Below are 112,064 nucleotides of genomic sequence, written 5' to 3'. Positions count from 1 at the left end.
CGGGCGTGCTCGTGGCCGCGCCGGCCTCGGCGGTGCTCATGCGCAGACCTCCTCGACGGCCCCGGTGACGGCCGCGCAGATCGTGGCGACGTCGTCGTCGGTGCTCACGTAGGGCGGCATCACGTACACCAGCCGCCGGAAGGGGCGCACCCACGCACCGCGGGCGACGGCGGCCCGAGTGACGGGCTCGACGTCCACGGTCCGGTCCAGCTCCACGACGCCGACCGCACCCAGGACCCGTACGTCGGTGACCGCGGGCAGGTCGGCGGCCGCCGCCAGCCCGGCGCGCAGCCCGGCCTCGACGCGGGACACCTGGGCGGCCCAGCCGTCGCGCGGGTCGGTGAGCAGGTCGAGGGACGCGGAGGCGACCGCGCACATCAGCGGGTTGCCCATGAACGTGGGCCCGTGCAGGAGAGCCCCGGGCATGCCCCGTTCCCGCCGGGAGACCGTCTCGGCGACCTCGGCGGTGCACAGCATGGCCGCGCCCGTCATGGTGCCGCCGGTGAGCGCCTTGCCGAGGCACAGCACGTCCGGGGCGACGCCGGCCCCTTCGCACGCGAGCCAGCGGCCGGTGCGGCCGAAGCCAGTGGCGATCTCGTCGGCGATGAGCAGGAGCCCGTGCTCGTCGCACAGCTCGCGCAGCACGGTGAGGCAGCGCGGGTCGTAGACGCGCATGCCCCCCGCCCCCTGGAGCACGGGTTCAAGGATCACGCCGGCGATCTCGTCCGCATGCGCGGCGGTGAAGGCGCGGGCCTCGTCCTCCCACGCGGCGAGGGCGGCGTCGTCGGCCTCCCAGTGGCCGGCCGGAGCGGCGTCGGGTGCCGTGGGTGCCGCGGCGAAGCCCTCGGGCACCCAGCGTGCCGCCGGCGGGCGGGGCAGGAACAGATGCCGAGCCACGAGCGAGGTGAAGGCCGCGTGCATGCCGTCCACGGGATCGCACACGCCCATGGGCGCGGCGGTGTCCCCGTGGTAGCCGCCGCGGACCGTGAGGAATCGGCGGCGGCTGGGCCGGCCGCGCGTCGCCTGGTACTGGAGGGCGAGCTTGAGCGCGACCTCCACCGAGACCGAGCCGGAGTCGGCGAGGAACACGTGCTCGAGCGCGGCGGGGGTGTGCGCGACGAGCCGTTCCGCCAGGTCGACGGCGGGCGCGTGCGTGAGCCCGCCGAACATGACGTGCGGGAAGGCCGCGGCCTGCCGGGTCAGGGCCTCGACGAGCGCGGGGTGCCCGTGCCCGTGCACCACGGACCACCAGGACGCCATCGCGTCGATGGCGCGGTGACGCTCCCCGCCCGGCCCCTCGAGGTCGAGGTGGACGCCCCGGGCACCGCGCACGGCGTAGAGCTGGCGGGCGCCGGCGGCCCCGTAGGGGTGCCAGAGGTGGGCGGCGTCGCGGTCGAGGAGGCCGGCTTCAGCGGGGGCGGTCACGGTGCGCTCAGGCGTTGGCGGGCTCGGCCGTGCCCGCGCCCCGGCGGCGCAGCTCGGGCTTCACGGTGCCCTCGGCGCCCGTGTCGGGGCGGACGTCCTCTGCGGCCCCGGCCTCCGCAGTGACGGCCGCACCGGAGCCGCACGGGCCGGCGTCGTCCGTGCCGCCGCAGCAGCCGCCGGCCGAGGCGCCGTCGTCGGCCGCGGCCTGCTGCGCACGCTCCTCGGCGCCGAGCACGGTGAAGCCGGCGTCGGCGATCATCTGCAGGTCCGCCTCGGCGTCCTGGCCCTCGGAGGTGAGGTAGTCGCCGAGGAAGATCGAGTTGGCCACCTGCAGGCCGACCGGCTGCAGGGAACGCAGGTGCATCTCGCGGCCGCCGGCGATGCGCAGCTCCTTGTCCGGGCAGGCCAGGCGGACCATGGCGAGGATCCGGAGGCACTCGAGCGGGGTGAGCTGCTGGTGGCCCTGCAGCGGGGTGCCGTCGAAGGGCATGAGGAAGTTGACGGGGATGGAGTCGGAGTCCAGGTCGCGGAGCGCGAGGACGGCCTCGACGAGCTGCTCGTGCGTCTCCCCCATGCCCGCGATCAGGCCGCTGCAGGAGGACAGGCCGGCGGCGCCGGCGCGCTGCACGGTGTCCACGCGCTGCTCGTAGGTGTGGGAGGTGCAGATGGACTCGTAGTGGGACTCGGCCGTGTTGAGGTTGTGGTTGTAGGCGTCGACGCCGGCGTCCTTGAGCTTCTCGGCCTGGCCGTCCTTGAGGAAGCCGAGGCACGCGCACACCTCGACGTCCGGGTGCTGGGCCTTGAGGTCGCCGACCATGCCGGCCACGCGGTCGACGTCGCGATCCGTGGGGCCGGTGCCGGAGGCGACCATGCACACGCGCGAGGCGCCGCCGGCGATGCCCAGGCCCGCCTGGCGGACGGCCTCCTCCGGCTTGAGCCACGTGTACCGCAGGATCTCGGCCTCGGTGCCGAGACGCTGGGAGCAGTAGGTGCAGTTCTCCGGGCAGAGGCCGGTCTTGAGGCTGACCAGGTAGTTGACCTTGACGGTGCGGCCGAAGTGCTTCTCGCGCAGGCGCGAGGCCGCCGCGACGATGCGGAACGTGTCCGCGTCCGGGGCGTCCAGCACAGCGACGGCCTCCTCAGCGGTAAGCACGTGGCCCGCCTCGATGCGGTCCACGAGGGCCTCGGGGTCGAGGGCGGCGGCGGGGCGGGGGTCGACGGCGGGGGCGTCCTGGGTGGCGGTCATGCGGGCCTCTCCGGTGGGCGGGGCTCGGCCCCGGGTGGGTCTGACCCGAGGGACTCTAACAGTGTTAATTGAACAGTGTTCAGGAGCGGGGGGCCATGACCCCGACGTCAGCGCCTGCGCCGGTCCAGAGGGACCGGCTCGGGCCGGGGCTGCTCCTCGAGCGTCGTCGCCGCGAGGATGCCGTGGGCGGCGGCAGCGAGCACCGCGCCGAGCGGACCGGCCCCGACCGCCCGGACGCCGGCGTCGTCGATCACGTTCAGCACCAGCCCCGGAACGACCGCGGCCCCCATCAGCAGCATCACCCACGCGGTGGAGCCGGCTCCGGCGTCGAACACGTTGCGGCGAGCCCGCTCCGCCTCGACCCGGTGATGCACCCCTCGCAAGGCGAGCATCGCTCCGAGGGCCGTGAAGGCCACCAGCGTCAGACCCCAGCCCAGTCCCAGGTCCTGCCGCAGTCCCGCGAACACACCGGCCGAGCCCACCAGGGCAGACGCTACACCGGTGCGCCACCGCCACTCACGCTCATTCCCCACCCGGCTCACAGCCCCATGCTGGCACACGGCCCTCGGCGGTGGAGCGGTAGATCATGCGGTCGTGGCCGGCGGGATCACTCCCGCGTGAGGGACAGATGGAACTCTGAGGCGAGCATCGCGTAGGTGGCGCCATCCACCCAGCCGCGCGTGAGATGCAGAGACTCCTCCTTGAACGTGCCCTCGTGACGCATCCCCACCTTCTCCATGATGCGCAGACTCGGAGCGTTGTCCGCGAAGGCATGAGCCTCCACGCGCCGCACACCCAGATCGTCGAACACGAAGCCCAGCAGGGCTCGCGCAAGCTCGGTGCCATAGCCCTGCCCGGCCTGGCGCGGATCGATCGTCCAGCCGAGCTCGGCCTGGGCGTCCCGGGCTTCCTCCCGCGGGCCGCCCTGACTCCACGCGTCCTGCACCGCGACCTTCCCGACACCGACGATGACGTCTCCGGCCCGCACGGTGAGACGGTCCCCCGCCCCGAGGTAGGACTCGCGCAGCGCGTTCTCACTCTCCGGGCGGCCGGAGGTCCACGACCACACCTGCTCACGACGGCAGAAGCTCCACACGGCGGGTGCATCGAGACCCCGGAACGGGGTGAGGGTCAGCCGGCGGGCTCGCAGCGGGAAGCAGACGCCTCGACTCGCGGCGAGCTCCAGGAGAGGGGTGGCCATGACAGACAGGGTACGAACAAAAGTTCTCGAGTCAGCCCCCGGACAGACCAGTGCCCGCACCCTGCGTCGATGTCAGATCCACGCGGCCTCTCAGGGCCCGTTGACCTCGGGCAGATCCCGCCACGGAGTCCCGCACCTGCACTGGCAGATGATCGCTTCGACCATCGTGCGGGCATCCGAGAAGGGTCGGCCCTGCTGGCCCGTGCGGTCTGGAGCAGCGGGGCGATCAGCTCCGATTTGGCGTCGGAGACGACCTGGAACCGGGACATGGCTCCCCGGATCTCAGCGGGTCCCTGGAGCCATTCTCAGACACGCCCTAGGCCATCTCCAGCGCCGAGGCCCGCCTCACATCCGAGGAGGTCCTCCACGCTCAGGTGACGCGGCTCAGACACGATGCAACAGTCGATCGAGGGCCTCTCGCCCGGCGGCCCGCTCACGGACGTCGTCGGAGTCCATGAGGTCCAGCGCCACGACTGTTTCAGTGCGAAGCAGGGCGGAGGGATCCACGGGTGCAGGTATGTGGCGGATCACCACTTCCCCCGCCGCCGAGGCGTCGAGGCGGAGCCGCGACTGGAGAGCCTCCAGGTCGCCGAGCAGATAGCCCTCCTCCCGCTGGTTCCCTTCGACAGCGGCGAGCCCGAAGCGGCGGGCGAGATCCGACTGATCCAGGGCGGACACCCCCGAGGGCACGAGAACGTCGGCGAGCTTGGCTCGGGCTCGAGGCGAGGCGTGGAACCGGTGGGGCCGGGCCCTGTTCTCAGCCAGTCGGTGCATCTCGGCAGCGGTGAGCGTTCGCAGCCGGGAGCGCAGACGGGAGATCCGCGGCTGGTCGAGGAAGGCCCGTCCGTTTCCTCCGGCAAGGAGGTCGACGGCGGCCCAGGCGGTCCGCGGAGCCCAGGTGCGGCCGATACCCGGCGCCCTGCGGGCACGACGGGCCAGGGCGCGCTCATCGATGAACCAGGATTCTCCGAGGCGGCGGGCCGGCACATCACCGCGCTCGACGAGACGCCGCACATAGCGGTCGGAGACCTTGAGGCGCTCGGCGGCCTCCCCCACCGTCAGAAGAGTCATGCAAGAAGAGTACCGGAGTCGGGCCTGTTCATGCATGCCCGGGGAGCCCTGGCTTTGAGACCCTGTCATGCCATGCGCCGAGAGCGCGTGGCCCTCTCTCTAGAGCCGTACTCCACCAGAGCGGAGACGCGAGGGCCATCGACAGCAGCGCTTGGAAGGAAACAACACGCCCCAGGGCGATCCCTTCGGCCTGGCGCTCCTTGATCCTTCGACGCGCGAACTCAGCGAATGCGGCCTGGATGCCGAGCATGAGTCCGGCTACGGGGGAAGTGCCGGGCCTGGGCACCGTGATCTCACTCGGTCGAGACCCGCACGGTGCATCCCTTGTCGGTGAGCTCGTCCACGATCGCGTACAGATTCCGGGTGACCCGGCCGAGCCGGGCCACGACGTCGTCGACCGCTGGGGGATCGACCGCGCCGGCACTCTCGTCAGCGAGCTCCCGGCCAGGGACGCGGCCCACGTCCCGCCCACGACGATCGAGCGCCTAGAGTGATCCACATCACTCTCGCCGTGGCCTCTCACCCTGAACAGGAGCCTCATGTCCGCCACGTCCACACGTCCGCCCACACCCGGACCCTCGGGCCGTACCGCCCGCGAGGGCACGTTCTTCAGCCGCGCCATGCGCCCGCTGAACACGACGATGGAGCGGTTCATCCCGTCCTCGCTCGTGTTCACCATCGTGCTCACGTTCGCGGTGGCAGCCCTGTGCCTGCTGCTCACTCCGGCCGGGCCGGCCGACGTCGTCGTGGGCTGGGGTGACGGTCTGTCCGGACTGCTGGCGTTCATCACGCAGATGGCGCTCGTGCTCATGCTCGGACACATCCTGGCGAACACCGGCCCGGTGCGCCGTCTGCTCGCCAGGCTCGCCAGCATTCCCCGCACGCCCCTGGCCGCCTACATCTTCGTGTTCGTGGTGGCGGCGGCGGCCTCCCTCATCACGTGGGGCCTGGGCCTGGTGGTCGGTGCGCTGCTGGCCAAGGAGGTCGCGGCGCAGGCCCGTGAGCGCGGGCTGGTCCTGCACTTCCCGATGCTGGTGGCCGCCGGGTTCTCCGGGTTCGTGGTGTGGCACATGGGGTACTCGGGCTCCGGCCCGCTGACGGCCGCCACCCCCGGTTCGTTCCTCACGGAGAGCCTGGGCGGCCGGACGGTCCCGGTCTCGGAGACCACCTTCTCCTGGTGGAACATCACCGCCGCCGTGGTGACCATGCTCGTCGTGGCCCTGGCCCTGTTCCTCGTCGCCCCGCGCGCCGGGGACCGGATCGTGGAGCTGGAGATCGACGCGCGGGACCGGGACGCCGCGCCCCCATCGGAGATCGAGACGCCGGCGGACCGCCTCGACGCCTCCCGTGCCCCCACGCTCCTCGTCGGCGCCATGCTCGTGGCCTATCTGGTGATGCACTTCGTCGGCGGCGGCACCCTCACCCTGGACATCGTCAACTGGTCCTTCCTCGCGCTGATCCTGCTGCTGGTGCGCAGTCCGCACGAGCTGATCGGCCTCACCCAGTCGGCCGCGTCCAACGTGGGCGAGATCCTGCTGCAGTTCCCCCTCTACGCGGGCATCCTCGGCATGATGACGTCCACCGGCCTGGTGGCGGTGCTCTCGGACGCCTTCGTGGCGATCTCGAACCCGGTGACGTTCGGCCTGCTGGCGTTCCTGGCCGCGGGCCTCGTGAACTTCTTCGTCCCCTCCGGCGGCGGACAGTTCGCCGTGCAGGGCCCGATCATGCTCCAGGCCGGCGACGCGCTCGGCGTGGACCCGGCCATCACCATCATGGCCGTCTCCTACGGCGACCAGTGGACCAACATGATCCAGCCGTTCTGGGCGATCCCCCTTCTGGCGATCGCCGGCCTGAAGATGCGCGACATCCTGGGGTACACCACGGTCGTGCTGCTCGCGTCGGGGCTCGTCTTCGGCGGCACGCTCCTGCTCGTCTCGCTCTGACCCGGCCGGCCGATGCGGGCCGGGTCAGGACAGACGAAGGGCCCCGGGATCACCGGGGCCCTTCGCCTGTCATCACTCGCACCTTCATCACTCGCACCTCGATGAAGTGGTTCCACCGTACGAACCGAGCATGGGCGCAGCCGTCATGCAGCCTGGCAGTTGCCTGGCAATGGCCGCCTCAGCCCAGGGCACCGCCGGACTCCGCCAGGTAGCACGTGCCGCACAGGGACTCGTAGGTCACCTGGACGCCGTCGATCGCCACCTGGTCCCCCTCGAACACGAAGTGCTCGGCGCCCGTGGCCGGGTCCACGACCTTGCGCGTGTTGAACACCGCCTTCCGGCCGCACCGGCAGATGGTCTTCAGCTCCTCGAGGGAGTGCGCCAGCTCCAGCAGCCGCGCGGAGCCCGGGAAGGAGCGGGTGCGGAAGTCGGTGCGCAGCCCGTAGGCGATCACGGGGACGCCGTCGAGCACGGCGATACGCAGCAGGTCGTCCACCTGCGCCGGCTCGAGGAACTGCGCCTCGTCCACGAGCAGGCACGCCACGGGCGGGGCCTCCACGTGCCCCACGAGGGCGTCCGGGTCGTCACCGGTGGCGTGCCGGCGGAACAGCTCCCGCACGTCCGCTCCCGCCGGGACGAGGAAGTCCACGGCGCGGGTCACGCCGAGGCGGGAGACGACGTCGCCCTCCCCCTTCACGTCCACCTCCGGCTTGGCCAGCAGCACCCGCTGGCCGCGCTCCTCGTAGTTGAAGGCGGCCTGCAGCAGGCCCGTGGACTTGCCGGAGTTCATGGCCCCGTAGCGGAAGTAGAGCTTGGCCACGGCTCCGCTCAGTCCCCGGCGCGGCCCTGGTCGGCCTCGATCTGGTCCGCCGCCGTGGGGTCCGAGTCCCGCAGGAAGGTGCGGATGCGCTCGACCTCGTCGGACTCCCCGATCCCGGCGGCCGCGCGGCCCAGCGCGTACAGGGCGCGCAGGAAGCCGCGGTTGGGCTCGTGGGCGTACGGCACCGGGCCGGCGCCGCGCCACCCCGCCCGGCGCAGCGCGTCCAGGCCCCGGTGGTAGCCGACGCGGGCGTACGCATAGGAGTCCACGGTCCGGCCCTCGGCCCACGCGTCCTCCGCCATGAGCGCCCACACCAGGGAGGACTCGGGCGCCACCGGCACGATGTCCTCGGGCAGGTCACCTGCCTCGAGCCGGGCCAGCACCTCCGGCTCCTCCGGCAGGCGCGTGGCCGGCGGCTCCATCAGGTTCTTGCCGATCAGGGACTCGGACATGGGATGCCTCTTCTCCTCGCGGACGATGCGGTCGCGGCCGAGTCTATCGACGGCGCCGGACGCCGGACGGATCGCCGTCCCCGCGTCCAGGACGGTCCGGTACCGTAGGCGCAGCGTCCGTCCGCAGCCCCACGCTCCCGGGGCCGGGCCGCCGATGCCGTCGAAGGAGCCTCCATGACCCACCCCGCGCCCGCCCGCCGCCGTGCCCCGCTGGCCGTCGGCGTCGCCGCCCTCGCCCTCGCCCTGGCCGGCTGCGGCTCGGCCGGCCAGTCCGGTGATCCCGCCTCGTCGACCGCCGCGGCGCCCAGCGGATCGGCGGCCTCGGCCGCGGCCGGCTCGGCCACGGAGAGCCCCACCGACCCCGCGTCCGCCGCGGCGTCCCGCGTCCGTGAGGCCCTCGCGTCGGAGTCCGCCGAGGGCACCCCGCGCGCCGAGCCGCGTCAGGCGTTCGAGACCGTCGGCCCGGGCATCAAGGACGGCGCCGCCACCGAGGCCTGGAAGAACACGGCCGCGGTCCGCAACGACACCGTCTCCGTGATGGACTGCACGCGCGACGTCCTGGACCAGCGCACCCTGGACGCCGTCGCCACGCACATCCCGGACAGCTCGAACATCGAGATCGTGCAGCTGTTCGCCTCGCAGGACGAGACCCACGAGTTCCTCACCTGCGTCTACAACGGCTACTTCGAGTACAGCCCCGGCATGCCCCTGGCGCAGGTCCACTACCAGCACAACCTCGACGGCTCCCGCCTGGAGTGGTGCCAGGAGGAGCCCGCCGCCGTGGCGGACGAGTACACGTTCGACCCGAAGACCGGCAAGGGGCTGCTCGCCCTGCTGCGCCCCGGCATGGTCGGCGGCCAGGACGGCGCCCCCCTGCTGCCCCAGCGCACCGCGTGGGCCTGCTCCGAGGACGGCAGCGAGATGGTCTCCGTGACCATGGGCTCCATGGAGGGCTTCGGCGACGCCAACGGCGGCCTCACCCAGGTGAAGAACTCGCCGGTCGCGCAGAGCACCACCCTCGTCACCGAGACCCGCGACCACCTCGCGGACACCGTGCTGAAGGACGCCGGGGACTTCCAGGAGGTCATCAAGCTCAGCTCGCCGTTCTTCCTGAACGCGCAGATGGACGAGGAGACCCTGGCCCAGGCCCGGGAGATCCCCACCGGCCGCGTGCCCGACGAGCTGCTGAACAACCAGTCCACGATCGACCGCCCCGAGGGCGCCCCCGGCCCCGTGGCCCCCGGCCAGCCGCCGCGGCCGTTCCAGGGCGCCGCGCGGGAGGCCGCCGAATCCCAGCGGGCCGCGGAGGCGTCCGCCTCGGCGTCGGCCAGCCCGTCACCGACGAAGTCGACTTCGGCCTCCCCGTCCCCCTCCACGTCCGGGGACTGACACCCGGCACGACGACGGCCGGTCACCTCGTGAGGTGACCGGCCGTCGTCGTGGGGCCCGGCGGATCAGGCCTTCGCCGCGGCGTCGTCCTGACCGGCGAAGTGCCGGCGGTACGCGCCCAGGGTGAGGAACGCCGGGTACTCCGGCGGCAGGGCCGACTCGCAGAACACGCGCACCGCGTCCTCGAACCGGTGGCCCTCGGGCAGCGGGCCGGCGAGGATCCGAGCGTGCTCCTCGCGGATCAGCTGCTCCATCCAGCCGCGGTTGGCGGTCCGCACGCCGCCCTCGGTCAGCTGCACACCGGTGCCGTTGTGTGCCCACTGCCAGATCTGGGACCGGGAGATCTCCGCCGTGGCGGCGTCCTCCATGAGTCCGTGGATCGCGGCGGCGCCGTTCCCCCGCAGCCAGGACTCGATGTAGCGGATCCCGACCTCGATGTTCATCCGCACGCCGGCCTCGGTCACCGAGCCCGTGGTCGCGGCGACGTCGAGCAGGGCGGCCTCGTCCGGCACCACGTCCTCGCGGCGGCGGGTGCGGATCTGGTTCGGGGCCTCGCCGAGCACGGCGTCGAACTCCTCCCGGGCGACCGGCACGAGGTCCGGGTGCGCCACCCACGAGCCGTCGAAGCCGTCGCCGGCCTCGCGGGCCTTGTCCGCGCGCACCTTCTCCAGCGCGGCGGCGTTGGCCTCCTCGTTCCGGCGGTCCGGGATCACGGCAGACATGCCGCCGATCGCCGAGGCGCCGCGCCGGTGGCAGGCCCGGACCAGCTGCTCCGTGTAGGCCCGCATCATCGGCTGGGTCATGGTCACCTCCGAGCGGTCCGGGAGGACGAACTCGGCCCCGCGGTCCCGGAAGTTCTTGATGATGGAGAAGATGTAGTCCCAGCGGCCGGCGTTGAGGCCCGCGGCGTGGTTGCGCAGCTGGTACAGGATCTCCTCCATCTGGAACGCCGCGGTGATCGTCTCGATCAGCACGGTGGCCCGGATGGTGCCCTGGGGGATGCCCAGCTCGTCCTGCGCCGCCACGAACACGCAGTTCCACAGCCGCGCCTCGAGATGGGACTCGAGCTTGGGCAGGTAGAAGTACGGGCCGTGGCCGCGGCGGATCAGCTCGTCGGCGTTGTGGAAGAAGTACAGGCCGAAGTCCACGAGGGCGCCGGCCATCGGCTCGCCGTCCACGCGGATGTGGTCCTCGAGGAGGTGCCAGCCGCGCGGGCGGACGATGATGGTCGGCCGGTCCGTGAGCTCGCGCTCGCGCAGCCGGTACTCCTTGCCCTCGGGGGAGGTGAAGTCGATCTGGTCGCGGATCGCGTCGAACAGGTTGACCTGCCCGTCCAGCATCCGGTCCCAGGACGGCGTCGAGGAGTCCTCGAAGTCGGCGAGCCAGCCCGAGGCGCCCGAGTTGAGGGCGTTGATCGTCATCTTCCGATCCACGGGGCCGGTGATCTCCACGCGGCGGTCCTGCAGGCCGGGGGCCAGCGGCGCCACACGCCAGGAGTCGTCCTCGCGGACCCGGCGGGTGGACCGCAGGTAGTGCGGGTTCCAGCCGTCGGTGATGCGGCGCCGGGTGTACTCCCGCTCCTCGAGCAGCCGCCGGCGGCGGTCCTCGGCCAGCCGGTGCAGGCGGCCGAGGAACGCCAGCGCCTCGTCCGTGAGGATCTCGGCCTGCCGCCCGTCGACCGGCCCGTGGACGGTCACCACGGGGGCGGCGCCCTCGGGGATGACGACGGGGATGGCCTGGGTGCTCACGTCATGCGGCAGGGGCGTGTGCTCCCGAACGTCGTCGGCATGGATCTCGTGCAGGGTGGGGGTCGTGGTCTGCGGGCTCATGGGACTGCCTCCTCGCGGTCTCGGCTGAGCGGATCAGTGGAACTGGCCGGACTCCGTGGAGCCCGCCAGGGCCACCGTGGAGCTGTCCGGGTTGATGGCGGTGGACACGGCGTCGAAGTAGCCGGTGCCGACCTCGCGCTGGTGCTTGGTCGCGGTGTAGCCGCGGGCCTCGTCGGCGAACTCGCGCTCCTGCAGCTCGACGTACGCGGACATCTGGCGCTCGTTGTATCCCTTGGCCAGGTCGAACATCGAGTGGTTCAGGGCGTGGAAGCCGGCCAGCGTGATGAACTGGAAGGTGTAGCCCATGGCGCCCAGCTCGCGCTGGAACTTGGCGATGGTGTCGTCGTCGAGGTTCTTCTTCCAGTTGAAGGACGGCGAGCAGTTGTAGGCCAGCATCTGGTCCGGGAACTCGGCCTTGACGGCCTCGGCGAACTTCCGGGCCAGCTCGAGGTCCGGCGTGCCGGTCTCCATCCAGATCAGGTCCGCGTGGGGGGCGTAGGCCTTGGCGCGGGCGATGCAGGGCTCGACGCCGTTGCGGACCTTGTAGAAGCCCTCCGCGGTGCGCTCACCGGTGATGAACTCGGCGTCGCGCTCGTCCACGTCCGAGGTGATCAGGGTGGCCGCCTCGGCATCGGTGCGGGCGATGATCACGCTGGGCACGTCGGCGACGTCGGCGGCCAGGCGGGCGGCGTTGAGCGTGCGGATGTGCTGGCCGGTGGGGATGAGCACCTTGCCGCCGAGGTGGCCGCACTTCTTCTCGGAGGCCAGCTGGTCCTCCCAGTGCACACCGGAGGCGCCGGCGGTGATCATCGACTTCATGAGCTCGTAGGCGTTGAGCGGGCCGCCGAAGCCGGCCTCGGCGTCGGCCACGATCGGCACGAGCCAGTCCTCGACGCTGCTGACGCCCTCGGCGTGCTCGATCTGGTCCGCGCGCAGCAGGGCGTTGTTGATGCGGCGCACCACCTGCGGCACGGAGTTGGCCGGGTACAGGGACTGGTCCGGGTACGTGTGGCCAGAGAGGTTGGCGTCCGCGGCGACCTGCCAGCCGGAGAGGTAGATGGCGCGCAGCCCGGCCTTGACCTGCTGGACGGCCTGGTTGCCGGTGAGGGCGCCGAGGGCGTTGGTGAACTCACCGCGGGCGTTCTCGTCCTTCAGCTGGGTCCACAGCTTCTCGGCGCCGCGGCGGGCCAGCGTGTGCTCCTCCTGGATGCGGCCGCGGAGACGGACGACGTCCTCGGCGGTGAAGCTGCGCTCGACGCCGGCCCAGCGGGGGTTGTTGTCCCAGTCGTGCTGGAGCTGTTCGGCGGAGGCGGGAGTGGAGTGGTGGGGCTGGGTGGTCATGACGTCCTCCTGAGGATCGGTCCGGTTCGTGAAGGGTTCGGTGCGACGTGTCCGTCGCTGCCGTTGACATCCACCTTGGCCCCGGGCAAGGCCCTCTGGAGCACAAAATCGGTGGAAACTCCGGCCGTTCCTGCCACTGGGTCAGAACGTGACAGTCCTTGCGCCCCCATGTGGCATGGATCACGGCAACGGCCCCCCGCTTGTCAAGAATGTGACTTTCTTTCCGTCACACGTGATCTCCTCCCCGGTTCCGTCTACAGTTCCGCGCATGATGACCCGCCCGCTTCCCGAGGACAGCGCGACCGTGGACACCGTCGCGCTGGGCCGCCGCGTCCGGCACCTGCGCAAGCAGGCCGGCCTCACCCTGGACCAGCTCGCGGAGCGCACGGGAGTGAGCGGCTCCCACCTGTCCCTCGTGGAGAACGCCCGCCGCGAGCCGCGGCTCTCGCTGGTCCAGCGGATCGCGGAGGTCCTGGGCGTGCCGGTCGAGGACCTGCTCACCGGCCGGGCCCCCACCCGGCGGGCCGAACTGGAGATCGAGGTCGAACGGTTCGCGCGCTCGGAGCACTACGCCTCCCTCGGCCTGCCGCCGCTGCGCATCGGGCCCCGCACCCCCACCGAGGTCCTCGAGGTGATCGCGGGGCTGGAGGCCGAGCTGCGCCGTCGCCTGGAGGAGCAGGCCGCCACCCCCGAGGAGGCGCGCCGCGCCAACGCCCAGCTGCGCGCCCGGATGCGCGCGGTGGACAATCACTACCCCGACCTCGAGGCCGAGGCGCATCGGCTGCTCGACGCGATCGGCCACACGGGCGGGCCGCTGGGCCTGCACGCGGTCTCGGAGCTGGCCGAGCACCTCGGCTTCACCCTGCGCTTCGTCCCGGACCTGCCGCACTCCACGCGCTCCGTCACGGACCTCAAGCACGGGCGCATCCACATCAGCGGCTCCCGCTCCTCGGACCACGACCGCCGCACCGTGGTGCTCCAGGCCCTCGCCGCCGCCGTCCTGGGCCACGGCGAGCCGCGGGACTACGAGGACTTCCTCGCCCAGCGTGTGGCGGTGAACTACCTGGCGGGCGCGCTGCTCATGCCGCAGCGGGCGGCGTCGTCGCTGCTGCGGGCCGCCCAGAAGCGCCGGGACCTGTCCGTGGACGACCTGAAGGACGCGTTCGGCGTCTCCTACGAGGCCGCCGCGCACCGGTTCACCAACCTGGCCACCGTGGACCTGGGCATCCGCTGCCACTTCCAGAAGGTCCACGAGACCGGGGTGATCCACAAGGCCTACGAGAACGACGGGATCGTGTTCCCCGCCGACCACACCGGTGCGATCGAGGGCCAGCAGGCGTGCCGGAAGTGGGGCGCACGGCAGGCCTTCTCCCGCAACGACCGGTTCCGCGCCCACACGCAGTACACGGACTCGCCCAACGGGACGTTCTGGTGCACCTCGATGATCGAGAACGGCCCCGACGGGCTGTTCGCCCTCTCCGTGGGCACCCCGTTCGAGCATGCCCGGTACTTCCGCGGCGCGGACACCCGCCACCGGGTCACCTCCACGTGCCCCGATCCGCGCTGCTGCCGCCGCCCCGACCCCGAGCTCGAGGCCGCGTGGGGCGGGCACGTGTGGCCCGCGGCCCGCATGCACGCGCATCTGCTGGCGGCCATGCCCACGCAGACCTTCCCCGGTGTGGACGAGCGTGAGGTCTTCGAGTTCCTCCAGGCCCAGGAGGAGCGGGAGGGCTGAGGACGACGCCGGCCCGCACCCTCACGCGAGGGTGCGGGCCGGCGCGGCGGACGGCGGGGTCAGCCGATGCTCTTGCCGGCCGAGTTCAGCTCGGTGCAGGCCTGGACCACGCGGGCGGCCATGGCCTCCTCGGCCTTGGCGCCCCACACGCGGGGGTCGTACTGCTTCTTGTCGCCGACCTCGCCGTCGACCTTCAGGACGCCGTCGTAGTTCTCGAACATGTGCCCGGCCACCGGGCGGGTGAACGCGTACTGGGTGTCCGTGTCCACGTTCATCTTCACGACGCCGTACTCCACCGAGTCGGCGATCTCCTGGGCGGCGGAGCCGGAGCCGCCGTGGAACACGAGGTCGAACGGGCGCTCCTTGCCGAACTTCTCGCCCACGGCCTGCTGGATCTCCTGCAGGATCTCCGGGCGCAGCTTCACGTTGCCCGGCTTGTAGACGCCGTGCACGTTGCCGAAGGTCAGCGCGGTGAGGTAGCGACCGTGCTCGCCGAGGCCGAGGGCCTCCACCGTGGCGATGCCGTCCGCCACGGTGGTGTAGAGCTTCTCGTTGATCTCGTGGGCCACGCCGTCCTCCTCGCCGCCCACGACGCCGATCTCCACCTCGAGGATCTGCTTGTTGGCGTGGGTGCGGGCGAGCAGCTCGCGGCCGATCCGCAGGTTCTCCTCGAGGGTCTCGGCGGAGCCGTCCCACATGTGGGAGTTGAAGATCGGGTCGCGCCCGGCCTTCACCTCGGCCTCGGAGGCGTCCAGCAGGGGCAGGACGAAGCCCTCGAGCTTGTCCTGGGGGCAGTGGTCCGTGTGCAGGGCGATGTTCACGGAGTACTTCTTGGCGACCTCGCGCGCGAACGCCGCGAAGGCCAGCGAGCCGGCGACCATGTCCTTCACGGAGGAGCCGGAGAAGTAGGCGGCGCCGCCGGTGGAGACCTGGATGATGCCGTCCGAGCCGGCCTCGGCGAAGCCGCGGATGGCGGCGTTCAGGGTCTGGGAGCTGGTGACGTTGATCGCCGGGTAGGCGAAGGCGCCGTTCTTGGCGGCGTCGATCATCTCGGCGTACTTCTCCGGGGATGCGATGGGCATGCTGCAGCTCCTAGGCGTCGTCGACTCGGGCAGGCGGGGGAGCGCGGCGGGCGCGCCGCCCTCGGGCTCATCCTATCCGCGCGGCCGGACCCGCCCCAGGGCCCCGGGCCCGACGGCGACGCCGGCCTGGACACGGGCCCGTCGCTGGCCTAGGGTGAGCTGCGTCACATTCACATCCGAGAGACCGGAGACCGCCATGGCCCCCGCACGCCGCCCCTCCCGCCCCCTCGCCCTGGCCGCCGCCGTGGCCGTCGTCGCCGGGTTCGGCGCGCCGCACGCTGCCCTGGCCCAGGAGTCCGCCCCGGCCCCGGACGCGCCGGAGGTGAGCTCCGCCGTCGCGGACCTCTCGCAGCCGGCCACGACGGCCGAGGACGCCCGCTGGAACGCGGCCCGGGACGCCCTGGCGGCCGCCTCGGTCGACGACCCCTTCTACCTGCCGCCCGCCGTCGTGCCCGCGACCCCCGGCGCCCTGATCCGCAGCGAGCCCGCCGCCTTCTATCTGGATCCCGTGCGGCTGGTGCAGGTGCCCGCGCACGCCACGCGCATCATGTACGCCTCGCAGGACGCCCAGGGCCGACCCGTCGCCGTGACCGGCACCGTGCTGACCCCCACCGCCCCCTGGACGGGCGGCGGCGAGCGCCCCGTGATCGGCTACGCGGTGGGCACCCAGGGCGCGGCGGACCGCTGCGCCCCCTCGCGCACCCTCTCGACCGGCGCGCAGTACGAAGGCGTCGGGATCACGTCCCTGCTGAGCCGCGGCCACGCCGTGGTGGTCACCGACTACGAGGGCCTGGGCACCCCGGGCACGCACACCTACATGGTCCGGGAGGCCCAGGCGCACGCCGTCCTCGACGCGGTGCGCGCGGCCGCCCAGGTCTCGGGGTCGGGCGTCACCTCGACCGCGCCGGTCGCGCTCGCGGGCTACTCGCAGGGCGGCGGGGCGGCCGCGGCCGCCGCCGAGCTCGCGTCCGACTACGCCCCGGAGCTGGACCTCAAGGGCGCCTACGTGGGCGCCCCGCCGGCCGACCTCGTGCAGGTCGCGGACCGGATCGACGGCGGCCTGTACGCGGCCTTCCTGCTCTACGCGATGGCCGGGCAGCTCGCCGCGTACGACGTGGACCCGGCCACGCACCTCAACGAGACCGGCCTGACGGCCCTCGCCGGCGCGGCCGAGACCTGCGTGGCAGGCAGCCTCGCCTACGCGCACCTCGACTCCGCCACGCTGACCCACACGGGGCAGGACTTCCCTGAGCTCGTCCGCTCCGACGCCGAGCTGGCCGGGATCCTCGCCGAGCAGCGGATCGGCGCACCGGGCCGCCGTCCGGACGTGCCGGTGATGATCGCGCACTCCGTCACGGACGACGTCATCCCGTACCGCACCGGCCGCGACCTGGGCCGCCGCTGGTGCGCGGAAGGGGCACGGGTGCGTTTTGACCCGCTCCTCACCCCGACCCACGTGGGCGGCCACGTGGCCTCGCTGCCGCGGATGGGGGCGTTCCTGGACGCGACCCTCGCCGACCGCTGGACCGCCGACTCGTGCGGGTGGTTCTGAGCCTCGGCTAGCGTCGGGGCCAGGACCGTCCCGCCCACCGAAGGAGCAGTCATGCGCGCCGAGCAGGTCACCGATCCCATCACCTACCACGGCGAGGGCCCCGTCTGGGCCGCCTCGTGGGGCAGCGCCGCCGAGGGCGTGACCGCCGGCGGCGGCCTGCGCTGGGTGGACATGCTCGCCGGGGACGTCCTGTCCCTGCGCGCCGACGGCACGGTGGACCGCACGCACGTCGGGGACGTGGCCGCCGCGCTGCGCCCGCGTGCGGGGGGTGGCGCCGTCGTCGCGGTGGAGCGGGGCTTCGCCCTGATCTCGCCCGAGGGCGAGCTGACGACGCTGCCCGAGCTGTGGGGCGCGGACGCCGGGATCCGGATGAACGAGGGCGGCTGCGACCCGGACGGCCGGTTCCACTGCGGCACCATGGCGTACGCCAAGACCCCCGGCGCCGCGAACCTCTACCGGCTCGCCCCCGGACCCGACGGCGGCGCCGGCGAGGTGGACGTCGTGCTGACCGGCGCGACGACGTCCAACGGCCTGGAGTGGAGCCCGGACGGCACGCGGGCCTACTACAACGACACCCCCACGCGGCAGGTGGCCGTGTTCGACTACTCCCGCGAGGAGGGCCTGACGAACCGGCGCGTGCTCGTGGACGTGCTCGACGGCGAGGGCAAGCCGGACGGACTCACCGTGGACGCCGAGGGCGGCATCTGGGTGGCCGTGATCAGCCACGGGCAGATCCACCGGTACACGCCCGAGGGGACGCTCGACGAGGTGGTCGAGGTGCCCGTGCAGAAGACGACGGCGTGCACGTTCGGCGGCGACGACCTCGGCACCCTCTACATCACCACCTCCTGGGAGAACCTGGAGCGCGGCGAGGACCCGCTGGCCGGGGCCCTGTTCGCCGTCCGCCCGGGGGTGACGGGCCTGCCGGCCCGCCCCTTCGCGGGCTGACGCCGTCACGCCGCACGTCGTCGACGCCACCCTGCGCCGTTCTGCGCCGTCCTGCGCCGTCCTGCGCCACGAGCCAGACGAATCTGCGGTCCAGAGGCTCCTTTCAGCGCGGAATCGTCTGGCTCGCGCCGGACTCAGGGGACGGCCGCGTGCTGCCGGATCCACGCGTGCATCGCGATGCCGGCGGCCACGCCCGCGTTGATCGAGCGGGTGGAGCCGTACTGCGCGATGGACAGCACCGCGCTCGACGCCGCGCGCACCTCCGCCGACAGCCCCGGCCCCTCCTGCCCGAAGACGAGCACGCAGGCACGCGGGAAGTCGAAGGTCTCCACCGGCACCGACTCGGGGAACAGGTCCACGCCGAGCACGGGCAGCCCCTCCCCCGCCGCCCACTCCGTGAACGCCGCCACCGTCTCGTGGTGGCGCACGTGCAGGTAGCGGTCGGTGACCATGGCGCCGCGCCGGTTCCAGCGGCGCCGCCCGATGATGTGCACCCCGGCGGCGTTGAACGCGTTGGCGGTGCGCACGACGGTGCCGATGTTCAGGTCGTGCTGCCAGTTCTCGATGGCCACGTGGAACGGGTGGCGCCGCGCGTCGAGGTCCGCGACGATCGCCTCGAGGCTCCAGTAGCGGTAGTGGTCGAGCACGTTGCGGCGGTCGCCGTGCGCGAGCAGCTCCGGGTCGTAGCGCGGGTCCTCCGGCCACGGGCCGAGCCACGGCCCGACGCCGACCTCGCGGGGCGCGGCGCCGTCCTCGGCCGGCGCGGGCTCGTTCAGCGGCCGGCCTCGGACCGGTCGACGGCGGCCCAGGCGGCCCCGGCGGACACCGCGGCCACGGAGAGCACCGCCGGCCACGCACCGATCTTCTTGGCCAGCGGGTGGGAGGCGCCGAAGCCGCCGAGGTACAGGGCGGCCAGGCCCCCGGTGACGGCCGGCCCCCGCGTGGCCAACCACGTCCGGCCGGCATACAGGCCGGCGGCGGCCAGCACGACACCGCCGAGCGGCCGGATGCCGGTCTCACGGGCGGTCAGGTAGCCGCCGATCAGACCGAATGCGGTGACCGGGGCCGTGGAGACGGCGTGGGCGGGGAGCAGGGTCTTGCCGTCGCGGACGACGGGCGGGGCATGACGCGGAGTCTTCATGGCGCCACCGTAGCGCGCGCATCCTGGAATCCGCCGGGGGCCGCCGTCGGGGAGAATGTCCGGGTGAGCATGATCGACAACGCCGTGTACGTGGACGGGCGGCGCGTCCACGCCCCCTCCACCCTCGAGGACACCTGGGAGGAGTGTGAGCGCACCGGCGGCATGGCCTGGCTGGGCCTGTACCGCCCGGACGTGGCCGAGCTCCAAGCGGTCGCGGAGGAGCTGCGCCTGCACCCGCTCGCCGTCGAGGACGCCCTCGCCGGAGGCGAGCGCGCCAAGCTGGACCGCTACGGCGAGGACTCGTTCATGGTCCTGCACCCGGCCCGCTACGTCGACCGCACCGAGACCGTGGAGTTCGGCGAGCTGAGCGTCTTCACCGGTGAGCACTACGTGGTGACGGTGCGTCACGCGGAGGAGCCGGACCTGGCCGCCGTGCGACGGTCCCTGGAGACGGAGGGCCGCGAGCGCCTCGCGATGGGGCCGTGGCAGGTCACCCTGGAGATCCTGGACCGGGTCGTGGACGACTACTTCCCGGTGGCCGACGGCCTCGAACAGGACATCGCGGAGATCGAGGACCAGGTCTTCGCCGGCGACGGGCACGTCTCCCGGCGCATCTACGAGCTCTCCCGCGAGGTGCTGAACTTCCAGCACGCCATCCGCGCGCTGCCGTCCATCGTGGAGCAGCTCCAGGAGGAGGTGCGCACCCGCCTGCATGAGGACACCCGCCGCCTCGACGCCGACGGCCTGCCCCGGCGCGACGACGCCCACGCCTGGGAGGACGAGGAGCTCAGCGATCAGGCGCGCCTCGAGGTGGAGAACCTGCGCCGCCTGCGCGACGTCCACGACCACGCCGTCCAGATCAACGAGCGCGTGATGACCATGCGCCAGATGCTCAACAACGCCCTCGAGCTGGACTCGACGCTGGCGTCGAAGCGGCTGGCCGAGCAGTCGATCGCCCAGAACGAGCAGGTCAAGCAGATCTCGTCCTGGGCGGCGATCATCTTCGCGCCGCAGCTGGTGGGCTCGGTCTACGGCATGAACTTCGACGGCATGCCCGAGCTGCACTGGGCGTTCGGCTATCCGTTCGCCCTGGGACTCATGCTGGCGGTGGCCCTCACCCTCTTCGTGCTGTTCAAGCGCGCGGACTGGCTCTAGGCGGGCGGCGCGGGGCCGGCCGAGGCTCAGTCGAGGCCGAGCTCGTCCTTGCCGAACGCGTACAGGTACGGCACCCCCGCCTCCTCGGCCACGCGCTCGGCGGCGCCGGTCGCACGGTCCACGATCACGGCCACGGCCTGGACGTCGCCGCCCGCGTTGCGCACGCCCTCGACGGCGGTGAGCGCGGAGCCGCCCGTCGTCGAGGTGTCCTCCAGCACGACGACGCGGCGCCCGTCCACGCCCGGGCCCTCCACCTGCCGGCCCATGCCGTACGACTTCTGCGCCTTGCGCACCACGAACGCGTCGAGCGCGCGGCCCACGGTGCCGGCCTGATGCATCATCGCGGTGGCCACGGGGTCGGCGCCCATGGTCAGGCCGCCCACCGCGTCGAACTCGATCCCGTTCTCCTCGAGCAGGCGCAGCATCACGCGGCCGATCAGTGGGGCGGCCTCGTGGTGCAGGGTGACACGACGCAGGTCCACGTAGTAGTCCGCCTCCTTGCCGGAGGACAGGGTCACCCGGCCGTGCACCACGGCCAGCTCCTGGATGAGCTGCTTGAGCCGCTCGCGGTCCTGCTCGGGCGTGGGGACGGTGGGGGTCTGCGCGTCGGTCATGCCGCCCATGCTAGTGCGAGCCCGGCCACCCCTGCCGATTCCGTCCCGGCCTGGCTAGGCTCGGGTTATGAGCGAGATCCCGCACGACGACGCCCCCGTCCAGCATCCCTCCGGCCTGCCCCTGGCGCACTGGCTCACCCTCACCGAGGGCCTGATCGCGGCGCGCGTGGCCGAGAGCCTCGAGGAGCACGGCCTGACCCGCGTCCAGTGGCAGCTGCTGAACACCCTCACGGTGGCCCCGCAGTCCCGCGCCGAGCTCGAGGCCGGCTTCGAGGAGGAGCAGCGCGGCGCGGTGTCCGGTCAGATCGAGGAGCTGGTCGAGTCCCACTGGGTGACGGTCGAGGGCGACCTCTACACCCTCACCGCCACGGGCCGCACCGCGGGCGCCCGCGTGGGTGAGGCGGTCGAGGCCCTGCGTGCCGAGGCGACGGCGGACGTCCCGCGGGACCAGATCGACGACGCCGTCCGCGTCCTGCGCCGCATCGCCCGCAACCTGGGGCACCCGGACGCGTGAGCCGTCGTCGCCGACCGCCCCTGTCCCCGTGCGCGGGGCCGGTCCTACGCTGACCGGCATGCGTGAACTCCAGCAGCGGATCATCGCCCAGCAGGGCGTCCTCCCCGAGATCGACCCGGCGGCCGAAGTCGAACGGCGCGTGGCCTTCCTCGCCGACTACCTCGCGGCCACGGGCGCGTCCGGCTTCGTCCTGGGCATCTCCGGCGGCGTGGACTCCACGGTGGGCGGCCGGCTGGCCCAGCTCGCCGTCGAGCGTCGCCGCGCCCAGCTCGGCGTCCCGGACGCCGTCGCCCTGGGCGGCCCCGGCACCACCCCGCCGGGTGAGGCGGGGGTGGGCGCCGACGTCGTGCCCTCCCGCGAGAACCCCCGGTTCACCGCCGTGCGCCTGCCCTACAAGGTGCAGCACGACGAGGCGGATGCCCGGGCCGCCATGGACTTCGTGGGCGCGGACCAGGACGTCACCCTGAACATCGCGGAGGCCGTGCAGGGTCTGGCCGCCGCCTTCGCCGAGGCCGTGGGGGAGCCGATCTCGGACTACAACCAGGGCAACGTGAAGGCCCGCATCCGCATGACGGCCCAGTACGCGGTGGCCGGCGCCCACGGGCAGCTGGTGATCGGCACGGACCAGGCGGCGGAGGCCATCACGGGCTTCTACACGAAGTTCGGCGACGGCGGCGCGGACGTCCTGCCGCTGGCTGGCCTGAACAAGCGGCAGGTGCGGGCGCTGGGCCGCGAACTCGGCGCCCCCGAGCCCCTGTGGAACAAGGTGCCCACCGCGGACCTGCTGGACGGCACGCCGGGCCAGACGGACGAGGCCGAACTCGGGATGACGTACGAGGACATCGACGACTACCTCGAGGGCAAGGACGTCCCTACCGAGGTCGCGGAGAAGCTCGAGGGCATCTGGCTCCGCAGCCGCCACAAGCGCACCACGCCGGTGACGATCCACGACGACTGGTGGCGCTGAGGCGCCGATCCCACGGTGTCCGCGCCCTTCGATAGCCTGGCCGGGTGAAGATCGCCACCTGGAACGTCAACTCCCTCCGTGCCCGCGCCGACCGCGTCGAGGCCTTCCTCGAGCGCCATGACATCGACGTCCTGGCCATCCAGGAGACCAAGTGCCGGGACGAGAACTTCCCGTGGGAGCTCTTCGAGCGCGCCGGCTACGAGGTGGTGCACAACGGCACCTCGCAGTGGAACGGCGTGGCCATCGCCTCCCGCGTCGGCCTGAGCGACGTGCAGCGCGGCTTCCCCGGCCAGCCGCACTTCGGCAAGGGCGGCGTGGACCCGCAGGAGGAGTCCCGCGCCATCGGGGCGACCGTGGGCGCGGAGGCGGCCGACGGCGTCGCCCCGGTGCGCCTGTGGAGCCTGTACGTGCCCAACGGGCGCGGCCTGGAGAACGAGCACATGGGCTACAAGCTCGAGTGGCTGCGCGTGCTCCAGGAGCACGCGGCCGCTCGCCTCGCCGAGGACCCGGACACCCGGCTCGCCCTGACCGGCGACTGGAACATCGCTCCGCAGGACGAGGACGTGTGGGACATCGAGCTGTTCCAGCGCGAGGGCTACACGCACGTCTCCCCGGCCGAGCGCGCGGCGTTCCACGCGTTCGAGGACGCCGGGCTGGTGGACGTGGTGCGCCCGCGCCACCCCGGCCCCGGCGTGTACACGTACTGGGACTACACGGGCCTGGCCTTCCCCAAGAAGAAGGGCATGCGCATCGACTTCCAGCTGTGCTCCCCCGCCCTCGCACGGACGGTCACGGACGCCTGGATCGACCGCGAGGAGCGCAAGGGCAAGGGCGCCTCGGACCACGCGCCCGTGGTCGTCGAGCTGGGCTGAGCCACGGATGAGCCCGCGATGACCCACGACGACGGCGGCCCGCCCCCGGGTGTCGCGCGCGGCACCGCGCACCTGCGCGTCTTCCAGCCGCTGGCCACGTTCCCGGACGCGGTCCAGGCGCGGCTGATCGCCGGCGGCCACCGCACCCGTGCCGAGGTCGAGGCCGAGGCGGCCGAACGGGCCCGGCGTCGCCTGGCCCGGCCCGTGGCCGACCCGTTCCCGGAACCCGGTGAGGACGACCTGGTGCGGGTCCTCCAGGACGAGCACCGCTCCGCCTTCTACTGCCCGGACGAGCGGGGCCTGCGCGCCGAGATGGCCGCGGCCATGCTCGAGGAGACGATGCTGCCGCGGCTGCACGAGGCCGCCATCCCGCCGGCGGCGCGCGCCATGAACCGCGGCCGCGCGCTCGTGGCGCTCGAGGACGAGTGGGGCCTCTCCCCCGACCCGGACGCGGCGGGCCAGGACCCGCAGGACGAGGGCGGCGCGCCGGAGCACCACCGCGTGCAGACGCGCACGGCCACGTGGGGTGTGCCGCACGGCTGGCTCACGGTGTTCGACCCCGAGGAGCCGGTGAAGCGCCTCGTGGACGGCGAGCGCACGGCGTACCGGCGCGCCCCGATCGTGGCCGCCCGGGAGCGGGCCGGGCACGCGGCGGCGGTGCTCGCGCGGCACGCCCCGGATGCGGAGCTGATCGGCGAGCTCACGGTGATGGTGGAGTGGCTCGGCGCGTTCCACCCCGACTCGTGGATCGAGCTGGACTACGGCGGCCTCACGCGGCACGTGTGGCCGGACGACTCCGTCTTCGACCTGTGGACGCTCATCGACGCGCTCGAGGAGGGCGACGAGGCGACCGCCGGCGTCGCACAGGAACGACTGAACCGGCGCTGGGCCGCCGTCGGGATGCTGGCCAGGCTGACCTGAGCCGGCCGCCGGCGCACCGGGGTGGGGCCGACCCGGGTGCTCGAGACGCACACCACGCCGCCGACGCCGCCCACGCGGGGCGCGCGCCCCGGCGTCGGGCCTAGGGTGGATCCCATGACCACGCAGCGCCTGAGCACCCCGCCCTCGGAAGCCCGGAACCGGCCCGTCACGCCGTGGTGGGTGGACGCCGTGATCTACCAGGTGTACCCGCGCTCCTTCGCGGACGCGGACGGGGACGGCATGGGCGACCTGCGCGGCGTCACCTCGCGCCTCGACTACCTGGCCCAGCTCGGCGTGGACGCGATCTGGCTCTCGCCCTTCTACCTCTCCCCGCAGCACGACGCCGGCTACGACGTCGCGGACTACCGCGCCGTGGACCCGCGGTTCGGCACGCTCGCGGACGCGGACGAGATGATCGCCGCCGCGCACGAGGCCGGCATCCGCGTGGTCGTGGACCTCGTGCCGAACCACACCTCGTCCGAGCACGCGTGGTTCCAGGCCGCCCTGGCCGCCGGCCCCGGCTCCCCCGAGCGCGCCCGCTACCACTTCGCCGAGGGCCGCGGCGAGCACGGCGAGCTGCCCCCCAACAACTGGGAGTCCACGTTCGGCGGCGGGGCCTGGACCCGCGTGACCGAGGCGGACGGCACCCCGGGCCAGTGGTACCTGCACCTGTTCGACACCACGCAGCCGGACCTGAACTGGGAGAACGAGGAGGTGCGTGAGGAGTTCCGCTCCATCCTGCGGTTCTGGCTGGACCGCGGCGTGGACGGCTTCCGGGTGGACGTGGCCCACGGGCTCATCAAGCAGCCCGGCTACCCGGACGCCGAGCACTCCCGCATGGGCATGGTCACGGACGCGGGCGAGGACGCCGACCCCACGTTCGACCCGGACACCTTCGAGCCGCTCACCCCGTTCATGGACCAGGACCGCGTCCACGAGGTCTACCGGGACTGGCGGCGGGTCCTGGACTCCTACGACCACGAGCCGATGATGGTGGCCGAGGCGTGGGTGGCCCCGCTCTCGCGGATGTTCCGGTACGTCCGCCCCGGCGAGATGCACCAGACCTTCAACTTCACCTACCTCATGGCCGGCTGGGACGCCGCCTCGCTGACCCACGCGATCGACCGGTCCTTCGAGCAGGCCGGCCGGGTCGGCGCCCCGAACACCTGGGTGCTCTCGAACCACGACACGGTGCGCCACGCCTCCCGCTACGGCCTCGCCGACCCGAGCTCCTACCCCGCCGGCATCACGGCCGAGGACGAGCAGCCAGACGAGGCGGTCGGTCGCCGTCGGGCCCGCGCCGCCGCGATGGTGGAGCTGGGCCTGCCCGGCTCCGCGTACATCTACCAGGGCGACGAGCTGGGCCTGCCCGAGCACACCACCCTCGCCGCCGAGCACCGCCAGGACCCGTACTTCTTCCGCACGGACGGCAAGGAGCCCGGCCGCGACGGCTGCCGCATCCCTCTGCCGTGGGCCGCCGACGAGCCGTCCTACGGCTTCTCGACCCCCGCGGACGACGACGGCCCCGCGTCCGCCGCCGAGGGCGTCGCCGCGCCGTGGCTGCCCCAGCCCGCGTCCTTCCGAGCGCTGGCGGCGGACCGGCAGGTCGGCGTCGAGGGCTCCGTGTTCGAGCTGTACCGGCGTCTGCTGCAGATCCGCGGCGAGCTCGACCTGGGCACGGGCACGTTCGCGTGGTCCGAGCACCACGACCCCACACGCGGCGTGCTGGCGTTCACGGTCACCTCGGGCGGTGGCCGGCACCTGGGCTCGGGCGAGCCGATCCCGGCGCGCACCGTGCTCGTGATGGCGAACCTGTCGACCGAGCCCGTCGACCTGCCCGCGAACCATTCCCGGGCCCTGTTCTCCCTCGAGGAGGCGGAGGCCGTGCAGGACGGGCGGCTCGCGCACGACGCCGCCGCGTGGCTGCTCATGGACTGAGCCCGGCGCGCCCCGGGACCCGCCGGGGCGCCACGGACCTTCCGCGGGGAATCCGCGGTGGGCGAGGTCACATCATCCGGCCTGGCCGGACGAACGCGACGTAACGTCCACGATGACTTGCATCACACCGGACAAAGTGGCATGAACGCTGTATCACGAGTCACCATGGCGTGTCCTGATCCACCCCCCCCCCCCTTCGAGCGGAGACTTCACGTGAGCACCTCCCCCTCCGGCTCCCGCGTCGCCGAGACCGGCGCGGCCACCGCGGACCGCGGGCAGCTGCACCGCGGCCTGAGCCAGCGGCACATCATGTTCATCGCCCTGGGCACGGCGGTGGGCACCGGCCTCTTCTACGGCTCGGCCGGCGGCATCCAGGCCGCCGGGCCGGGCGTGATCCTGTCCTTCCTCGTCGCGGGCGCCGCCGTGTTCCTCGTGATGCGCGCCCTCGGCGAGATGACGCTCCGGGAGCCCGTCTCCGGGTCCTTCGCCGCCTACGCCTCCCGTTATCTCGGCCCCTTCGCCGGCTACGTGACCGGCTGGACCTTCGTCTTCGAGCTGGCCGTCGTGATCGTCGCGGACACCGCCGCCATCACCACGTACATGGCGTTCTGGTTCCCGGGGGTCCCGGCCTGGGCCTGGGTCGCGGCCACGATCCTCGTGGTCGGCCTGATCAACTTCACGCACGTCGGCAACTTCGGTGAGGCCGAGTTCTGGCTGACGCTCGTGAAGGTCGGGGCCATCGTGGCGATGATCTTCGGCGGTGTGATCCTGCTCTTCACCGGCGCCTCCACCGCGGACGGCACCCAGGCCAGCCTGGCGAACCTCGTGGACCACGGCGGATTCCTGCCGCACGGCATCCTGGGCGTGCTGACCGCGCTCACCATCGTGACGTTCTCCTTCGGCGGCATCGAGACCCTCGGCGTGGCCGCGGGCGAGGCCAAGAACCCGGAGAAGGTGCTGCCCAAGGCCATCAACACGGTGCCGATCCGCATCCTGTTGTTCTACGTGCTGACGATGGCGGTCATCATGGCCCTCGTCCCCTGGAACCAGGTGGACGGCAAGGCCAGCCCGTTCGTGCAGATCTTCGAGGGCCTCGGCGTCCCCTTCGCCCCGCACCTGCTGAACTTCGTGGTGCTCACCGCCGCCGTCTCCGCGATCAACGCCTGCATCTACGCGTCCGGTCGCCTGCTCTACGCGATGGCCCACGACGGCCAGGCACCCCGGGCCTTCACCCACACCAACCGCGGCGGCGTGCCGTGGCTGTCCGTGGCCGTGATGCTGGGCGTGATGGTGCTCGGCGCGGTGCTGATCACCGTGGACCCGAACGCCTTCAGCCTGGTGGCCGGCGTCGCCTCGTTCGCCGTGGTGCTGACCTGGGCCATGATCTTCCTGTCCCACCGCGCCATGCGCAGGCGCGTCGCGGAGCAGGGCGCGGAGCCGTCCCCCTTCCCCATGCCGCTGGGCGGCGTCGGCACCTACCTGGGCCTGGCGTTCGTGGCCACCGTGGTGATCACCATGGCCACCATCCCGGATTCGCGCCAGGCGCTCATCATCGGTCTCGTGTGGGTCGCGGTCCTGACCCTCGCCTGGTTCGTCACGGGCACCCGCACGTCGGCCGCGGCCCACGACCGCACCGGCACCCTGCCGGTGGTCCGCACCCGCCAGTCCCACGAGGACTGACCCCCACGACGACGACGGCCCCTGTCCCGCGCGGGACAGGGGCCGTTCTCGTCGGGGCCGGGAGGTCGCCCGGGAGGCCGGACGTCAGTGCTCGTGGCGGCGCAGCCGGGGGCGGCGGGGCCCCTCTGAGGCCGGGACGCCGGCGGCCGCATCGGCGATCCGCTGCTGGTGGTCCCGGCTGAGCGAGGCCCACCACTGCGAGGCCGCCACGGGGCCGGCGTCGACCACCTCGTCGTCGTCGGACTCGAGGCCCAGGCGGTCCTTGATGGAGGCCAGCATGGCCTGGCGGCGCACCGCCTCCACCCGCGCCACGGAGTAGCCGAGCGAGCGGAACGTGGCCAGGCAGATCAGCAGCATCAGCACGGAGAACGGCAGGCCGATGGTGATGGCCAGGACCTGGATCGCGGACAGGCCGCCCGCGGCCAGCAGTGCCGCGGCCATGAGCGAGGTGGCGATGGCGAAGAAGATCTTCACCGTGGCCTTCGGGTTCACGTCGCCGCCGGTGGCGAGCATGCCCATCACGAGCGAGCCCGAGTCGGCGGAGGTGATGAAGAAGATGCCCGAGAGGATGATGGCGCCGACCACGAGCATCATGCCCGCGGGCAGCTGCTCGAGCACCTGGAACAGCGCGGTGTTCGAGTCGATGGCGCCGTCCGCGCCCACCACGGAGGTGTACCCGGCCGGGCGGGTGGTCTCGAGGAAGATCGCGGTGCCGCCCAGGATGCCGAACCAGACCACGCAGACCAGGGTGGGCACCAGCAGCACGCCGGCGATGAACTCGCGCACGGTGCGACCGCGCGAGATGCGGGCGATGAAGATGCCGACGAACGGCGTCCAGGACATCCACCAGCCCCAGTAGTACGCGCTCCAGCCGGCCTGCCACGCGTCGCCCTCGGCGCCATAGAACGCGGAGACGTTGAGCGAGTTCGCGAAGAAGTACTGCATGTAGGAGCCGAGGGACTGCACCATCTCCTTGAACAGGAACGCGGTGGGCCCCACGATCGCGATGAACAGCAGCAGGCCGGCGGCCAGGATCAGGTTGGTGTTGGACAGCCACTTCATGCCGCGCTCCACGCCGGAGACCACGGTGTAGAGCACCACGCAGGTGACCGCGCCGATCATGGCGTACTCGAGCCAGGGGCTGTCCTCGGGCACGATGCCCAGCGCACGCAGGCCCGCGGACATCTGGGTGACGCCGAGGCCCAGCGAGGTGGCCACGCCGAAGACGGTGCCGATGAGGGCGATGTTGTCGATCAGGTGGCCCCAGCCGCCGCGCACGCGGCGCTCGCCGATCAGCGGCTCGAAGGCCCAGCGCAGCGCGAGGGGACGGCCACGCCGGTGGATGGCCAGCGCGACCGCCACGCCCACCACCGCGTAGATCGCCCAGGGCTGCAGGCCCCAGTGCAGGAACGTGGTGGCCAGCGCCGACTGGGCGGCCTCCGCCTGGGTGGGGTTGGCGGCCGCCAGGTCGGGCCGCGGCGAGGTGAAGTGCATGAGCGGCTCGGTCATGCCGAAGAACACGAGGCCGATGCCCATGCCCGCCGCGAAGAGCAGGGAGAACCAGGACAGCGTGGAGAACTCGGGCTTCTCATCGGGCTTGCCCAGGGTGATGTCGCCCTTGCGGGAGAACGCGAGGTAGCCGCAGAACAGCACGAAGAACAGGGCGACGAGGGCGTACCACCACGAGAAGTTCGTGATGATGGCCTGCTGGACCAGGCTGATGCCCACGGTCATCTGCTCGGGGGCGAGCAGCGTGGCCACCACGAAGGAGAGCACGATGACCGCGGAGGGCCAGAACACCCACGGCAGCAGGACGCGATCGCGGTCGGCCGCGGCGGAGGTGGCAGGGGCGACGCCGGCGTCGGGGGCGGTCGCCGAGGACGGATGGTTCCCGGGTTGCTCGGGGATCATGGGCTCGGTCGAGGGCGGTGTCGGATCGCTCATCCTCCCGACCCTACGTGGTCCCGCACGCCGGCTCCCCGCCTGAGGCGCGGCCGAGTGGACGGTCTCACCCGGCGGGGTGACCGCGCCCACGGCCCCGGCGCGGGCGCCCCCTGGTGAGGCGTGGGCGGCCTCACTAGGGTGTGGGGCACCACGACGACGGCGGCGCCGGACGGGCCCGCCCGCGAGAGGAAGGACCGCACCATGACCGACGTCCCCTTCGAGGACCGCGAGGACGAACGAGAGCTCGAGACGGACCTGCTCGCCGATCCCAACGCCGCCGGCGACCCCGAGCCGGAGGACGGCCGCGACGGCCAGCCCGTGCGCGGCGGCTCGGACGACCCGCAGCACCGGGCCGGGGAGGGACGTGCCCCGGACTCCCTGCGCAATGCGGAGTCCGCCGCCATGCACATCGAGGAGGACGCCCAGGACCGCACGCGTGCGGACGAGGGCGACGTCGAGATCCTGTGACCGCCCCTCAGCCCCGGTCGGGGACGAGGCCGGTGCGCAGGAGGGTGAGCGCCTCGTCCTGCCCGAGGAGCGGCTGACGCATCTCGGCGCGGAGGAAGTCGAGCATCTCGGCGGCCAGCGCCGGCTCTTCGGAGGCGATCGCGTCCGTCGCGATCGCGGCGTGGAAGTCGAGGGCGAACGCGGCCGTGGCGGTCTCGGCGATGCAGCTGTGGGTGGAGACGCCGCACAGCAGGAGCCGATCCACCCCGCGGCCCCGCAGCTCGGCCGCCAGTCCGGTGCCGTGGAAGGCGGAGTCCCGGGTCTTCACGAGCTCGACGGCGTCCGGGGCGGCCGCCGCGACCCCGTCGAGCAGAGCGGCCTGCCGGCTGCCCGGGAAGGCGAAGCCCTCGCCGTCGGCCAGCATGTTCAACGTCCACGTGGAGCGGTCCCGCGCGTGCTCGGTCCGCACCAGGAAGACGGGACGGCCGGCCTCGTGCGCGGTCCGGAGCAGTTCCACGACCGCCGCCGTCAGCTCGGCCTGATGGGCGGCCAGCGCGGGATGCTCGAAGTAGCTGTGCTGGACGTCGATCACCACGAGCGCGGTCTCGCCGCCGGTCGCGCGGGGGGAGGGGGAATCGGGCATCGACCCAGTGTGCCCACCGCGTCGCCGCCTGTCAGTGGCTCGTCGCCCCGGACGACGAAGGCCCCCCGCGTCTGCGGGGGGCCTTCTCGAAGTGGTGGCTCCGACCGGCGTCGATCCGGTGACCTTACGATTTTCAGTCGTACGCTCTACCAACTGAGCTACAGAGCCCGGCGACCTTCGTCACCAGGACCATGCGTCACCGGACTCCGTTTCCGAATGCCGGTGATCGGACGATCCGAGCGACCCTGACGGGACTTGAACCCGCGACCTCCGCCGTGACAGGGCGGCGCGCTAACCAACTGCGCTACAGGGCCATGTTCTGTTGTTCTCGCCGCTTTCGCAACGAGTGGAAACTCTAGCAGAGCCTCCGAGCGTCGTGCAAGTCCACGCTCCACGTGCCGTTCCGGCCGCCGAGGGCGGCCGTTCTGCGTACCCCCAACGGGATTCGAACCCGTGTCGCCGCCGTGAAAGGGCGGTGTCCTAGGCCTCTAGACGATAGGGGCAGGTCCGGTGTCGAGATTCCCGAGGTGGACCCTGGGAGTCTATGGTGGCCGCACACCCTCCGGCAAGTCCGGCCGCCGGCCGGCCGCCCTCCGCACCGCGGAGCCCCGCACCCCCAGGAGCCGCCGTGGACCACCGCCCGTCGCCCGAGCAGCCCGCCGCCACGTGGATGAGCGAGCAGGAGTTCGACGACGCCGTCTCCGCGGCCCTCACCCGCATCCCGGACGAGCTGGCGCGGCTGCTGACGAACGTCGTCGTGGTGGTGGAGGACGAGTACGAGCCGCAGCGCTGGGAGGACCCGGCCACCGAGCTGTTCGGCCTCTACGAGGGCGTGCCGCTGACCGAGCGCGCCGAGTTCGCGTGGCAGATGCCGGACCGGATCGTGGTGTTCCGCGGCCCGCTCACCCGCCACTGCACCTCCCGCGCCGAGCTCGAGGACGAGATCACCGTCACCGTCATGCACGAGGTGGGGCATTTCTTCGGCATCTCCGAGGAGCGCCTCCACGAGCTCGGCTGGGGCTGAGCGCCGGTCAGGACCCCGACTGGTCCTGGACCGGGCCGAACGAGGCGCGGCGGCCGAGGCGGACGTCCTCGCGGAACGGGACGACGAGCACCGGACCCTTCGCGTGGTCCGCGACGCCGCGGCTCGTGGAGCCGACGATCGCACCGGCGAAGCCGCCCAGACCGCGCGTGCCCACCACGGTGAGGCGGGCGGTGGCGGTCTGGTCCACCAACACGTCCACGGGGGTGCCGTCCACGAGCTCGGTGAGGACCTCGAGACCGGGGAACTCGGAGCTGATCCACGCGGCGCCGGCCTCGAGACGCTCCCGCAGCTCCCGCTCGCGGGCCTCCTCGTCCAGGCTGACCGCCAGCCACGCGGCATTCGCGCCCAGGGGCGGGACGGCGCACACGAGCTTCAGCGGGGCCTGACGGAGGCGGGCCTCCTCGGCGGCCTCGAGAGCGGCGGCACGGCCCTGCTCGGAACCGTCGACGCCCACCACGACGGCGGTCCTGTCCCCCGCGCGGCTGGCCTCGACCCCGGCGGGGATGATGGCGACCGGGCAGTGCGCGTGGCCGGGCAGCGCGGCGGCCACCGAGCCGAGCAGGCGGCCCATGAAGCCGCCGCGGCCGCGCGCGCCCGAGACGAGCAGGGAGGCCTCGGCGGAGAGCTCCACGAGGACGCCGGCCGCGTCCCCGATCTCCACACGCAGCTCCGGACGCACCCCGTCGGCGTCGAGCTTGCCGGCGACCTCCTCCAGGAGGGCCTGCACGCCCTCGCGGAGACGGGAGTCGTCCAGGACGGCGCCGCCGGCGTCCGCGCCGTAACCCCAGTACGCGGGGATCGAGTAGGCGGTGACGAGGGTCAGCGGCTCGCCGCGCAGGCCGGCCTCGCGCTGGGCCCAGCGGGCGGCGGAGACGGACTGGTCGGAGCCGTCCACACCCACCAGGACGCCGAGCGGTGCATCCTCACGGCGGGGGGCGGCGGGCTGGGTCTGGGCGGACATGGCGACCTCCTCGAGTCAGACTCGACGGGCCCCGGGCGGACCCGGCCGAGTGCCTCCAGTCTACGCCTCGGGGCCCGGGACGAGTCCCGTGATCCCGGGCGCGACGCCCGCGGGGAAGCCGCGTGGATCCTCCGCGAGCCGGGCTGGGAAGGCGTCCATGCGCAGGGCACGGGCCAGGCGGTCGCGGGGGTCGGAGCCGGGCGGGGCGTCCGCGGCGGGACGGGCCACGGGGGCGTCCGAGGCCGCCACGATGACGTTGCCGCGGCGCCGCCCCTTGAGCATGGGCGGATCCGCGATCACCTCAACGTGCTCGAACGCGGCGACGACGGCAGCCACGTCCGCCCGCACCGACGTCAGGTCCGGCCCGCCGCCCACGTTGAGCACGTACAGCCCGCCCGGGGCGAGGACCCGCGCGGCGGCGCGGGCCGCGTCCAGGCCGGTGAGGCCCGGCGGGGTGATGTGGCGGGCACCGGTCAGGTCCGTGGGGTCCGGGGCGAAGACGTCGCGGATGATCAGGTCGCGGCTGGCCGGGTGGGCCGTGGCCAGGACCTCGGCGGCGTCTGCCACGCGGATGCGCAGGGCCGGGGCGCGGGGCAGGCCGAAGCGCTCGCGGGCGAGGGCGGCCAGGCCGGCGTCGATCTCCACCGCGGTCTGGTGGGAGCCCGGGTACGCGTGGTCCACCCAGCGGGCGAGCGCGCAGCCCGCGCCGCCCAGGTGCAGGGCCCGCAGCGGCGTGGGCTCCGGCCAGTGCGCCCGGACGGCCGCGGCGGCCCAGCGCATGTACTCGAAGGCCATGCGTTCGGGGCGCTCGGGGTCCAGCGGCGAGGACTCGACGCCGTTGACGTAGAGGATGAACGCGTCCGGCTCGAAGGCGTCCTCGCGGATCTCGGCGGTGCCGTGGGTGATCGCGTGGACGCCCGGCTCGATCCCGGCGGGGCCGGCGGATCCGCCCGCGGCCCGGCCCCGGCGCGCCGATGACCGGCGACTCACGCCGCACCGCCGTCGTGCGGGCGACGGCGCACCATCAGCTGCTCGTGCAGGCCGGCCCACGGGCCGGTCATCGGCTCCGGCGCCCCCACGGCCGCGAACCCGTGCTTGGCGTAGAACGCCACGGCCCGCGGATTCTCGGCGAGGACGCGCAGCATCGCGGGGCGGTCCCCGACGACGGCGTCCAGCAGGCGCGCTCCCAGGCCGGTCCCGTACGCCTCGGCCAGGACGTAGAGCACCATGAGCTCCACATCGGGCAGGTCGGCGGGCGATGCGGCCGCGTCGTCCGCGCCCGTCCGGCCCGTCTCCGCCGCCGAGCGACGCGGGCCCGCGAGCGCCACGCCGAGCAGCCGGCCGCCGTCGTCGGCGACCCAGAGGTCCCGGTCCGATCCGATCAGCGCGGTCCACGCGGGCACGTCCTCCGGGATCCGGTCCTCGATCGCGTCCAGGTAGGCGGACGGCAGGAGCGCGCCGTAGGCCTCCCGCCACGACCGCGCCTTGACGCGCAGCAGCGCCTCGACGTCCCCGGGGGCGGCGAGGCGCACGGTCACGGACTCAGGCACGGGCTGCTCCTCTGGGCCGCCGGCGCGGCGGCCATTTCTCGAACGAAAGCGCCTCGACACGCCGCCGTTTCTCGAACGAAAGCGTCCGGGGGCAGCGGGGAGGGGGGTCACCCGGCGTCGCCGTCGCGCGGGGCCGGGGCGGCGCGCCGCCCCTCGTCCTCGGCGAGGGCCGACTCGAGGCGCTCGAGCTTGCCGTCCAGCTCGCCGGTGCGGCCGGGGCGGATGTCCGCCTTCAGCACGAGCGAGACGCGGGAGCCGTACGGGGACACGGCGTCCACGGCGGCGCGCACGACCTCCATCACCTCGTCCCACTCCCCCTCGATCTCGGTGAACATCGAGGAGGTGCGGTGCGGCAGGCCGGAGGCGCGCACCACGGCGACGGCGGCCGCCACCGCCCGGTGCACGGACGCGGTGTCCGCGTCGCCGGGCAGGTGCTCGGCGTCGGCGGGTTGGCCGGAGGGGGCGACGGAGAAGGCGACGATCATGGCACCAGTGTGCCCCGCTCCCGCCGCCGGCTCACCCCCCGAGCACCGGCTGCAGGGCCTTGATCAGCTCGTTCACGCCGATCGCCACGAACACGGCCGCGGTCAGGCCCAGCAGCGTGTTGCGGATCCAGCCGTTGCGGAACTGGGCCGGCACCTCCTTCTTGTTGTTCAGGAACAGCAGCGTCACGGCCAGGAACGGCATGAACAAGGCGCCGAGCGTGCCGTAGAGCAGGATCAGGAAGATCGGGCGATCCAGGAACAGCAGGGTCATCGGCGGGAAGGTCAGCCACAGCAGGAAGAAGCGGCCCGGCTTCGAGGCCAGCGAGGGGGCGTCGTCCTGGTCGAGCTCGTCCGCGGGGCGGCGGAAGTTCGTCCAGAAGTCCGCGAACATCAGGGAGACGCCGTGCCACACGCCCAGAAGCGAGGAGAAGGACGCGGCGAAGAAGCCCACCAGGAACACCACGGAGTACGCCTGGCCGTAGCGCTCGGCCAGCACGTTGCCGACGTCGAGCAGGCCCTTGTCGCCCGAGGAGATCGCCAGCCCCGCCGAGTGCAGCAGCTCCACGCCCATGACCATGGTGGCGATCACGAAGATGCCCGTGAGGATGTACGAGGTCGCATTGTCGAACCGCATGACCTTCAGGTACTTCGGGACGTTCCAGCCCTTCTCGCGCAGCCAGTAGCCGTAGGCCGCGAGCGTGATGGTGCCGCCGACGCCGCCGGCCAGGCCGAGCACGTAGAACATGGCCTGGGGATCGCCGGAGGGCAGGCGCGGCACGAGACCGGCGAGGATCTCGCCCAGGTTCGGGGCCGTCAGCGCCGCGGAGAGCAGCACCGTCACGAACATGACGCCGATCAGCACCGTCATGAGCCACTCGATGAGCCGGTACTTGTCCAGCCAGACCAGTCCCAGGCCGATCAGGCCCGCGGCGATCGCGAACACCTTGCTGTCCACACCGGGGAACAGCGCCGCGAGCGGCAGGGCGGTGGAGGACATCGCCGTCGCCCCGTACACGATGCCCCAGATGAGGATGTACGGGCCGAAGTACCAGGACGTCCAGGCCCCGAGGGTGCGCCAGCCCTGGAAGATCGTCTTGCCGGTGGACAGGTACCAGCGGCCCACGCCCTCCACGAGCACGATCTTGAAGATCACGCCCAGGATCACGGCCCACAGGAGCATGTAGCCGTAGCGGGAGCCGGCGGTGAGGGTGGCCACGAGGTCCGCGGCGCCCACGCCCGTGGCGGCCGCCACGATGCCGGGTCCCAGCGAGTTCCACTTCGGCCGGATGGGGGTCTCGTTGAGCTCGGCGTCCGTGAACCCGATGATGTCGGGGTTGTGCACGGGGCGGCCGCGGTCGGCTCTCGTTGCCATGGGAGGGTCCTTAATGCTTGACGGGGCGAGTGCAGTCATGTGTGTCACGCGCGTGAGAGACACGCCTCACTCACGTCGATCCGCGTCGGCCGGGACGGGCCCCGACGCCGCGGCCTCGGTACCGTGAACGACGAGCCCCGTCCTCCACCGGAAGGTCCGCCATGCCCCAGGGAATCTTCGTCTCCACCACGTCCACCGGCGCCGGCAAGTCCCTCGTCAGCCTGGGCCTGGCCGACTCGCTGTACCGGCGCTCCGGCACGGTGGGCTACTTCCGCCCCGTGGTGCCCGGCGACGACGTGGAGACCGACCCCATGGTGCTGCTGATGCGCGAGCAGTACGGCCTCTCCCCGGAGCAGGCCCGCGGCGGCCTCACCGCGGCCGAGGCCCGCACCCTCATGGCCGAGGGCCGCGGCGACGAGGTCCAGCAGCGCTGCGTGGAGCAGTACGACGCCATGCGGGCGGCGGGCGGCGTCGTGGTGGTGGAGGGCACCGACCTGATCAGCCCGGACCCGGCCGCCGACCTCGACCTCAACGCCCAGCTCGCCCGCAACCTCGGCACCCCCGTGGTCGCCGTGGTCTCCGGCGCGGACCTGACACCCGAGCAGGCGGCCGACGTCGTGGACCTGGCCCGGCGCACCCTCGACGACGCCGGCGTCGAGCTGCTGGCCGTCATGGTCAACCGCGCGGACCCCCGTGACCTCGACGCCGTCGGCGCGGCCGTGCGCCCCGGCCGCCACGCCTGGCCCGTGTACGTGCTGCCCGAGCTGACCGAGCTCGCGCACCCCTCGGTGGCCGAGGTGGCGGACGCGCTCGGGCTCGAGCAGATGGCCGGGCAGGAGACGCTGGACCGCGACGTCGCCGAGGTCAAGGCCGTCTCCATGGAGGGCGGCAACTTCCTCGAGGTCCTGCGCGAGGGCGCGCTCGTGATCGTCTCCGGCGACCGCTCCGACGCGATCCTGGCCACCGTGGCCTCCTCGCTGACCCCGGACTTCCCCACCCCCTCCGGCATGATCCTCACCAACGGCATCCTCCCGAACCGCCAGCTCCAGCGGCTCTACCTGGGCGCGGCCTTCCCCGTGTTCGTCACCCACGACGACACGTTCACCACCGCCGCGAAGGTCTCCCGGGTGCGCTCCGAGCTCTCCAGCGCCCAGCCCCGCAAGACCGCCGCCGCCCTGGGCACCTGGCACCAGCGCGTGGACGGGGACGAGCTGCTGGCCCGCTTCGACCTGCCACGCACCGACGTCGTCACCCCTCTGCGCTTCCTGCACGAGCTGATCTCCCGCGCCCGCGCGGACCGCCGCCGGATCGTGCTGCCCGAGGGCGAGGATGCCCGCGTGCTGCGCGCCGCCGAGATCCTCCAGCGCCGCGACGTCTGCGACCTCGTGGTGCTCGGCCCGGCCGCCGCCGTGCGGGAGCTGGCCTCCCGCGAGGGCGTGGACCTGAGCGGGATCGAGCTCGTGGACCCCGCCGACTCCCCGGACCTGGAGCGCTACGCGCAGGAGTACGCCCGGCTGCGCGCCCACAAGGGCGTGGACGCCGAGCGCGCCCGCGAGGTCATGCAGGAGGGCGCCTACTTCGGCACGATGATGGTCCACCTGGGCGACGTGGACGGCATGGTCTCCGGCGCCGCCCACACCACCGCCAACACCATCCGCCCCGCGCTGGAGTTCGTGAAGACGAAGCCGGGCGTCTCGATCGTCTCCTCGGTGTTCTTCATGCTGCTGCCGGACCGCGCCCTCGTGTACGGCGACTGCGCCGTGAACCCGGACCCGGACGCGCAGCAGCTCGCGGACATCGCCGTGGCGTCCGCGGCCACCGCCGCCCAGTTCGGGGTGGACCCGCGCGTCGCCATGCTCTCCTACTCCACGGGCGCCTCCGGCTCCGGGCAGTCCGTGGACAAGGTCCGCGCCGCCACGGAGCTCGTGAGGGAGCGTGCCCCCGAGCTGAAGGTGGAGGGCCCGCTGCAGTACGACGCCGCCGTCAACGCCTCCGTCGCGGCCTCGAAGATGCCCGGCTCCGAGGTGGCCGGCCAGGCCACCGTGTTCGTGTTCCCGGACCTGAACACCGGCAACAACACCTACAAGGCCGTCCAGCAGTCCTCCGGGGCGGTCGCCGTCGGGCCCGTGCTGCAGGGCCTGAACAAGCCCGTCAACGACCTCTCCCGCGGCACCACCGTGGAGGACATCGTCAACACCGTCGCCATCACCGCCATCCAGGCCCAGGCCCAGGGCTGACGCCCCGGAAGGAGTCCCCCGTGCTCGTCCTTGTCATCAACTCCGGCTCGTCGTCCCTGAAGTACCAGCTCCGTGAGCTGGCCGACGACGGCACGGACGCCCCGGTGCCCGTCCTCGCCCAGGGCCTGGTGGAGCGCATCGGCGTCCCCGGCTCCGGCGTGCCGGACCACGCCGCCGCCCTCGAGCAGGTGGAGGCCGAGCTGGCCGAGGCGACCGGCGGGCGCACCATCGACGCCGCCGGCCACCGCGTGGTCCACGGCGGCGAGCGGTTCACCGCCCCGGCCCGGGTGACCAACGAGGTGATCCGCGCGATCGAGCGCCTCGCCCCGCTGGCCCCGCTGCACAACCCCGCCGCCGCCCAGGGGCTGCGCGCCATGGCCGAGCGCTGGCCGGACATGCCCCAGGTGGTCGTGTTCGACACCTCGTTCCACCAGACCATGCCCCGCGAGGCCTGGCAGTACGCCCTGCCGGACGAGGTCTACACGGAGCACGGCATCCGCCGCTACGGCTTCCACGGCACGAGCCACGACCTCGTCACCGGCCTCGCCGCGGAGCATCTGGGCATCCCGCGGGGGGAGTTCCGGGCCGTGGTGCTGCACCTGGGCAACGGCGCCTCCGCCACCGCCATCCGCGACGGCGTCTCCGTGGACACCTCCATGGGCTACACCCCGCTGGCCGGCCTGGTGATGGGCACCCGCTCCGGCGACCTGGACCCCTCCGTGGTCACCCACCTCATGCGGAACCACGGCTACGACGCCGAGGAGCTGGACACCCTCATGAACAGGCGCTCCGGCCTGCTGGGCCTGGCCGGGGAGGCGGACATGCGCCAGGTGCTGGAGAACGCCGCCTCCGGGGACGGCCGCGCCCGCAACGCCCTGGACGTGGCCTCCTACCGGCTGGCCAAGTACGTGGGCGGCTACCACGTGGCCGTGGGCGGGGCGCAGGCGATCGTGTTCACCGCCGGGATCGGCGAGAACTCGGCTCCGTTCCGGGCGCGCGTGCTCGACCGGCTCGAGGCGCTCGGGGTGGCCTACGAGGCCGAGGCCAACCGCGCCCGCGTGGCCGGGCCCCACACGATCTCCGCGCCGGAGTCGGCGATCCCGGTGCTCGTGGTCCCCACGGACGAGGAGCAGGCGATCGCCCGCTTGACGTGGGAGCTCGCCCGCTGAGCACCGCGCCCGACCGTCCGACCGACGCCCAGCGACATCACCGCCGGTCCGCCCGGCGGTGATGTCGCTGCGGCTCGGTCGACACGAACGGGGCGCTTCTGCACCCGACCGTCCGGCCCGGTCAGCGCTCAGACGTGGGTGCCGTCCGCCTCGACGGCGATGCCCAGCTCGTTGCCCGGGATCGAGGCGAGCAGGCGGCGGGTGTACGGGTGCCGGGGGTTGGTGAAGACCTCCTCCGAGCTGGCCGCCTCCACCACCTCGCCGTCCTTCATGACGCACACGTAGTCGGAGATGAGCCGCACCACCGCCAGGTCGTGCGAGATGAACAGGTAGCTCAGCCCCAGCTCGTCCTGCAGGCGGCGCAGCAGCGTGAGGATCTGGTCCTGCACGAGCACGTCCAGCGCGGAGACCGGCTCGTCGCACACGATCAGCTCGGGGTTCAGCGCGAGCGCACGGGCGATCGCCACGCGCTGGCGCTGCCCGCCCGAGAGCTCGGCCGGGTACCGGCGGTGGAAGTGCGAGGGCAGGGCCACCTGGTCCATGAGCTCGAGCACGCGCGCCCGCCGCTGCCTGGCGTTGCCCCGCCGGTACGTCTGCAGCGGCTCCTCGATGATCCGGCCCACCGTGAACGAGGGGTTGAGCGAGGAGAACGGGTCCTGGAACACGGCCTGCACGCGCTGCCGGAAGTCCTTGAGCCCCTCCCCCTTCAGCGCCAGCACATCCTTGCCCTCGAAGCGGATCTCGCCCGAGGTCGGCTCGATCAGCTTGAGCAGCATGCGCGCCGTCGTCGTCTTGCCGGAGCCGGACTCGCCGACGATCGAGACGGTCTTGCCGCGCGGGATCTTCAGGGAGACATCCTTCACGGCGGTGAAGTCCTCGTGCCCGCGCACGGGGTAGACCTTGGTGAGGTCGCGGATCTCCACCAGCGGGGTGAGGTCCTGCTTCGCCAGGGCCACCGTGGTGAGGGCCGCGGTGTCGTCCTCGGCCAGTGCGGCGGGCGCGGGATCGAAGGCCTCGGGCAGCAGGCGGGCCGCCGCCACCGACGGCGCGGCCGCCACGAGCGAGCGGGTGTAGGCGTGCTGCGGGTCCTCGAGGATGGCCCGCGCGTCGCCGGACTCCACCACGCGTCCGCGGTGCATCACCACGAGCTGCTGCGCCCGCTCGGCGGCGAGGCCGAGGTCATGGGTGATCAGCAGCACGGAGCTGCCGAGCTCGCGGGTCATCTCGTCGATCTGGTCCAGGATCACCTGCTGCACCGTCACGTCCAGGGCGGAGGTCGGCTCGTCCGCGATCAGCAGCTGCGGCCGGCACGCCAGGCCGATGCCGATCAGCACGCGCTGGCGCAGGCCGCCCGAGAGCTCGTGCGGGTACTGCTTGGCCCGTCGCGCGGGCTCGGGGATGCCGGCGCGCTCCATCACCTCGACGACGGCGGCCCCCACGTCCTTCTTCGTCGTCATGCCGTGGGTCAGCAGGGTCTCCCCGATCTGCTGCCCCACCCGGGTCACGGGGTTGAGGTTGGACATCGGGTCCTGCGGCACCAGCCCGATCCGGCGGCCGCGGATGCCGCGCATCCGCGACTCGGGCAGGCCCACGAGCTCCTCGCCCGCGAAGCGGACGGAGCCTGCCGTGACCCGGCCGTTGCCGGGCAGCAGGCCGATCGCGGCCATCGCGGTGGTGGACTTGCCCGAGCCGGACTCGCCCACGATCGCCAGCGTGCCTCCGGCCGGGAGCGTGAGGGACGCGCCCTCCACGGCCTGCACGGTGCCCTGCTGGGTGGTGAACTCCACATCCAGGTCGCGGATCTCCAGCAGCGGGGCGCCGGCCGCGGGGACCGCGGGTGTCGTGCCGGGGCCGGGCGCGCCGTCGTCGTGCTTGGGGTCCATGGTCAGCGCCTCCGGGAGGTCGGGTCGAGGGCCTCGCGCAGGGACTCGCCCAGCAGGGTGAAGCCGAGCGCGGTGATGGCGATGCACAGGCCGGGCAGGAACGCGAGCCACGGGTTGATGCCCAGCTCGGCCTGCGCGTAGGTGAGCATGCGGCCCCACTCGGCGGTCTCGGGGCGGCCGCCGCCGAGGCCCAGGAAGGACAGGGCGGCCGCGTCGATCACGGCCGTGGCCAGGGTGAGCGTGGCCTGCACGATCACGGGGCCCAGCGAGTTCGGCAGCACGTGGGACATCGTGATCCGCCCGCGCGAGAGGCCGAGGGTCTGCGCCGCGAGCACGTAGTCCGACCCTTTCTGCGTGAGCATCGAGGAACGCAGCAGCCGCGCGAACACGGGCACCTGCGCCACCCCGATCGCGATCATCACCGCGAACGGGGTCTGCCCGAGGATCGCCGCGATGGACACCGCCAGCAGCAGGTTGGGCACCGAGAGCAGGATGTCCACGACGCGCATCACCACGGAGTCCACCCAGCCGCCGAACGTGCCGGCCAGCAGGCCGAGCAGCATGCCGCCGGCCAGGCCGAACGCCGTCGAGATGACGCCGATGAGCAGCGAGGCCTGCGCGCCCCAGATCAGCTTGGAGAGCACGTCCCCGCCGAAGCGGTCCAGGCCCAGCGGGTAGCCGGCCACCTCGCCGGGGCCGGGCACGTGGGTGGGACGGATCTCGCGCATGCCGGGTGTGGCCGTGCCCGCGTACGGGGCCAGCACCGGGGCGAGGACGGCCACGAGCACGAAGAGCAGCACGATCACGGCGCCGGCGATCGCGGCCGGGTTGCGGCGCAGCCGCTGGAACGCGGCGCCCCACACGGAGGTGCCGCGCGCGTCCGCGGCGGCCTCGGTGGTCGCCTGGGTGGCCCCGGCCTCGACGGGCGCCAGCGCGTGCTCGACGGCGTGCTCGGTGGGTCCGCCGCCGGGGCTGGGGGGCAGGTTCACGCTCATGAGACACGCACCCTCGGGTCGATGAGGCCGTAGGAGACGTCCACGACCAGGTTGATCAGCGAGTAGAGCAGGGCGATGAAGATGATGAAGCCCTGCAGCACCGGGAAGTCGAGCTGGAAGATCGCCTGCGCGAGGAACCGGCCGATCCCGTTGAACGCGAACACCGTCTCGGTGAGCACCGCCCCGGAGATCAGCAGGCCCAGCTGCAGGCCGAGCGTGGTGCTCACCGGCAGCAGGGCGTTGCGCATGATGAACCGGTTTCGGATCAGGCGCGGGGCCAGGCCCTTGGCGCGGGCCGTGCGCACGAAGTCCGCGTCCTGCACGTCCAGCACGGAGGCACGGGTGATGCGCGCGATGATCGCCAGCGGGATGGTGCCCAGCGCGATGCCGGGCAGCACCAGGTGGGTCAGCGCGTTCAGGGCCGCGTCCCACTCCGCGGTGATGATGCCGTCCCACACGTAGAAGTTCGTGTAGTGGGTGGCGTCGATCCGCGGGTCCTGCCGGCCGTCCGTGGGCAGCCAGCCCAGCTTCACCGCGAACACCCACTTGAGGATGAACGCCAGGAAGAACACGGGCACCACCACGCCGACCAGGGACAGCACGACGGCGACGTCGTCCTGCCACCGGCCCACATGGCGGGCCGCCCAGTAGCCGAGCGGGATGCCGATGGCCACCGCGAACACGATCGCGAAGACCGAGAGCTCCAGCGTGGCCGGGAAGCGGTCCGCGAACTCCTCGACCACGGACCGGTTCGTCATGGTCGAGGTGCCGAAGTCGCCGCGCAGCAGCCGCCCCATGTAGGTGAGGTACTGCTCGAGCAGGGGCTTGTCGAAGCCGTACGCCGCGTTCACGCGGGCCACGGCCTCGGGGGTGGCGCGGTCGCCGAGCAGGGCGGTGGCGGGGCCGCCGGGCAGGCTGCGGACCCACACGAACAGCAGGACGGACAGTCCGAACAGGGTGGGGATCAGCAGCAGCAGGCGCTTGCCGATGAGTCTGAGCACGAGGGGCCTCCATGCCGGCGCGGGGGCCGGGCCGGTCGGTGCGAGGGACGGGCGGTGGCGGGCGGGCCGGCGACGACGGCGCCGGGGCGCGGCGCCGTCGTCGCCGGTGGGGCGGGTCGTCCCCGGCCCGCCGGGCTCACTCGGTCAGGTCGATCTCGTTGAAGACCTCGTCGTTGACCGGGCTCGCCGGGTAGGAGGCCACGCGCTTGTCGAAGGCCAGCGACGGGGCCGGGTGGGCGAGCGGGACCGCCGGGACGATCTCGGAGATCTGCTCGTTGATCTCCTGGTACTTCGGCGTCTGCTCCTCGAGCGTCGGGATCTGGCGGGCCTCCTCGAGGGCGGAGAACAGCTCCTCGTCGGTGAAGCCGAACTCGGGCTTCTCCTGGCCGAAGAACACGCCCACGAAGTTGTCCGTGTCGTTGTAGTCACCGGTCCAGCCGAGCAGGTGGATGCCGTGGTCCGAGGTGCCCTGCACCTGGTCGAGGTAGTCCGGGCTCCACTTGGCCGGCTTCGCGTTCACCGTGATGCCCACCTCGGCCAGCTGGCTCGAGAGGTTGGAGAACGCCTGCTCGGGGGTCGGCATGTACGGGCGCGAGACGCCGGTGGGGTAGTTGAAGTCGATCGTGAAGCCGTCCGGGTAGCCGGCCTCGGCGAGCAGCGCCTTGGCCTTGGCGGGGTCGTGCTCGTACGTGGTGACGTCCTCGCTGTACCCGTTCACGGACTTCGGGATGAACTGGGTGGCGGGCTCCGTGCCCTCGGGGAGGGTCTGCGCGATGAGGGCGTCCTTGTCGATCGCGTGGGCGATCGCCTGGCGCACCCTGACGTCCTGGAGCTCCTCCTTCTCCTGGTTCAGGCCCAGGTAGAGGATGGTGAACGGGTCGCGGGCCACCACGTTGAAGCCGGCCTCGGACAGGGCCGCGGTGTCCGCGGGGGCCACGAGGTCGTAGCCGTCGATGTCCCCGGCCTCGAGCGCCTGACGGCGGGCCACCGGGTCGTCGATCACGCGGAAGGTGATGTCCGTGACCTCGCCGCCCTCGCCCCAGTAGTCCTCGTTGGCGGTGAGCTTGACGTCCTCGCCCACGCTCCAGGACTCGAACTTGTAGGGGCCGGTGCCGGTGGGGTGTGCCCGGGCGTACTCGGACATCTGGGGCGACTCGGCGGTGCCGCCGACCTCGTCCGCCTTGTACTCCTCGAGCGCCTTCGGCGACTGCATGGCGAAGGCCGGCAGGGACAGGGAGGAGATGAAGCCCGCGAACGGCTGCGCCAGCGTGATCTTCACCTCGTGCTCGCCGGTGGCCTCGCACTCCTTGTAGACGGCGTCCTCGGGCTTGTCCGCGAAGCCGCGGAACAGCTTGCCGTAGTAGTACGAGAGGGTCTCCGACTGCTGGATGCCCGTGAAGTTGTACCAGCGGTCGAAGTTGGCGCACACGGCCTCCCCGTTGAACGGCTCGCCGTCGTGGAAGGTCACGCCCTCCTTCAGCTGGAACGTGTGGGTCAGGCCGTCCTCCGAGGACTCCCAGGACTCGGCCAGCAGCGGCGCGGGGTCCGCGGTGCCCGGCTTCGTGCCCACGAGGCCCTCGAAGATCTGACGGGAGACCCGGAAGGTCTCGCCGTCGGAGGCGAAGGCCGGGTCCAGGGTCTTCGGGTCGGAGGAGGCGGCGAAGAGGAACGAGCCGTCCACTTGGGCGGCGTCGCCCCCGCCCGAGCCGCCGGAGCCGCCGCCGTCGCGCTGGCTCTGGGCGCAGCCGGTGACGAGCAGGGCGCCGGCCGCGGTGAGCGCGGCGGCGGACAGGAGTCGGTGACGCAGACGGGTGGCCATGGGGGCTCCTCCGGGAGAGGTCTCAGCCGAGACGCGGGTGCGAGGGGACCGCGCCGTCGGGTGTGACCTCGGGCACGCTCCTGGACGTGACTATAGCCACAAGCGCGGGCAGGAACGCAACGCAGGCCGCGTCTGCGCGTGCGGCACGGCGCCCTCAGGCCCCGGTGGGCACCCGCTCCCGACGCGCGGCGGCCCGCTCGCGGACCCAGCGCAGCACGTCCTCCGGACGGTTGGTGGTGAGCTCCTGCACCCCCTGGGCGAGGAGGAAATCGGCGTCCTCGCGCTCGTCGACGGTCCACACCCGCAGCCGCCGCCCCGCCGCCAGCCACGCCTTCACGTCCGCCAGGTGCTCCCGCACGTAGGCCACGGAGGGCCCCGCCAGCCCGGCCCGGCCGCGCCAGACGAGCGCCTCGGACCCCGCCAGCGACTGACGCGCCGCCGCACGCACCGCCGCCCGGCTCAGCGGCCCCCGCGCGAGCCGGGTCGGCAGCTCCGTCGGCATGAGGTCCATCAGGGGGCAGAGGGGGTCCGTGCCGGCCAGCGGAGCCACGTGGCGCAGCGCGTCCGGGTGGAAGCTCATGAGGGACACCTGCACCTGACCCACCCGGCCGGTCTCCGGGTCCCAGCCGGCCCGCAGCAGCTCCCGCAGCACCCGCTCCTCGAGCTCATGCCCGAACGGGGAGGGGTGCTTGAGCTCCACGGCCAGTCGCAGCGGCCGGTCCGCGGCCGTCGCGACCTCCAGGAGGTCGGCCAGGGTGAGCACCTGCTCCCCCGCGCCGCCGTACACGGCGGGCGGCGCCGTCGTCGTGGCGGGCTCGGCCCCCGGGCGCCGGGCGTGCCACGAGAGGACGTCGAGGGCGCGCAGACGATCCAGCGTGTGGTCCGCGACGGCGCCGCGCCCGTCCGAGGTGCGGTCCACGGTGGGGTCGTGCCAGCAGACGACCTCACGGTCCCGCGTGAGCTGGACGTCGCATTCGAGACCGTCCGCGCCCACGGCGAGGGCGTGGAGCATGGCGGCGCGGGTGTGCTCGGGGAAGGCGGCGGAGGCACCGCGGTGGGCGATCACGAGGGCGGGCACGCCGCCAGGCTAGGGAGCGCGAGTGCCGGCCACGTCACCGCAGGGTGCCCGGCTGGTTAACTGGTGGGGACCATTCGGTGCACGCGATCAGGAGCCTCCCGTGTCCTTCTCCCCCGACCCCGCCCAGCAGCTGCTCAGCGCCGGCGCCCTCGAACGCGCGGCGGGCCTGCGGCGCATGAAGGCCGTCGCCCTGGGGCTGCTCATCCTGCTGGCCGTGGTGTTCGTGGTCGCGTTCCCGTTGCAGGACACCCACCCGGTGTGGGGCTACGTGCGCGCCGCCGCGGAGGGCGGCATGGTCGGCGCGCTGGCGGACTGGTTCGCGGTCACGGCGCTGTTCCGCCACCCGATGGGTGTGCCCGTGCCGCACACCGCCCTGATCCCGCGGAAGAAGGACCAGCTCGGCGCCGCGCTGACCGAGTTCGTGCAGGAGAACTTCCTGGACTCGGAGGTCGCCCACGAGAAGGTCGACGGACTGAAGGTGGCCGAGGCCGCCGGCGGCTGGCTGCGACGTGAGGAGAACGCGGCCCGCACCGCCCGGGAGATCGCCACGGCGGCCCGGGGCGCCATGGCCGCGGCCGACGACGACGCCGTCCAGGAGCTGCTGCGCCAGCTGATGGAACGCCACATGGTGGCCCCGGACTGGTCCCCCACGCTCGCGGGCGTGCTGGAGGACGTGGTGGCCGGACGGCACCACGAGCGCGTGGTGGACCTCGTGGTCGCCCACACCGGGGACTGGGTGGCCGCCCACCCCGAGCTGTTCGTCGAGACGGTGCGCCGTCGCTCCCCCGAGTGGAGCCCGGACCTCGTGGACCGCCTCCTCGCCGAGCGACTGCACGCCGAGACCCTCAAGTATCTCGCCGGCATCCGCCGCGACCGGGAGCACGAGGCCCGCCGCGCCGTCGACGACTGGCTCGACCGCCTCGCCGACGAGATGCGGAACGAGCCGGCCACCCGCGCCTCGGTGGAACGGTTCAAGCGGAACCTTTTCGCGGACGAACGGCTGCGCGCGTGGGCCGGGCGGGCCTGGGTCTCCCTGCGGGACTCGCTCCTGGACGCGCTCGAGGACCCGTCCTCCGACCTGCACCGCGCGCTCGTGGCCGCCCTGCGCGACCTCGGCGCCCGCCTGCAGGAGGACCCCGAGCTGCGCGACCGTGTGGACGGCCACGCCCGCCGCGCCGCGGCGTATGCGCTGAGCTCCTACGGCCCGGCGCTCACCGGGGTGATCGAGGAGACGGTCGCCCGCTGGGACGGCGAGCAGACCGCGCGCACCCTCGAGCTGTTCGTGGGCAAGGATCTGCAGTTCATCCGCATCAACGGCTCGGTCGTCGGCGCGCTCGCGGGCCTGGCGATCCACGGGGTGGCGACACTGTTCCTCTGAGACGCGGCCCCTGCCCCGCACTTTCGAACGTGACATGGGGCGAATGGGCGCTTTCGAACGTGAGATAGGGCCTCTCTCACGTTCGAAAGCGCGGGGGGCGGGGCCGTCAGGCGGCGGGCTTGTCCTTCTCGTCCTTGCCGCCGGGCAGGGCGCGACGGATCGCGCCGAAGACGCCGCCGTCGTCCTTGGCGCCCGCCGACTCCCCCTCGGCGCGCCCCTGCGCGGCGCCCTCGCGGATCTCGCCGGGGATCACCATCGGCAGGGGGCCGAAGAGCTCCGCGGCGTTCTCCATCACGGCCTTGCCCATGGCGCGGTTGCCCACGCCGCCGATCACGGCGCCCACGCCGAACGGCACGGCGCGGCCCACGAAGCCGGCGCCCTGCCGCAGGAGCATCTTGCGCATGAACGTCCTCTTGAGGCGATCCACCACGAACGCGCTGATGCCGGTGCCCGATGCGGTGCCCGCGAGCGCGTTGAGGCTGGACTGCGGGTCGTAGGGACGGCCGGCCTTGGCGGCGGCCTCGCGGAGCAGCTCCTTGGCGTCGTCGCCGAGCATGAGGCCCATGACGAGGGCCTGGGCGCGCTGCGGGTCCTGCGTGGTGATGCCGTGCAGCTCGGCGAGGGACTGCGCGTAGAGGGCGGTGGCCTCCATGAAGCCGGCGACCGCGGCACCGGACAGGCCGAGCGCGGCCACGGTGCCGATGCCCGGGACGATCGCGGTGCCGCCCACGGCGGCACCGGCCCCCGTGACGGTGGTCAGGTACTGCTGCCCGAGCCGCTCGGCGAGACGCTCCGGGCTCTCCCCCGGGTGCTTCGCCGCCATGCGCTGGATGTTCTTCAGGACCAGGGGGCGCTGGACCGCCAACACCGTGGAGAGGGCCTTCTCGAAGCCCTCCGTGGGCTCGCCGTTCTCATCGAGTGCCGACTTCAGCCCGAAGTCCTTCACCTTCCCGGACGCGTACCGGCCGATCGTCGAGTTCTTTGCCATGCGCGCCACAGTATCGGCGCGCGACCCCCGCGGTCAGGACCCGGGCGTCGCCGCGCGCAGGGAGTGCTCGAGGAAGATGCGCACGTCACGGACCTCGTCGGGGCCGGTCCCGTGCAGGATCCCGGGGTAGGTGCGCACGGTCAGGCGGGTGTGCTCCTCGGCCCACGCGCGGGTGTGGGCGACGGCGTCCGGATGGATCACGGGATCCTCGGCGTCCCGGCCCCAGAAGAACGGGCGCGGGCCCGGTCCCTCGGCCGGGGAGTCGAGCATGGCCAGCAGCTCGTTGTCGACGGCGAAGCCGCTCAGGCCCACACCGCAGGTGAACGCCTCGGGGCGCAGACGCAGGACCGTCGTCGCCATGGCCATGCCCTGGGAGAAGCCGAGCACCGAGACCGTGCGGAAGCCGGCCGCCACGACCTCCTCGGCGGAGAGCACGTCGAACACGCGGTGGGCGGCGGCGAGCACCTGGGCGAAGTCGGACTGCAGCAGCAGGTCGAGCAGGAACCAGCCGTGCGCGCCGGGGTCGCCCGGGCCTTCGGACGCCGTCTCGTCGATCTCGAAGCCGCCGCGCACCGCCAGGCCGGTGCACCGCTCCGGGAGCATCGGGAAGTGGCGGCGCGCCGCGCGGACCTCGTTGGAGCCGTAGCCGTGGAACACGAGCACCAGGTCCGTGCCCGCGCGCTCCGCCGGCGGGCGCGACCACACCACGCTGTGGCCGGAGCTGATCGTCTCGGTGACTGGTGCGGGCGTGGGGCTCATGGCTCCATCCTAGGGAGGACCCCCGACCGGGCGTCATGCCTGGTCAGGGGCCGCTCTCCGGTGGGCCCTGCGGGGATCGAACCCGCGACCGGCGGAGTCTGGGGTATCAATTCTGGCTTTTTCTGCCTGCTGCTCTCCATCTGAATACCTCCGCTGATTTTGGCCGACCCTACCCATGTTTCCGTCCGAGCCCGTCCCTCGCTTCTGAACGTCTCCGCTGCATAATCACTGGGCCGTTCGCAGGTCTGCGGCAACCTGGGGCTCTACGCGGGGTTGTCCGACCCGATGAACGTCCGGAGAGCCGAGATGTACCGCTCCCGGGCCGCGCGGACGTCGTTCCCGGTGGCCTCCCACGTCCATCCCGCCTCCCACTTGTCCATGAGATCGACGTACTCGCGGGCGGCCGTTGTGACCGGAGCCGGGGCGTAGAGCTCCAGGAGTGCGAGCGTCTTCCGCGCGGGGTCCTCCTCACCGTCCGGAGTGCCATCGTGTGGGAACTCTCCCACGACCTCCAGGTAGCCGTGAACGTACCTCTCCCGCGCGTCGACTATCTGGAGAAGCTCCCCGGCAACCTCCGTTACGCGCTTTTCCTGGTCCCGGCGGGCCTCCAACTTCCGATCTCTTGTGCCGTTGAGGTATGCCACGCCGCCGCCGACGACGGCGCCGAGGAGCGTTCCGACAACGCCGATCCATGCATCCATGCGGACAGTCTGTCTTAGGCATGCTGTCTACCTACTGGCAGTCGCGCCCGTGGTCGCCTGACTTGCGCGGCCACCCACAGCGCCGAACCACGCCACGCCCCCGCCATTGCCACCGCCTCCTCAGACGCCCCATCCCGTAGGATCACAGCGATCAATAAGGGAGGACTCGATGATGAGTGCTGAAGGCCCCAAGCGGCGTGAACTGTTCCGGTGGTGGGAGTGGGCACTTATCGCCCTTGCGGTCATCTCGATCCCGGCAGGGCCCGGGGCACTCATCTTCCTCATGCCAGTACTCCCGCGGATCATCTTGCTCATCAGGAAGCACCGATACTTCAATAGTGAAGAGTTCCAAGAGAAGAAAGCGGAGATTCGGGCCTTCGTGGCAGAACACAACGAACTCAAGGAGTACATCGACGAGATTCGCGCTAGAGGCTCTTTCAGCCTTGGCGAATCGTCGACCGGCCAGCACGCGCACCTTGCCTATAGCGAGAACACGAGCCGCCACAACTACATCCGGGATCGGAACGTGGCGACCCTCGGGGAGCCGAACGTCCACAATTGTTCGCTTCAGGTGGTACGGAAGGCTCAGATGGACCCCATCCGCTACCTGATGAAGTACTTCCACATCAACGCAGAGGAAGATCGACTAGCGGAAGTGGAAGAGATGGGGTCAAGCTTGGCTCAGCTCGAGGAAGCCCTCTCCAACCTCCAGAACAGAGAGGCCTCAATCACTGAAGCCATCGAGCCCCCTTCGTTCATTCAGAAGCACTTCTTGGACGAGTTTATGGAACAGGTCGGGGTGGAGATTTCCCCCATTACGATCCCGTATGAGACATACACCTTTGAGTACGTCAGCGCGGGTGGCAATAGCAGCGAACGAACCAATGTGGTCTTGAACTCCCAAGCCCTCGACGCCCTCATCGATACGATGTCGGCTCGTATCAAGTTTCGGAAATCGGCCGCGGGTCAGCGGGCCCTCATGACGTCCAAGCTCCGCCATCACATTAAGGATCGAGATAACTTCACTTGTCAGAACTGCGGGGTTAGTACTTATGCCGAGCCCCACCTTCTGCTTGAGGTGGACCACATCATCCCGGTCTCTCGAGGTGGCCTGACGACAGAAGAAAACTTGCAAGCGCTGTGCTGGAAGTGCAATCGGTCGAAGTCCAATAAAATCTAAGGGCTCGATGGGCCGTCAACGGGAACCCGCCACTAATGGACGTCTGGCCCTCGAAGCCATCTGATACCGCCAGACCTGCACGTCAGAACCATCACCCGCCACACAGGGGGCGGATCGAACTACAAGAATCTGCGGGGTGGCCCTGCCGATCACGGGATCGTGCCCTCGCATGGCGGGTTGGGCACGAAGAACCATCAGCTCGTCGACGGTGCAGGCATGTCGTTCGCCAGCCCGATCACACCCCAGCCAGGCAAGGAATTGGCCCATCACGGCTCCCCTGCTGAGCAGCCGCGCGCACACCGGCCGGTGGGTCGGCCCCGGACCCGCCCGAACATGGTGCTGGGCGACAAGGCCTACTCCTGCTGGACGATCCGTTCCGATCTGCGGGCCCGCGGCATCACAGCAGTGACCCCGAGCCGTCGAACCAGCAGGGTCACTGCGGACGCCGCGATCCAGGCCGCGAGCGGTCTATTGGCCTCGACGGGGCCGTGTACAAAGGCCGTAACGTCCTAGAGCCTCAGTCCGCGCGCCTGAAGCAGTAACGGGACTAACGACCAGGCATGACAAGTACGTGATCGACTACCGGATCGCGGTGGCCCTGAGCGCTGCACTCGCATGGTCCAAACCATTGTCGGACACGCCCTAGCGCCACAGGGTGCCGCGTCTCCGGGGCGTAGTGCGTCGGGATCATCCGAAGTCGGCTCGCGCTGTCCAGGGCTACACAGTGGCCCCGGCGGCGGACATGTTGCGAGCCGCTGGGAGCGGATGACGGAGCTCGGCGTAGTGTTTCCGTCGGCGACGGGGACCGTGCGGGACCCATCCAACTTCCGGAAGCAGTGGCGCACGGCCATGCGAACCATCGGCTTCGGGTGGTCCATCCGGACACGATGCGGAGGGCGGCCCCGACACGAAACGCAGACATCCGGGGGCTTGTGGCGTCGTCGGCGTCCCTGGGGCGCGCCTCGGAAGCCGTGACGGCAGCGCACTATCAGGCGAAAGCTCCGGAGGCGGCGGACATGAAGGCCGTCCTGGCCGACTTCTTCCGAGATGTGGAGGGGTGACGTCGGATCGAAAATGCTGGGTTTTCGCTGGATAGGCCAGGTCCGCGCGGGCATGACAATGGCCCCTGACTGGGCGTCATGCCTGGTCAGGGGCCGCTTTCCGGTGGGCCCTGCGGGGATCGAACCCGCGACCGGCGGATTAAAAGTCCGATGCTCTGCCAGCTGAGCTAAAGGCCCTCACCCGCGGCCGACGACGACGGCGCGCGGCCGACGACGGCGACCCTCACGGGTGCCCTCCGATGGTAGCCCAGGCGTCCGGGGCACTACCGTGGACGGGGCCGCCGCCTCCGGCGACCACATCCCCACCCCGATGCGCCCTCGAAGGGAGCCCGCCCATGGCACGTCACCGCCTGCCCGCCGGCCGCGGCGCCAGCTCGAGCGCCTCGGGCGTGCTGCGCCCCCACCGGCCCCGCCTCTCGGAACCGCAGGAGCTCACGCACTTCGCCGGCGGCGAAGACCCGCAGGAAGTGGCCGCGGCGGCCTCGCGCCTGGCCCACGCCCTCGTGGCCGGCGGCCGCGCGGAGGAGGACCCGGCCGTCGTCGAGCGGCTGGTCGGGCTGGTCCGCGAGCTCGGTGTCGAGACGCTCGCCGAGCTGTGGGCGGACGCCCCGCCCGTCTCACTCGCCGGCGCCCTGTGGCGTCTGTACGCGCTGCAGGAGGCGACGACCCGCGACGGCGAGCGCTGGGCCGCCTGGTACCGCGCCGGGCACGCCGCCTACGCCTCGCGCGTCGTGGCGGGGGCCGTCGAGCCGCCGGGGCCGGCCGAGCTGCGCCGCCTCACGGACACGATCCTCACGGGCGCCTACCGCTCCGAGATCGACGTCGCGTTCGAGCGCGCCGCGGCCTACGCCCGCGTCGTGGCCCTGGGCCAGGTCGAGCACGCCGAGGGCTCCGAGGCCGCCGCCCCGGACCGCGCCGCCGCCCTCACCCGCCGGGCCGCGCGCCTGGTCAGCACCGCCGACGCCCTGGAGGCGGCGGGTCGAGCGTTTCGGGACGGATCGCTAGACTGATGGGGACGGCGCCGGGCCGCTGGTAACCCCGGGCTCCAACACATAGCCGCTGCGAGCGGCCTTCCGCCGAGAGGCGTTCCCGGTCCGGCGTCGTCGTCGACCCCTTCGCCACCCGTCGACGAGAGAGCGAACGCTGCCCATGTCCCCCCGCATGCCCTGGCTCGTCACGCGCGACACCCCGGCGCTGCGCCACATGGCGGACCTCGCCGAGGCCCTGCACCGGTCCGTGCATCTGGTGGCCCAGGTCGCGGGGACCCGCGGACCCGAGGCGGACCGTGCCGCCCGTGAGCTCGAGGAGCTCGACTCGTCCTCGAGCGCCACCCTCATGGCCTTCCTCACCGCGCTGCGCAGCGCCTACGTGACTCCGCTGCCCCGTCAGGACCTCTACCGGCTGGCCAGCGGCGTGCACGCGACCACCCGGCGCGTCGTGTCGGCGGGCGTGCTGATCCAGCGGGCCGACCTCGAGGAGCTGCCGACGCACGCCCTCGACGTCCTCGAGACCGTGGGGCGGCAGGCCGAGCTGCTCGCCCGCGGCGCCGCCGAGATGCGCGACCTCGACGCCCTGGAGGCCACGTGGATGCAGCTGCTGCGCGCCTCCCGCCGCACGGAGCGGATCATGGTCGAGTGGCTCGCCGACCTCGGCATGGACCTGCTGCAGCGCGACTACAACCGCCAGCGCGAGGTCGCCTGGGCGCTGCACGCGGCGCTCGAGGCCCTCTCCCGCGTGAACATGGACCTGGGCATGGTGCTCGTCCGTGAGTCCTGAGCCGGTGGAGGCGCCGTGACCGCGGGGCTCGCCGTCGTCCTCGTGCTGCTGTGCGCCGTCGGCGCGCTGATGGGGTTCCGTGACGCCCCCAACGCCGCGGCGCTGCCTGTCCGGTACCGGGCGCTGACCCCGCGCGGAGCCCTCCTCCTGACCGGGGCGGTCAACACCGTGGGCGCCCTGCTGGGCATCGGGCTCATCACGCTGAGCGTGCACTACTTCACCTCGCCCGCGGTGCGCAGCGAGGTCGGCCCCCTGGCCGTGGGCGTGTCCTGCGCGGTGACCCTCGTGTGGGGTCTGCTGCTGTGGTGGCGGCGCCTGCCCGGCTCCAGCACGCACGCGCTGATCTCCGCGCTGGCGGGCAGCCACCTCGCCGTGCGCCTGAGCCTGCACATCGACGTCGCCCACACCATCTTCGACCTCGTCCACGCCGAGGTGCTGCTCAGCCTGCTGCTCTCGCCCCTGATCGCGTGGGCGCTCGCCCGCCTGCTCACCGCGCCCGCCATGCGGCTCGCCACCCGCGGCACCACGGTCAACGTCCAGCACCGGGCCCGCGTCGCGTTGGGCATCTCCGCCAGCGCCATGGCCATGGGCCACGGCCTGCAGGCCGGTCAGCGCATGGGGGTGCTGTGGGCCGCCGTGCTGGTGGGGTCCGGGTCCGTCCTGGCGCCGGACGCCCTGACGGCCGAGTTCGTGGGGGGCGCGTTCCTGTTCGCCCTCGCGGTCGGGCTCGGCACGCTGGGCGGCGCCTGGCGGATCGCCTGGACCCTCACCGAGCGTCTCGTGCGCCTCGACCCCCTGCGGGCGTCCGTGGCCGCCGTCATCCCCGCGGGCCTGCTGTTCGTCGGATCCCTGGTGTTCCACCTGCCCCTGTCCTCCACCCACACGGCGACGGCGGCCATCGTGGGCGCCGGCCAGACGCAGACCTACGCGTCCGTGCGCTGGCCCACCGTGCTGCGCGTGGTCGGCTGGTGGCTGCTCACGCCGGTGGCCTGCGCCCTCCTCGGCCTCCTCGGCACGCTGGCCCTCCTCCCGCTGGCCTGAGGCCGCGCCCGACGACGACGCCCGGCCCCGCAGACGCCGCGACCCCGCCCGGCGTGCGGCCGGACGGGGTCGGGGACGGAGCGCGGGGCGGCTCAGCCGAAACGGCCGGAGACGTAGTCCTCGGTCTGCTGGCTCGAGGGGTTGTTGAAGATGACGTTGGTGTCGTCGTACTCGATCAGCTTGCCGGGCTTGCCGACGCCCTGGATGTTGAAGAACGCGGTCTTGTCCGCCACGCGCGCGGCCTGCTGCATGTTGTGCGTGACGATGATGACCGTGTACTCCTCCTTGAGCTCGTTGATCAGGTCCTCGACGGCGAGGGTGGAGATCGGGTCGAGCGCGGAGCAGGGCTCGTCCATGAGGATCACGTCGGGCTGCACCGCGATGGAGCGGGCGATGCACAGACGCTGCTGCTGACCGCCGGAGAGGCCGGAGCCGGGCTTGTCGAGGCGGTCCTTGACCTCGTTCCACAGGTTGGCGCCGCGCAGGGACTTCTCCACGAGCTCGTCCGCACGGGACTTGTTCAGGCGGGTGCCGTTGAGCTTGTAGCCGGCCAGCACGTTGTCCCGGATGGACATCGTGGGGAACGGGTTCGGGCGCTGGAAGACCATGCCGATCTGGGAACGGACGCGGACCGGGTCCACACCGGGCCCGTAGATGTCCTCGCCGTCGAGCAGGAGCTGGCCGTCCACGGTGGCGCCGGGGAGCACCTCGTGCATGCGGTTGATGCTGCGCAGGAAGGTGGTCTTGCCGCAGCCGGAGGGGCCGATGAAGGCAGTGACGGAGCGGGGGGCGATGTCGATGTTGACGCCCTCGACGGCCTTGAACTTGCCGTAGAAGACATCGACGTCGATGGCCTGGATGCGCTTGGACATGAGTGGTTCTGTTCCTTCGTGGAAGTCTCTGGGGGGTGCGACGGGGTCGGGGCCGGCCGCCCGGGGGATTCCGGGCGGCCGGGCCTCACCGGCCCTTCTTGGGGGCGAACGCCTTGGCGATGAACCGTGCCGCCAGGTTGAGCAGCATGACGATGGTGACGAGCAGCAGGGCGGCTGCCCAGGCGCGGGCGGTCGAGGGGTCCGCCGCCGTAGGCGAGGTCGGGGCGACCAGCTGGCGGTAGATGTACACCGGCAGCGCGGTCATCCAGTTGTCGAACGGGTTCCAGTTGATGCTGGTGGCGAAGCCGGCCGTCACGAGGATCGGCGCGGTCTCGCCCGCCACGCGGGCGATGGCCAGGGTGACGCCGGAGGCGATGCCGGAGATCGCGGTGGGCAGGACCACCTTGGCGATGGTCTGCCACTTGCGCACGCCGAGGGCGTAGGCGCCCTCGCGCAGCTCGTTGGGCACCACACGGAGCATCTCCTCCGTGGATCGCACGACCACGGGGATCATGAGCACCGAGAGCGCGATCGCGGCCGTGAGACCCATCTGCACGGACTGCAGTGCGGTGGACTTGCTGCCGGTGACCAGGGTCAGGACCCACGTGATCGCGGCGTAGGCGAAGAGGCCGGCCACGATCGAGGGGATGCCGGTCATGACGTCCACGAAGAACACGATGGCGCGGGAGAACCAGCCGCCGCGGCTGTACTCCACCAGGTAGATGGAGGTGAGCATGCCGATCGGCACGGAGATCAGGGTCGCGATGATCGTGATCACGACGGTGCCGATCAGGGCGTGGCCGAAACCGCCCGCGAGCCCGCCGGCGGGCTTGCCGTCCTCCACCCACACCGAGTCGTCGATGCCGGTGATGCCCTTCATGTCGTACGCCATGATCTGCGGGTTGGCGATCAGGGTCGGCAGACCGGCGGAGAGGACCGACCACAGCACGGAGACCAGCGGCACCAGGGCCACGAGGAACGCCAGCCACACGAGGTTGCGGCACAGGCCGTCTGCGGCGCGGCGCCGGTTCTCCATCACGCGGGTGGCCACGTAGAGCCCCGCGATGTAGAGGATGGCGGCGATGATCACGAAACCGACGACGTTGAAGGCGCCGCTGAGCAGCACGGTCAGGCCGGCGGCGACGATGGCCGCGGCAGCTGCGACGGCCATCCAGGTCCAGCCGGGCTTCTGACCCTCGGTCAGGGAGTGACGCCGCGGCGTCACGCTGTCCTCGGTGGCCCGGGGAGAAGTCGAGACAGTGCTCATGTCAGTTGGCTCCCGAGAATTCCTTGTGCTTGTTCACGATCGCGCGGGCGATCATGTTCACCGCCAGGGTGATGATGAAGAGCATGAGACCGGCAGCGATCAGCTCGTGCAGGCGCATGTTGAACGCCTCGGGGAAGTTGAGCGCGATCTCCGACGGGATCGTCTGGTTCCTGCCGGACTCCACGAGCGACCAGGAGAAGACGCCGCCGGAGAGCACCATGGTGACCGCCATGGTCTCGCCGAGCGCGCGGCCGAGGCCGAGCATGATCGAGGAGACGATGCCGGCCCGGGCGAACGGGAACACGGTCATCTTGATCATCTCCCAGCGCGTGGCGCCGAGGCCGAGCGCGGCCTCCTCGTGGAGCTTCGGGGTCTGGGTGAAGATCTCACGGCAGAGCGCGGTGATGATCGGCAGGACCATCACGGCCAGCACGACGCCCGAGGTCAGCAGGGTACGGCCCGTGGTGGTGGCCGAGCCGCCGAAGAACGGGATGAAGCCCAGGTTCTCGTTGAGCCAGCCGTAGATCGGCACCATCAGCGGAGCGAGCGTCAGCCAGCCCCACACGCCGTAGACCACGGAGGGGATCGCGGCCAGCAGATCGATCACGAAGCCCACCGACTGCGCGATGCGCGGGGGCGCATAGTGCGAGATGAACAGGGCGACACCGATCGCGACCGGGGTGGCGATGAGCAGAGCGATGATCGACACCATCACGGTGCCGGCCATGAGCGGCCACACGTACTGGAAGAAGGAGTCCGCGGACACGAGCTCCGCACCCGGCTGCAGGGCAGGCCATGCCTCCGTCAGGAGGAAGACCGCCACGAAGGCGAGCACGAGCAGGATCAGGACGGCGGCCGCAAGGGCCCCGCCGGAGAGGAGCTTGTCTCCGGCGGCTCCGCGGCGGGGGCCGCGCAGGCTGGACGGCTTCGGTGCCGCCTCGTTGGTGGTTGAGGACACAGTGCCTTCCCTCAGATCGACGTGCGTGGTGATGGACGGGCCGCGACGAACGAGAGCCCTGACGCGGCTTCAGCCGCCGGGCCCGTGGGGCCCGGCGGCCGAAGCGGCGGTGGGTCAGCCGACAAGAAGCGACATCAGCCCTTGACCGAGATGGCCTCGATGCGCTCCATGGCCTTCTTGCGGGTGTCCTCGGAGATCGGGGCGTTGCCCGCGGACTCCTCGGCGGTCTTCTGACCGTCCTCGGACACGACGTACTCGGCGAAGGCCTTGACCTGGTCCACGGTCTCCTGCGACTCGTACTGGTTGCAGTAGATGTGGTAGGAGACCAACACGACGGGGTACACGCCGGACTCGTCGGTGGCGCGGTCGAGCTCGATCGAGCCGTCCTCCTTGGCCTCGGACTTCTCGACGGTCGCGGCCGCGGCCTCGGCGGAGTACTTCACGTACTCCTCGCCGACCTTCACGGACACGGTGCCCAGCTCGCCCACGGCGGAGGCGTCGGCGTAGGTGATGGCGCCCTCGGTCTGGGAGGCCAGGCCCACGACACCCTTGGTGCCCTGGGCGGACTCGGCGGTGATGTCGGACGGCCAGGTCTCGACCTCGTCGTAGGACCAGGCATCGCCGGCGGCCTCGGTGAGGTAGGCGGTGAAGTTCTCGGTGGTGCCCGAGTCGTCGGAACGGTGCACGACGGTGATCGGGGTGTCGGGCAGCTCGACGCCCTCGTTCTGCGCGGCGATGGCCTCGTCGTTCCAGTTCTTGATCTCGCCGGAGAACACCTTGGCGATGGTCTCGGCGTCCATCTTGACCTCATCGACGCCCGGCAGGTTGTAGGCCACGGCGATCGGGGAGATGTAGGCCGGCACGTGGAACGCGCCCTCGTCGCCGCAGTTCTCCTTGGCGGACTCAGCCTCCTCCTCCTTGAGGGCGGCGTCGGAGCCGGCGAAGGAGGTGGCGCCGGCGAGGAACTTCTCACGACCGGCACCGGAGCCGTCCGGGGAGTACTGCACGGTCAGGTTCGGAGCGGTCTCGGTGACGCCCTGGGTCCAGGCGGTCATGGCCGCCTCCTGCGAGGAGGCGCCGGCGCCGACCAGGTTGCCCTGGACCTCGGGGGTGGTGCCCTGCTCGCCGCCGGCGGAGCCGGAGGCATCGGAGCCGCCGTTGCCGCTGTCCGCGGAGGAGCAGGCGGTCAGGGCGATGGCGGCCACGGACAGGAGGGCGGCGGAGCGGCCGAAGCGGAGAGCCTTCACGAAGAGCCTCTTTCAATCGGATGACGACGGTGAGGGCAGAGCGTCCGGCTTGCCCGGTTCTGCACCGCACTCGACCGTACGGTCCAGAGGTGAATCGAGTGCTCGGCCGGGGTGAACAGATGGTGAACTGGGGCGACATTCGCAGGATCTGGCTGTGCGGTGGGTCACAATGCCCGGTTGAGCCCCGTACGGCGAGGGCTCCGCGGCGTCGGACTAGGCTGGCCGCATGACGGACCGCTTCGCCACCGCCACGGGCACGGTGCCGATGGTCGACCCCCAGACCCGCGGGGAGCGCCTCGGCCGCTTCCTGCGTCGGCGCGCCCGTGCGGGTTGGTCCCGCGTCCGCTCCTCCGTGGGCCAGGCCGCCCTCGTCGCGGTCTGCGCGGTGGGCGCCTACTGGTTCGCGGAGGCCGTCCTGGGCCACCAGCAGCCCCTGTTCGCCTCCACCGCCCTGCTGATCGCCCTCGGCTTCCAACGGGAGCCGAAGCTGCGCAAGGTGGCCGAGGTCGCCGTCGGCTGCACCGTGGGCATCCTGATCGGGGACCTGCTCATGGTCGGGCTCGGCCGCGGCCTGTGGCAGGCCTCGGTGGTCCTGTTCGTGTCCGTGATGGTGGCCCGGTTCCTGGACTCCGGCGCCACGTTCACGATGCAGATGTCCCTGCAGTCCGTCCTCGTGGTCCTCCTGCCCATCGGCACGGGAGGGCCGTTCGTCCGCAGCCAGGACGCGATCGTGGGCGGCGTCCTGGCCCTGCTCGTCACGTTCCTCTCACCCCAGGACGTGCGACGCCCCGCGGTGCGTCAGCTGGGTGGGCTCTACAACTCGATCGCCACGGTGCTGCGCGACCTCTCCCGGGCCCTGCGGGAGGACGACTCCCGCACCGCCTGGATGGCGCTCGTGGCCAGCCGCGGCACGCACACCACGCTGGAGGCGCTGCGCAAGGAGCTGCGCGTCACGCATGAGCAGACCCTCTTCAACCCGCTGCACCGCTCCTCGCGCTCCTTCGTGGACGACGCGGTGAACGCGGCGGACCGCTCGGACCTGGCGGTGCGCTCCCTGCGGATCGTGGCCCGGCGGGTGGTCTCGGTCCTGGACGAGGGCGTGTTCGACGACGACGACCGCGAGCGCCTGGCAGCCTGGTTCGACGACGCCGCGGACGCCGTCGAGATCCTGCACCGCTCCCTCGTGGAGCCGCAGGCCGAGGGCCGCCATCGCTCGCTGTCCGTGGCGCGGGACGCCCTGGGGGCGTCCGCGTCCGCGTTGGACCCGCACCAGCTGGGCGGCGGATCCGTGCACGGCGAGGCGCTCGTGATGCTGCTGCGGCCCATGATGGTGGACCTCATCGAGGCCACGGGCGCCGAGCACGACGAGGCGCGGGCCTACCTGCCCCGCGTCTGAGCCCGACGGCGGCGCGCGGCCCCGGCGGTCGACGTCGGGGCCGCCTGCGGGCCGGTTAACGCGTCCGCCCCGGATCCTAGAGTGGGCGCATGGCCACCAAGACCGCCCCGAAGCGCGCCCCCGGATACCGCTGCACCGAGTGCGGCTGGACCACCGTGAAGTGGGTCGGCCGCTGCGGGGAGTGCCAGTCGTGGGGCACGGTCGAGGAGATCGGCCTGACGTCCACCACCGGCCGCACGCGCGCGGCCACGGTCGCGGAGGTCGCGCCGCGCATCGCGGACGTGGACGCCACGCTGGCCTCGTTCCGCTCCACGGGGGTGCGCGAGCTGGACCGTGTGCTCGGCGGCGGCCTCGTGCCGGGCGCGGTGATCCTGCTGGCCGGCGAGCCGGGCATCGGCAAGTCCACGCTGCTGCTGGACGTGGCCGCCCAGACGGCCCGCGGCGCGGGCGGCGGCGGTCCGCGCTCGGTGCTGTACCTGACGGGTGAGGAGTCGGCGGCGCAGGTGCGCTCCCGCGCAGACCGGATCGGGGCGATCGCGGACACCCTGCGCCTGACGGCGGAGACGGACCTGGGCCGGGCGCTGGGGCAGATCGAGCGGACGGACCCGGAGCTGGTGATCGTGGACTCCGTGCAGACCCTGCAGTCCACCGAGGTGGACGGGATCGCCGGGGGCGTCAGCCAGGTGCGCGAGGTGGCGGCCAGCCTCATCCGCACGGCCAAGGAGAAGGGGATCACCACGGTCCTGGTGGGCCATGTGACGAAGGACGGGACCATCGCGGGCCCGCGGCTGCTCGAGCACCTCGTGGACGTGGTCTGCCAGTTCGAGGGGGACCGCCACTCACGGCTGCGCCTGGTGCGTGCGGTGAAGAACCGCTTCGGGCCCACGGACGAGGTCGGCTGCTTCGATCTGCGGGAGGACGGCATCGAGTCCCTGGACGACCCCTCCGGTCTGTTCCTCTCGGGCGTCTCGGAGCCGGTCGAGGGTACGTGCGTGACGGTGACGCTCGAGGGCCGGCGCCCGCTCGTGGCCGAGGTGCAGTCCCTGCTCACCCCGTCCGCCGGCGGCAGCCCGCGCCGCACCGTCTCCGGCGTGGACGCGGCGCGCGTGAACATGCTCCTGGCCGTGCTCCAGCGCCGGGCCCGTTTCGCCCTCGCCCAGGACGACTGCTACGTGGCCACCGTGGGCGGCGTGCGACTCTCGGAGCCCGCCTCGGACCTGGCCGTGGCCGTCGCCGTGGCCTCGGCGAAGCTCTCGGCCCCCGTCCCGCAGGGGATGATCGCGGTCGGCGAGCTCGGGCTTGCCGGGGAGGTGCGCCCCGTGCCCGGCATCGGGCGACGGGTGCGTGAGGCTGCGCGGCTGGGCTTCACCCGCGCGCTGGTCCCCCGCTCCCCCGAGCCGCTCGGGGAGGTCCCGGCGGGCTTCACGGTGGCGGAGGTCGGCTCGATCGGCGAGGCCCTCGCCACGATCCCCACGTGGACCGGCGGCGGCCCGGCCGCGCATCCGGAGGCCGGCCCCGGCCGCTGACGGCGCGCCCGGCTCAGCGGGATGGTGACGGCGACGGGTCAGTGGTCGTGGCGGGCGCCGCGGACGGCGAGGCCGACGCCGAGGCTGAGGCGGGCGCCGGAGCTGAGGCGGACCCCGACGGGGAGGTGCTGCCGCTCGAGGAGGGGGTGGCCGAGGAGCTGCTGTCCTGGGCCCCCGGGGCGAGCTCCTCGAGGATCTTCAGTGCCACGGGGCGGGAGGTGACGTCGCCGAGGCTGACCGTCAGCAGATGGGGCCCGGGCTCCGCGAGAGCGCCGAGGCGGCCGCAGTCCTGGCTCGAGGCGCGGCCGGACCAGCGGTACACGGCGGTGAGCTCCTCGTGCGGGTACAGCACCCGCTGGGCCTCCGCGGGGTCCGCCTGGCAGATGCGGGTGGAGAAGACGTCGTCGCCCTCGGCCGTGCGGATCCTGAACTCCTGTCGGGCCGTGCCCACATCCGTGCGGCACGGGGTCGAGGAGAGGTTCGTGATGCCCAGGCGCAGCTCGGCCTCCTCGCCCCGCTGGTACTCGGACCGGTCCGCGGAGGCGGTGATCCGCAGGTCCGAGGGCTGGCACTCGGCCGCGTCCTCGAGGGCCACGGTGGGCGAGGCGGAGCCGGACTCGGCGTCCGTCGCCGGGGCGGGCGACGGGGAGTGCACCGGCGTCGGGGCGGCGGAGGGGTCGGCGTCCTCGGAGGAGAAGGCGCCGATCCCGGCGCGGACGAGCGCCACGACGGCCCACCCCACCAGGAGCAGGAGCACGAGGGCGAGCAGGGCGGCCACGAGCCGCCGGCGGCGGTAGACGGCGGGGGACGGCTTCGACCCGGGGGAAGTCGGACGAGACGGCATGCGATCCAGGGTAGGCGGCGGCGCACCCTACAGTGGACGCCATGCCCGCGCCCGCCCCCCTCGTCCCGCCCACGGTGGACGTGCCGCGCCTGCACGACGCGGTGCTGGGCTGGTTCGCCGTCCACGCCCGGGACCTTCCCTGGCGCAGCCCGGACTGCTCCCCGTGGGGCGTGCTCGTCTCGGAGATCATGCTCCAGCAGACACCGGTCGTGAGGGTGCTGCCCCGCTGGCGGGAGTGGCTGGAGCGCTGGCCCACCCCCGCGGACCTGGCCGCCGCCCCCACCGCAGACGTGCTCACGGCCTGGGACCGGCTCGGCTACCCGCGCCGGGCCCTGCGCCTCCAGGAGGCCGCCCGGGCCGTCGTCGAGCGCCACGACGGCCGGGTGCCGGCCGACCCCGCCGCCCTGCGCGCCCTGCCCGGCATCGGCGAGTACACGGCCGCGGCGGTCGCGAGCTTCGCGTTCGGCATCCCCGAGACCGTCGTGGACACCAACGTGCGCCGGGTGATCGCGCGCGCGGTCGCGGGTGAGGCCCTGCCCGGCAGGTCGCTGACCCGCGCCGAGATGCGCCGCGCCCAGGCCCTGATGCCCGAGGACCCCACCCGCGCCAACGCGTGGAACGCGGCCGTCATGGAGCTCGGGGCCCTCGTCTGCACCGCCCGCTCCCCCGCCTGCGACCGCTGCCCCCTGGCGGAGACGTGCGCGTGGGTCGCGGCGGGCTCCCCGCCGCCGGCGGAGGTGTCGCGCGGCCAGGCCTGGGCCGGCACGGACCGTCAGGTGCGCGGGGCCGTGATGGCCGCCGTCCGCGAGCACGGGCGCGTGGCCGAGGCGGAGGTGCCCGCCGTCGTCGTGGCCGGGGGGCGGCTCGGGTCGCACCGCCCCGAGGACGCGCAGTGGGCGCGCTGCGTGGCTGGGCTCGTGTCGGACGGGCTGCTGGCCCGGGACGACGACGGCGGCCTCACCTTCCCGGCCTGACCTCGCCGGGGCACGGGGCGGCCCGCGGTGCGGCGGCTCAGAGGCGGCGGATCATCCGCGTGTTGCCGAGCGTGTTCGGCTTGACCCGGGCGAGGTCCAGGAACTCGGCGACGCCCTCGTCCGTGGAGCGCAGCAGTTCCGCGTAGACCTCCGGGTCCACGGCGGACTGGTCCGCCATCACCTCGAAACCGTGCCGGCGGAAGAACTCGACCTCGAAGGTCAGGCAGAAGACCCGCTCGACGCCCACGGCCCGCGCACGGTCCAGCAGCTCCTCGATGACCAGGTGCCCGACGCCGGCCCCCCGGTGGGCCTCCGAGACGGCGAGGGTGCGGACCTCGGCGATGTCCTGCCACATCACGTGGAGGGCGCCGAAGCCGGCCAGGGTCCCATCCGCCTCCTCGGCGACCACGAACTCCTGGATGGCCTCGTAGTAGGCCACAGCCTCCTTCTGGAGCAGCACGCGCTCCCGCGCCAGCGGCTCCACGAGCGCCTGGATGACCGGGACGTCCTGGGTCCGCGCCGAGCGGAGGGTGAGGGGGCGGTCGGCAGGCATGGGGTCCAGTCTAGGCACGGACATCCCGACCCCGGACAGACGGGAGCCCCCGTCCCGGCGGACCAGGCGGGGGCTCCCGCGGCGTCGACGGCAGGCTCAGGCCTGCTGCTCGCCCTCGTCCCCGGACAGGAACTTCTCCTGCGCGCCGTCGACACCCTTGTTCACGGTGTCGCCGTGCTCGCCGAGCTTGTCGCCGTGCTGCTCCTGAGCGTTGTCCACGGCCTCGTCGATCTTGTCCGAGTGCTGGTTTGCGAGGTTGTTCAGGTCACCGATACCCATGGGCGGCCTCCTTCTTCTCGGGGCTGCTCCGCGGCCGTCCCGGCGAGTGCCGGGCCGAAGCGGAGACAGGACCACCGTCGAGCGGTCACAGACCACAGTGGCACCGATCCCGCCGCGAGGGAACCCCTCTCGCGCCTGCGGGGAGGCGGGCCGGTTCAGCGGTCCTTCGCGAGGCCGTCCTTGATGCCGGCGGCGGTGTCGCGGACCTCGGCCCCGGCGTCCCCGCGGGGGCACGACGACGGCCCGCCGCCTCCTCCCCGAGGGGGAGGGGCGACGGGCCGTGGCCACCGGACGCGCGGTCCGGCGTCGTGGGTCAGACCCCGCAGGTCACACGGAGCGGTCGGCGTCCACCGGATCGCCGGCACCGGGCTCGAGCTCGGCCAGCTCCGCACCCTCCAGGGCCTCCCGGCCGCCGGAGAACGCGAACGTCAGCTCGGCGCCCTCCCCCTCGCCCGTGGCGTCCACGGTGATGAGGGAGCCGGCCGGGATCTCGCCGAAGAGGATCTTCTCCGAGAGCTGGTCCTCCACCATCTGCTGGATGGTGCGGCGCAGCGGGCGGGCGCCCATGGCCGGATCGTAGCCGCGGTCCGCGAGCAGGTCCTTGGCGGACTGGGTGAGCTCGATGGACAGGTCCTGCTCCGCCAGGCGCTTGCCGAGGCGGGAGACGAACAGGTCCACGATCTCCACGATCTCGTGCTTCTGCAGCTGCGGGAACACGATCACGTCGTCCACACGGTTGAGGAACTCGGGGCGGAAGTGCTGGCGCAGCTCCTCCTTGACCTTGCCCTTCATCCGCTCGTACCCGGTGGTGGTGTCCGTGGCCGACTGGAAGCCGGTCATGACGCCCTTGGAGATGTCCCGGGTGCCGAGGTTCGTGGTCATGATGATCACGGTGTTCTTGAAGTCCACCACACGGCCCTGCGAGTCGGTCAGGCGACCGTCCTCGAGGATCTGCAGCAGGGAGTTGAAGAGGTCCTGATGGGCCTTCTCCACCTCGTCGAACAGCACCACGGAGAACGGACGGCGGCGGACCTTCTCGGTGAGCTGGCCGCCCTCCTCATAGCCCACGTAGCCGGGAGGGGCGCCGAACAGACGCGAGACGGTGTGCTTCTCCTGGAACTCGGACATGTCCAGCGTGATGAGCGCGTCCTCGTCCCCGAAGAGGAACTCCGCGAGGGACTTGGCCAGCTCCGTCTTGCCGACGCCGGTGGGGCCGGCGAAGATGAACGACCCCGAGGGGCGGTTCGGGTCCTTCAGGCCCGCGCGGGTGCGGCGGATGGCGCGGGACAGGGACTTGATGGCCTCGTCCTGGCCGATCACGCGACGGTGGAGCTCGTCCTCCATGTTGCGCAGGCGGTCCGTCTCCTCCTCGGTGAGCTTGAACACCGGGATGCCGGTGGACTTGGAGAGCACCTCGGCGATGAGGTCCTCGTCCACCGTGGCGACGTCGGCGTCGGCGCCGGTGCGCCACGCCTGCTCCTTCTCGCGGCGCTCGTCCTCGAGCTGCTGCTCCTGGTCCCGCAGGCGGGCGGCGCCCTCGAAGTCCTGGCCATCGATGGCGGCCTCCTTCTGGGTGCGCACCTCCGCGATCCGGGACTCGTAGGCCTTGATCTCCGGCGGCACGGTCATGCGACGGATGCGCAGACGCGCACCGGCCTCGTCGATCAGGTCGATGGCCTTGTCCGGCAGGTGCCGGTCGGAGACGTAGCGGTCCGCCAGGCCGGCGGCGGCCTTGAGCGCGCCGTCGGTGATGGAGACCTTGTGGTGCGCCTCGTAGCGGTCCCGCAGGCCGCGCAGGATCTCCGTGGCGTCCTCGACGGACGGCTCGGCGACCTGGATCGGCTGGAAGCGGCGCTCGAGCGCGGCGTCCTTCTCGATGTGCTTGCGGTACTCGTCCAGCGTGGTGGCGCCGATGGTCTGCAGCTCACCGCGGGCCAGCATCGGCTTGAGGATGCTGGCGGCGTCGATCGCGCCCTCGGCCGCACCCGCCCCGACGAGGGTGTGGATCTCGTCGATGAACAGGATGATGTCCCCGCGCGTGCGGATCTCCTTGAGCACCTTCTTCAGGCGCTCCTCGAAGTCGCCGCGGTAGCGGGAGCCGGCCACGAGGGAGCCGAGGTCCAGCGAGTAGAGCTGCTTGTCCCTGAGCGTCTCCGGGACGTCACCGCGGTCGATCGCCTGGGCCAGGCCCTCGACGACGGCGGTCTTGCCGACGCCGGGCTCGCCGATGAGCACGGGGTTGTTCTTGGTGCGGCGGGAGAGCACCTGCATGACGCGCTCCATCTCGCCCGCACGCCCGATGACGGGATCCAGCTTGCCGTCGTGCGCGGCCGCGGTGAGGTTGCGTCCGAACTGGTCCAGCACCACGGAGCCGGCGTTCTGGCCGGCCTCGCCGCCCTGGCCCACCCCGGCGCCGGCGGTCTCCTTGCCGCCCTGGGCGCCGCCCTGGTAGCCGGAGAGCAGCTGGATGACCGTCTGACGGACGCGGTTCAGGTCCGCGCCGAGCTGCACGAGCACCTGGGCGGCCACGCCCTCGCCCTCGCGGATCAGGCCGAGCAGGATGTGCTCGGTGCCGATGTAGTTGTGGCCGAGCTGCAGCGCCTCGCGCAGGGACAGCTCGAGCACCTTCTTGGCGCGCGGCGTGAAGGGGATGTGGCCGGGCGGGTTCTGCTGACCCTGGCCGATGTCCTCCTGCACCTTCTCTCGCACGGCGCCCAGGGAGATGTCCATGGACTCCAGTGCCTTGGCTGCGACGCCCTCACCCTCGTGGATCAGACCGAGCAGGATGTGCTCGGTGCCGATGTAGCTGTGGTTGAGCATGCGCGCCTCTTCCTGGGCGAGCACGACCACCCGCCGGGCGCGGTCGGTGAATCTCTCGAACATGGGCACACTCCTTGCGTACGGTCGTGGTCGAGACTACGCACCCGGGCCGCGTGCCGCGCGACTGTTCGCCAGCGGGAGAAGCGGCCCGGCCGTCGTCGGGAGGGGCCGGAACGAGGCCCGGGGACGCCGATTCCTCGACGCACCCGGGCGGGGCGCTCACTTGCGCTTCGCGTTGCGGTAGGCCTCCACCACGTCGCGGTGCAGACGGCCCCGGCTCGAGACCTCGTAGCCGTTCTCGGCCGCCCACTTGCGGATCTGGGCGGCCTCGACCTTGGGCGACGGCGGCGCCACGGCGCGGCCCTTCTTCATGTAGGGCTTCAGGAACTCACGGAGTTCCGCAGCGTGCTCCTTCGACAGGTCGATCTCGTAATTGCGACCGTCCAATGCGAAGTTCACGGTCTCATCTGCAGGCGAACCGTCAAGATCATCCACGAGGACCACTTCTACCTTCTGTGCCAACGGTGATTCCCACTTTCTTCTCTCGTGCGCGTGTCCCTGGGTTCCGGTCTTCGCTCTCGGGGTTCTTTCCCGCGTGCTCACGATTCCGGCCGTGCACTTGTGGTGATTCAAGAATACCGCAACAAAGCCGGGCAGAAGGATTCTTCAACGCCGGGGAAGGAATCTCAGCGGGCGCGGTCCTCCGGATCGGCCTCCGGCCCTCCCTCGGCTCGGCGTCGGGCCGCCCACTCACGGGCCTCGGCCTCCTCGCGGGCCGCCCGCGCGTCCGCGCCCGAGAGCCGGCGGGCCTGACTCTCGCGCTCGCCCGTGTCCGAACGCAGCAGGGAGCGCATCACCAGCCAGAAGATGAGCCCGAGGCCGATCGAGGGGGCGAGGACGGAGAAGTAGTCCCAGAAGTCGGCCATGTCAGGCCTCCGGCTTGAGCAGCGGGAAGAGGATGGTCTCGCGGATGCCGGCGTCCGTGAACAGCATCACCAGGCGGTCGATGCCCAGGCCGATGCCGCCCATGGGCGGGGCGCCGTACTCGAGGGCGCGCAGGAAGTCCTCGTCCAGCTGCATGGCCTCGTCGTCGCCGGCGGCCGCCATCGCCGACTGGGCGGTCAGGCGCTCGCGCTGGATGACGGGGTCGATCAGCTCGGAGAACGCGGTGCCGCGCTCCATGCCGCCGATGATCAGGTCCCAGGCCTCGATGACCCGGTCCTTCGAGCGGTGCGGGCGCGCGAGCGGCTGGGCGGCCGGCGGGTAGTCGTACACGAACGTGGGGTTCATCAGGGTGGGCTCCACGATCTCGCCGAACAGCTCGATCACGAGCTTCTCCGCGTCCCACGCGGGGTCCACCTTGACCTCGTGCTCCGCGGCGATCGCCCGCAGCGTCTCGGCGTCCGTGTCCGGGGTGATCTCGCGGCCCACGGCCTCGGACAGCCCCGGGTACACGGCGACCCAGGCCCACTCGCCGTCGAGGTCGATGACGCCCTTCGCGGTCTCGAGCCGACGCCCGGCGCCCACCGCGTCCGCGGCGTTGAGGATGATCTCCTGCATGCGCTCGGCCATGACGTGCATGTCCGCCCACGCCTCATAGGACTCGAGGGTGGTGAACTCGGGCGAGTGGGTCGAGTCCACGCCCTCGTTGCGGAACACGCGGCCGATCTCGAACACGCGGTCGATGCCGCCGACGACGGCGCGCTTGAGGTACAGCTCGGTGGCGATGCGCAGGGTCATCGGCTGGTCGAACGCGTTGAGGTGCGTCTCGAAGGGACGTGCGAGGGCGCCGCCGTGGACCAGCTGGAGCATCGGGGTCTCCACCTCCACGTAGCCGTGGCCCTCGAGGGTGCGCCGCACCGCCGAGGTGACCTTGGCCCGGGTGTAGACCATGCGGCGGGCCTCCTCGCGCACGATCAGGTCCGCGTAGCGCTGGCGGACGCGGGTCTCCTCGTTCAGGTCCGCGTGCAGCACGGGCAGGGGGCGCAGCGCCTTGGAGGCCATCTCCCACGCCGAGGCCATGATGGACAGCTCGCCGCGGCGCGAGACGATCACCTCGCCGGTGACGGAGAGGAAGTCGCCCAGGTCCACGACCTTCTTCCAGTCGGCCAGGGACTCCTCACCGACGGCGGCCAGGGACACCATGACCTGGAGGCGGACGGCCTCCCCGTCCGCGCCGGACTCCTGCAGGGTGGCGAAGCAGAGCTTGCCGGTGTTGCGGAGGAAGACGACGCGCCCGGTCACCGACACGGTCTCGCCCGAGGCCCAGTCAGGCTCGTGGCCGTCGAACCGCTCACGCACCTCGGCCAGCGCGTGGGTGCGCGGCACCTGCACGGGGTAGGCCTCGCGGCCCGAGGCGAGCAGCTGCTCACGCTTGGCGGCGCGGACGGCCTGCTGATCGTGGTGGTCGACGGCGGCGGAGGCGGAGTTCTCGGTGGTCACGGTTCCCGAGTCTACCGACGGCGCCCCGCCGGTCAGCCGCGCACCTCGGGGTTGACGAGGGCCGGGACCTCCGCGCCCGTGGCCATGGCGATCGCGTTGCGCGCGGCCAGCTCGGCCATCGCGGCGCGGGTGTCCCGGGTGGCGGAGCCCAGATGCGGCAGGAGCATCACGTTCTCCAGCTCGGCCAGGCCCGGGGCGAGGGCGGGCTCGTCCTCGTAGACGTCCAGACCGGCGCCGAAGAGCCGCCCCTCGCGCAGGGCGGTGACGAGGGCCGCCTCGTCCACCACGGGCCCCCGGGCCGTGTTGACGAGGACGGCGTCGTCCTTCATCTTCGCGATCACGTCCGCATCCACGAGGTGATGGGTGTCGTCCGTCAGGGGCACGTGGAGGGACAGGACGTCCGCGACCTCGACGAGCTCCTCCCAGCGGACCTGACGGACGCGGCCGGCGAGGTCGCCGAGCTCCGCGGCCGCGACCTCCCGGTGCGCGGGCGGCCGCGGCGCGAACACGACCTCCATGCCGAAGGCGAGCGCACGCTCGGCCACCGCCTTGCCGATCCGCCCGAAACCGGCCAGGCCCAGGGTCGCGCCACGCACGTCCCGGCCCACGAGCAGGTCCGGCGCCCAGCCGTGGAAGCGTCCCTCGCGCACCATCCGCTCGCCCTCGGGGGCACGGCGGGTCACCCCGAGGATCAGGAGCATCGCGATGTCCGCGGTGGCGTCCGTGAGCACGTCCGGGGTGTTGCCGACGGCGATCCCCCGCCGCGTCGCGGCGGCCACGTCCACGTTGTTGTAGCCGACCGCGTAGTTGGCGATGCCCCTGATCCGCGCGTCGGCGAGCACGTCGGCGGTGAACTTCTGGTCCAGGGCCGCGACGACGACGTCGTAGTCCCCCGAGGCCACCAGCCGCGCGAGCGCGGCGTCCCCTCCGACGTCGGCGCCGTCCACCACCTCTCCGGCCGCGCGCAGCATCCCGAGCCCGGGCTCGGGGAGGCGGGTCATGAGCAGGAAACGGGGGGTCACGGCGGGGCCTCACTCTCGGATCGGGGCGGGGAGGACGGGGCGTCGTCCGGCGTGACCAGGCTAACCGCGGAGGGCGGGTGCGGCCCGGGCCGACGCCCCTTATGATTGACTCTCGTCAATCATTGACTCATGTCAATCATCGCGCCGCCCCTCCCGCCGAAGGACCCCATGACCCCGACCTCCCCCGCCCCCGAGGCCGTCGCGCCGGCCGGCGCCCCCTCGCTCGAGCGCGCCGCCGCCGACGCCGCGCGCCACCGCTCCGTGCTCCAGGCCCTGACCGGCCTCCTGCTGGGCATGTTCGTCTCGATGATCGCCAACACGGTGGTCTCGACCTCGATGCCGGTGATCATCCACGACATCGGCGGCGACCAGACCGCCTACACCTGGGTCATCACCTCGGCCCTGCTCGCCACGGCCATCGCCACCCCGATCTGGGGCAAGCTGGCCGACCTCGTCAACCGCAAGGTCCTCTTCCAGGTCGCCCTGGCGATCTTCGTCGCCGCCTCCGCGGCGGCCGGGTTCACCCACGATCCGACCTTCCTGATCGTCTGCCGCACCGTGCAGGGCCTGGGCGGCGGCGGCCTCGTCGCGCTCAGCCAGGTGATCATGGCGGACATCATCAGCCCGCGTGAGCGCGGCCGCTACATGGGCCTGTTCGGCGCCGTGATGGCCGTGGCCACGGTGGGCGGCCCGCTCGCCGGCGGCGTGATCACCGACCTGTGGGGCTGGCGCTGGAACTTCTTCGTGGCGGTGCCCTTCGCTGTCGTCGCCCTGGTGATGGTGCAGCGCACCCTCCACCTTCCGCACCGCGAGCGCCAGAAGGTGTCCATCGACTACCTCGGCATCGTGTTCCTGACCGCGGCCACCGCGCTGCTGCTGATCTGGGTCACCAGCGCCGGTCGCGACTTCGACTGGGCCAGCACCACCACCGCGTGGATGCTCGGCGGCGCCGCCGTCGCCACCGTCCTGTTCGTCGTGACCGAGCTGCGCGTCGCCGAGCCGCTCATCCCGCTCACCCTCTTCCGCGACCGCACCTTCACCCTCGCGACGATCGCCTCGATCGCCACGGGCCTGGCCATGTTCGGCTCCTCCGTCTACCTGGCCCAGTACATGCAGCTGGCCCGCGGCGCGGCGCCGACCCAGGCCGGCCTCATGACCATCCCGATGATCCTCGGCCTGCTCGTGTCCTCCACGGTGATCGGCGGCCTCATCACCCGCACCGGCGTGTGGAAGCGCTGGCTCGTGATCGGCGCCGTCCTGCTGATCGCCGGCACCGCCCTGCTCGGCACCCTGCACTACGACACCTCCTTCTGGCTGGTGTCCCTCTACATGTTCCTGCTCGGTGCCGGCGTCGGCATGACCATGCAGAACCTCGTGCTCGTGGTGCAGAACACCACCGACCCGCGGCAGATGGGCGTCGCCAGCTCCGGCGTCACCTTCTTCCGCACCCTGGGCGGCAGCATCGGTGTCGCCGTGATGGGCGCCGTGGTCTCCAACGTGGTCCCGGACCGCATCGAGGAGCGCCGCGCGGACCTCGCCGCGGCCCTGCGCAGCCTGGGCCCGGACGCCGCCGAGTGGTCCGAGAGCCTGCAGTCCAGCACCCTGGCACGCGTGGCGGAGATGCCCGACGGCCTGCGCTCGATCTTCGAGGACGTCTACGCCACCGGCATCTCCCACGCGTTCCTCGTGGGCGTGCCGCTCGCGATCGTCGCGCTGATCGCGATCCTGTTCCTGCCGAACATCCCGCTGGGCCGCATGACCACCTCCGAGCGCCTCCACGCCACCCGCGCCGACCTGGCCACCCACTCCACGGCCGAGGCCATGCAGACGCTGCCCGCGACCGGTCCGATCCCCGTGGTGACCGCGGCGCAGGGGCAGCATCCGGCCGAGGACCCGGAGGAGTCCCGGGCGGTGGCGGCCGAGCGCCCGGCGACGGCGTCGCCGGTGGCCGGCCGGCCCGTCGTCCCCGCGGCGCTGGCCGTGGCGGGGACGGCCCTGCTGGCGGCCGTCGTCACCGCGCTGGTCCGGGCCCGCCGTGGCTGACGGCGCCCCGGACCCGGGCAGAGGCGGCGACGACGCGGGCTTCGAGGCCGCCGTCCAGGGGCTCGAGCAGGCGTTCTCGCGTCTGGTCCTGCAGCACCGCCAGGTGATGGTCCGCTACGCGGCGGCCCTCAGCCCGGCCCTGTCCGTCGGGGCGATGAAGGCGTTCATGATGCTGGCCAACGAGGGGACCATGACGCCCTCGGCCGTGGCCGAGGGCCTGCTGGTGGACCGCGCCCAGGTCTCCCGCATGGTCCGCGACCTCGAGGCCGCCGGGCTGATCACCCGAGAGCCGGACCCGCGGGACCGCCGCTCCGCCCTCCTGAGCGCCAGCCCCGAGGGGCTCGCCCGCCTCGACGCGGTGCGCGGCGGCCCGGCGGGTCGCGGGCTGCGCGACGACCTGGCGCGCTGGGACCGCGAGGACATCCGGACGCTGACGCGCCTGCTGGACCGGCTGGCCGCCGAGCGTCAGACCCGGATGCAGGACCCCGCCGAGTCCGAGTGAGCCGCCGGCCGGACCCGCGGGCCCGGCCGGCGGGCGGGATCACCAGATGGTGACGCGCTCCTCCGGGGCCAGCCACATGGGATCCCCCTCGCGCGTGCCGAACGCCTCGTGGAAGGCGTCGATGTTCTTGACCACCTGGTTGCAGCGGAACTCGTTGGGCGAGTGCGGGTCCGAGGCGATGCGGGTGACCATGGCCTCCGGTCGCGTGAGCTGACGCCACACGGTGGCCCAGGCGGTGAAGAACTCGCGGTCCCCCGCCGCGGCGTCGAGGGAGGCGCCGTCGCCCTCGTCCCGCCAGATCTCCAAGGCGCGGTGGGCGATGCCCAGGCCGCCGAGGTCGCCGATGTTCTCCCCCAGGGTGAACTCGCCGTTGACGCGGTGGTCCGGGGCCTCGGCCGGGGAGAGCGCGTTGTACTGGGCCACCAGCCGGGAGGTGCGCTCGGTGAACGCCGCGCGGTCCTCCTCGGTCCACCAGTCCTCGAGCCGACCGGCGCCGTCGTACCGCGAGCCCTGGTCGTCGAAGCCGTGGCCGATCCCGTGGCCGATCACGGCGCCGATCGCCCCCAGGTTCGCGGCCATCGAGGCCTCGGGGTCGAAGAACGGGGGCTGCAAAATGGCGGCCGGGAAGACGATCGCGTTCTCGAGCGGGGAGTAGTACGCGTTCACCGTCTGCGGCGTGATGTGCCACTCCTCCGGGTCCGGCCCGTCCGCGATCTTGCGCAGGTCCCGCTCCCACTCGAGCTCCGAGGATGAGCGGGCGTTGCCCAGCAGGTCGCCGGCGTGGACCTCGAGGGCGGAGTAGTCCAGCCACTTCGAGGGGTAGCCCACCATGGGGCGGAACATCGCCAGCTTCTCGAGCGCCCGCTGACGGGTCTCCTCGCCCATCCACTCGAGCTCCTCGATGGACCGGCGATAGGCCTCCTGGAGCAGGCCCACGAGCTCGTCCATCGCGGCCACGTGGCCCTGCGGGAAATGGCGGGCCACGTAGAGCTGCGCCACGTCCTCGCCGGCCGCCCCGTTGACGAACGCGACCGCGCGCTTCCAGCGGGGGCGGACCTCCTCGGTGCCGGCCAGGCGGCGGCCGTAGAAGGAGAAGTTCTCCTGCACGAACGCGTCCGGCAGGAAGCCGGCGAAGGAGCGCAGCACCTGCAGGATCAGCCAGTGACGCCAGTCCTCGAGGTCGGCGGCCTCGGGTCCCTCGAGCAGCCCCTGGACACCGGAGAGGAAGTCCGGCTGCCACACCACGACCTCCGCGGCGCGCTCGCCGGCGGCGTCCACGCCCTCGAGCCACGCGTCGGCCAGGGGGAAGAGCTCCGTCAGCCGGTCGTGGGTCATGGGGTTGTAGCGGGCCACGGCGTCCCGGCTGCGGACCAGGTCCCAGTGCAGGGCGGCGATGCGCTTCTCCAGCTCCACCACCCGGACGCCCAGCGCGGCGGCCTCGTCCCGGTCCGCGCCGATCCCGGCCAGCGTCAGCAGGCGGCCGGTGTGCTCGGTGTACTGCGCGAGGATCTCGGCGTAGGCCTCGTCCCGGTAGTAGGACTCGTCCGGCAGGCCCAGGCCGCCCTGGAGCAGGTGCAGGAGCATGCGGTCCGGGTTCCCGGCGTCGTTGAGTGCGCCGGTGTTGATGAGGCCGGAGACGCCCTGACGCTGCAGTCGCCCGGAGAGGGTGAGCAGCTCCGCAGGGGTGGTCACGGTGGCCACCGCCGCCAGGTCCGAGGCGATCGGCTCGAGGCCGCGGGCCTCCACGGTCTCGTCGTCCATGAAGGAGGCGTACAGCGCGGCGATCCGGCGCTTGAGCTCCGGATGCTCCATGCCCTCCGTGTCCTCCGCATCCAGCGGCGCGAGCGGGGCGTCCCGGTGCGCGCCGGCCGCGGCCGTGGCCTGCACGCGCGCCTGGGCGGGGTCGAAGCCCGCGCCGACCTCGCGCACGGCGTCCTCGCACAGGTGCCGGACGGCGAGCTCGGCCGCGTCCCGCAGCTCGAGGAACGCGCCGTAGGCGCCCTGGTCCGCGGGGATCTCGTGGGTGTCCAGCCACCCGGCGTTGACGTGGCGGTACAGGTCCTCGCGCGGCGACGGGACGCGGGGCTCGGCGGTGGCGGTCACGGCGGATCCTCCTGGACGTGGGGGGTGGGACGGTCTCGCACGGCACTCTAGCCGTGACACCGGACACGACGACGGGCACGCACCCTGGTCGGGTGCGTGCCCGTCGTCGTGGGGACGGCCGGCCCGGGGGCCGCCGTCGGGAGGCGGGGGCTCAGCCGACCTCGGCGGCCAGCTTCGCGAGCGACTCCTCCATCTGCTCCTCGGAGACCATCGGGAAGAGGTTCTTCTCCAGCAGCTCCGGGTCGGTCACGTCGGTCCAGTCGTAGGTGAGGGACACGTCCGTGCTGCCGGAGCCGTTGTCCTCGAGCCGGTAGACCCACTGCCAGCCCTTGGGCTCGGTGCCGGCGGGGGCGGTCTTCCAGCCGACCAGCTTGTTCGGGTCGTAGGCGACCACGTGGTTGTCCGTCTGGTAGTCGCCACCCATGTGCTCCGCGTGCATGTTCATGGTGAACACGTCGCCGACCTTCTGGATGCGCTGGGTCTTGTCGTCCGACTGCACCATGCCCGAGCCGTCGAACTTCGCGTGGTTCGCGGGCAGGGTCAGGAAGTCGAACACGTCCTTGGCGGACGCGTCGATGGTCCGGGTGACGGTCTGCTGGGTCTCGCCGTGGGCGGTCTTGTTCATCTCGGTCATGGGATCAACCTAGGCACGGGGCCGGGGCGGCCGACAAGGTCTGGGGCTCAGTCCGGCACGTTGCGCCCACGCCGGAACGCGGACACGCTGCGGTGGCCGGCCACGCTGAACCGCCACGGGAAGCGCACGGAGCCGCCCTCCCCCGAGACGCCGACGCGCGGGCCCGTCACGACCTCGATCGGCGGCTCGGCCGGATCGCGGGGCGCGGGCGGGGCCAGGAGGAAGCGGGCGGGCGCGGCCGGCGCGGCGAGGCGGGCCGGGGTGCCGCCGTCGTCGGCCACTTCCGGCGGCGCGGCGACGATCTCCACGGGCGCGTGGCCCATCTCCAGGGTGATGCCGAGGCCCTGGCCGAGGTTGCCCGGGCCGGAGAGCAGCTTGGGGCCGGTGTCCCGGCCACGGCGGGCCACCGCGAGGTCCCCTCCTGCGAGCACCTCGGCCGCACGCAGCAGCACACCGCCGGCCTCCCCCTCGGGGTGGCCCACCAGGTTCAGGCAGCGGTGGATGCCGTAGTTCAGGTACACGTACGTGCGCCGCGGCGGCCCGAACAGCGCGGCATTGCGCTCGGTGCGGCCGCGGAACGAGTGGGCGCCGGGGTCTGCGCCCGCGTTCCCGTACGCCTCGGTCTCGGTCAGCCGCACGGTGACGGCGCCGTCCGGGGCGACGACGGTCAGCCGGCACCCCAGCAGCGTCGCGGCGAGCGCGGGCGAGGGGCCGTCGAAGGCGGCGGCGAGACGCTCCGGGGTCACGGCAGCGGCCCCGCGGCGGGCAGCACCATGGTGTCGATCAGCCGGACGGGCGGCACGTGCGCGGCCACGAGGGCGAGGGCCTCGCGGCGCAGCGGCTGGCACAGCAGCTCCGGACCGAGCTCGGCGAAGGTGTCCCGGTCCACCACCACGAGGTGGTCCAGCTCGACGCCCGGCTCGTCCTCGACCATCCGGCGCGCGGCCTGGACGTCGACGGGCTCACCGGCCGCCGCGGCGTCGGCCAGGGAGCGCAGGGCGCGGCTGAGGACGAGCGCGTGCTCCAGGCCCGCGGCGTCCAGGCGGGTGTTGCGGCTGGAGAGCGCGAGGCCCTCGGGCGAGCGGACGATGGGCACGGCGCGGACGTCGACGTCGATGTCGAGGTCCGTGGCCAGGCGGCGCAGGACGGTGAGCTGCTGCGCGTCCTTCTGGCCGAAGTAGCTGCGCAGGACCGGCGCCGCCGGGCGCACGATGTTCCACAGCTTCGCCACGACGGTGGCCACGCCGTCGAAGTGGCCCGGGCGGGAGGCGCCCTCGAGGACCTCCCCCATGCGGCCGGCGGAGACGGTGACGATCGGCGCGTCCGGGTAACCCGGGTACATCTCCTGCACGTCCGGGGCGAACACGACGTCGGCGCCCGCCGCCGCCAGCAGGTCCAGGTCCGCGTCGAGGGTGCGCGGGTAGTGCTCCAGGTCGGCCGGATCGCCGAACTGGAGCGGGTTCACGAAGATGCTGACCGCGACGACGTCGTTCTCGGCGCGGGCCCGCCGCACCAGGGCCGCGTGGCCGCCGTGGAGGGCGCCCATCGTGGGGATCAGGCCGACGGTGACGGGCTCGGCGTCGCCGTCGTCCGTGGCGTGGGCGACGAGCTCACGGAGAGCGGAGCGCATCTCGGCGACGGTCCGGGCCAGACGCGGGCGCGCGGAGACGCCGTCAGCCTCGGGCGTCACGGGAGCGGGGAGGGCGTCCTCGAGGGTCAGGCCGGTGCCGGCGGGGACGGGGCGCTGGTCGGGGACGCGGTCGAGAGGGGTCACCCTCCGAGTCTAGGCACGGGGCCTCGGGGAGGACTTCCGCCTCACCACGCGCATCTGGTCCAAGGCCTGAGCCGCGGGCCGGATTCGGCCCCGCCACGCGCGACGCCGGCCGGTCCCGTCAACGGGACCGGCCGGCGTCGTGCTCGAGTCGGGCTCAGGCGTCCTTCGCGGTGTCCTTCACCTGGCGGGCGGCGTCCTGGGACTCCGCCTTGAGGCCCTGCGCCGTGTCCGTGCCCTGCTCCTTGAGGTGGGAAGCGGCCTCGGCGGCCGACTCCTTCACGCTCCCGGCGGCCTCGCGGGCGGCGGGCTCGAGGTCCTCGCGCAGCTGCTGGGCGGCCTGCTTGGCCTCGTCCACCAGCGGGGCGGCCTGGTCCTTGAGGCCCTCCGCGGCGCGCTGCTCCGCGCGTGAGGCGGGGATCAGCGAGCTGAGCAGCAGGCCGGCACCGAAGGCGATCAGCCCGGCGGCCAACGGGTTGCCCGCGGTGCGGCCGCGCAGCTGAGCCGGGGCCTGGTGCAGGGCGTGCTGGGCGTCGTCGGCCCACTCGGACACCCGGTCGCCGGCGTCGCCCAGGCGGTCCTGGGCCTGGCCGGCCGCGTCATACGCGGAGGCCCGGGCGTCGTCGACCACCGCGTGGGCGCGATCGCCCAGCGAGGGCTCGTGGCGGTGCTGCTCCGGGGAGCCCATGATGTTCTCCTTCGCGTGGATGAAGCCGTCCTTGATGCGGTTGGTCTGCCGGGACACGGCCTTCGTGGGGCTCACCTTCTCGGCGAGGGCGTCCACGTCCTGGCCGAGCTCGCGGCGCGTGCGCTCGATGTCGGCGCGGATCTCGTCGGGGTTGTTGCTCGTGGTCATCGCGTCTCCTTCGCGGGGTTCAGGGTCTCGGGGATCTCCTGAAGCGTCTCCTGGGTCTGCGGCAGACCCTTGATCTTCTCGATGTCCTTCTTGCCCTGTACGGCCAGCACGGCCGCGACGACGCCCCACAGCACGGCCACGATCAACGCGGCCCAGCCGATCGGCAGGAATACGTCGAGCAGGTGCATCAGGGCCAGGGACAGGAACATCAGCAGGAAGAAGCCGCCGACGGCGGCGCCGGCCAGCAGACCTGCCCCCTTGCCGGCCTTCTTCGCGGACTCGGTGGCCTCGGCCTTGGCCAGGGCGATCTCCTGGCTGACCAGCGTCGACAGCTTGGCCGACAGGCTCTGGAACATCTCGCCGAGGCTCTCGTGCTCGGCACGGAACTCCGCCTGCGTGGGCGGCGGGGTGTGCGCGCCGGAGTGCGGCGTCGCGTCGCGGAACGGTTCGTGGGCGGTGCTCATGCGTCACCCCCGGGCCGGGTCTGGTCGAACGGCCGCTCGGCGGTCAGGCCCTGCTGGACCGGCGCCTGCGTGCCATACGGGGTGTCCCCGACGCCGGCCGCGCGGCGGGGCCCGGCGCCGTCCGCGACGCGGCCGTCGGCCTGGGAGAGCGAATCGCTCGAGTAGGCCGGGGCCTGCGAGTCCAGGTGGTGCGGGGTCACGTCCGCGTGCACCGCGTCCGGACGGGTCGTGTGACGGCGCGGCGAGGTGGAGGCGGCGGAGTCGGGCTGGGCGGCGTCGCGGATGCCGCGCGTCAGTCGACCGGCCACCAGCCCGGCGCCCAGGGCGAGGGCCAGGAACGTGCCCGGACGGCGAGCGGCGAAGCCGCGCACGTCCTGCAGCAGGTCCTGCGGGGAAGCGGTCTCCAGGCGCTGCGTCAGGGCCTCGGCACGGTCCGCCACCGAGGCGACGCCCTGGCGCACCAGGTCGGTCTGCGGCTGCTCACCGGAGACCACGCGGTGCAGGTCGTCGGTGTAGCTGCGCACCTGGCCCGCGAACCGCTCCTGCTGGGTCTGCACCTGCGCGCCGACCTGCTCCTGGGCGGAGCCGACCAGCGACTGCACCTGGTCAGCGGCCTCGTCCTTCACCTGGCCGGCCTCGTGCTTGGCGGTGGCCGCGAGGTCCTGGGCCTTGTCCTTGGCGTCCTGGGCCACGGCCTTCGCCTGGCCCTGGGCCTCGCCCGCGGCCTGCTGGGCCTTGTCCTTCGCCTGGTCCTTGGCGTCACGGCCCTCGGCTGAGGAGCCGTGGGCGTTCTTCGGCGTGTTCGTCGTCATGCTGTGCCTTCCTTCGTCCGGGTCGGCGGCCCCTCATGGCCAGCCCTTCTGGCCGTCCACGTCACCGGGTCCACCGGTCCTGAGGGCCAAGGTAAGCACCGCGACGGACGTGCCGGAAGACCTCGGGTCCGCCGGGATCGTCTCCGGTCGGGACGGGGTCAGCGCACCTTCAGGCCCCGCTGGGCGGTCTTGCCGACGCCCCGGCCCGGGTGCTCCTTCTTGCCCTGCATCCAGGTGTCCACGGCCTGCACGCCGAGGTCGGGGTGGTCGGTGAAGAAGCCGTCGATGCCGGCGTCGAGGAACGGCTGGATCATGCCGACCATGTCGCCCCGCGCGTTCGGGTCCGTGGAGGAGCGGAACTCCGTGTAGAGGAACTGGTTCTCGGCGCGGAAGGTGTACGGCACCACCTCAAGGCCCGCGCGGTGGGCGAGGGAGACGAACGCGGTCTCCTCGCCCATCGAGCCGTCCTTCTCCTTGGTGATGATCTGCGCGAAGGCCGGGCCGAGCGTGTCGACGCCGGCCGCGCGGACCTCGCGCATGCCCGCGGCGGTCTCGTAGAAGTCGTAGTCGCGGAGCCCGTCGCCGGCGGCCACGGAGTCATAGGGCGCGCCGGTGACGCTGGAGAGGAACACCGTCTCGGCCTTGAGGCCGAGGTTCTCGTTGAGATCGCGCAGGTTGGCGAGCTCGAAGGACTGCACGGTGGCGGGGGCGTTGCGCTTGTTCAGGCCGTACTCGTCGAGCAGCTCGACGACGCGCTCCTCCATGGACAGGCCGATGGAGTCGAAGTAGGTGGGGTGCTTGATCTCGGGGATGACGCCGATCTCGCGGCCGTACCGGGCAGAGAGGCGCTCCCGCAGCTCGAGCACCTCCTCGAAGGTGGGCACCTGGTACCGGCCGTCGTAGGACGCGGACTCGGGGCGGACCTGCGGCAGGCGCTCCTTGGCGCGCAGGGTCTTGAGCTCGGCGAGGGTGAAGTCCTCGGTGAACCAGCCGGTGAGGGCCACGCCGTCGACGACCTTGGTGGTCTTGCGGTCCGCGAACTCGGGCCGCTGGGCGACGTCCGTGGTGCCGTCGATCAGGTTCTCGTGGCGGACCACGAGCACGCCGTCCTTGGTGGAGACCAGGTCCGGCTCGATCACATCCGCGCCCTGGGCGGCGGCCAGCTCGTAGGCGGCCAGGGTGTGCTCGGGGCGGTAGCCGGAGGCACCACGGTGACCCACGACGTCGGGGCGCACTACGGGCTTGCCCGTGACGGACTGCGCGGCGGCCGGGGTCGTCGGTGCGGCGGGGGCGGCGGCGGCCGGGGCGGCCAGCGGGGCGCTGACGGCGACGGCGGCGGCGAGGGCCACGAGGCCGCGGGCGGCGTGACGACGGACGGAGGTCATGGAACGGTCCTTTCCGGGAGGGGGATGACCGCTCCAGTGGGCCAGATCCGGGTGTCGGCCGGGTGGCCCCCCTCCGGCCACAGCCGGCCCGTCCGGTGAACAGCCGGTGACGGGCGGCTGATCGGAGAGGTTCAACCGCCCGTCACGATGCGCGGCGCCGGGCCCGGCGGCTCAGCCCGCCGTCGGCGACGGCCGCGTCAGTCCCAGCGTCTCCGGGGCCGACGGGGTGCCGTCGCCGAGGACGTGCTCGCCCAGGAAGCCGAGGACGACCTCGTACCAGACCCTCGCGTGCTGCGGGGCGAGGATCCAGTGGTTCTCGTGCGGGAAGTAGAGGAACCGGTGGTCGGTGGTGCCGTCCGCGGCGGCCGGCCGCCCGGACTTCGCCAGCAGGTCCGACCACAGGCGCAGCCCCTCGCCGATCGGCACGCGGTAGTCCTTGTCGCCGTGGATGACGAGCATCGGAGAGACGATCTCCCCCACGAACCGGTGCGGAGAGTTCTCCTGCTGCATTTGCTCGTCCATCTCGCGGGCCCAGTAGAACGCGGCGTCCGTCGTCGGGCCGAAGCCGTCCAGCGCCCACAGCGAGGCGTGCGTGACCACGCACCGGAACCGATCGGTGTGCCCGGCCACCCAGTTCGCCATGTAGCCGCCGAACGAGCCGCCCATGGCGGCGGTGCGGTCGCCGTCGACGTCCTCACGCGCCACGACGGCGTCCGTGAGCGCCATCAGGTCCGTGTAGGGCGCCTGACCCCAGCGGCCCCAGCCGCGTTCGATGAAGTCCTGGCCGTAGCCCGTGGACAGCGCCGGGTCCGGCATCAGCACCGCGTAGCCGCGCGCCGCCATGACCCACGGCGTCCAGCGCCAGCTCCACGCGTTCCACGAGCCCAGCGGCCCGCCGTGGATCCACAGTAGCAGCGGGTGACCGCCGGCCGGCGCCTCCCCCTCGGGGAGCACGAGCCAGCCGCGCACGCGCGTGCCGTCCTCGGCGACGGTCTCCACGTCCTCGAGGGTGCCCGGGATCGCGGGGCGCTCCACGGGGTTCGGCAAGCGCGTGGCCTCGCCCGTGGCCAGGTCGATCCGCGCCACCTCCGGCGGGAACAGGTAGGAGGAGCGGACGCCGTAGGCCGTGGCCCCGTCCGGGGAGAGCACGACGTCGGTCCACGCCTCGTCCTCCCGGGTCACCTGCGCGACGGCGCCGGTGGCCACCTCGATGCGGAACACCGGGCGGCGACCCTCCGAGTCCGCGAGCGCGATCACCGCGGAGTCGTCCGGCAGCCACGCGACGACGTCGGCCCAGCGGTCCCAGCCGTGGGCCAGGGGCGTGGTCTGGCCCGTGGCCGTGTCCATCACGTACAGGCGCGGGTGCACGGCGGAATGCGGGGTGGAGTCGGGGGTGCGGACGACGACGGCGCGCGTGCCGTCATGGCTGACGGGGCCGACGGCCACGTCCTCACCGGGGACGTCGTGCAGGACGCGGTGCTCGCCCGTGGCCAGGTCCACGCGCACCACCGTGCCCTCGCGCACGTTGCCGCGAGCCTCGGCGGTGGCGGCCGTGGTGAGCAGGAACGAGCCGTCCGGGGCCACCTGCGCGCCGATCCCGAACGCGTGGGAGCGCGGGAATCCGGAGACGTGGCGCAGGTGGTGCGCCACGTCGTCGGCCTCGGGAGCCAGGCCGGAGGCGGCGGGGCCGGGCTCGGCGACGTCGGCGTCGGTGGCGGGCTCGCCCTGCGGGTCCGGGCCGGGCTCGAGGACGAAGAGCTCGGGGCGGGCGGGGCCGAGGTCGTGGTCCCAGAAGCGGATGGGGTAGCCGGTGTGCAGGATGGCGTCCACGCCGGCGTCCCTGCGGGTCTGCGCGAGGGCCGCGTGCTCGGCCTCGGTGGTCGCACCGAGCAGCCGGTCCGCCGTGACGACCACGCGGTCCGCCGCGGAGGCGCACGTGACCGCGGCGACGCCGCCCGGGCGGGAGAGCACCACGCGCGCCTCGCCGCCCCGGGCCGGCAGGGCCCACAGGGCGTTGCGCTTCTCGGCCTCGGCGTCGGCGGGGTCGGGACGGGCGGAGGTGAAGAAGAGGGTGCCGTCCGCGGCGAACTGCGCGCCGGCCTCGCCCTCGCGGGAGCGGGTCAGGCGGTGGGCGGGGCGCTCGCCCGCGGGGTCGACCTCCCAGAGGGCGGTGGCGTAGCCGGTGCCCTTCGCGTCCCGGGTGGCGACGGTGGTCACCAGGCGGGCGCCGTCCGGGCTGAGGGTGAGACCGGCGACGCGCGGCAGGGCGGTGAAGGCGTCGAGGTCGTGGAAGGGGGTGGCGGGGGTGTTGTCCGGGGTGTCCGGGGTGGAGGTCATGCGTTCGTTTCTATCGGCCTGCACGTGATCCGGGCAACACGGAGGGCGGCGGGGTGGTGGCCTCGACGGCGGGCCGCCCCGGTGCCCGCCGCGCCTCAGGCGCCGGGCAGCGCGCCGGCGTCGGCCCGGATCTGCTGGAGCTGCTCGCCGAGCCAGTCGACGTACCCGCCCATCCACTCCCCCGTGGCCTGGTCGTTCCAGCTCTGGCCGACCACCGGCTGCGGGAAGACGACGGCGTCCGAGAGGGTGTCCCGCAGCGCGAGGGCGGGCCCCTCCTCGTCCGCGACCGTCACCCACTGCATGCCGTGGCGCGCGCCCAGGTGCTCGCCGAGCAGCACCGCGACGACGTCCAGCAGCACCGCCAGCTCCTCGGGGTCCAGCTCGTCGGCCTCCGCCTGCGAGCGGGCCAGCACGGCGTCGTAGTACGCGGCGACCGCGTCCAGGTCCAGGTGGTCCACGCCCTCCTGCGCGGCGAAGTCGCGACGGACGCGCACCCACTCCCGCTCGGGCTCGGTCAGGGGGCTCATCTCGGGCTGGTCGGTCATGGCCTCCATCCTGCCAGGCGCGTCGGGCGCCGCCGTCGCCGGAACGGGCGGCGCCGGCCGCGCTTTCGTTCGAGAAACGGCGAGGAACCGGGGGGACACACCGCCGGAGGCCTGCGATCCCCCAGCGGGAGCACTCGTGGACGCGCCCGATGTCGTGCCGCCAGCGACGAGGCGAGCGTGCGGGCCGTCGTCGTCCGCCGCCCCCGACCGGACTTGAGACACTGGCCCCATGCGCATCATGACCGTCTGCCTGGGGAACATCTGCCGCTCGCCCGCCGCCGAGGCCGTGCTGAACCGCAAGCTCGCGGAGGCCGGTCTCGACGACGTCGAGGTCACCTCCGCCGGCACGTCCGACGAGCACGTGGGCGCCCGGCCGCATCACCTCACCCGCGAGGTCGGCGGCGAACTGGGCTACGAGTTCCCGACGGTGGGGGTGCAGCTGTCCGCCGACCTCGTGGACGACGCCGACCTGATCCTCGTGATGGACGAGGCCAACCTCGCCGACGCGCGGCGGCTCGCGACCACGGACGAGCAGCGGGACCGGATCCACCTGATGGGCGAGTTCGCGTCGGATGCGGACAGCGCCGGGGTGCGCGAGGTCCCCGATCCGTACGGGTATCCGCGGCCGCAGTTCGAGGAGATGTACCGGCAGATCGAGGACGCAGCAGACGGCGTCGTCGCCGCGATCCGCGACGGCCGCCTCTGACGGCCGGGGCGCGGCCCCGGACCCGCCGTTTCCCGAACGAAAACGGTCCGGGACCCGCCGTTTCCCGAACGAAAGCGGGGGGCGGGGGCGGCGGGGGGTCGGTCAGTCGTCGTGGGGGTCGTCGGAGTCGTCGAGGACCTCTCGCAGCCGCGCCGCCGTGTCCGCGCGCAGGGTGCCGCGGGTCTCGGCGCGGTCGGTCGTCGCGCGGGCGAGGGTCTCCCACACGGCCCGCACGTCCGGGGGCAGTCCCCCGGCCTCGAGCTCCCCGAGGGTCTCACGGTGGGTCCGCAGCGTGTCGACGTCACCGCGGGCCACGGGGCCGGTGAGGGCGCCGTCGCCGTCCGTGAGCGCGTTCTCCAGCGCGGCGGTCATCAGTGAGCGCAGCACCCGCTCCGGGTCGGCCACCCCGATCGTCTCCAGGATCTGGCGGGCCTGCGCCGTCAGCGTCACCAGGTGGTTCGACCCGTGGGACAGCGCCAGGTGGTAGGCCGCCCGGTCGGCCTCCTTCACGACCACGGGCTCGCCGCCCATCTCCACCACGAGCGCCTGGGCCACGGGCAGCACCACGGGGTCCGCGGTCACGCCGAACACGCAGTCCTGCAGCCGGGCGACGTCGAGGCTCAGCCCCGTGAACGTCATGGCCGGGTGGATCGCCAGGGGGATCGCCCCGTGCGCGCGCACCGGCTCCATCACCCCCACCCCGTAGCGGCCGGAGGTGTGCACGAGCAGGTGGCCGGTCTGCACGTGGCCCGCGGCGGCCAGGCCGGCCACGAGCTCGCCCAGCGCGTCGTCCGGGACGGCGAAGACGACCATCTCGGAGCGGCGCAGGATCTCGGGGATCTCCAGGACGGGCACGCCCGGCAGGAGCATCTCCGCGCGGTCCCGCGAGGCCTCGGAGACGGCGTGCACGCCCGTGATCGTGTGGCCCGCAGCCCGCAGCGCCGAGCCCAGCACGGCCCCCACTCGACCCGCGCTCACCACGCCGACGCCCAGCCGCCCGGGCCGCTGCGCCGGGTCATGCGGGTCCAGGCTCAGGTCGAGTCCGCCGGTCATCGCTCCTCCTCGCCGCGCACGGCGGGGACGTCTGCCCCGCTCTCCTCCCCGACGACGACGCCGCCGCCGACGCCGGCCCGCGCCAGTTCGCGGCGGCCCACCTCGGTGGCCGCGACCTCGCGCGTGCGCTGCTCGAAGCGGGCCAGCTCCTCCGGGCGCATCCACTGGTCGCGGTCGGCGAGGCGACGTGAGACGGCCGCGTGCCGTGCCTCCCGGGCGTACAGGTCCACGGCCACGTCCTCGTCGAGGTCGCGGACCACGGCGTTCGCCCCCGCGACCCACACGCGCACCGTGGCCAGGCCCAGGCGCCGCTGCACCGGCCCCTGCACCAGCTCGGCCGCCTGCACGCGCTCGTGCTGGAGGGTCTGCAGCCGGCGGTTCAACCAGCCGCTGCGCACCACCAGCAGGGACCGCGTCGTCGTGAAGCCGATCCGCCGCCAGGCGAACCAGTTGAACCACCACCTGCCGCGCCGCGGCACGTGCTGGAAGCCCCCCTCCGTGCCGGAGCCGTGCACGCCCAGGTGCATGAGCCCCGCGGGGGTCAGCCCCTGCGCGGCGCGCGGATCATCCTCCAGGCCCGGGTCCGGGGCCACGACCGTGAGGACGCGGAGCACGTCCTCCCACGGACCGACGGGCAGCGCCACGTCCCGGGTGCCGTCGGACTCCTGCAGGTAGCCGGCCACCGCCATGGTCACCCGATACCAGCCGAAGGGCCGCCAGAACAGAGGCTGGGAGACGGTCACCCCCTGCACCCGCCCCGGCGGGACGGTCTGGTGGGTGGTCTCGGTGAGCCCGTGCCGCAGTCGCAGCCCGTCGGTGGAGCGGCGCACCTGGAAGCCCCAGCCGGCGTTCAACCGGGACCACGCGACGCCGGCCACGGAGAACAGGGCGGGCAGGGACGCAGCCGCGCCGATCCCGGTCAGGGTCTCCCCCTCGTCCAGCACCGCCTCGGGCAGCAGCGCGACCACGAGGGCGAGGCCGGCCAGCCAGATCAGGGACCCGGCCAGCACCCCCAGCACGCCTCCGGAGAGCAGGACGGAGCCGAGGAGCCGCCCCGCGGGCACCTGCAGCATGAGTTCGCCGGCGTCCGCGGCGTCGGCGTCGGGGAGGCCGGGCTCGGCCGCCCGCTCCGGCGCGGACGCGTCCGCCCCGGCTCCCCCGAGCATCCCCGACGCGCGGTCCAGGATCTCCCGGCGCACCGCTTCGGCCTCGGCGCGGCGCAGGAAGGACAGCTCGAGCGCGGACTCGCCGCCGTCGGCCGCCTCGACCTTCACTGTGGCCAGCCCGAGCAGCCGGGCCACGAGGGGGTGCTGCAGGTCCACCGCCTGGATGCGGTCGTAGCGCATCTGCCGGCGGCTGCGGAAGAGCCAGCCCTGGCGCAGCTCGATCCGGTCCTCCCCGCAGCGGAACCGGGTGAACCACCAGGAGAAGAAGAACACGAGGCTGATCAGCAGGGTGACCCCCAGCAGGATGCCGCCGGCCACGAGCAGGCTGCCGTCGCCGCCGCCCGGGGCGTCCTCCCCGCTGAGCCGGCCCGCCGCGAAGTCCTCCACCGCGTTGCGGCCCGCGAAGAACAGGATCAGCAGCAGGAAGGTCCAGCCCCGCACCCAGGGCGAGGCGGGGTGGACGCGGACCCAGCCGGCGTCGTCGGCGGGGGGCGGGGCGGCCGCGCTCACAGGCCCGCCAGCCGCGCCTGGCCGCGCGCCATGAGGACTTCGCGCAGCTCCTCGGCCCTCTCGCGGGGCACGCCCTCCAGGGTGACGTCCCCGCCCGCGGCGGCGGTCTTCAGGGTGAGGGTCTGCAGCCCGACCCGGCGCAGCAGCGGACCGTCCGACACGTCCACGTACTGCAGGCGGCCGTACGGCACCGCGTGCACGCTGCGGAACAGGATGCCCTCGCGCCACAGGACGTCGTCCTCGCGCTCGGCCCAGCCCATCGCGCGCACGCGCCGCGGGATCAGGATCAGGTCCACGATCCAGGACACGACGACGACGGCCGGCAGCCCCCACGCGACCCACGCGGCCATCCCCGCCCACGGGCCGGTGAGCTTGAGGATCAGCGGCACGGAGAACGCGGCGAGCCAGATCAGGTGGCCGATGGACGTGGCGATGAGATTCACCGTGGTCAGCCGCGGCGAGGCCGGCGTGAAGGCCACGCCGCTCAGGTCAATGCCGGGCACGGGCATACCCTCCTTCGGTCTCGGGACGGGCCGGTCGGCCGCGGCCCGGGGACCCATCCTGCCCACGGCCGCCCTCGGGCGCATCCTCCTCAGGGGGGATCCGGCACCACCGTTCGACGATCAGCCCCACCACCAGCAGGACGAGACCGCCGGCGGCCTGCAGGGCGGCCTCCCGCACGGTCGGCGCCCCGACGCCGGCCCGCAGCAGCACCTGCACCGCCACACCGGCGTGCCAGCCGCCGAGGGCCGCTCCCGCGAAGCCGGAGGCCTGGCCGAGCACGAGCGTGCGGGCCGCGGCGAGCGGGTCCATCCGCGCGGCGGCGGGCTTCTCCCGGTCCCGGCGCACCCGCCAGCCCAGCCCGATGCACAGCACGGAGACCGCGGCCACGGTGATCAGGCCGCCGCGACCCACCACGGGCGCCGGCCAGCCCAGGGACGGCGCGGCGAGCCCGGCCAGCCAGCCGAGCACGGCGGCCGCCAGCACCACGAGCAGGGTCCACCCGGAGCGCAGCGCGATCACGTGTCCTCCCTCCCGAGGGCGTCCGGGCATGCCGGGCGGAGCGGGACGACGTCGTCGGTGCCGGCCAGCAGCCGGTGCCGCTCGGGCTCCTGGCGGCGCACCCCGGGGGCGTCCGCGGCGACGGCGGCGAGGTCGGCGACGGGCGTGCCGGCGAGCGTGGCGTCCGCGTCGAGCCACAGCCACGGCAGCAGCACGAAGGCCCGCTCGGCCGCGCGGGGGTGCGGCAGGGTGAGGTCCGGGTGGTCGCTGCGCACGTCCCCGTAGGCGATCACGTCCACGTCCAGGGTGCGCGCGCCCCAGCGAACCTCACGCCGCCGATGGTGGTCCTGCTCGAGCCGGTGCGCCACCGCGAGCAGCTCCCACGGCGCGAGGTCCGTGCGCAGGGTGACCACCTGGTTGAGGTAGTCGGGTTGGCCCGGCGGCCCGCCCACGGGCGCGGTGACGGCCCGGGGCGAAGCCCGGACGTCCGTGATGTGCGGCAGCGCGGACAGGGCGGCGACGGCGGCGTCGAGCGTCTGCGCGGGCTCGCGCAGGTTGGCGCCGAGGGCCAGCACGGCCGCGACGGGCGCGTCCGGGCGGGCGCCCAGCTCGGGGACGGGCGCGGGGCCCTCGGCCGGGTGCGTCCAGTCGACGGTGCTCACGCGAGATCCTCCCGGGTGCGGTGCACGGTGACGGCGGCGTCCGCGAAGTCGTGCGGGATGGGCGCCTGCGGCTTGTGCACGGTGACCTCGACGGCGGTCACCACGGGCTGCTCGGCGAGGACGGCGCGGGCGATCCGGTCGGCGAGGGTCTCGATCAGGTCCACCGGCTCCCCGGTGACCAGGCGGACCACCGTGTCCGCGACCTCGGCGTAGTTGGCGGTGCGGGCGAGGTCGTCGCCGGCCGCGGCGGGGCCGGCGTCGAGGTGGAGGACGACGTCCGTGACGAACGGCTGCCCGTCCCGGCGCTCGTGGTCGAAGACCCCGTGGTGCCCGACGGCGGACAGCCCGGCCAGGCGGATGCGGTCCCGGGCGCTCACGGCAGCACGTCCTCGGAGACGGGCTCACCCGGGGCATGCGCCCCGACCCAGGCGGCGGCGGTGCGGACGGCGTCGGCGCTGGCGCGCACGTCGTGCACGCGCACGCCCCACGCGCCCTGGGCGGCGGCGAGGGCGGAGATGGCCGCGGTGGCGGCGTCGCGCGCGGCGGGCGGGGCCGGGGTGCCGTCGTCGTCCGCCAGCAGCGTGCCCAGGAACCGCTTGCGCGAGGCGGCGACGAGCACCGGGTGGCCCATGGCGCGGAGCCACTCGAGGCCGCGCAGCAGCTCCCAGTTCTGCTCGCCGGCCTTCGCGAAGCCCAGGCCCGGGTCGACGATCAGCTGCGCGGGCTCGACGCCCGCGGCGAGGAAGCGGCCGGCCACGTCCCGCAGCTCGCACACGACGTCCGGGACGGTGTCCTCGTAGACGGCCAGCCCGTCCATGGTCTGCGGGTTCCCGCGGTTGTGCATGAGGATGTACGGCGCGCCCGACGTGGCGATCAGCGCCGGCATATCCGGCTCGTGGGCGAGGCCGGAGACGTCGTTGACGATCACCGGCCCCAGCGCCAGGGCAGCCCGGGCGGTGGCGGTGTGGCGCGTGTCCACGGAGAGGACGACGTCCTCGGCCAGCAGCGCCTCGATCACGGGCAGGATGCGCTCCTGCTCCTCGGCCGGCGGCACGGCGCGGGCCCCGGGGCGGGTGGACTCCCCGCCCACGTCCACGATGTCCGCGCCGTCCGCGACCATGCGCCGGGCGTGCTCGACGGCCGCGCGGACGGTGGCGTGCTCCCCGCCGTCCGAGAACGAGTCAGGGGTGACGTTGAGGATGCCCATGACCAGGGTCCGGTCCGCGGGCAGCCGCCCCAGCAGGGCGCGGTTCGCCTCCCGCGCCGCCGCGTCGATGCTCTCGTCCACGTGTCCTCCTCCGCCGTCGGTGGTCCTCAGCCGTGCATGATGAGGCTCATCGCCTCCGAGCGCGTGGACGGATCCCGCAGCTGGCCGCGCACCGCCGAGGTGACGGTCTTCGCGCCCGGCTTGCGCACGCCGCGCATGGACATGCACATGTGCTCGGCCTCCACCACCACGATCGCCCCGCGCGGGGCCAGGTGCTCCATGAGCGCCTCCACCACCTGCGTGGTCAGCCGCTCCTGCACCTGCGGACGCCGCGCGTACAGCTCCACGAGACGGGCCAGCTTGGACAGCCCCGTCACGCGGCCCTCGGCGGAGGGTATGTAGCCGATGTGCGCGGTGCCGTGGAACGGCACCAGGTGGTGCTCGCAGGTCGAGTAGAACGGGATGTCCTTCACCAGCACGAGCTCCTCGTGCGCGATGTCGAACGTGGTGCCGAGCACCTGGTCCGGGCTCTGGTGCAGGCCCGCGAAGAACTCCGCGTACGCCTTGGCCACCCGCGCCGGGGTGTCCGCCAGGCCCTCGCGGTCCGGGTCCTCACCGATCGCCAGCAGGATCTCCCGCACCGCCGCCTCGATGCGCGGCCGGTCCACCGCGGTCGAGTCCGGGTCGAACGTGCCGGGGACGGCGTCGTCGGGGGTGTGGGCTGTCATGCGGGCCTCCTGCGCGGTCAAAAGGTCGGTCCCTCGCCGGGGCCCGGCGTGTTGCTCGGACCGCCGTGCGGCGGCAGGCCGGGGCCGGCCGCGTCCCCGCCCAGCGACGACGGCGGCGCACCCTCCGGACGCACCGGCACCGTGGTGCCCTCGACGCCGACGGGGGTCTGCTCCCCGCCGTCGTGGCGCGAGCGGCGCTCGGAGGGGGAGAGGACCGGCGGGATGTCCTGCGGGAGCCGGTCGTCCGAGGCCAGCCACACGCCGCGCTCGGGCCGCTTGCGCACGTCCGCGAAGATGGCGGCGATGGCCTCCTGGGTCAGCGTCTCCTTCTCCAGCAGCTCGTAGGCCAGCCGGTCCAGGACGTCCCGGTTCTCCGTGAGCACCCAGTGGGCCTCGGCGTGGGCCTGGTCCAGCAGGGTGCGGACCTCGGCGTCCACCAGGTACGCGAGCTCCTCGGAGTACTCACGGGAGGAGCCGCCGGCGGCGCCGCCCACGAAGGGCTCGGAGCTGCCGCCGCCGAGCTTGACCGCGCCCACCTTGGCGGACATGCCGTACTCGGTGACCATCTTGCGGGCCGTGTCCGTGGCCTTCTGGATGTCGTTCGCGGCGCCCGTGGACGGGTCCTTGAACACGATCTCCTCCGCCACGCGCCCGCCCATCGCGTACGCGAGCTGGTCCAGGAGCTCGTTGCGGGTGACGGAGTACTTGTCGTCCTCCGGGACCACCATCGTGTAGCCCAGGGCGCGGCCGCGGGGCAGGATCGTGATCTTGGTGACCGGGGCGGAGTTGCGCAGCCCGGCCGCCACGAGCGCGTGGCCGCCCTCGTGGTAGGCGGTGACCTTGCGCTCGTGCTCGTTCATCAGGCGGGTGCGCTTCTGCGGGCCGGCCATCACGCGGTCCACGGCCTCGTCCAGGGCGTGGTTGTCGATCACGTTGTTGTTCGAGCGCGCCGTGAGCAGCGCGGCCTCGTTGATCACGTTGGCCAGGTCCGCACCCGTGTAGCCGGGGGTGCGCTTGGCCAGGGAGCGCAGGTCCACGTCCAGGGCGATCGGCTTGCCCTGCGCGTGCACCTCGAGGATCTTGGCGCGGCCCTCGAGGTCCGGGGCGTCCACGGGGATCTGGCGGTCGAAGCGGCCCGGGCGCAGCAGCGCCGGGTCCAGGACGTCCGGGCGGTTGGTCGCGGCGATCATGATGACGTTCGTGGAGGCGTCGAAGCCGTCCATCTCCACGAGCATCTGGTTCAGGGTCTGCTCGCGCTCGTCGTTGCCGCCGCCGATGCCTGCGCCGCGGTGCCGGCCGACGGCGTCGATCTCGTCCACGAAGATGATGGCGGGGGCGTTGGACTTGGCCTGCTCGAAGAGGTCGCGCACGCGCGAGGCGCCGACGCCCACGAACATCTCCACGAAGTCCGAGCCGGAGATCGAGTAGAACGGCACGCCGGCCTCACCGGCCACGGCCTTGGCCAGGAGGGTCTTGCCCGTGCCGGGCGGGCCGTAGAGCAGCACGCCCTTGGGGATCTTGGCGCCCACCGCGCGGAAGCGGTCCGGCACGGTGAGGAACTCCTTGATCTCCTGGAGCTCCTCCACGGCCTCGTCCGCGCCCGCGACGTCCTTGAACAGCACGTCCGGGTTGTCCTTGTTGATCAGCTTGGCGCGGGACTTGCCGAACTGCATGACCTTGCCGCCGCCGCCCTGCATGCGGGACATCAGGAACCAGAACAGCAGTGCGATGAGCAGGAACGGGACCATGAAGCCGAGCAGCGAGAGGAACCAGTTGCTCCGCACCGGCTCGTCCGTGTAGCCGTCCAGGGCCGAGTCGTCCACCGCGGTGACCACGTCCGTGGCGCGCGCGCTGGCGAAGTAGAAGTAGACCTCCTTGCCGAGGTCCCGGTCGTCCTGCTTGTAGGGCTCACGCAGGGTGAGGTCCACGCGCTGGTCCCCGTCCACCACGCGGGCCTGCGCGGCCTTGTCGTCCTTCAGCAGGGCCATGCCCACGTTGGTGTCCACCATGGTGCGGCCGCTCTGCGACGTGGTCAGCGGGATCGCGACGGCGAGGACCAGCAGGCCCAGCAGGATCCAGACGTAGGGCTTGTTGAACAGCTTCTTCACGGTCCGAGTGTCTCCTGGTCTGCCGCGGGGGCCGGGCTGCCCGGGGCGGCCGCCGTGCGGCCGGGGACGGCGCAGGGCCGACGTCGCGCCCGGGTCAAGCCCCCACGGTACCGGCCCGGCCCGGGTGTCCGCTGACTGTTCGCGTCAGGTGGACAGGGCGCGGGCGGTCGGCCGGCGCCGACGTCGGCCAGCGCCGTCTTGACGCCCACCGGGAATGCGAGAGGTCGGAATGGCGCGTGGATGGCGCCTCGGAGCGACCGCTCGCGTGACAGGTCGCCGGCGCTGCGGTCGCGCCCCTGTGTCCCCTCCTGCACAGGCCCCCGCGCACCCGAAATCCTCCCCGGGCCGGCGGCGGCCCAGCACATCGCCCGCCCCACCGCGCCAGGCTGGCACCATGCGTCGCCCCGCCCCGCTTCCCGCGGCCTTGCCTGACGGTCCCTTCACCGCCGCGCAGGCGAGGGCCGCCGGCATCGACCGCAACCGGCTGCGTCGCTCCGACATCGAACGCCTCGCCCGGGGCCTCTACCGCCGGCGTGAGGCCACCCCGGCCGCCGTCGAACGCCCCGTGGCCGGCTCCTCCCCCTACCGGTGGAGCACCCCGCTCTCGGCCACCCAACACGAGCTCCTGCTGCGACTCGCCCGGCACCGCGCCACCACGGTGGTGTCGCACCAGACCGCGGCCCGCGCCCGGGAGATCTGGCTGCCGGAGCGACTGGACGCGGGGGACGACGTCCACGTGAGCCGCCCGCGAGACCGTGGCCAGCTCTCCCTCCCCGGCGTCACCTCCCACCGAACAGCGCTCCCGCCCGCGGACGTGGAGCGCGTGCGGATCGGCGGCCTGGCCTGGTACGTCACCGCCCCGCCCCGTCTCTGGGTCGACCTCTCGGCCCTGCTCGACGACGACGAGCTCGTCATCCTCGGCGACCATCTCGTCCGCCGGGCGCAGCTGTCCGGCGGCCCGGACGCCGCCGAGCGGACCCGGGCGGCCCTGGCCCAGGCGGCCGAAGCGAGCCCGTCCGCGCACAACCGACGACGACGGCTCCGCACCACCGCCACACTGGTCCGGGTGGGGGCGCACTCGCCGAAGGAGACGCGGCTGCGGCTCGCGCTGAGGGCCGCCGGGCTCCCCGAGCCCGCACTGCAGCTCGAGGTCTGGGACCCGGAGTTCTCCCTGCACCACCCCGCGACGGCGGACCTGGGCTATCGGCAGGCGAGAGTGGCCCTGCACTACGACGGCGGCCACCACGGCGCGGATCGCCAGATCGACCGCGACGTGCAGCGCAACGCGGCCTTCGAGCGACGGGGCTACCGGAACATCACCGTGTCCTCCTCCGACGCTCGCCGCGGATTCACGCGCGTGATCGTGGAGGTGCGCCGTCACCTCGGGGACGCCGGCGACCTGTCACGCAAGGAGTCGGAATGGGGCGTGAATGGCACCTCAGAGCGACCGCTCACGTGACAGGTCGCTGCTGCGGCGGCCACGCCGGGCCGGGCCCCCGGTCAGCTGTACACGTGCGGGGCGAGGGTGCCCACGAAGTCCAGGTTGCGGTACTTCTCCGCGTAGTCCAGGCCGTAGCCCACCACGAACTCGTTGGGGATGTCCCGCCCGACGTACTTCACGTCGATGTCCACCTTCATGGCCTCCGGCTTGCGCAGCAGGGTGCAGATCTCGACCGAGGCCGGGCCGCGGGACTCCAGGTTGGCCTTGAGCCAGGACAGGGTCAGGCCGGAGTCGATGATGTCCTCGACGATCAGGACGTGCCGGCCCGTGAGGTCCGCGTCGAGGTCCTTGAGGATGCGCACCACGCCGGAGGACTTGGTGCCGGAGCCGTAGGAGGAGACCGCCATGAAGTCCAGCTCCACGTGGGAGTGCAGGGCGCGGGTGAGGTCGGCGACCACCATCACGGCGCCCTTGAGCACGGCGACGATGAGCAGGTCCTTGTCCGCGTAGTCGCGGTCGATCTGGCGGGCCAGGTCCGTGATCGTGTCCTGCACGTCCTCGCGGGACATGAGGACGTGGGTGAGGTCGTTCTGGACATCCTGTGCGTCCATGCGCCGCTCCTGGTGAGTGCTCGTGCGGGAATGCCGGGCCGGGCCGCAGTCAGGGACCGGGCAGGCAGGGGATGAGGTCCAGTCTGGCACACGCCCGATGCGCGGCCACCCCGCCGGGCAGCTCCACCGGACCGGCCGACGTGCCCCCCGCGCGGGCGCCCGTCACGAGGGCGTCCACCGCGAGGATCCGTTCGCGGGGCGGGGCCTGCCCTCCCGCGGCGCGGGCGGCGCGCGCGATCACGCGGTGGCGCACGGCGGCGGGCAGCGCGGCCAGGGCGTCCAGATCCAGGGAGACGACGCGCGGGTCCCGGGCGGGCGGGTCGACGCGCAGCCGGGTGACCTCGGCGCCGGCCCATGCCTCGAGGGCCGCGGCGTCCTCGGCCGCGATGGCCGCGGTGCGCACCAGCCCGGCCCGCACGCCGGGGCCGAGGCCGGCGTCGGGGTCCTCGAGCGCGGGCAGCACGCGGGTGCGGACCCGCGAACGCAGCAGCGCGGGATCGCGGTTGTGCGGGTCCTCGAACCAGGTCAGCCCGGCCCAGCGGCAGATCGTCTCGGTGTCCGCGCGGGTCAGGCCCAGCAGGGGGCGGACGACGGCGGCCCCGCCCGGCAGCGTCCCGCGCGCCGGGATCCCCGCGAGGGACCGCGTGCCGGAGCCGCGTGCGAGCCCGAGGAGGACCTGTTCGGCCTGATCGTCGGCGGTGTGGGCGGTGAGGACGACGGCGGCGCCCCCCTGCCCCGCGTCCCGGGCGGCGGCGGCGAGGGCCTCCCGGCGGGCACGCCGGGCGTCGGCCTCGGGGCCGTCGCCGGTGCGGGCCACCTCGACCCGCGTGACGGTGACCGGGGTCAGACCGAGGATGCGGGCGACGTCGGCGGCGGCCGCCGCCACGGTGTCGCTGCCCGACTGCAGCCCGTGGTCCACCACGGCCGCGCCGATCGGGCCGAGCCGCGCACCCTCCCGGGTGCCCACGAGGACGGCGCAGGCCACGGCGAGCGCGAGGGAGTCGGCGCCACCGGAGAGGGCGACGAGGCCGCGGGGACGACTCCCCGCCCGGCCCGGCACGGCATCCGCGCGACGGGTCCCGTCGCCCGCCAGGGCCTCCCGCACCGCCGCGACGGCCCGGTGCAGGGGCTCGGGCCAGCGGGTGCGCGGCGGCCACGCGCCGACCGCGGGCACGCCGCCGACCCCGCCCACCGGCGTCGGCCCCGGGTCCCGCGCCTCAGGCCTGGGCACGGATGCGCGCCACCCACGTCTCGGGGGCGTGGAGCTCGGCCTCGCTCGGCAGCAGCTCGGGGGCGTCCCAGACCACGTTGAACCCGGCCATGCCGAGCTCGGCCACGGCGGCGGCCACGAACCTCTGACCGTCGCGATACTGGGCCATCTTGGCGTCCATGCCCAGCAGACGGCGGAGCATGCGGTCCAGGGGCGAGCGGCGGTCGCCGCGCTCGTCGAAGCGGCGGCGGATGGTCTTGACGGAGGACACGACGGAGGAGTCGACGCCGTCCATCACCACGTTCGCGTGCCCCTCGAGCAGGGACATCACGGCCGTCAGCCGGGACAGGCGCTCCCGGTCCTCCTCGTCCTGGATCGCACCGAGCAGGCCCGGCGCGGGGCGGGCCGGGGCCACGTCCTGCGCGTCGTGTCCGTCCCGCGCCCCAGTCCGGCCGGCGTCGGCCTCCCGACCCAGCGGGTTCGCCGCCGCGAGCGCGGTGCGCAGGCGCTCGGGCAGGGACTCGGCCTTGTCGAACAGGCCGACGGTGAGCGCCGTGATCTCGGCCCGCAGGTGCTCGCGCAGCCAGGGCGCGGCCGCGAACTGCACGCGGTGGGTCTGCTCATGCAGGCACACCCAGAGGCGGAAGTCCGCCGGGTCCACGTTGATCTCCGCGCGCACCTGCGCGACGTTCGGGGCCACGAGCAGCAGGCGTCCGCCGGCGGGGCCGCCCGCCGTCCCCCCGGGGCCGGGCAGCGCGATGAACGGGTCGTACTGGCCGAGGATCCTCCCGGACATCCAGGCGAGGATCCCGCCCATCTCCAGGGCGGTGGCGTGCCGGGTGACGCGGGTGGTGGCGGCGGCGTGCTCGCGGGGCCGGGTGTCCCGCAGATGCGCGAACGTGGGGTCCAGCAGGGTGGCGAAGGACTGGGTGGCGGCGCGCGACCAGGTGGGGCGGTCCACCACGAGCACCTGCGAGTCGCGCAGGTCCCGTGCCGCCTCGAGCCCGGTCAGGCGGTGGACGTGCGGCACGGCGGCCTCCGCGGCGGCGCGCAGGCCCTCCGCCTCGCGCGTCGCCTCCCGCGGCGTGAACCGGGGCCCGGCGGCGGCGAGGGACCGTGCGGTCCGTGCTGCGAAGGCCCAGTCCACCGGGTGGGCGACGGCGGGGCCCGGCTCGGCGGTGGCGCCCGGCTCGGCGTCCGCGGCGGTGCGGGGGCGGTCGGTCGCGTGGTCGTCGCTCATGGGCTCCATCAGATCACAGGCCCCGAACCTCGGATCAGAGCCCGGCGACGGCGCTGACGGCCTCGTCGACCGCCGCGCGCGCGGGCTCCAGCTTCCACTGCAGATCCGAGCAGATGATGCTGAACGCGAGGACCCGCCCGGACGTCGTGGTGACGGTGCCGGTGAGGGAGACCGTCTGGTCGAGCGTGCCGGTCTTCGCGGCCACGGCCTGCCGCGCGGGGGCATCCGGGAACCGGTCGCCCAGGGTGGAGTCCTCGCCGGGCCGCGGCAGGCCCTCCAGCACGGTGCCCAGGGCGGGTGTGCGGGCCACCCCGGCCACGACGCCGGCCAGCTGGCCCGCGCTGACGCGGTTGTCCGGGGACAGGCCCGAGGAGTCCACGAGCGCCATCCCGGCGGTGTCCACGCCGAGGTCCTCGGCGGTGGCCGTCAGCAGCCGCGTGGCGCCCTCGTGGGTGGCCGGCAGGTCCGTGGCGGGCGCGGCCGTGTGGGCCAGGGCCTCGACCACCTGGTTCTCCGAGTGGGCCAGCAGGTACGCGACCTGCTCCCCCACGGACGCGGACTCCACCGCCGCGACGGGGGCGGCGGCGAGGACCGTGGCGCGCGGCACCTCGGTGGCCGGGAACGTGTCCCGCAGGCCCACCTCGAGGTCGGCGCCGGAGGCGGCCACCGCGTCGTCGAGCGCGGCCTGGAAGGTGAGCGCGGCGAACTGCGCCGGGGCCTCGATGCGGTCCTCCCCGGTGCCGGGGGCCTCACGGCCGCCGTAGGTGGCCAACGGCTGCACCGGCGCGATGTTGCCGCTCTCCGGGATGTCCGACGTCCAGCGCGGGTTCAGGGCCGTCCGGTCCGTGAAGAGCCGCAGGTCCGTGCTGACCACCACCCGCCCGGTGACGCCGTCCTCGACCAGCCCGGCCACGGTCCGCTCCGCGAGGGTGCGCAGGCCCGCGCGGCCGGAGACGTGCGTCGAGTCCGAGGCGCCCGTGCCCAGCAGCACGTCGCCGCCGCCCACGAGCACCAGCTCGGTGGCCGCGCCGTCCGCGGTGGGCTGGGCCACCACGGTGGTCTGCAGGGTCGTCTCAGGACCCAGGGCGGAGACGATGGCCGCGGCGGCGAGCACCTTGAGCGAGGACGCGGGGGCCACGGGCTCGTCCGCGTCCCGCGCGTAGAGCACCTCGCCGGTGGCGAGGTCGCGGAACTCGGCGGAGACCGTGCCCGGGGACGTCGCCAGCCCCGGCTCGACGGCGGCCGCCACCTCGGCCGCGGTGGGGCCGGCGGACGGGGACGTCGACGTCGGCGCGGCGGTCGTCGACGCGGCGGGCGCGCTCGACGGGGCCGGCGGCGCGGTCACGGGCCCGCAGGCGACCAGGACGGCCGCGAGCGCGGCCAGGAGGACGGCGGGGAGCGAGCGGCTCCGGCGGTGTTCCGTGCGTCGATCCCGACGCCCAGCGCGCCCCGTGTCCACCTGTCCCATGCGTCCATCATGACGGACGCCCCCGGTAGGCTGACGGCAGCACCGCCGGGCGGCGCCGCGCCGCCCGGACACCCCACCCTCTGTGCGAAGGAGAGTCATGGCGCACGACGTCACCATCGAGATCCCCGCGGGCTCCCGCGTGAAGTACGAGTTCGACCACGAGACCGGCCGCCTGCGCCTGGACCGCGTGCTCTTCACCTCCATGCAGTACCCCACGCACTACGGCTACTTCGAGAACACCCTCGGCGAGGACGGCGACCCGCTGGACGCCCTCGTGTACCTGCCGGGCTTCGACCTGGTGCCGGGCTGCGTCGTCGAGGCCCGCCCGATCGGCGTGTTCAACATGACCGACGACGGCGGCGGCGACGCCAAGCTGCTGTGCGTCCCGGCGGACAAGCGCTACGACCACATCACCGAGCTCGAGCACGTGGAGGAGTCCCTCAAGCAGGAGATCGAGCACTTCTTCACCCGCTACAAGGACCTGGAGCCGGGCAAGTGGGTCAAGGCCGAGGGCTGGGAGGGCCGCGCGGCCGCCGAGGCCGAGCTCGAGGCGTCCATCCAGCGCTTCGACGCCCAGGGCGAGGAGTCCCCGACCGACGAGCCCCAGGGCCGCGCGGTGGACACCGAGGAGGCGCAGCCGGCCACCGAGGAGGGCGAGGCGACGGACGAGCCCCAGGGCCGCTGATCCCCGCACCGCCCACGCGCGCGACGCCGGCCGCTCACCCCTCGGGGTGGGCGGCCGGCGTCGTCTGCGGGCTGGCAGAATCGACCACCATGTTCGTGCTCACCATCAACCAGCGGGACACCCTCGACGCCGGCGACCGCGTGGACACGTTCCTGCGCGCCCTCCAGGACGTGCCGGGGCTGGACGACGCCGTCGTGCTCCCGTTCCAGCGCGCCGTGGGCGACGAGCTGATCGGCGCCGTCGAGGACCCGCGCGTCGCCGTGGACGTGGCGCTGCGCGCCCTGCGGCAGCGCCGCTGGAACGTGGGGGTCGGCGTCGGGACGGTGACGCACGCGGACGGTGCGGCGGGCGCGCCCGCCTCCGGGGACCTGCACGACGCCGGCGGGCCCGGTCTCGCGGCGGCGCGGCGGGCCGTGGAGGCGGCGACCGTGTCCACCGCGCGGATCCCGTTGGCCGTGCGCGGCCGCGACGAGGAGGCGGCCGCCGAGGCCGAGGCCGTGCTGCGACTCGTCGGGCAGCTCGTGTGGTCCCGGACCGACGCCGAGTGGGCGGTGCTGGACCTGCTAGTGCCCGGCGTGCGCGGCCAGCAGAAGCCGGCGGCCGCCGCGCTCGGGATCACGGCGCAGGCCGTCTCGCAGGCGGTGCAGCGCTCCTACTGGAACGAGGAGCACGCCTGCCGCCCCGCCGCCGCGCGGCTGCTCACGCTGGCGGGGGGCTGACCCGGCGGCCCGGGCCGGTCGCGCCGCTCAGGCCGCGGCCGGCTCCTCGAGGAGCGAGCGCAGCACCGTGGCGAGCCCGTGCTCGTCCACGTGCCCGGTGACCTCGTCCGCGGCGGCCACGACCTCCTCCACGGCCTGGCCCATGGCCACGCCGCGGCCGGCCCAGCGCAGCATCTCGATGTCGTTGCGGCCGTCGCCCACGGCCACGGTGTCCTCGGGGGCCACCTTCAGCACGGTGCGCAGCGCCTCGAGCCCGGAGGCCTTGGTCACGCCCGCCGCGGCGACGTCGAGCCACGCCGTCCAGCCCACGGAGTAGGTCACGCCGGACAGGCCGATGCCCTCCACCGCGCGACCGAACTCCTCGGCGGAGGAGTCCGTGGAGAACACCACGAGGCGCACGGCCGTGGTGTCCATGAGCTCCTCGAACGTGACGCCCTCCGCGGCCACGCCGAAGGACATGTCCTGGAACCGCTCGGTGGAGCGGAAGGTGCCGTCCGGCAGCTCGAGCGCGTACTTGGCGCTGGGCAGGCGGTGGCGCAGCTGGGTCAGGACCGAGCGCGGGTCGAAGGTGCGCAGGTCCGTGACCTCGTAGCCCTCCTCCAGCTCGGGGTCCAGGCGCAGCGTGACGCCGCCGTTGGAGCACACCATGAAGCCGGCGCCGATCCCCAGGGAGCGGGCCACGGGCAGGGTGGCCGCGCGGGAGCGGCCCGTCGCGATGACCACGTGGTGCCCGGCGTCCAGCACGGCCCGCACGGCCGCGCGCACGGGCTCATGCAGATGGCCGTCATGGTCCACGATCGTTCCGTCCACGTCCAGGCACACGAGCTTCTTCGTCATGACCTCCACCCAACCACACGGCCCGGACACGACGGCGACGCGCGGGTGAACCGCAGGGGCGCCGCAGGGGCGCCGCGGGGCGGGCGGGCGAGGCGACCGGCGCCGCGGGGGACGACGTCGTCCGTTCAGACCAGCTCGAAGCGCTCCATCCCGCCGAGGTAGGGACGCAGCGCGGCGGGCACGGTGACCGAGCCGTCCGCGTTCTGGTGGTTCTCCAGGATCGCCACGATCCAGCGGGTGGTGGCCAGGGTGCCGTTGAGCGTGGCCACCATGCGGGTGCCGCCCTTGGAACCGTCCTCCGTGCGGACCCGCTCGCGGATGTTGAGACGGCGGGCCTGGAACGTGGTGCAGTTCGAGGTGGACGTCAGCTCGCGATAGGTGCCCTGCGTGGGGACCCAGGCCTCGCAGTCGAACTTGCGGGCGGCGGAGAGGCCGAGGTCGCCGGCGGCGATGTCGATCACGCGGTACGGCACCTCGATGGCGCCCAGCATCCGCTCCTCCCACGCCAGCAGGCGCTCGTGCTCCGCCTCCGCGTCCTCCTGTGCGGCGTAGATGAACATCTCCAGCTTGTTGAACTGGTGCACGCGGATGATGCCGCGGGTGTCCTTGCCCGCCGAGCCCGCCTCACGCCGGTAGCACGTGGACCAGCCCGCGTACCGGACGGGGGCGCTCACGTCCATGATCTCGTCCGCGTGGTAGCCGGCCAGGGCCACCTCGGAGGTGCCCACGAGATACAGGTCGTCGCGCTCCAGACGGTAGATCTCGTCGTCGTGCTCGACGTCGAAGCCGGTGCCCTGCATGGTCTCCGGGCGCACCAGGGTGGGCGGGATGACCGGCACGAAGCCGTTCTCCAGGGCCAGGTCCAGGCCCAGCTGCATCAGGGCGAGCTCGAGACGCGCGCCCACGCCCTTGAGGAAGCTGAACCGGGCGCCGGACACCTTCGCGCCGCGCTCCATGTCGATCGCCCCGAGCAGCTCGCCGAGCTCGAGGTGGTCGCGCGGCTCGAAGCCCTCGGCGGCGAAGTCGCGCGGGGTGCCGACCTCCTTGAGGACCACGAAGTCGTCCTCGCCGCCGGCCGGGACGCCGTCGACGATCAGGTTCGGGAAGGCACGCTGCAGCTCCGCGAGGCGGGCCTCGGCCGCGCCGGCGGCCGACTCGGCCTCCTTCACGCGCGCGGCCAGGTCCTTCACCTCGGCCAGCAGGGCCTTCTTCTCCTCGCCCTTCGCCTGGGCGACGCGCTTGCCGAAGGCCTTCTGCTCCGCGCGCAGCTGCTCGAAGCCCGCGATGGACGAGCGGCGGGACGCGTCCGCCTCGACCACGCGGTCCACGAGGGACGCGTCCTCCCCGCGCGCCTCCTGGGAGACGCGGTACTTCTCGGGCTGCTCGATGAGGTCCTTGACGTCGATCACGTGCGCCAGCCTAGCGGGCGGGGCCGACGCCTAGACTCGGGGCATGACTCCCGAGTGGTGGATGGCGCTGGCCGCCCTGGTGCTCCTGGCCGTGCTGGCCGTCGTCGTGGTGGTGCTGGCGGTGCGCCAGGTCCGCCTCGGCGTGCAGCACCAACGGACGCGTCTCCTGGTGGACGCCCTCGACGCGCGGGTGGGCGGCGTGCAGCGCCGGCTGGAGGAGGTGCCCGGCATCGGCACGGGCCGCCACGAGGTCGCGCTGGTACTGAACCCCATCAAGACGCACGCGGACCGGGTGCGGCGCGAGCTCGAGCGGCTCGCGGAGGCGGAGGGCCTCGGCGAGGTGCTCGTGCTCGAGACGCAGGAGGACGACCCCGGCACCGCCATGGCGCGGCAGGCCCTCGACGCCGGCGCCCGGCTCGTGATCGCCGCGGGCGGCGACGGCACGGTCCGCACCGTGGCCGAGCAGCTGGCCGGCACCGACGTCGCCCTCGGCGTGGTGCCGCTGGGCACCGGGAACCTGCTGGCCCGCAACCTGGACCTGCCGATCAACGACGTCGAGCAGTGCCTGCGGATCGCCGTGGGGGGCCGGCAGCGACGCATCGACACCGTGGACGTCCGCTTCACGCACGAGGACGGGCGCGTCACCCGGCAGACCTTCACCGTGATCGGTGGCGCCGGCTACGACGCGGACATCATGGGCGACACCAAGGATGAGCTGAAGGATCTGGCCGGCTGGCTGGCCTACAGCGAGGCCGGCATACGGCACCTGCGCGGCAAGCGGCACGAGGTGACCGTGGCCCTCGACGGCGGTCAGCCCCGCCGGTTCAAGGTGCGCACCGTGATGGTGGCCAACTGCGGGATGCTCACGGGCGGCGTCGAGCTGCTGCCCCAGGCCAAGCTCGACGACGGCCTCCTCGACGTCATGGTCCTCTCGCCCCGGCACGCGCTCGACTGGGCGCGGATCGCCGTGAAGACCGTGACCCGGTCCCGCAGCTCCATCCCCGTGATGCACACGGAGCAGGCGCAGCGCGTGAAGGTGGAGTTCGCCGAGCCGATGCCCTCCCAGCTCGACGGCGACGCCACCGGGGTCATCACCGCCCTCGACGCCCGCGTGCAGCCGGACTCGCTCGTCGTGATGCTCGTGGCCGAGGACGACGCCTCCGTGCGCGACGACGGCGTCTCCGCCGCCGCCCCCGTCCCGGAGCCGGCCCCGCACATCTGACCCCCCGTCCCCGCTTTCGTTCGGGAAACGGCGGCTTCCCCACCGTTTTCGTTCGGGAAACGGCGGCTTCCCCAGCACTTTCGTTCGGGAAACGGGCGCCGGGGCGACGCGCGGACGGGAAGCACGACGACGGCCCGTCGTCGTGGTGATCGTCCCGTTTCGGCAACGAAAGTCTCTCGGGGCCGCCGTTTCCCGAACGAAGGTGACCCTGGGGCCGCCGTTTCCCGAACGAAAGTGACCCTGGGCCGGCCGTTTCCCGAACGAAAGTGCTGCACCGCCTCAGCGGGAGCGGAGGGACTCCACCCAGGCGCGGCCGGAGCGATACGCGGCGTCGGTGAACTCGGCCGGCACCCTCGTGGGCACGGGCTCGGCCTGCGCGTACGAGCCCAGGAACCGCAGGTCGGGGTACTCCCGGTACAGGGCCGCGAGCGCATCCCCCACGCGGGCCTCCGCCAGGTGCCCCTCGAGGTCGAGGGAGAAGAAGTACCGCCCGATGCCCTCGCCGGTCGGCCGGGACTCGATGCGGGAGAGGTTCACCCCGCGCGTGGTGAACTCGGCCAGGATCTGCCCGAGGGCGCCGGGCCGGTCCTCCGGCAGCGGCACCACCAGCGTGGTCTTGTCCGCTCCCGTGGGCGCGGGCAGGGCCGTCGGCCGGGAGAGCAGCACAAAGCGCGTCACGGCGCCCGGCACGTCCTCGATCCGCTCGGCGAGCACCGGCAGCCCGGTCTGCTCGGCCACGAGCGGGGCGCACACGGCGGCGTCGAAGTCGCCCTGGGCCACGAGGCCGGCACCGGCCGCCGTCGACGGGGCGGGCGTGAACTCCACGCCCGGCAGCGCCGTCTCGGCCCAGCCGCGCACCTGCGCCCAGGCGTGGGGGTGCGTGGTCACGCGCCGCACGTCCTCGATCGCGACGCCGGGCCGGCCCACGAGCACGAAGCTGATGGGCACGTGCACCTCCGCGAGGATCTGCAGCGTCTCCCCGAGGGCGATCTCGTCCACGGTGGCGGAGACGCCGCCCTCCACCGAGTTCTCGATGGGCACGACGGCGCGGTCCACCTCCCCCCTGCGCAGCGCCGCCACGGCGCTCAGCACGGAGCCCGCAGACACGAACTCGGCCTCGGCCGGGTCCACCACCTTGCGCAGGGCGGCCTCGGTGAAGGTGCCGGCCGGGCCGAGGAAGGCATAGCGCAGGCGCGACGGCGTCGCGTCAGCGGAGTCCGTCCCCGTCACTTGACGGTGGGCTCGGCGTCGCCGTCGGCCTCCATCGGCTTGCCGGCCTCGAGCCACGCGCCGGAGCCGCCGGCCACGTTGATGGCCGAGTAGCCGCGGCCGGTCATGAACTCGGCGGCGCGGGCGGAGCGGCCGCCGGTGCGGCAGATCAGGTAGTAGTCCGTGTCCGGGTCCAGCTCCTCGAGCCGGTCCGGCAGCTGGCCCAGCGGGATGTGCTGGGCGCCGGCGGCGCGGCCCAGGGCCCACTCGTCGTCCTCGCGGACGTCCAGGATGGCCGCATCGGCGGGGATCTCGTTCACATCGACGGTCTCGAAGGCGCTCATGGCTTCAGCGTAGCCACCCGCCCGGGCATCCCAGGAAGGCCCCGCCGTCCATGACCCGGGCCACGCCCGTTAGGCTCGGCCGCATGCAGACCTCCGACGCCGCACCCGCCGCCGACGACGACCGCACCCCCTCCGCCCCCGGCCCGGCCCGGCTCCTGGACCGCTCGGCCGTGCGCCTGCGGGAGGACCTCGCCGCCGGGGAGCTGAGCGCCCGGGAGGTCACGGAGGCGGCCCTCGCCGCGGCCCAGGCCCACGCGGACCTCGGCGCGTTCGCCCTCCTCGACGCCGAGGGCGCCCGGACCCGTGCGGCCGAGCTGGACGCGGCCCACCCGCGCGTCGCACCCCGGGCCGTGCCCGGTCCGCACACCTCCCCCGCCCCGGACGACGACGGCGCCCCCGCCTCCCTGCACGGTCTTCCGCTGGCGTACAAGGACCTGATCGACGTGCGCGGGATGCCCACGCGATTCGGCTCCGCCCTGCTGGCCGACGCGCCGCCGTCCGCGCAGGACGACCCGCTCGCGCTCCGCCTGCGCGGGGCCGGCACCGTCACCCTCGGCAAGACGACCGTGCCCGAGTTCGGCCTGGACTCCTACTCGGAGAACCTCGTGACGGCGCCGGCCCGCAACCCCCTGGACCCCACCCGCACCGCGGGCGGCTCCTCGGGCGGGGCCGCGGCCGCCGTCGCCGCGGGGATCCTCCCGTTCGCCCCGGGCTCGGACGGGGGCGGGTCCATCCGCATCCCCGCCGCGGCGTGCGGGCTCGTGGGCCTCAAGCCCGGTCGCGGGGAGCTGCCGATGGACGAGCACGCGGACACGGTCCGCAACCTCACGGTGTCGGGCCCGCTGGCCCACACGGTCGAGGACGCCGCCCTGCTCTACGACGTGCTGCTCTCCCCCGAGGGTCTGCCCGGCCGGGTGCTGCCGGACCTGCGCCGCACCGTGGAGACCGCCCGGGCCGGGGGCGCCGTCGACGCCCGCCGGATCGGCGTCACCACGGCCTCGCCCTTCGCCTCCAACCTCGAGATCTCCCTGGCCCGGCCCGCCGTCACCGCCCTGACGAAGGCCGCCGCCGCCCTGGACGCGGGCGGCCACGCGGTCGAGGACCTCTCCCCCTACTACGGCGAGGACTACCACCGGGACTTCCGCACGGTGTGGACGGCCGGGCTGCTCCGGGCGCCGCTGCCGGAGGACGCCGAGGCGCGCGTGGGCGCGGTGGCCGCGCACTTCCTGCGCACGGCCCGGGCCGCAGGGCGCGCCGAGCTCGACGACGCCGCCCACCGGCTCGAGGAGTGGGCGCGCGGGGTGCGGGCGCAGTTCGCCGCCGTCGACGTGGTGATGACCCCGGTGCTGGCCACCGCGCCCCCGCCGGTCGGCCACTTCCTGGCGATGGAGCCCGAGGCCAACTACGAGGCGCAGTGCGCGTTCACGCCCTACACCTCGATGGTCAACGTGCTCGGCCTGCCCGCGGTCGCGGTGCCCGTGCTCCGGGACGAGCGGGGCCTGAACTGGTCCGTCCAGCTCATCGGCCGGCCCGGCACGTCCGCGCCCCTGCTCGCCCTGGCCGCGCACCTCGAGCTGCTGCTGGCCGGCTGAGCCGGCCGGTCAGGTCGAGGTGTAGTCGCCCAGGGAGATCCCGGCGATCACCAGGATCACGAGGAACACGACGGCGAGCAGCAGCAGGGCGAGGGACACGTAGTTCATCACGAGGCCGGCGATCGCCATGCCGCGGCCGTGGGGCTCGCGCTTGAGGCCGATGTGGCCGAGGACCACGCCCACGATCGGCGGGAGGAGGAACGTGAACCCGCCCACCACGGAGATGATGCCGAGGATCATGGAGGCCACCGAGCGGCCGACGCCGTCGGTCTGGCCGGGCTGCAGCGGGGCTCCGAAGCCGTGGCCGGGCGTGCCCTGCCCGTAGCCGTAGGCGGGGACGGTGTTCGCGTCCTGGCCGTAGCCGTACGGCTGCCCGTAGGCGGGGCGGGTCTGCCCCTCCTGCTCGGCGTACGAGGGGGCCCGGTCCCAGGCGGCGCGGTCGGCGTCGCCGGCCGGGGCGTCGGGCCAGCCGGCGGCGGAGGAGCCGGTGCCGGAGGAGCCCGCACCGGCCTCGGACCCGTACCAGCTCGGCCGGGTGGCCTCACGGCGCGGGTCGTGGGAGGCGTGGGGGTCGGTCATGACGGTCCTTCCGGTTCGGGGCGTCGCGGTCCGGTGCCGAGTCTAGGTGTAGGAGGGCATGACGTTGTTGACTCGGGCCGGTGCCAACGAGGCCGGAGGAGCGTCTCCGCAGGAGGTATGAGGCCGATGGTAGTTGTAGTGGTTCACCCACACCGCCAGGGCCTCACGCCGAGCTTGCTCTGAGGAGTACGGGCGGGCGTAGAGGACCTCATCGACCATCAGCCGGTTGTACCGCTCGACCTTCCCGTTATGGCGCGGGGTGTAGGGGCGGATCCGGTGATGCCGGCCCCCGAGCGAGACCACCTTCGCGGTGAAGTCCGCAGCCCGATAGTTGTTCCCGTTGTCCGTGATCACCCGGTCCACGGTGATGCCGTGGGCGGCGAAGAACGCCCGCGCCCGGCAGTAGAAGCTCACGGTCGTGGCCGCCCGCTCGTCCTCCAACGCCTCGGTGTAGGCCAGGCGGGTGTACCCGTCGATCGCCGAGTGCAGGTAGGTGTAGCCGACCCGCCGGCCAGGCCCGCGCTTGGAAGCACGGCCTGCTTCACTTTCACGTCCGTGGGTGCGCCAGCCGCCCCCGTCTGGGATCTTCCCGATCTTCTTCACATCCAGGTGCACCATGTGCCCCGGCCCTCTCGCGGTGATCTTCTGGGGTCGTTGGCGCAGGTCTTCTCCGGCCGGGGTCAGGTCCCGTAGGCGGGAGATCCCGAGTCGGTGCAGCCACCGTCCCACGGTACGAAGACACACCCGGTGGCCCTCGGAGACGAGGTGGTGATGGATGCGCCGTGCGGACCACTTGCGCTCCCGCCGCAGGGCGTGGATCTGGGCGACCAAGACCGGATCGAGCTGGGCAGGTGAACGGTGCGGCCGGCTGGGCAGGTCCTGAAGGCCGGCTTCTCCCTGGGCGCGGTAGCGGGCGACCCAAGTGGCCACCGTGGGCCGGCTCACCCGGAACTCGGCGGCCACGTGCGCCTGCGGGATCCCGTCGTGCAGGTGGCGGTGGACCATCCTGAGACGGCCGGTCGGGGTCAGGGGTGCGTTAGCGTGAGTCATGAGTGGGTCTTCTCGGGCAGGTCGGTGGTGTAGGAACTTCCATCCTGCGGGAGAGGCCCACTCGTCTCATCTCAGCCCGGTACCCATGTCAAGAACCTCATGACCCACAACATCTAGGCGGTGCCCCCGGACCCGGCCCGGACCCGCACCCCCTGTTCCACGGCCGGCCTCACCCGGGCCGGCCCACGGCCTTGAGGTGCCCGGAGAACCCGCCGGGGGTCCGCCCCTCCAGGCGGGACGAGGTGAGCACGCGGGTGGTGTCGGTGGCGATCACGCGCACCCGGCGGCCGTCACCGCCGTCGCGCTCCCCCGCCAGGGCCCGCACCGCCGCGGCCAGGCCGACGTCCTCGTGCTCGGCCACCGGCGGGAACCCGCCCACGGCCTCGTACAGCGACCACGGCAGCCCCAGGTTCGCCCCGTGCACGTGCGCGTGCCCCTCCTCGTGCCGGTAGCCGCGGAGCCAGGCCTGCCGCAGCGGCCCCTGGCGCACGTCCACCGTGCCCAGCACGAGCGCCTCGTCGCGGCCGGCGGCCACGGTCTGCGCCAGCAGCCAGTCGGCGGGGACGCGGCTGTCCGCGTCGGTGGAGGCGAGCCAGAGGCGCTCGGCGGGCACGTCGGGGAACAGCGCGCGGGCCCGGCGCGCACCCTCCGCGCGGGCCCGCCCGACGCCGGCCTGCCCGGCGGTCGGCTCCCCCAGTTCGAGGACGTGGATGCGCGGGTCGGCGGCGCGGGCCTCGAGGGCGGCGGCCACCGTGGCGTCGTCGCAGCGGTCCGCGGCGACCACGACCGCGGCCGTGCCCTGCGCGTGGTGCTCCTCCCAGCGGTCCAGGGCGGCGGTGAGGGCCGCGAGCGCGGCCGGCAGCCGCTCCTGCTCGTCCTTGGCGGGCACCACGACGACGGCGTGGGTCGCGGCGGCGGCCCGCACGTGGAGGCTGAGCCGGAAGTCGTCCTCCACGAGCTCGGTGCGCAGCCGCCAGCGCGGGTCGGCGGCGACGCGCGCGTGCACGGCGTCCCCGTCCAGCGGCCAGCCCTCGATGGGGTGGCGCCAGTGGCACAGCAGCAGCTCGCCGCCGGGGGCGAGCGCGGCGTCGGCGTCGTCGATCAGCGCGTCGAGCTCCTCGGGCTGCAGGAAGTAGCCAATCTCGGAGGCGATCACGAGGTCCGCGCCGGCGACGTCGGCCGGCCAGTCCGCGGGCAGCACGGCTCGGCGCACCTCGGCGTGCGGCGCGCCGGCCAGCCGGGCGGCGGCGCGCTCGACGGCGGTGGAGGACGCCTCGAGGCCGACCACGCGGTCCGCGCGCGCGGCCACGTCCGCGGTGAGCACGCCGATGGACGCGCCCGCCTCGACCACGGTCCCGTAGCGGGGCCGGGGCAGGGCGGCGAGGGTGAGCGCCCGCTTGCGGGCCTCGTAGGACGAGCTGAGGTAGCGCCACGGGTCCTCCTGGGCCCGGTAGAGCCGATCGAAGACGGCGGCGGCCCGGTGGGCGTCGGCGTCGTCGGGGCCGGAGACGCGGTGGGCCTCGAACGGGCGCTCGTGGTGGGCGAGCACGGCGGGGCCCAGGATCGCCTCGTCGCCGGGCGCGGCGGAGAGGGGCCGGACCTGGGAGGCGTGCGCGTCGAGGGCGGCACGGCGGGCGGCACGGTCGTCGTCGGTGAGCGGCAGCCGTCGGTAGCGGCGGGCGGGCAGGTCGGCCGGGTCGGCCCAGTGCCAGAACCAGATGGGGAAGGCGTAGAGCGGCAGGTCGCACTCGCCCGCGACCGCGCCGACGGCCCGGCCCACGGCCTCGTGGTCCGCGTGGCCGTCGCCCGGGTCGTGGGAGGCGAGCACGGCGGGGCCGGGGTGGGCGTCGAGGGCCGCGGCGACGGCGTCGCGCACGGCGTCCTCGTGCTCGGCCACGCCGGAGTCGGGCAGGGCCAGGGACGCCCACGTCAGCCGGTCCCGCGCCGGAGAGCCGGGGCCTGCGGAGGCGGGCAGGCCGGCGGCGAGGGCGTCGAGGGCGTGCTCCATCTCGTCCCGGCGCAGCCGGACCAGGTCCTCGGGCGTGTGCGTGGGCGAGTGCGGGTGGGAGGCCTCGCCGGCGGTGGCGACCAGCACGTGCACGCGTGCCCCGTCGCGCAGGGCGGAGCGGATCAGGCCGGTGGCGGCGAGGGTCTCGTCGTCCGGGTGCGCCACGGCCACGAGCAGCAGCGTCTGCGCGTCCCAGACGGGCAGGCGCAGCTCCGGCAGCTCACCGACGCCGCCCTCGGCCCAGGCCGCCTCGGACGTGCCGTCGTCGGTGTGGGAGAAGCTCACCACGTCCAGCCG

At 73.2% G+C, this 112,064-nt stretch carries 105 protein-coding genes, 4 tRNA genes and 2 pseudogenes (2 of these 111 only partly in view); 33 read left to right on the top strand and 78 right to left on the bottom strand.

What is annotated here, in order from left to right; translation table 11 throughout:
• From AC3RJ9_RS00810 to AC3RJ9_RS00775, 8 genes and pseudogenes are all read right to left on the bottom strand, one after another.
• Positions 1–40 carry the beginning of an aminotransferase class I/II-fold pyridoxal phosphate-dependent enzyme gene (locus tag AC3RJ9_RS00810; protein ID WP_241252370.1) on the bottom strand. It extends 2,432 nt beyond the left edge of the window, so the window shows 40 of its 2,472 coding nt (coding positions 1–40); its start codon is at positions 38–40; the stop codon falls past the left edge of the window.
• On the bottom strand, positions 37–1,425 hold the full coding sequence (gene bioA / locus AC3RJ9_RS00805; RefSeq protein ID WP_036315772.1) for an adenosylmethionine--8-amino-7-oxononanoate transaminase: 1,389 nt from the start codon (positions 1,423–1,425) through the stop codon (positions 37–39). Before bioA ends, AC3RJ9_RS00810 begins: the two co-directional genes overlap by 4 nt.
• Positions 1,426–1,432: 7 nt before the next feature.
• On the bottom strand, positions 1,433–2,671 hold the full coding sequence (gene bioB, locus AC3RJ9_RS00800) for a biotin synthase BioB (protein WP_489727668.1): 1,239 nt from the start codon (positions 2,669–2,671) through the stop codon (positions 1,433–1,435).
• A gap of 107 nt (positions 2,672–2,778) precedes the next feature.
• Entirely contained in the window at positions 2,779–3,153 is a 375-nt protein-coding gene (locus AC3RJ9_RS00795) for a hypothetical protein (protein WP_342344712.1), read from the bottom strand.
• A 125-nt stretch (positions 3,154–3,278) separates the two neighbouring features.
• Positions 3,279–3,872, bottom strand: a complete 594-nt coding sequence (locus tag AC3RJ9_RS00790; protein ID WP_241252553.1) for a GNAT family N-acetyltransferase — start codon at positions 3,870–3,872, stop codon at positions 3,279–3,281.
• Positions 3,873–3,965: 93 nt separating this feature from the next.
• Positions 3,966–4,141: pseudogene (locus tag AC3RJ9_RS00785) on the bottom strand (transposase); the annotation flags it as partial.
• Positions 4,142–4,256: 115 nt separating this feature from the next.
• Positions 4,257–4,943, bottom strand: coding sequence for a helix-turn-helix domain-containing protein (locus AC3RJ9_RS00780; RefSeq protein ID WP_036317302.1), 687 nt, complete (start codon positions 4,941–4,943; stop codon positions 4,257–4,259).
• Positions 4,944–5,236: 293 nt separating this feature from the next.
• Positions 5,237–5,404, bottom strand: a complete 168-nt coding sequence (locus AC3RJ9_RS00775) for a recombinase family protein (RefSeq protein WP_186315055.1) — start codon at positions 5,402–5,404, stop codon at positions 5,237–5,239.
• A 159-nt stretch (positions 5,405–5,563) separates the two neighbouring features.
• Here AC3RJ9_RS00775 and AC3RJ9_RS00770 point away from each other — a divergent pair, with 159 nt between their 5' ends.
• A complete protein-coding gene (locus AC3RJ9_RS00770) occupies positions 5,564–6,886 on the top strand; it encodes a short-chain fatty acid transporter (RefSeq protein WP_166795202.1) in 1,323 nt (440 codons plus the stop codon).
• 178 nt (positions 6,887–7,064) lie between these two features.
• Here AC3RJ9_RS00770 and AC3RJ9_RS00765 read toward each other — a convergent pair whose 3' ends face one another.
• Entirely contained in the window at positions 7,065–7,706 is a 642-nt protein-coding gene (locus AC3RJ9_RS00765; protein WP_010079593.1) for a thymidine kinase, read from the bottom strand.
• Between the two features lie 8 nt (positions 7,707–7,714).
• Positions 7,715–8,158 carry a DUF3151 domain-containing protein gene (locus AC3RJ9_RS00760; protein ID WP_095353588.1) on the bottom strand — a complete coding sequence of 148 codons (444 nt, stop codon included), beginning with the start codon at positions 8,156–8,158 and terminating at the stop codon, positions 7,715–7,717.
• A gap of 174 nt (positions 8,159–8,332) precedes the next feature.
• Here AC3RJ9_RS00760 and AC3RJ9_RS00755 point away from each other — a divergent pair, with 174 nt between their 5' ends.
• Entirely contained in the window at positions 8,333–9,547 is a 1,215-nt protein-coding gene (locus AC3RJ9_RS00755; RefSeq protein WP_041104407.1) for a hypothetical protein, read from the top strand.
• A 65-nt stretch (positions 9,548–9,612) separates the two neighbouring features.
• Here the strand turns inward: AC3RJ9_RS00755 and aceB are convergent, their stop codons facing one another.
• Both aceB and aceA read right to left on the bottom strand, forming a co-directional pair.
• Complete coding sequence (gene aceB, locus AC3RJ9_RS00750; protein WP_080772563.1) at positions 9,613–11,376, bottom strand: malate synthase A; 1,764 nt, start codon at positions 11,374–11,376, stop codon at positions 9,613–9,615.
• A 33-nt stretch (positions 11,377–11,409) separates the two neighbouring features.
• Positions 11,410–12,717 carry an isocitrate lyase gene (gene aceA / locus AC3RJ9_RS00745; protein WP_012750705.1) on the bottom strand — a complete coding sequence of 436 codons (1,308 nt, stop codon included), beginning with the start codon at positions 12,715–12,717 and terminating at the stop codon, positions 11,410–11,412.
• A gap of 268 nt (positions 12,718–12,985) precedes the next feature.
• Here aceA and AC3RJ9_RS00740 point away from each other — a divergent pair, with 268 nt between their 5' ends.
• Positions 12,986–14,452 carry a helix-turn-helix domain-containing protein gene (locus AC3RJ9_RS00740; RefSeq protein WP_044658650.1) on the top strand — a complete coding sequence of 489 codons (1,467 nt, stop codon included), beginning with the start codon at positions 12,986–12,988 and terminating at the stop codon, positions 14,450–14,452.
• Positions 14,453–14,511: 59 nt separating this feature from the next.
• Here the strand turns inward: AC3RJ9_RS00740 and fbaA are convergent, their stop codons facing one another.
• The gene (gene fbaA / locus AC3RJ9_RS00735; RefSeq protein ID WP_041103616.1) at positions 14,512–15,534 is read right to left on the bottom strand and encodes a class II fructose-bisphosphate aldolase; all 1,023 of its coding nucleotides are present in this window, start codon (positions 15,532–15,534) and stop codon (positions 14,512–14,514) included.
• A gap of 196 nt (positions 15,535–15,730) precedes the next feature.
• Between fbaA and AC3RJ9_RS00730 the strand changes: the two genes are divergently transcribed.
• Complete coding sequence (locus AC3RJ9_RS00730) at positions 15,731–17,086, top strand: lipase family protein (RefSeq protein ID WP_041103615.1); 1,356 nt, start codon at positions 15,731–15,733, stop codon at positions 17,084–17,086.
• 51 nt (positions 17,087–17,137) lie between these two features.
• On the top strand, positions 17,138–18,034 hold the full coding sequence (locus AC3RJ9_RS00725; protein ID WP_041103614.1) for an SMP-30/gluconolactonase/LRE family protein: 897 nt from the start codon (positions 17,138–17,140) through the stop codon (positions 18,032–18,034).
• A 134-nt stretch (positions 18,035–18,168) separates the two neighbouring features.
• On the opposite strand, the gene AC3RJ9_RS00720 is transcribed toward AC3RJ9_RS00725, so the two are convergent.
• Positions 18,169–18,810, bottom strand: a complete 642-nt coding sequence (locus AC3RJ9_RS00720) for a TrmH family RNA methyltransferase (protein WP_223247569.1) — start codon at positions 18,808–18,810, stop codon at positions 18,169–18,171.
• Positions 18,807–19,175: a hypothetical protein gene (locus AC3RJ9_RS00715; protein WP_036316791.1), complete on the bottom strand. Its 369-nt coding sequence runs from the start codon at positions 19,173–19,175 to the stop codon at positions 18,807–18,809. The genes AC3RJ9_RS00720 and AC3RJ9_RS00715 overlap by 4 nt, the downstream gene beginning before the upstream one ends.
• 69 nt (positions 19,176–19,244) lie before the next feature.
• Here AC3RJ9_RS00715 and AC3RJ9_RS00710 point away from each other — a divergent pair, with 69 nt between their 5' ends.
• Positions 19,245–20,330 (top strand): magnesium and cobalt transport protein CorA, encoded by a 1,086-nt coding sequence (locus AC3RJ9_RS00710; RefSeq protein ID WP_036316798.1) that lies wholly within the window; start codon positions 19,245–19,247, stop codon positions 20,328–20,330.
• Between the two features lie 26 nt (positions 20,331–20,356).
• On the opposite strand, the gene pyrE is transcribed toward AC3RJ9_RS00710, so the two are convergent.
• Positions 20,357–20,953: an orotate phosphoribosyltransferase gene (pyrE, locus tag AC3RJ9_RS00705; RefSeq protein WP_036316789.1), complete on the bottom strand. Its 597-nt coding sequence runs from the start codon at positions 20,951–20,953 to the stop codon at positions 20,357–20,359.
• Between the two features lie 58 nt (positions 20,954–21,011).
• On the opposite strand from pyrE, the gene AC3RJ9_RS00700 reads away from it, so the two are divergent.
• The 6 genes from AC3RJ9_RS00700 (at position 21,012) to AC3RJ9_RS00675 (ending at position 27,836) form a co-directional block, all read left to right on the top strand.
• Entirely contained in the window at positions 21,012–21,458 is a 447-nt protein-coding gene (locus AC3RJ9_RS00700) for a MarR family winged helix-turn-helix transcriptional regulator (RefSeq protein WP_036316787.1), read from the top strand.
• A gap of 58 nt (positions 21,459–21,516) precedes the next feature.
• Complete coding sequence (nadE, locus tag AC3RJ9_RS00695) at positions 21,517–22,425, top strand: NAD(+) synthase (protein WP_036316784.1); 909 nt, start codon at positions 21,517–21,519, stop codon at positions 22,423–22,425.
• 44 nt (positions 22,426–22,469) lie between these two features.
• Entirely contained in the window at positions 22,470–23,297 is an 828-nt protein-coding gene (locus AC3RJ9_RS00690; RefSeq protein WP_036316782.1) for an exodeoxyribonuclease III, read from the top strand.
• Positions 23,298–23,315: 18 nt separating this feature from the next.
• Positions 23,316–24,218 (top strand): DUF8083 family protein, encoded by a 903-nt coding sequence (locus tag AC3RJ9_RS00685; protein WP_036383519.1) that lies wholly within the window; start codon positions 23,316–23,318, stop codon positions 24,216–24,218.
• Positions 24,219–24,332: 114 nt separating this feature from the next.
• Positions 24,333–26,156: a glycoside hydrolase family 13 protein gene (locus tag AC3RJ9_RS00680; RefSeq protein ID WP_036383521.1), complete on the top strand. Its 1,824-nt coding sequence runs from the start codon at positions 24,333–24,335 to the stop codon at positions 26,154–26,156.
• Between the two features lie 213 nt (positions 26,157–26,369).
• On the top strand, positions 26,370–27,836 hold the full coding sequence (locus AC3RJ9_RS00675) for an amino acid permease (protein ID WP_036383523.1): 1,467 nt from the start codon (positions 26,370–26,372) through the stop codon (positions 27,834–27,836).
• An 84-nt stretch (positions 27,837–27,920) separates the two neighbouring features.
• Here AC3RJ9_RS00675 and AC3RJ9_RS00670 read toward each other — a convergent pair whose 3' ends face one another.
• The gene (locus AC3RJ9_RS00670) at positions 27,921–29,780 is read right to left on the bottom strand and encodes a BCCT family transporter (RefSeq protein ID WP_036383525.1); all 1,860 of its coding nucleotides are present in this window, start codon (positions 29,778–29,780) and stop codon (positions 27,921–27,923) included.
• A gap of 201 nt (positions 29,781–29,981) precedes the next feature.
• Between AC3RJ9_RS00670 and AC3RJ9_RS00665 the strand changes: the two genes are divergently transcribed.
• Positions 29,982–30,248 (top strand): hypothetical protein, encoded by a 267-nt coding sequence (locus AC3RJ9_RS00665; protein WP_041103606.1) that lies wholly within the window; start codon positions 29,982–29,984, stop codon positions 30,246–30,248.
• 7 nt (positions 30,249–30,255) lie between these two features.
• Here AC3RJ9_RS00665 and AC3RJ9_RS00660 read toward each other — a convergent pair whose 3' ends face one another.
• The 4 genes from AC3RJ9_RS00660 to AC3RJ9_RS00645 form a co-directional block, all read right to left on the bottom strand.
• The gene (locus AC3RJ9_RS00660; protein WP_123244195.1) at positions 30,256–30,870 is read right to left on the bottom strand and encodes a cysteine hydrolase family protein; all 615 of its coding nucleotides are present in this window, start codon (positions 30,868–30,870) and stop codon (positions 30,256–30,258) included.
• Positions 30,871–30,962: 92 nt separating this feature from the next.
• Positions 30,963–31,038, bottom strand: a tRNA-Phe gene (locus AC3RJ9_RS00655).
• 72 nt (positions 31,039–31,110) lie between these two features.
• Positions 31,111–31,184 (bottom strand) — tRNA-Asp (locus AC3RJ9_RS00650).
• A gap of 116 nt (positions 31,185–31,300) precedes the next feature.
• A tRNA-Glu gene (locus AC3RJ9_RS00645) sits at positions 31,301–31,373 on the bottom strand.
• Positions 31,374–31,498: 125 nt separating this feature from the next.
• On the opposite strand from AC3RJ9_RS00645, the gene AC3RJ9_RS00640 reads away from it, so the two are divergent.
• Positions 31,499–31,894, top strand: a complete 396-nt coding sequence (locus AC3RJ9_RS00640) for a metallopeptidase family protein (protein WP_002856128.1) — start codon at positions 31,499–31,501, stop codon at positions 31,892–31,894.
• Between the two features lie 7 nt (positions 31,895–31,901).
• On the opposite strand, the gene AC3RJ9_RS00635 is transcribed toward AC3RJ9_RS00640, so the two are convergent.
• The 5 genes from AC3RJ9_RS00635 to AC3RJ9_RS00615 all read right to left on the bottom strand — a co-directional run bounded on the left by AC3RJ9_RS00635 (position 31,902) and on the right by AC3RJ9_RS00615 (position 36,283).
• Complete coding sequence (locus tag AC3RJ9_RS00635) at positions 31,902–32,876, bottom strand: universal stress protein (RefSeq protein ID WP_123244194.1); 975 nt, start codon at positions 32,874–32,876, stop codon at positions 31,902–31,904.
• A gap of 60 nt (positions 32,877–32,936) precedes the next feature.
• The gene (locus AC3RJ9_RS00630) at positions 32,937–33,866 is read right to left on the bottom strand and encodes a spermidine synthase (RefSeq protein WP_044658645.1); all 930 of its coding nucleotides are present in this window, start codon (positions 33,864–33,866) and stop codon (positions 32,937–32,939) included.
• Positions 33,863–34,426 (bottom strand): GNAT family N-acetyltransferase, encoded by a 564-nt coding sequence (locus AC3RJ9_RS00625; protein WP_123244193.1) that lies wholly within the window; start codon positions 34,424–34,426, stop codon positions 33,863–33,865. The genes AC3RJ9_RS00630 and AC3RJ9_RS00625 overlap by 4 nt, the downstream gene beginning before the upstream one ends.
• Positions 34,427–34,533: 107 nt before the next feature.
• Complete coding sequence (locus tag AC3RJ9_RS00620) at positions 34,534–34,911, bottom strand: thiamine-binding protein (RefSeq protein ID WP_123244192.1); 378 nt, start codon at positions 34,909–34,911, stop codon at positions 34,534–34,536.
• 31 nt (positions 34,912–34,942) lie between these two features.
• Positions 34,943–36,283: an Nramp family divalent metal transporter gene (locus AC3RJ9_RS00615; protein WP_123244191.1), complete on the bottom strand. Its 1,341-nt coding sequence runs from the start codon at positions 36,281–36,283 to the stop codon at positions 34,943–34,945.
• Between the two features lie 161 nt (positions 36,284–36,444).
• On the opposite strand from AC3RJ9_RS00615, the gene pta reads away from it, so the two are divergent.
• Both pta and AC3RJ9_RS00605 read left to right on the top strand, forming a co-directional pair.
• Positions 36,445–38,520 carry a phosphate acetyltransferase gene (gene pta, locus AC3RJ9_RS00610; RefSeq protein ID WP_020625363.1) on the top strand — a complete coding sequence of 692 codons (2,076 nt, stop codon included), beginning with the start codon at positions 36,445–36,447 and terminating at the stop codon, positions 38,518–38,520.
• A gap of 20 nt (positions 38,521–38,540) precedes the next feature.
• On the top strand, positions 38,541–39,689 hold the full coding sequence (locus AC3RJ9_RS00605; protein ID WP_061867612.1) for an acetate/propionate family kinase: 1,149 nt from the start codon (positions 38,541–38,543) through the stop codon (positions 39,687–39,689).
• A gap of 128 nt (positions 39,690–39,817) precedes the next feature.
• Here the strand turns inward: AC3RJ9_RS00605 and AC3RJ9_RS00600 are convergent, their stop codons facing one another.
• The 5 genes from AC3RJ9_RS00600 to AC3RJ9_RS00580 form a co-directional block, all read right to left on the bottom strand.
• Entirely contained in the window at positions 39,818–41,572 is a 1,755-nt protein-coding gene (locus AC3RJ9_RS00600) for a dipeptide ABC transporter ATP-binding protein (protein WP_159833632.1), read from the bottom strand.
• Positions 41,573–41,574: 2 nt separating this feature from the next.
• Complete coding sequence (locus tag AC3RJ9_RS00595; protein WP_123244189.1) at positions 41,575–42,567, bottom strand: ABC transporter permease; 993 nt, start codon at positions 42,565–42,567, stop codon at positions 41,575–41,577.
• Positions 42,564–43,568, bottom strand: coding sequence for an ABC transporter permease (locus AC3RJ9_RS00590; protein WP_069941074.1), 1,005 nt, complete (start codon positions 43,566–43,568; stop codon positions 42,564–42,566). Before AC3RJ9_RS00590 ends, AC3RJ9_RS00595 begins: the two co-directional genes overlap by 4 nt.
• A gap of 136 nt (positions 43,569–43,704) precedes the next feature.
• On the bottom strand, positions 43,705–45,387 hold the full coding sequence (locus AC3RJ9_RS00585; protein ID WP_123244176.1) for an ABC transporter substrate-binding protein: 1,683 nt from the start codon (positions 45,385–45,387) through the stop codon (positions 43,705–43,707).
• 154 nt (positions 45,388–45,541) lie between these two features.
• Positions 45,542–46,465 carry a glycerophosphodiester phosphodiesterase gene (locus AC3RJ9_RS00580; RefSeq protein WP_123244177.1) on the bottom strand — a complete coding sequence of 308 codons (924 nt, stop codon included), beginning with the start codon at positions 46,463–46,465 and terminating at the stop codon, positions 45,542–45,544.
• A 100-nt stretch (positions 46,466–46,565) separates the two neighbouring features.
• On the opposite strand from AC3RJ9_RS00580, the gene AC3RJ9_RS00575 reads away from it, so the two are divergent.
• The gene (locus tag AC3RJ9_RS00575) at positions 46,566–47,843 is read left to right on the top strand and encodes a DUF445 domain-containing protein (RefSeq protein ID WP_061867608.1); all 1,278 of its coding nucleotides are present in this window, start codon (positions 46,566–46,568) and stop codon (positions 47,841–47,843) included.
• A gap of 106 nt (positions 47,844–47,949) precedes the next feature.
• Here the strand turns inward: AC3RJ9_RS00575 and AC3RJ9_RS00570 are convergent, their stop codons facing one another.
• The 3 genes from AC3RJ9_RS00570 to AC3RJ9_RS00560 all read right to left on the bottom strand — a co-directional run bounded on the left by AC3RJ9_RS00570 (position 47,950) and on the right by AC3RJ9_RS00560 (position 50,291).
• The gene (locus AC3RJ9_RS00570) at positions 47,950–48,831 is read right to left on the bottom strand and encodes a hypothetical protein (protein WP_206495672.1); all 882 of its coding nucleotides are present in this window, start codon (positions 48,829–48,831) and stop codon (positions 47,950–47,952) included.
• 33 nt (positions 48,832–48,864) lie between these two features.
• Entirely contained in the window at positions 48,865–49,590 is a 726-nt protein-coding gene (locus AC3RJ9_RS00565) for an alpha/beta hydrolase (protein ID WP_036383543.1), read from the bottom strand.
• A 263-nt stretch (positions 49,591–49,853) separates the two neighbouring features.
• Positions 49,854–50,291 (bottom strand): hypothetical protein, encoded by a 438-nt coding sequence (locus AC3RJ9_RS00560; RefSeq protein ID WP_036383545.1) that lies wholly within the window; start codon positions 50,289–50,291, stop codon positions 49,854–49,856.
• Between the two features lie 169 nt (positions 50,292–50,460).
• On the opposite strand from AC3RJ9_RS00560, the gene AC3RJ9_RS00555 reads away from it, so the two are divergent.
• Positions 50,461–51,471: an HNH endonuclease gene (locus tag AC3RJ9_RS00555; protein WP_199727627.1), complete on the top strand. Its 1,011-nt coding sequence runs from the start codon at positions 50,461–50,463 to the stop codon at positions 51,469–51,471.
• Positions 51,472–51,564: 93 nt separating this feature from the next.
• Positions 51,565–52,117, top strand: a pseudogene (locus AC3RJ9_RS00550) (IS5/IS1182 family transposase); the annotation flags it as partial.
• Positions 52,118–52,636: 519 nt separating this feature from the next.
• Here the strand turns inward: AC3RJ9_RS00550 and AC3RJ9_RS00545 are convergent.
• A tRNA-Lys gene (locus AC3RJ9_RS00545) sits at positions 52,637–52,709 on the bottom strand.
• A gap of 158 nt (positions 52,710–52,867) precedes the next feature.
• Between AC3RJ9_RS00545 and AC3RJ9_RS00540 the strand changes: the two genes are divergently transcribed.
• The 3 genes from AC3RJ9_RS00540 (at position 52,868) to AC3RJ9_RS00530 (ending at position 55,349) form a co-directional block, all read left to right on the top strand.
• On the top strand, positions 52,868–53,542 hold the full coding sequence (locus AC3RJ9_RS00540; protein ID WP_002856103.1) for a hypothetical protein: 675 nt from the start codon (positions 52,868–52,870) through the stop codon (positions 53,540–53,542).
• Positions 53,543–53,681: 139 nt separating this feature from the next.
• Positions 53,682–54,308, top strand: a complete 627-nt coding sequence (locus tag AC3RJ9_RS00535) for a hypothetical protein (protein ID WP_036314859.1) — start codon at positions 53,682–53,684, stop codon at positions 54,306–54,308.
• Between the two features lie 15 nt (positions 54,309–54,323).
• The gene (locus AC3RJ9_RS00530; protein ID WP_206495673.1) at positions 54,324–55,349 is read left to right on the top strand and encodes an inorganic phosphate transporter; all 1,026 of its coding nucleotides are present in this window, start codon (positions 54,324–54,326) and stop codon (positions 55,347–55,349) included.
• 92 nt (positions 55,350–55,441) lie between these two features.
• Here AC3RJ9_RS00530 and pstB read toward each other — a convergent pair whose 3' ends face one another.
• The 4 genes from pstB to pstS form a co-directional block, all read right to left on the bottom strand.
• Positions 55,442–56,221 carry a phosphate ABC transporter ATP-binding protein PstB gene (gene pstB / locus AC3RJ9_RS00525; protein ID WP_036384205.1) on the bottom strand — a complete coding sequence of 260 codons (780 nt, stop codon included), beginning with the start codon at positions 56,219–56,221 and terminating at the stop codon, positions 55,442–55,444.
• An 85-nt stretch (positions 56,222–56,306) separates the two neighbouring features.
• Entirely contained in the window at positions 56,307–57,488 is a 1,182-nt protein-coding gene (gene pstA / locus AC3RJ9_RS00520) for a phosphate ABC transporter permease PstA (protein WP_206495674.1), read from the bottom strand.
• A gap of 1 nt (position 57,489) precedes the next feature.
• Positions 57,490–58,446 carry a phosphate ABC transporter permease subunit PstC gene (pstC, locus tag AC3RJ9_RS00515; RefSeq protein WP_044658633.1) on the bottom strand — a complete coding sequence of 319 codons (957 nt, stop codon included), beginning with the start codon at positions 58,444–58,446 and terminating at the stop codon, positions 57,490–57,492.
• A gap of 134 nt (positions 58,447–58,580) precedes the next feature.
• Positions 58,581–59,693, bottom strand: coding sequence for a phosphate ABC transporter substrate-binding protein PstS (gene pstS, locus AC3RJ9_RS00510; RefSeq protein WP_206495675.1), 1,113 nt, complete (start codon positions 59,691–59,693; stop codon positions 58,581–58,583).
• 226 nt (positions 59,694–59,919) lie between these two features.
• On the opposite strand from pstS, the gene AC3RJ9_RS00505 reads away from it, so the two are divergent.
• Together AC3RJ9_RS00505 and radA are read left to right on the top strand one after the other, a co-directional pair.
• Positions 59,920–61,089, top strand: coding sequence for an FUSC family protein (locus AC3RJ9_RS00505; RefSeq protein ID WP_206495676.1), 1,170 nt, complete (start codon positions 59,920–59,922; stop codon positions 61,087–61,089).
• A gap of 89 nt (positions 61,090–61,178) precedes the next feature.
• Entirely contained in the window at positions 61,179–62,615 is a 1,437-nt protein-coding gene (gene radA, locus AC3RJ9_RS00500; protein ID WP_144860649.1) for a DNA repair protein RadA, read from the top strand.
• A gap of 13 nt (positions 62,616–62,628) precedes the next feature.
• Here radA and AC3RJ9_RS00495 read toward each other — a convergent pair whose 3' ends face one another.
• Positions 62,629–63,459 carry a hypothetical protein gene (locus tag AC3RJ9_RS00495; protein WP_206495677.1) on the bottom strand — a complete coding sequence of 277 codons (831 nt, stop codon included), beginning with the start codon at positions 63,457–63,459 and terminating at the stop codon, positions 62,629–62,631.
• Between the two features lie 41 nt (positions 63,460–63,500).
• On the opposite strand from AC3RJ9_RS00495, the gene AC3RJ9_RS00490 reads away from it, so the two are divergent.
• Complete coding sequence (locus AC3RJ9_RS00490; protein ID WP_206495678.1) at positions 63,501–64,433, top strand: HhH-GPD family protein; 933 nt, start codon at positions 63,501–63,503, stop codon at positions 64,431–64,433.
• Positions 64,434–64,470: 37 nt separating this feature from the next.
• Here the strand turns inward: AC3RJ9_RS00490 and AC3RJ9_RS00485 are convergent, their stop codons facing one another.
• The 7 genes from AC3RJ9_RS00485 to AC3RJ9_RS00455 all read right to left on the bottom strand — a co-directional run bounded on the left by AC3RJ9_RS00485 (position 64,471) and on the right by AC3RJ9_RS00455 (position 71,549).
• The gene (locus AC3RJ9_RS00485; RefSeq protein ID WP_049147791.1) at positions 64,471–64,986 is read right to left on the bottom strand and encodes an amino-acid N-acetyltransferase; all 516 of its coding nucleotides are present in this window, start codon (positions 64,984–64,986) and stop codon (positions 64,471–64,473) included.
• A gap of 96 nt (positions 64,987–65,082) precedes the next feature.
• Positions 65,083–65,265 (bottom strand): Rv0909 family putative TA system antitoxin, encoded by a 183-nt coding sequence (locus AC3RJ9_RS00480; protein ID WP_041104640.1) that lies wholly within the window; start codon positions 65,263–65,265, stop codon positions 65,083–65,085.
• Between the two features lie 327 nt (positions 65,266–65,592).
• Entirely contained in the window at positions 65,593–68,148 is a 2,556-nt protein-coding gene (locus AC3RJ9_RS00475; protein ID WP_123244185.1) for an ATP-dependent Clp protease ATP-binding subunit, read from the bottom strand.
• A 156-nt stretch (positions 68,149–68,304) separates the two neighbouring features.
• Complete coding sequence (locus AC3RJ9_RS00470) at positions 68,305–68,607, bottom strand: histone-like nucleoid-structuring protein Lsr2 (RefSeq protein ID WP_036314827.1); 303 nt, start codon at positions 68,605–68,607, stop codon at positions 68,305–68,307.
• 164 nt (positions 68,608–68,771) lie between these two features.
• On the bottom strand, positions 68,772–69,011 hold the full coding sequence (locus AC3RJ9_RS00465; RefSeq protein WP_002856071.1) for a hypothetical protein: 240 nt from the start codon (positions 69,009–69,011) through the stop codon (positions 68,772–68,774).
• A 1-nt stretch (position 69,012) separates the two neighbouring features.
• Positions 69,013–70,527 (bottom strand): lysine--tRNA ligase, encoded by a 1,515-nt coding sequence (gene lysS, locus AC3RJ9_RS00460; RefSeq protein WP_123244186.1) that lies wholly within the window; start codon positions 70,525–70,527, stop codon positions 69,013–69,015.
• Between the two features lie 32 nt (positions 70,528–70,559).
• Positions 70,560–71,549 (bottom strand): 2-hydroxyacid dehydrogenase, encoded by a 990-nt coding sequence (locus AC3RJ9_RS00455; RefSeq protein WP_159833630.1) that lies wholly within the window; start codon positions 71,547–71,549, stop codon positions 70,560–70,562.
• A 168-nt stretch (positions 71,550–71,717) separates the two neighbouring features.
• Between AC3RJ9_RS00455 and AC3RJ9_RS00450 the strand changes: the two genes are divergently transcribed.
• Together AC3RJ9_RS00450 and AC3RJ9_RS00445 are read left to right on the top strand one after the other, a co-directional pair.
• Positions 71,718–73,592 carry an MDR family MFS transporter gene (locus tag AC3RJ9_RS00450; RefSeq protein ID WP_489727667.1) on the top strand — a complete coding sequence of 625 codons (1,875 nt, stop codon included), beginning with the start codon at positions 71,718–71,720 and terminating at the stop codon, positions 73,590–73,592.
• The gene (locus tag AC3RJ9_RS00445) at positions 73,585–74,094 is read left to right on the top strand and encodes a MarR family winged helix-turn-helix transcriptional regulator (protein WP_036314817.1); all 510 of its coding nucleotides are present in this window, start codon (positions 73,585–73,587) and stop codon (positions 74,092–74,094) included. Before AC3RJ9_RS00450 ends, AC3RJ9_RS00445 begins: the two co-directional genes overlap by 8 nt.
• A 39-nt stretch (positions 74,095–74,133) precedes the next feature.
• Here AC3RJ9_RS00445 and AC3RJ9_RS00440 read toward each other — a convergent pair whose 3' ends face one another.
• The 10 genes from AC3RJ9_RS00440 to AC3RJ9_RS00395 all read right to left on the bottom strand — a co-directional run bounded on the left by AC3RJ9_RS00440 (position 74,134) and on the right by AC3RJ9_RS00395 (position 85,001).
• Entirely contained in the window at positions 74,134–76,197 is a 2,064-nt protein-coding gene (locus AC3RJ9_RS00440) for a M13 family metallopeptidase (RefSeq protein WP_123244443.1), read from the bottom strand.
• A 151-nt stretch (positions 76,198–76,348) separates the two neighbouring features.
• Positions 76,349–76,831, bottom strand: coding sequence for an SRPBCC family protein (locus AC3RJ9_RS00435; protein ID WP_036314813.1), 483 nt, complete (start codon positions 76,829–76,831; stop codon positions 76,349–76,351).
• 47 nt (positions 76,832–76,878) lie between these two features.
• Complete coding sequence (locus AC3RJ9_RS00430; protein WP_049146636.1) at positions 76,879–77,577, bottom strand: DNA-3-methyladenine glycosylase; 699 nt, start codon at positions 77,575–77,577, stop codon at positions 76,879–76,881.
• On the bottom strand, positions 77,574–78,605 hold the full coding sequence (panC, locus tag AC3RJ9_RS00425) for a pantoate--beta-alanine ligase (protein WP_123244444.1): 1,032 nt from the start codon (positions 78,603–78,605) through the stop codon (positions 77,574–77,576). Before panC ends, AC3RJ9_RS00430 begins: the two co-directional genes overlap by 4 nt.
• Before the next feature lie 154 nt (positions 78,606–78,759).
• Complete coding sequence (locus tag AC3RJ9_RS00420; RefSeq protein ID WP_036380847.1) at positions 78,760–79,458, bottom strand: DUF3618 domain-containing protein; 699 nt, start codon at positions 79,456–79,458, stop codon at positions 78,760–78,762.
• Entirely contained in the window at positions 79,455–79,922 is a 468-nt protein-coding gene (locus tag AC3RJ9_RS00415) for a phage holin family protein (RefSeq protein WP_036314802.1), read from the bottom strand. Before AC3RJ9_RS00415 ends, AC3RJ9_RS00420 begins: the two co-directional genes overlap by 4 nt.
• Entirely contained in the window at positions 79,919–80,734 is an 816-nt protein-coding gene (locus AC3RJ9_RS00410) for a hypothetical protein (protein ID WP_036380841.1), read from the bottom strand. Before AC3RJ9_RS00410 ends, AC3RJ9_RS00415 begins: the two co-directional genes overlap by 4 nt.
• A gap of 158 nt (positions 80,735–80,892) precedes the next feature.
• Positions 80,893–82,119, bottom strand: coding sequence for a glycerophosphodiester phosphodiesterase (locus AC3RJ9_RS00405; protein ID WP_049146623.1), 1,227 nt, complete (start codon positions 82,117–82,119; stop codon positions 80,893–80,895).
• 171 nt (positions 82,120–82,290) lie between these two features.
• Positions 82,291–84,456 carry an alpha/beta fold hydrolase gene (locus AC3RJ9_RS00400; RefSeq protein ID WP_163721158.1) on the bottom strand — a complete coding sequence of 722 codons (2,166 nt, stop codon included), beginning with the start codon at positions 84,454–84,456 and terminating at the stop codon, positions 82,291–82,293.
• A 95-nt stretch (positions 84,457–84,551) separates the two neighbouring features.
• Entirely contained in the window at positions 84,552–85,001 is a 450-nt protein-coding gene (locus tag AC3RJ9_RS00395; RefSeq protein WP_061866859.1) for a DUF3806 domain-containing protein, read from the bottom strand.
• A 229-nt stretch (positions 85,002–85,230) separates the two neighbouring features.
• Here AC3RJ9_RS00395 and AC3RJ9_RS00390 point away from each other — a divergent pair, with 229 nt between their 5' ends.
• The gene (locus tag AC3RJ9_RS00390; RefSeq protein ID WP_061866860.1) at positions 85,231–85,707 is read left to right on the top strand and encodes a low molecular weight protein-tyrosine-phosphatase; all 477 of its coding nucleotides are present in this window, start codon (positions 85,231–85,233) and stop codon (positions 85,705–85,707) included.
• Positions 85,708–85,809: 102 nt separating this feature from the next.
• Here the strand turns inward: AC3RJ9_RS00390 and AC3RJ9_RS00385 are convergent, their stop codons facing one another.
• From AC3RJ9_RS00385 to ftsH, 9 genes are read right to left on the bottom strand one after another with little or no spacing between them, the layout of a single operon-like run.
• Entirely contained in the window at positions 85,810–86,760 is a 951-nt protein-coding gene (locus AC3RJ9_RS00385; protein ID WP_061866861.1) for a Rossmann-like and DUF2520 domain-containing protein, read from the bottom strand.
• Positions 86,757–88,436 (bottom strand): PH domain-containing protein, encoded by a 1,680-nt coding sequence (locus tag AC3RJ9_RS00380; RefSeq protein WP_061866862.1) that lies wholly within the window; start codon positions 88,434–88,436, stop codon positions 86,757–86,759. The genes AC3RJ9_RS00385 and AC3RJ9_RS00380 overlap by 4 nt, the downstream gene beginning before the upstream one ends.
• Entirely contained in the window at positions 88,433–88,945 is a 513-nt protein-coding gene (locus AC3RJ9_RS00375; protein ID WP_061866863.1) for a PH domain-containing protein, read from the bottom strand. The genes AC3RJ9_RS00380 and AC3RJ9_RS00375 overlap by 4 nt, the downstream gene beginning before the upstream one ends.
• Positions 88,926–89,459: a DUF3180 domain-containing protein gene (locus AC3RJ9_RS00370; protein WP_123244272.1), complete on the bottom strand. Its 534-nt coding sequence runs from the start codon at positions 89,457–89,459 to the stop codon at positions 88,926–88,928. The genes AC3RJ9_RS00375 and AC3RJ9_RS00370 overlap by 20 nt, the downstream gene beginning before the upstream one ends.
• Complete coding sequence (folK, locus tag AC3RJ9_RS00365) at positions 89,456–90,100, bottom strand: 2-amino-4-hydroxy-6-hydroxymethyldihydropteridine diphosphokinase (RefSeq protein ID WP_123244271.1); 645 nt, start codon at positions 90,098–90,100, stop codon at positions 89,456–89,458. The genes AC3RJ9_RS00370 and folK overlap by 4 nt, the downstream gene beginning before the upstream one ends.
• Positions 90,097–90,477 (bottom strand): dihydroneopterin aldolase, encoded by a 381-nt coding sequence (gene folB / locus AC3RJ9_RS00360; protein ID WP_044659875.1) that lies wholly within the window; start codon positions 90,475–90,477, stop codon positions 90,097–90,099. Before folB ends, folK begins: the two co-directional genes overlap by 4 nt.
• Positions 90,474–91,388 (bottom strand): dihydropteroate synthase, encoded by a 915-nt coding sequence (folP, locus tag AC3RJ9_RS00355; protein WP_095353930.1) that lies wholly within the window; start codon positions 91,386–91,388, stop codon positions 90,474–90,476. The genes folB and folP overlap by 4 nt, the downstream gene beginning before the upstream one ends.
• 26 nt (positions 91,389–91,414) lie before the next feature.
• Entirely contained in the window at positions 91,415–92,035 is a 621-nt protein-coding gene (gene folE / locus AC3RJ9_RS00350; protein ID WP_020625291.1) for a GTP cyclohydrolase I FolE, read from the bottom strand.
• Positions 92,036–92,052: 17 nt separating this feature from the next.
• Entirely contained in the window at positions 92,053–94,143 is a 2,091-nt protein-coding gene (gene ftsH, locus AC3RJ9_RS00345) for an ATP-dependent zinc metalloprotease FtsH (RefSeq protein WP_095353932.1), read from the bottom strand.
• 394 nt (positions 94,144–94,537) lie between these two features.
• Between ftsH and AC3RJ9_RS00340 the strand changes: the two genes are divergently transcribed.
• Positions 94,538–95,602 carry a type IV toxin-antitoxin system AbiEi family antitoxin domain-containing protein gene (locus AC3RJ9_RS00340; protein ID WP_123244270.1) on the top strand — a complete coding sequence of 355 codons (1,065 nt, stop codon included), beginning with the start codon at positions 94,538–94,540 and terminating at the stop codon, positions 95,600–95,602.
• A 41-nt stretch (positions 95,603–95,643) separates the two neighbouring features.
• Here the strand turns inward: AC3RJ9_RS00340 and hpt are convergent, their stop codons facing one another.
• Genes hpt through AC3RJ9_RS00320 form a run of 4 tightly spaced genes read right to left on the bottom strand, consistent with a single transcriptional unit; the run spans position 95,644 to position 100,113 of the window.
• On the bottom strand, positions 95,644–96,195 hold the full coding sequence (gene hpt, locus AC3RJ9_RS00335) for a hypoxanthine phosphoribosyltransferase (protein WP_002858265.1): 552 nt from the start codon (positions 96,193–96,195) through the stop codon (positions 95,644–95,646).
• A gap of 49 nt (positions 96,196–96,244) precedes the next feature.
• Positions 96,245–97,426 (bottom strand): tRNA lysidine(34) synthetase TilS, encoded by a 1,182-nt coding sequence (gene tilS, locus AC3RJ9_RS00330; protein ID WP_123244269.1) that lies wholly within the window; start codon positions 97,424–97,426, stop codon positions 96,245–96,247.
• On the bottom strand, positions 97,413–98,645 hold the full coding sequence (locus AC3RJ9_RS00325; protein ID WP_123244268.1) for a zinc-dependent metalloprotease: 1,233 nt from the start codon (positions 98,643–98,645) through the stop codon (positions 97,413–97,415). The genes tilS and AC3RJ9_RS00325 overlap by 14 nt, the downstream gene beginning before the upstream one ends.
• 34 nt (positions 98,646–98,679) lie before the next feature.
• Positions 98,680–100,113 (bottom strand): D-alanyl-D-alanine carboxypeptidase/D-alanyl-D-alanine-endopeptidase, encoded by a 1,434-nt coding sequence (locus AC3RJ9_RS00320; protein WP_123244267.1) that lies wholly within the window; start codon positions 100,111–100,113, stop codon positions 98,680–98,682.
• A 97-nt stretch (positions 100,114–100,210) separates the two neighbouring features.
• Here AC3RJ9_RS00320 and AC3RJ9_RS00315 point away from each other — a divergent pair, with 97 nt between their 5' ends.
• On the top strand, positions 100,211–100,798 hold the full coding sequence (locus tag AC3RJ9_RS00315; RefSeq protein ID WP_123244266.1) for an inorganic diphosphatase: 588 nt from the start codon (positions 100,211–100,213) through the stop codon (positions 100,796–100,798).
• An 89-nt stretch (positions 100,799–100,887) separates the two neighbouring features.
• Complete coding sequence (locus AC3RJ9_RS00310) at positions 100,888–101,517, top strand: hypothetical protein (protein WP_123244265.1); 630 nt, start codon at positions 100,888–100,890, stop codon at positions 101,515–101,517.
• A gap of 27 nt (positions 101,518–101,544) precedes the next feature.
• On the opposite strand, the gene AC3RJ9_RS00305 is transcribed toward AC3RJ9_RS00310, so the two are convergent.
• Complete coding sequence (locus tag AC3RJ9_RS00305) at positions 101,545–102,354, bottom strand: HAD family hydrolase (RefSeq protein WP_044659867.1); 810 nt, start codon at positions 102,352–102,354, stop codon at positions 101,545–101,547.
• A gap of 125 nt (positions 102,355–102,479) precedes the next feature.
• Positions 102,480–103,763, bottom strand: a complete 1,284-nt coding sequence (gene serS / locus AC3RJ9_RS00300; protein ID WP_123244264.1) for a serine--tRNA ligase — start codon at positions 103,761–103,763, stop codon at positions 102,480–102,482.
• 43 nt (positions 103,764–103,806) lie between these two features.
• Between serS and AC3RJ9_RS00295 the strand changes: the two genes are divergently transcribed.
• Positions 103,807–104,985 (top strand): diacylglycerol/lipid kinase family protein, encoded by a 1,179-nt coding sequence (locus AC3RJ9_RS00295; RefSeq protein WP_123244263.1) that lies wholly within the window; start codon positions 103,807–103,809, stop codon positions 104,983–104,985.
• A gap of 279 nt (positions 104,986–105,264) precedes the next feature.
• Here the strand turns inward: AC3RJ9_RS00295 and pheA are convergent, their stop codons facing one another.
• Positions 105,265–106,215 (bottom strand): prephenate dehydratase, encoded by a 951-nt coding sequence (gene pheA, locus AC3RJ9_RS00290; RefSeq protein ID WP_095353943.1) that lies wholly within the window; start codon positions 106,213–106,215, stop codon positions 105,265–105,267.
• Entirely contained in the window at positions 106,212–106,538 is a 327-nt protein-coding gene (locus tag AC3RJ9_RS00285; RefSeq protein WP_010079684.1) for a rhodanese-like domain-containing protein, read from the bottom strand. Before AC3RJ9_RS00285 ends, pheA begins: the two co-directional genes overlap by 4 nt.
• A gap of 83 nt (positions 106,539–106,621) precedes the next feature.
• On the opposite strand from AC3RJ9_RS00285, the gene AC3RJ9_RS00280 reads away from it, so the two are divergent.
• Positions 106,622–108,130, top strand: coding sequence for an amidase (locus tag AC3RJ9_RS00280; protein WP_061866746.1), 1,509 nt, complete (start codon positions 106,622–106,624; stop codon positions 108,128–108,130).
• A 9-nt stretch (positions 108,131–108,139) separates the two neighbouring features.
• On the opposite strand, the gene AC3RJ9_RS00275 is transcribed toward AC3RJ9_RS00280, so the two are convergent.
• The 4 genes from AC3RJ9_RS00275 to AC3RJ9_RS00260 all read right to left on the bottom strand — a co-directional run.
• The gene (locus AC3RJ9_RS00275; protein WP_061866747.1) at positions 108,140–108,709 is read right to left on the bottom strand and encodes a DUF4190 domain-containing protein; all 570 of its coding nucleotides are present in this window, start codon (positions 108,707–108,709) and stop codon (positions 108,140–108,142) included.
• A 42-nt stretch (positions 108,710–108,751) separates the two neighbouring features.
• Complete coding sequence (locus AC3RJ9_RS00270; RefSeq protein WP_159833221.1) at positions 108,752–109,759, bottom strand: IS481 family transposase; 1,008 nt, start codon at positions 109,757–109,759, stop codon at positions 108,752–108,754.
• A gap of 169 nt (positions 109,760–109,928) precedes the next feature.
• The gene (locus AC3RJ9_RS00265) at positions 109,929–112,052 is read right to left on the bottom strand and encodes a PIG-L family deacetylase (RefSeq protein ID WP_061867220.1); all 2,124 of its coding nucleotides are present in this window, start codon (positions 112,050–112,052) and stop codon (positions 109,929–109,931) included.
• Positions 112,049–112,064 carry the 3' end of an acyl-CoA dehydrogenase family protein gene (locus tag AC3RJ9_RS00260; RefSeq protein WP_061867218.1) on the bottom strand. It continues 1,103 nt past the right edge of the window, so the window shows 16 of its 1,119 coding nt (coding positions 1,104–1,119); its start codon lies off the right edge, out of view; it ends in the stop codon at positions 112,049–112,051. The genes AC3RJ9_RS00265 and AC3RJ9_RS00260 overlap by 4 nt, the downstream gene beginning before the upstream one ends.

It is taken from the genome of Micrococcus sp. 63XJN7_6_ISO-PGPR-S23-444, from assembly GCF_058072765.1.
Note: the sequence above shows the minus strand (reverse complement) of the source record. Positions and strands in the feature narration are given on the sequence as shown.

Bases quoted from the DNA above. Each gene is read 5' to 3' on its own strand.
- AC3RJ9_RS00755 (WP_041104407.1), top strand. From the start codon at position 8,333: ATGACCCACCCCGCGCCCGCCCGCCGCCGTGCCCCGCTGGCCGTCGGC.
- AC3RJ9_RS00435 (WP_036314813.1), bottom strand. From the start codon at position 76,831: ATGACCGAGATGAACAAGACCGCCCACGGCGAGACCCAGCAGACCGTC.
- AC3RJ9_RS00405 (WP_049146623.1), bottom strand. From the start codon at position 82,119: ATGACCTCCGTCCGTCGTCACGCCGCCCGCGGCCTCGTGGCCCTCGCC.
- AC3RJ9_RS00310 (WP_123244265.1), top strand. From the start codon at position 100,888: ATGTTCGTGCTCACCATCAACCAGCGGGACACCCTCGACGCCGGCGAC.
- AC3RJ9_RS00385 (WP_061866861.1), bottom strand. From the start codon at position 86,760: ATGACCGGCGGACTCGACCTGAGCCTGGACCCGCATGACCCGGCGCAG.
- folE (WP_020625291.1), bottom strand. From the start codon at position 92,035: ATGACAGCCCACACCCCCGACGACGCCGTCCCCGGCACGTTCGACCCG.
- AC3RJ9_RS00685 (WP_036383519.1), top strand. From the start codon at position 23,316: ATGACCCACGACGACGGCGGCCCGCCCCCGGGTGTCGCGCGCGGCACC.
- pstB (WP_036384205.1), bottom strand. From the start codon at position 56,221: ATGTCCAAGCGCATCCAGGCCATCGACGTCGATGTCTTCTACGGCAAG.
- aceB (WP_080772563.1), bottom strand. From the start codon at position 11,376: ATGAGCCCGCAGACCACGACCCCCACCCTGCACGAGATCCATGCCGAC.
- AC3RJ9_RS00760 (WP_095353588.1), bottom strand. From the start codon at position 8,158: ATGTCCGAGTCCCTGATCGGCAAGAACCTGATGGAGCCGCCGGCCACG.
- AC3RJ9_RS00465 (WP_002856071.1), bottom strand. From the start codon at position 69,011: ATGGCCGACTTCTGGGACTACTTCTCCGTCCTCGCCCCCTCGATCGGC.
- AC3RJ9_RS00420 (WP_036380847.1), bottom strand. From the start codon at position 79,458: ATGACCACGAGCAACAACCCCGACGAGATCCGCGCCGACATCGAGCGC.
- AC3RJ9_RS00475 (WP_123244185.1), bottom strand. From the start codon at position 68,148: ATGTTCGAGAGATTCACCGACCGCGCCCGGCGGGTGGTCGTGCTCGCC.
- AC3RJ9_RS00715 (WP_036316791.1), bottom strand. From the start codon at position 19,175: ATGAAGACTCCGCGTCATGCCCCGCCCGTCGTCCGCGACGGCAAGACC.
- AC3RJ9_RS00635 (WP_123244194.1), bottom strand. From the start codon at position 32,876: ATGTCCGCCCAGACCCAGCCCGCCGCCCCCCGCCGTGAGGATGCACCG.
- AC3RJ9_RS00395 (WP_061866859.1), bottom strand. From the start codon at position 85,001: ATGACCGACCAGCCCGAGATGAGCCCCCTGACCGAGCCCGAGCGGGAG.
- AC3RJ9_RS00725 (WP_041103614.1), top strand. From the start codon at position 17,138: ATGCGCGCCGAGCAGGTCACCGATCCCATCACCTACCACGGCGAGGGC.
- AC3RJ9_RS00540 (WP_002856103.1), top strand. From the start codon at position 52,868: ATGGCACGTCACCGCCTGCCCGCCGGCCGCGGCGCCAGCTCGAGCGCC.
- bioB (WP_489727668.1), bottom strand. From the start codon at position 2,671: ATGACCGCCACCCAGGACGCCCCCGCCGTCGACCCCCGCCCCGCCGCC.
- AC3RJ9_RS00490 (WP_206495678.1), top strand. From the start codon at position 63,501: ATGCCCGCGCCCGCCCCCCTCGTCCCGCCCACGGTGGACGTGCCGCGC.
- nadE (WP_036316784.1), top strand. From the start codon at position 21,517: ATGCGTGAACTCCAGCAGCGGATCATCGCCCAGCAGGGCGTCCTCCCC.
- AC3RJ9_RS00415 (WP_036314802.1), bottom strand. From the start codon at position 79,922: ATGAGCACCGCCCACGAACCGTTCCGCGACGCGACGCCGCACTCCGGC.
- radA (WP_144860649.1), top strand. From the start codon at position 61,179: ATGGCCACCAAGACCGCCCCGAAGCGCGCCCCCGGATACCGCTGCACC.
- AC3RJ9_RS00450 (WP_489727667.1), top strand. From the start codon at position 71,718: ATGACCCCGACCTCCCCCGCCCCCGAGGCCGTCGCGCCGGCCGGCGCC.
- AC3RJ9_RS00325 (WP_123244268.1), bottom strand. From the start codon at position 98,645: ATGAGCGACGACCACGCGACCGACCGCCCCCGCACCGCCGCGGACGCC.
- AC3RJ9_RS00315 (WP_123244266.1), top strand. From the start codon at position 100,211: ATGGCGCACGACGTCACCATCGAGATCCCCGCGGGCTCCCGCGTGAAG.
- AC3RJ9_RS00320 (WP_123244267.1), bottom strand. From the start codon at position 100,113: ATGGGACAGGTGGACACGGGGCGCGCTGGGCGTCGGGATCGACGCACG.
- AC3RJ9_RS00790 (WP_241252553.1), bottom strand. From the start codon at position 3,872: ATGGCCACCCCTCTCCTGGAGCTCGCCGCGAGTCGAGGCGTCTGCTTC.
- AC3RJ9_RS00585 (WP_123244176.1), bottom strand. From the start codon at position 45,387: ATGGCCACCCGTCTGCGTCACCGACTCCTGTCCGCCGCCGCGCTCACC.
- AC3RJ9_RS00560 (WP_036383545.1), bottom strand. From the start codon at position 50,291: ATGGATGCATGGATCGGCGTTGTCGGAACGCTCCTCGGCGCCGTCGTC.
- fbaA (WP_041103616.1), bottom strand. From the start codon at position 15,534: ATGCCCATCGCATCCCCGGAGAAGTACGCCGAGATGATCGACGCCGCC.
- AC3RJ9_RS00410 (WP_036380841.1), bottom strand. From the start codon at position 80,734: ATGACGACGAACACGCCGAAGAACGCCCACGGCTCCTCAGCCGAGGGC.
- pstA (WP_206495674.1), bottom strand. From the start codon at position 57,488: ATGAGCACTGTCTCGACTTCTCCCCGGGCCACCGAGGACAGCGTGACG.
- AC3RJ9_RS00710 (WP_036316798.1), top strand. From the start codon at position 19,245: ATGATCGACAACGCCGTGTACGTGGACGGGCGGCGCGTCCACGCCCCC.
- AC3RJ9_RS00665 (WP_041103606.1), top strand. From the start codon at position 29,982: ATGACCGACGTCCCCTTCGAGGACCGCGAGGACGAACGAGAGCTCGAG.
- AC3RJ9_RS00295 (WP_123244263.1), top strand. From the start codon at position 103,807: ATGACTCCCGAGTGGTGGATGGCGCTGGCCGCCCTGGTGCTCCTGGCC.
- pta (WP_020625363.1), top strand. From the start codon at position 36,445: ATGCCCCAGGGAATCTTCGTCTCCACCACGTCCACCGGCGCCGGCAAG.
- AC3RJ9_RS00770 (WP_166795202.1), top strand. From the start codon at position 5,564: ATGCGCCCGCTGAACACGACGATGGAGCGGTTCATCCCGTCCTCGCTC.
- AC3RJ9_RS00280 (WP_061866746.1), top strand. From the start codon at position 106,622: ATGCAGACCTCCGACGCCGCACCCGCCGCCGACGACGACCGCACCCCC.
- AC3RJ9_RS00620 (WP_123244192.1), bottom strand. From the start codon at position 34,911: ATGATCGTCGCCTTCTCCGTCGCCCCCTCCGGCCAACCCGCCGACGCC.
- AC3RJ9_RS00340 (WP_123244270.1), top strand. From the start codon at position 94,538: ATGCGTCGCCCCGCCCCGCTTCCCGCGGCCTTGCCTGACGGTCCCTTC.
- AC3RJ9_RS00495 (WP_206495677.1), bottom strand. From the start codon at position 63,459: ATGCCGTCTCGTCCGACTTCCCCCGGGTCGAAGCCGTCCCCCGCCGTC.
- AC3RJ9_RS00700 (WP_036316787.1), top strand. From the start codon at position 21,012: ATGAGCGAGATCCCGCACGACGACGCCCCCGTCCAGCATCCCTCCGGC.
- AC3RJ9_RS00660 (WP_123244195.1), bottom strand. From the start codon at position 30,870: ATGCCCGATTCCCCCTCCCCCCGCGCGACCGGCGGCGAGACCGCGCTC.
- AC3RJ9_RS00485 (WP_049147791.1), bottom strand. From the start codon at position 64,986: ATGCCTGCCGACCGCCCCCTCACCCTCCGCTCGGCGCGGACCCAGGAC.
- aceA (WP_012750705.1), bottom strand. From the start codon at position 12,717: ATGACCACCCAGCCCCACCACTCCACTCCCGCCTCCGCCGAACAGCTC.
- AC3RJ9_RS00535 (WP_036314859.1), top strand. From the start codon at position 53,682: ATGTCCCCCCGCATGCCCTGGCTCGTCACGCGCGACACCCCGGCGCTG.
- AC3RJ9_RS00275 (WP_061866747.1), bottom strand. From the start codon at position 108,709: ATGACCGACCCCCACGCCTCCCACGACCCGCGCCGTGAGGCCACCCGG.
- AC3RJ9_RS00270 (WP_159833221.1), bottom strand. From the start codon at position 109,759: ATGACTCACGCTAACGCACCCCTGACCCCGACCGGCCGTCTCAGGATG.
- AC3RJ9_RS00390 (WP_061866860.1), top strand. From the start codon at position 85,231: ATGCGCATCATGACCGTCTGCCTGGGGAACATCTGCCGCTCGCCCGCC.
- AC3RJ9_RS00600 (WP_159833632.1), bottom strand. From the start codon at position 41,572: ATGGACCCCAAGCACGACGACGGCGCGCCCGGCCCCGGCACGACACCC.
- AC3RJ9_RS00615 (WP_123244191.1), bottom strand. From the start codon at position 36,283: ATGGCAACGAGAGCCGACCGCGGCCGCCCCGTGCACAACCCCGACATC.
- AC3RJ9_RS00730 (WP_041103615.1), top strand. From the start codon at position 15,731: ATGGCCCCCGCACGCCGCCCCTCCCGCCCCCTCGCCCTGGCCGCCGCC.
- AC3RJ9_RS00480 (WP_041104640.1), bottom strand. From the start codon at position 65,265: ATGGGTATCGGTGACCTGAACAACCTCGCAAACCAGCACTCGGACAAG.
- AC3RJ9_RS00565 (WP_036383543.1), bottom strand. From the start codon at position 49,590: ATGAGCCCCACGCCCGCACCAGTCACCGAGACGATCAGCTCCGGCCAC.
- pyrE (WP_036316789.1), bottom strand. From the start codon at position 20,953: ATGGGCGGCATGACCGACGCGCAGACCCCCACCGTCCCCACGCCCGAG.
- AC3RJ9_RS00570 (WP_206495672.1), bottom strand. From the start codon at position 48,831: ATGGCAAAGAACTCGACGATCGGCCGGTACGCGTCCGGGAAGGTGAAG.
- AC3RJ9_RS00555 (WP_199727627.1), top strand. From the start codon at position 50,461: ATGATGAGTGCTGAAGGCCCCAAGCGGCGTGAACTGTTCCGGTGGTGG.
- AC3RJ9_RS00305 (WP_044659867.1), bottom strand. From the start codon at position 102,354: ATGACGAAGAAGCTCGTGTGCCTGGACGTGGACGGAACGATCGTGGAC.
- AC3RJ9_RS00595 (WP_123244189.1), bottom strand. From the start codon at position 42,567: ATGAGCGTGAACCTGCCCCCCAGCCCCGGCGGCGGACCCACCGAGCAC.
- hpt (WP_002858265.1), bottom strand. From the start codon at position 96,195: ATGGACGCACAGGATGTCCAGAACGACCTCACCCACGTCCTCATGTCC.
- AC3RJ9_RS00375 (WP_061866863.1), bottom strand. From the start codon at position 88,945: ATGCCCGTGCCCGGCATTGACCTGAGCGGCGTGGCCTTCACGCCGGCC.
- AC3RJ9_RS00780 (WP_036317302.1), bottom strand. From the start codon at position 4,943: ATGACTCTTCTGACGGTGGGGGAGGCCGCCGAGCGCCTCAAGGTCTCC.
- AC3RJ9_RS00740 (WP_044658650.1), top strand. From the start codon at position 12,986: ATGATGACCCGCCCGCTTCCCGAGGACAGCGCGACCGTGGACACCGTC.
- AC3RJ9_RS00285 (WP_010079684.1), bottom strand. From the start codon at position 106,538: ATGAGCGCCTTCGAGACCGTCGATGTGAACGAGATCCCCGCCGATGCG.
- AC3RJ9_RS00505 (WP_206495676.1), top strand. From the start codon at position 59,920: ATGACGGACCGCTTCGCCACCGCCACGGGCACGGTGCCGATGGTCGAC.
- AC3RJ9_RS00400 (WP_163721158.1), bottom strand. From the start codon at position 84,456: ATGACCTCCACCCCGGACACCCCGGACAACACCCCCGCCACCCCCTTC.
- AC3RJ9_RS00680 (WP_036383521.1), top strand. From the start codon at position 24,333: ATGACCACGCAGCGCCTGAGCACCCCGCCCTCGGAAGCCCGGAACCGG.
- AC3RJ9_RS00670 (WP_036383525.1), bottom strand. From the start codon at position 29,780: ATGAGCGATCCGACACCGCCCTCGACCGAGCCCATGATCCCCGAGCAA.